The sequence below is a fragment of the Nocardioides kongjuensis genome, from assembly GCF_013409625.1.
GTDB lineage: Bacteria > Actinomycetota > Actinomycetes > Propionibacteriales > Nocardioidaceae > Nocardioides > Nocardioides kongjuensis.
In genome coordinates, this window is record NZ_JACCBF010000001.1 from 1,465,921 (window position 1) to 1,576,936 (window position 111,016).

Annotated in this window: 112 protein-coding genes (2 of these 112 running past the window's edge); 53 read left to right on the forward strand and 59 right to left on the reverse strand. The window is 71.7% G+C overall.

The features are described 5' to 3' along the window. A protein-coding gene (locus BJ958_RS07070) for a YbhB/YbcL family Raf kinase inhibitor-like protein (protein ID WP_179726194.1) crosses the window boundary here: on the forward strand, nt 1-482 show its 3' portion. It extends 46 nt beyond the left edge of the window; only the last 482 of its 528 coding nucleotides appear in the window; the start codon falls outside the window, past its left edge; the stop codon is at nt 480-482. Between the two features lie 87 nt (nt 483-569). Here the strand turns inward: BJ958_RS07070 and BJ958_RS07075 are convergent, their stop codons facing one another. From BJ958_RS07075 to BJ958_RS07085, 3 genes are read right to left on the reverse strand one after another with little or no spacing between them, the layout of a single operon-like run. Then, complete coding sequence (locus BJ958_RS07075; RefSeq protein WP_179726195.1) at nt 570-1,721, reverse strand: acyl-CoA dehydrogenase family protein; 1,152 nt, start codon at nt 1,719-1,721, stop codon at nt 570-572. Between the two features lie 21 nt (nt 1,722-1,742). Beyond that, nucleotides 1,743-2,390, reverse strand: a complete 648-nt coding sequence (locus tag BJ958_RS07080; protein ID WP_179726196.1) for an FMN reductase — start codon at nt 2,388-2,390, stop codon at nt 1,743-1,745. Further along, nucleotides 2,387-3,541 (reverse strand): LLM class flavin-dependent oxidoreductase, encoded by a 1,155-nt coding sequence (locus BJ958_RS07085; protein WP_179730025.1) that lies wholly within the window; start codon nt 3,539-3,541, stop codon nt 2,387-2,389. The genes BJ958_RS07080 and BJ958_RS07085 overlap by 4 nt, the downstream gene beginning before the upstream one ends. A gap of 138 nt (nt 3,542-3,679) precedes the next feature. Here BJ958_RS07085 and BJ958_RS07090 point away from each other — a divergent pair, with 138 nt between their 5' ends. Then, nucleotides 3,680-4,642, forward strand: coding sequence for an alpha/beta fold hydrolase (locus BJ958_RS07090; protein ID WP_179726197.1), 963 nt, complete (start codon nt 3,680-3,682; stop codon nt 4,640-4,642). A gap of 16 nt (nt 4,643-4,658) precedes the next feature. Here the strand turns inward: BJ958_RS07090 and BJ958_RS07095 are convergent, their stop codons facing one another. Next, nucleotides 4,659-5,114 carry a DUF4190 domain-containing protein gene (locus BJ958_RS07095; RefSeq protein WP_179726198.1) on the reverse strand — a complete coding sequence of 152 codons (456 nt, stop codon included), beginning with the start codon at nt 5,112-5,114 and terminating at the stop codon, nt 4,659-4,661. A 51-nt stretch (nt 5,115-5,165) separates the two neighbouring features. Between BJ958_RS07095 and BJ958_RS07100 the strand changes: the two genes are divergently transcribed. After that, complete coding sequence (locus BJ958_RS07100; RefSeq protein ID WP_179726199.1) at nt 5,166-5,561, forward strand: DUF4267 domain-containing protein; 396 nt, start codon at nt 5,166-5,168, stop codon at nt 5,559-5,561. Between the two features lie 6 nt (nt 5,562-5,567). Here the strand turns inward: BJ958_RS07100 and BJ958_RS07105 are convergent, their stop codons facing one another. The 4 genes from BJ958_RS07105 to BJ958_RS07120 form a co-directional block, all read right to left on the reverse strand. Continuing rightward, nucleotides 5,568-6,356, reverse strand: a complete 789-nt coding sequence (locus tag BJ958_RS07105) for a TSUP family transporter (protein ID WP_179726200.1) — start codon at nt 6,354-6,356, stop codon at nt 5,568-5,570. Further along, entirely contained in the window at nt 6,353-7,411 is a 1,059-nt protein-coding gene (locus BJ958_RS07110; RefSeq protein ID WP_179726201.1) for an SPFH domain-containing protein, read from the reverse strand. Before BJ958_RS07110 ends, BJ958_RS07105 begins: the two co-directional genes overlap by 4 nt. Before the next feature lie 61 nt (nt 7,412-7,472). Continuing rightward, nucleotides 7,473-7,943, reverse strand: a complete 471-nt coding sequence (locus BJ958_RS07115) for an NfeD family protein (protein ID WP_179726202.1) — start codon at nt 7,941-7,943, stop codon at nt 7,473-7,475. 29 nt (nt 7,944-7,972) lie between these two features. Then, on the reverse strand, nt 7,973-8,770 hold the full coding sequence (locus BJ958_RS07120; protein WP_179726203.1) for an ABC transporter ATP-binding protein: 798 nt from the start codon (nt 8,768-8,770) through the stop codon (nt 7,973-7,975). A 41-nt stretch (nt 8,771-8,811) separates the two neighbouring features. Between BJ958_RS07120 and BJ958_RS07125 the strand changes: the two genes are divergently transcribed. Both BJ958_RS07125 and serB read left to right on the forward strand, forming a co-directional pair. Then, a complete protein-coding gene (locus tag BJ958_RS07125; protein WP_179726204.1) occupies nt 8,812-9,549 on the forward strand; it encodes a hypothetical protein in 738 nt (245 codons plus the stop codon). A 13-nt stretch (nt 9,550-9,562) separates the two neighbouring features. Next, complete coding sequence (gene serB / locus BJ958_RS07130; RefSeq protein WP_179726205.1) at nt 9,563-10,783, forward strand: phosphoserine phosphatase SerB; 1,221 nt, start codon at nt 9,563-9,565, stop codon at nt 10,781-10,783. A 527-nt stretch (nt 10,784-11,310) separates the two neighbouring features. Here serB and BJ958_RS07135 read toward each other — a convergent pair. Continuing rightward, a complete protein-coding gene (locus tag BJ958_RS07135; protein ID WP_179726206.1) occupies nt 11,311-11,820 on the reverse strand; it encodes a histidine phosphatase family protein in 510 nt (169 codons plus the stop codon). Between the two features lie 18 nt (nt 11,821-11,838). Between BJ958_RS07135 and BJ958_RS07140 the strand changes: the two genes are divergently transcribed. Continuing rightward, nucleotides 11,839-12,522 carry a YwaF family protein gene (locus tag BJ958_RS07140; protein WP_179726207.1) on the forward strand — a complete coding sequence of 228 codons (684 nt, stop codon included), beginning with the start codon at nt 11,839-11,841 and terminating at the stop codon, nt 12,520-12,522. Between the two features lies 1 nt (nt 12,523). Here BJ958_RS07140 and fabI read toward each other — a convergent pair whose 3' ends face one another. From fabI to BJ958_RS07155, 3 genes are all read right to left on the reverse strand, one after another. After that, on the reverse strand, nt 12,524-13,306 hold the full coding sequence (gene fabI / locus BJ958_RS07145) for an enoyl-ACP reductase FabI (RefSeq protein WP_179726208.1): 783 nt from the start codon (nt 13,304-13,306) through the stop codon (nt 12,524-12,526). A gap of 1 nt (nt 13,307) precedes the next feature. Next, on the reverse strand, nt 13,308-14,018 hold the full coding sequence (locus BJ958_RS07150) for a 3-oxoacyl-ACP reductase FabG (protein ID WP_179726209.1): 711 nt from the start codon (nt 14,016-14,018) through the stop codon (nt 13,308-13,310). A 241-nt stretch (nt 14,019-14,259) separates the two neighbouring features. Beyond that, entirely contained in the window at nt 14,260-14,475 is a 216-nt protein-coding gene (locus BJ958_RS07155; RefSeq protein ID WP_179726210.1) for a dodecin, read from the reverse strand. A 42-nt stretch (nt 14,476-14,517) separates the two neighbouring features. On the opposite strand from BJ958_RS07155, the gene BJ958_RS07160 reads away from it, so the two are divergent. After that, nucleotides 14,518-14,811 (forward strand): DUF3099 domain-containing protein, encoded by a 294-nt coding sequence (locus BJ958_RS07160; protein ID WP_179726211.1) that lies wholly within the window; start codon nt 14,518-14,520, stop codon nt 14,809-14,811. Continuing rightward, a complete protein-coding gene (locus BJ958_RS07165) occupies nt 14,801-14,995 on the forward strand; it encodes an acetone carboxylase (protein ID WP_179726212.1) in 195 nt (64 codons plus the stop codon). Before BJ958_RS07160 ends, BJ958_RS07165 begins: the two co-directional genes overlap by 11 nt. Here BJ958_RS07165 and moaA read toward each other — a convergent pair whose 3' ends face one another. Next, nucleotides 14,996-15,988, reverse strand: coding sequence for a GTP 3',8-cyclase MoaA (moaA, locus tag BJ958_RS07170; RefSeq protein WP_179726213.1), 993 nt, complete (start codon nt 15,986-15,988; stop codon nt 14,996-14,998). Between the two features lie 77 nt (nt 15,989-16,065). On the opposite strand from moaA, the gene BJ958_RS07175 reads away from it, so the two are divergent. Next, on the forward strand, nt 16,066-16,986 hold the full coding sequence (locus tag BJ958_RS07175) for an SURF1 family cytochrome oxidase biogenesis protein (RefSeq protein WP_343052595.1): 921 nt from the start codon (nt 16,066-16,068) through the stop codon (nt 16,984-16,986). Here the strand turns inward: BJ958_RS07175 and BJ958_RS07180 are convergent. The 3 genes from BJ958_RS07180 to glpK all read right to left on the reverse strand — a co-directional run bounded on the left by BJ958_RS07180 (nt 16,872) and on the right by glpK (nt 20,975). Then, nucleotides 16,872-17,633, reverse strand: coding sequence for an SDR family oxidoreductase (locus BJ958_RS07180; protein WP_179726214.1), 762 nt, complete (start codon nt 17,631-17,633; stop codon nt 16,872-16,874). The two genes, BJ958_RS07175 and BJ958_RS07180, sit on opposite strands and share 115 nt — an antisense overlap. Further along, nucleotides 17,633-19,390, reverse strand: coding sequence for a glycerol-3-phosphate dehydrogenase/oxidase (locus BJ958_RS07185; protein WP_179726215.1), 1,758 nt, complete (start codon nt 19,388-19,390; stop codon nt 17,633-17,635). The genes BJ958_RS07180 and BJ958_RS07185 overlap by 1 nt, the downstream gene beginning before the upstream one ends. A gap of 67 nt (nt 19,391-19,457) precedes the next feature. Then, entirely contained in the window at nt 19,458-20,975 is a 1,518-nt protein-coding gene (gene glpK / locus BJ958_RS07190) for a glycerol kinase GlpK (protein WP_179726216.1), read from the reverse strand. Between the two features lie 86 nt (nt 20,976-21,061). On the opposite strand from glpK, the gene BJ958_RS07195 reads away from it, so the two are divergent. Genes BJ958_RS07195 through BJ958_RS07210 form a run of 4 tightly spaced genes read left to right on the forward strand, consistent with a single transcriptional unit; the run spans nt 21,062 to nt 26,232 of the window. Then, entirely contained in the window at nt 21,062-21,775 is a 714-nt protein-coding gene (locus BJ958_RS07195) for an SDR family NAD(P)-dependent oxidoreductase (RefSeq protein WP_179726217.1), read from the forward strand. Between the two features lie 3 nt (nt 21,776-21,778). Then, complete coding sequence (locus BJ958_RS07200) at nt 21,779-22,897, forward strand: S-adenosylmethionine:tRNA ribosyltransferase-isomerase (protein WP_179726218.1); 1,119 nt, start codon at nt 21,779-21,781, stop codon at nt 22,895-22,897. A gap of 36 nt (nt 22,898-22,933) precedes the next feature. After that, complete coding sequence (locus BJ958_RS07205; protein ID WP_179726219.1) at nt 22,934-23,686, forward strand: ABC transporter ATP-binding protein; 753 nt, start codon at nt 22,934-22,936, stop codon at nt 23,684-23,686. Then, entirely contained in the window at nt 23,674-26,232 is a 2,559-nt protein-coding gene (locus tag BJ958_RS07210; protein ID WP_179726220.1) for an FtsX-like permease family protein, read from the forward strand. The genes BJ958_RS07205 and BJ958_RS07210 overlap by 13 nt, the downstream gene beginning before the upstream one ends. 33 nt (nt 26,233-26,265) lie before the next feature. Here BJ958_RS07210 and BJ958_RS07215 read toward each other — a convergent pair whose 3' ends face one another. After that, nucleotides 26,266-27,864: an ABC-F family ATP-binding cassette domain-containing protein gene (locus tag BJ958_RS07215; RefSeq protein ID WP_179726221.1), complete on the reverse strand. Its 1,599-nt coding sequence runs from the start codon at nt 27,862-27,864 to the stop codon at nt 26,266-26,268. Nucleotides 27,865-27,936: 72 nt separating this feature from the next. Here BJ958_RS07215 and ypfJ point away from each other — a divergent pair, with 72 nt between their 5' ends. Further along, nucleotides 27,937-28,899, forward strand: a complete 963-nt coding sequence (gene ypfJ / locus BJ958_RS07220; RefSeq protein ID WP_179730027.1) for a KPN_02809 family neutral zinc metallopeptidase — start codon at nt 27,937-27,939, stop codon at nt 28,897-28,899. 20 nt (nt 28,900-28,919) lie between these two features. On the opposite strand, the gene BJ958_RS07225 is transcribed toward ypfJ, so the two are convergent. Genes BJ958_RS07225 through BJ958_RS07235 form a run of 3 tightly spaced genes read right to left on the reverse strand, consistent with a single transcriptional unit; the run spans nt 28,920 to nt 32,294 of the window. Beyond that, entirely contained in the window at nt 28,920-29,825 is a 906-nt protein-coding gene (locus BJ958_RS07225; RefSeq protein WP_179726222.1) for a phosphotransferase, read from the reverse strand. 10 nt (nt 29,826-29,835) lie between these two features. Continuing rightward, nucleotides 29,836-31,392, reverse strand: a complete 1,557-nt coding sequence (locus BJ958_RS07230) for an ABC transporter permease (RefSeq protein WP_179726223.1) — start codon at nt 31,390-31,392, stop codon at nt 29,836-29,838. Then, nucleotides 31,389-32,294: an ABC transporter ATP-binding protein gene (locus tag BJ958_RS07235; protein WP_179726224.1), complete on the reverse strand. Its 906-nt coding sequence runs from the start codon at nt 32,292-32,294 to the stop codon at nt 31,389-31,391. Before BJ958_RS07235 ends, BJ958_RS07230 begins: the two co-directional genes overlap by 4 nt. A 55-nt stretch (nt 32,295-32,349) precedes the next feature. Between BJ958_RS07235 and BJ958_RS07240 the strand changes: the two genes are divergently transcribed. Next, the gene (locus tag BJ958_RS07240) at nt 32,350-32,823 is read left to right on the forward strand and encodes a GbsR/MarR family transcriptional regulator (RefSeq protein WP_179726225.1); all 474 of its coding nucleotides are present in this window, start codon (nt 32,350-32,352) and stop codon (nt 32,821-32,823) included. A gap of 33 nt (nt 32,824-32,856) precedes the next feature. Continuing rightward, the gene (locus BJ958_RS07245) at nt 32,857-33,387 is read left to right on the forward strand and encodes a GNAT family N-acetyltransferase (protein ID WP_179726226.1); all 531 of its coding nucleotides are present in this window, start codon (nt 32,857-32,859) and stop codon (nt 33,385-33,387) included. Here the strand turns inward: BJ958_RS07245 and BJ958_RS07250 are convergent. Both BJ958_RS07250 and BJ958_RS07255 read right to left on the reverse strand, forming a co-directional pair. Beyond that, complete coding sequence (locus BJ958_RS07250) at nt 33,322-34,737, reverse strand: glycoside hydrolase family 16 protein (protein WP_179726227.1); 1,416 nt, start codon at nt 34,735-34,737, stop codon at nt 33,322-33,324. The genes BJ958_RS07245 and BJ958_RS07250 overlap by 66 nt on opposite strands. 103 nt (nt 34,738-34,840) lie before the next feature. Further along, the gene (locus BJ958_RS07255) at nt 34,841-35,449 is read right to left on the reverse strand and encodes an acVLRF1 family peptidyl-tRNA hydrolase (RefSeq protein WP_179726228.1); all 609 of its coding nucleotides are present in this window, start codon (nt 35,447-35,449) and stop codon (nt 34,841-34,843) included. A gap of 51 nt (nt 35,450-35,500) precedes the next feature. On the opposite strand from BJ958_RS07255, the gene BJ958_RS07260 reads away from it, so the two are divergent. Both BJ958_RS07260 and BJ958_RS07265 read left to right on the forward strand, forming a co-directional pair. Next, nucleotides 35,501-36,022: an SRPBCC family protein gene (locus BJ958_RS07260; protein ID WP_218865634.1), complete on the forward strand. Its 522-nt coding sequence runs from the start codon at nt 35,501-35,503 to the stop codon at nt 36,020-36,022. 52 nt (nt 36,023-36,074) lie between these two features. Next, the gene (locus BJ958_RS07265) at nt 36,075-36,563 is read left to right on the forward strand and encodes a hypothetical protein (protein ID WP_179726229.1); all 489 of its coding nucleotides are present in this window, start codon (nt 36,075-36,077) and stop codon (nt 36,561-36,563) included. 17 nt (nt 36,564-36,580) lie between these two features. On the opposite strand, the gene BJ958_RS07270 is transcribed toward BJ958_RS07265, so the two are convergent. The 10 genes from BJ958_RS07270 to BJ958_RS07315 form a co-directional block, all read right to left on the reverse strand. After that, nucleotides 36,581-36,961: a metal-sulfur cluster assembly factor gene (locus BJ958_RS07270; protein WP_179726230.1), complete on the reverse strand. Its 381-nt coding sequence runs from the start codon at nt 36,959-36,961 to the stop codon at nt 36,581-36,583. Continuing rightward, nucleotides 36,961-37,425, reverse strand: coding sequence for a Fe-S cluster assembly sulfur transfer protein SufU (sufU, locus tag BJ958_RS07275; RefSeq protein WP_179726231.1), 465 nt, complete (start codon nt 37,423-37,425; stop codon nt 36,961-36,963). The genes BJ958_RS07270 and sufU overlap by 1 nt, the downstream gene beginning before the upstream one ends. Before the next feature lie 2 nt (nt 37,426-37,427). Continuing rightward, on the reverse strand, nt 37,428-38,699 hold the full coding sequence (locus tag BJ958_RS07280; RefSeq protein ID WP_179726232.1) for a cysteine desulfurase: 1,272 nt from the start codon (nt 38,697-38,699) through the stop codon (nt 37,428-37,430). Nucleotides 38,700-38,701: 2 nt separating this feature from the next. Beyond that, on the reverse strand, nt 38,702-39,469 hold the full coding sequence (gene sufC, locus BJ958_RS07285) for a Fe-S cluster assembly ATPase SufC (protein ID WP_179726233.1): 768 nt from the start codon (nt 39,467-39,469) through the stop codon (nt 38,702-38,704). Then, nucleotides 39,466-39,801 carry a Rieske 2Fe-2S domain-containing protein gene (locus BJ958_RS07290; protein ID WP_179726234.1) on the reverse strand — a complete coding sequence of 112 codons (336 nt, stop codon included), beginning with the start codon at nt 39,799-39,801 and terminating at the stop codon, nt 39,466-39,468. Before BJ958_RS07290 ends, sufC begins: the two co-directional genes overlap by 4 nt. Beyond that, nucleotides 39,798-40,961, reverse strand: coding sequence for a Fe-S cluster assembly protein SufD (gene sufD / locus BJ958_RS07295; protein ID WP_179726235.1), 1,164 nt, complete (start codon nt 40,959-40,961; stop codon nt 39,798-39,800). The genes BJ958_RS07290 and sufD overlap by 4 nt, the downstream gene beginning before the upstream one ends. After that, the gene (sufB, locus tag BJ958_RS07300; RefSeq protein ID WP_179726236.1) at nt 40,961-42,379 is read right to left on the reverse strand and encodes a Fe-S cluster assembly protein SufB; all 1,419 of its coding nucleotides are present in this window, start codon (nt 42,377-42,379) and stop codon (nt 40,961-40,963) included. The genes sufD and sufB overlap by 1 nt, the downstream gene beginning before the upstream one ends. Beyond that, the gene (locus tag BJ958_RS07305; protein ID WP_179726237.1) at nt 42,376-43,041 is read right to left on the reverse strand and encodes a helix-turn-helix domain-containing protein; all 666 of its coding nucleotides are present in this window, start codon (nt 43,039-43,041) and stop codon (nt 42,376-42,378) included. The genes sufB and BJ958_RS07305 overlap by 4 nt, the downstream gene beginning before the upstream one ends. Nucleotides 43,042-43,205: 164 nt before the next feature. After that, nucleotides 43,206-43,625 carry a hypothetical protein gene (locus BJ958_RS07310; protein ID WP_179726238.1) on the reverse strand — a complete coding sequence of 140 codons (420 nt, stop codon included), beginning with the start codon at nt 43,623-43,625 and terminating at the stop codon, nt 43,206-43,208. Continuing rightward, the gene (locus BJ958_RS07315; RefSeq protein WP_179726239.1) at nt 43,618-43,983 is read right to left on the reverse strand and encodes a hypothetical protein; all 366 of its coding nucleotides are present in this window, start codon (nt 43,981-43,983) and stop codon (nt 43,618-43,620) included. The genes BJ958_RS07310 and BJ958_RS07315 overlap by 8 nt, the downstream gene beginning before the upstream one ends. A gap of 134 nt (nt 43,984-44,117) precedes the next feature. Here BJ958_RS07315 and BJ958_RS07320 point away from each other — a divergent pair, with 134 nt between their 5' ends. The 7 genes from BJ958_RS07320 to BJ958_RS07350 all read left to right on the forward strand — a co-directional run bounded on the left by BJ958_RS07320 (nt 44,118) and on the right by BJ958_RS07350 (nt 51,291). Further along, nucleotides 44,118-45,599: an amino acid permease gene (locus BJ958_RS07320; RefSeq protein ID WP_179726240.1), complete on the forward strand. Its 1,482-nt coding sequence runs from the start codon at nt 44,118-44,120 to the stop codon at nt 45,597-45,599. Between the two features lie 4 nt (nt 45,600-45,603). Further along, a complete protein-coding gene (locus BJ958_RS07325) occupies nt 45,604-46,071 on the forward strand; it encodes an Lrp/AsnC family transcriptional regulator (protein WP_179726241.1) in 468 nt (155 codons plus the stop codon). A 103-nt stretch (nt 46,072-46,174) separates the two neighbouring features. Then, nucleotides 46,175-46,993: a nitrilase-related carbon-nitrogen hydrolase gene (locus BJ958_RS07330; protein WP_218865635.1), complete on the forward strand. Its 819-nt coding sequence runs from the start codon at nt 46,175-46,177 to the stop codon at nt 46,991-46,993. Further along, the gene (locus BJ958_RS07335) at nt 46,990-48,681 is read left to right on the forward strand and encodes a flavin monoamine oxidase family protein (RefSeq protein WP_179726242.1); all 1,692 of its coding nucleotides are present in this window, start codon (nt 46,990-46,992) and stop codon (nt 48,679-48,681) included. The genes BJ958_RS07330 and BJ958_RS07335 overlap by 4 nt, the downstream gene beginning before the upstream one ends. A 23-nt stretch (nt 48,682-48,704) precedes the next feature. Then, nucleotides 48,705-49,643 carry an ATP-binding cassette domain-containing protein gene (locus BJ958_RS07340; protein ID WP_273517619.1) on the forward strand — a complete coding sequence of 313 codons (939 nt, stop codon included), beginning with the start codon at nt 48,705-48,707 and terminating at the stop codon, nt 49,641-49,643. Further along, nucleotides 49,640-50,407: an ABC transporter permease gene (locus tag BJ958_RS07345; protein ID WP_343052598.1), complete on the forward strand. Its 768-nt coding sequence runs from the start codon at nt 49,640-49,642 to the stop codon at nt 50,405-50,407. Before BJ958_RS07340 ends, BJ958_RS07345 begins: the two co-directional genes overlap by 4 nt. Nucleotides 50,408-50,409: 2 nt before the next feature. Beyond that, nucleotides 50,410-51,291, forward strand: coding sequence for a COX15/CtaA family protein (locus BJ958_RS07350; protein WP_343052599.1), 882 nt, complete (start codon nt 50,410-50,412; stop codon nt 51,289-51,291). Between the two features lie 310 nt (nt 51,292-51,601). Here the strand turns inward: BJ958_RS07350 and BJ958_RS07355 are convergent, their stop codons facing one another. Next, nucleotides 51,602-52,519 carry a heme o synthase gene (locus BJ958_RS07355; protein ID WP_218866174.1) on the reverse strand — a complete coding sequence of 306 codons (918 nt, stop codon included), beginning with the start codon at nt 52,517-52,519 and terminating at the stop codon, nt 51,602-51,604. Between the two features lie 153 nt (nt 52,520-52,672). Here BJ958_RS07355 and tkt point away from each other — a divergent pair, with 153 nt between their 5' ends. Genes tkt through pgl form a run of 4 tightly spaced genes read left to right on the forward strand, consistent with a single transcriptional unit; the run spans nt 52,673 to nt 58,327 of the window. Continuing rightward, nucleotides 52,673-54,784, forward strand: a complete 2,112-nt coding sequence (tkt, locus tag BJ958_RS07360) for a transketolase (RefSeq protein ID WP_179726244.1) — start codon at nt 52,673-52,675, stop codon at nt 54,782-54,784. Nucleotides 54,785-54,828: 44 nt separating this feature from the next. Beyond that, nucleotides 54,829-55,947 (forward strand): transaldolase, encoded by a 1,119-nt coding sequence (tal, locus tag BJ958_RS07365; RefSeq protein ID WP_179726245.1) that lies wholly within the window; start codon nt 54,829-54,831, stop codon nt 55,945-55,947. 5 nt (nt 55,948-55,952) lie between these two features. Then, nucleotides 55,953-57,599 (forward strand): glucose-6-phosphate isomerase, encoded by a 1,647-nt coding sequence (pgi, locus tag BJ958_RS07370; RefSeq protein WP_179726246.1) that lies wholly within the window; start codon nt 55,953-55,955, stop codon nt 57,597-57,599. Further along, entirely contained in the window at nt 57,596-58,327 is a 732-nt protein-coding gene (gene pgl, locus BJ958_RS07375) for a 6-phosphogluconolactonase (protein ID WP_179726247.1), read from the forward strand. Before pgi ends, pgl begins: the two co-directional genes overlap by 4 nt. A gap of 10 nt (nt 58,328-58,337) precedes the next feature. On the opposite strand, the gene BJ958_RS07380 is transcribed toward pgl, so the two are convergent. Further along, nucleotides 58,338-58,985 (reverse strand): GntR family transcriptional regulator, encoded by a 648-nt coding sequence (locus BJ958_RS07380; RefSeq protein ID WP_179726248.1) that lies wholly within the window; start codon nt 58,983-58,985, stop codon nt 58,338-58,340. Nucleotides 58,986-59,123: 138 nt separating this feature from the next. Here BJ958_RS07380 and BJ958_RS07385 point away from each other — a divergent pair, with 138 nt between their 5' ends. From BJ958_RS07385 to BJ958_RS07395, 3 genes are read left to right on the forward strand one after another with little or no spacing between them, the layout of a single operon-like run. Next, entirely contained in the window at nt 59,124-59,324 is a 201-nt protein-coding gene (locus BJ958_RS07385; protein ID WP_179726249.1) for a hypothetical protein, read from the forward strand. Then, the gene (locus BJ958_RS07390; RefSeq protein ID WP_179726250.1) at nt 59,324-60,775 is read left to right on the forward strand and encodes a sodium:solute symporter family protein; all 1,452 of its coding nucleotides are present in this window, start codon (nt 59,324-59,326) and stop codon (nt 60,773-60,775) included. Before BJ958_RS07385 ends, BJ958_RS07390 begins: the two co-directional genes overlap by 1 nt. Next, the gene (locus BJ958_RS07395; RefSeq protein ID WP_179726251.1) at nt 60,772-61,971 is read left to right on the forward strand and encodes an amidohydrolase; all 1,200 of its coding nucleotides are present in this window, start codon (nt 60,772-60,774) and stop codon (nt 61,969-61,971) included. The genes BJ958_RS07390 and BJ958_RS07395 overlap by 4 nt, the downstream gene beginning before the upstream one ends. 84 nt (nt 61,972-62,055) lie before the next feature. Here the strand turns inward: BJ958_RS07395 and BJ958_RS07400 are convergent, their stop codons facing one another. The 9 genes from BJ958_RS07400 to uvrC all read right to left on the reverse strand — a co-directional run bounded on the left by BJ958_RS07400 (nt 62,056) and on the right by uvrC (nt 70,687). Next, a complete protein-coding gene (locus BJ958_RS07400) occupies nt 62,056-62,415 on the reverse strand; it encodes an RNA polymerase-binding protein RbpA (RefSeq protein WP_141007576.1) in 360 nt (119 codons plus the stop codon). A 69-nt stretch (nt 62,416-62,484) separates the two neighbouring features. Further along, nucleotides 62,485-62,721: a preprotein translocase subunit SecG gene (gene secG / locus BJ958_RS07405; RefSeq protein ID WP_179726252.1), complete on the reverse strand. Its 237-nt coding sequence runs from the start codon at nt 62,719-62,721 to the stop codon at nt 62,485-62,487. 27 nt (nt 62,722-62,748) lie between these two features. Next, entirely contained in the window at nt 62,749-63,546 is a 798-nt protein-coding gene (gene tpiA / locus BJ958_RS07410; protein ID WP_179726253.1) for a triose-phosphate isomerase, read from the reverse strand. Between the two features lies 1 nt (nt 63,547). Further along, entirely contained in the window at nt 63,548-64,756 is a 1,209-nt protein-coding gene (locus BJ958_RS07415; protein ID WP_343052600.1) for a phosphoglycerate kinase, read from the reverse strand. 24 nt (nt 64,757-64,780) lie between these two features. Then, the gene (gene gap / locus BJ958_RS07420) at nt 64,781-65,779 is read right to left on the reverse strand and encodes a type I glyceraldehyde-3-phosphate dehydrogenase (RefSeq protein WP_179726254.1); all 999 of its coding nucleotides are present in this window, start codon (nt 65,777-65,779) and stop codon (nt 64,781-64,783) included. A 78-nt stretch (nt 65,780-65,857) separates the two neighbouring features. Next, a complete protein-coding gene (gene whiA, locus BJ958_RS07425; RefSeq protein ID WP_179726255.1) occupies nt 65,858-66,844 on the reverse strand; it encodes a DNA-binding protein WhiA in 987 nt (328 codons plus the stop codon). Between the two features lie 31 nt (nt 66,845-66,875). Beyond that, entirely contained in the window at nt 66,876-67,847 is a 972-nt protein-coding gene (locus BJ958_RS07430; RefSeq protein ID WP_343052601.1) for a gluconeogenesis factor YvcK family protein, read from the reverse strand. Beyond that, nucleotides 67,840-68,706: an RNase adapter RapZ gene (rapZ, locus tag BJ958_RS07435; RefSeq protein WP_218865637.1), complete on the reverse strand. Its 867-nt coding sequence runs from the start codon at nt 68,704-68,706 to the stop codon at nt 67,840-67,842. The genes BJ958_RS07430 and rapZ overlap by 8 nt, the downstream gene beginning before the upstream one ends. Continuing rightward, a complete protein-coding gene (gene uvrC, locus BJ958_RS07440) occupies nt 68,699-70,687 on the reverse strand; it encodes an excinuclease ABC subunit UvrC (protein ID WP_179726257.1) in 1,989 nt (662 codons plus the stop codon). Before uvrC ends, rapZ begins: the two co-directional genes overlap by 8 nt. 37 nt (nt 70,688-70,724) lie before the next feature. On the opposite strand from uvrC, the gene BJ958_RS07445 reads away from it, so the two are divergent. Beyond that, nucleotides 70,725-72,098 carry a tetratricopeptide repeat protein gene (locus tag BJ958_RS07445; RefSeq protein ID WP_179726258.1) on the forward strand — a complete coding sequence of 458 codons (1,374 nt, stop codon included), beginning with the start codon at nt 70,725-70,727 and terminating at the stop codon, nt 72,096-72,098. Here BJ958_RS07445 and BJ958_RS07450 read toward each other — a convergent pair. The 3 genes from BJ958_RS07450 to uvrA are packed head-to-tail and all read right to left on the reverse strand — an operon-like array spanning nt 71,999 to nt 75,940. Further along, nucleotides 71,999-72,418 (reverse strand): Rieske (2Fe-2S) protein, encoded by a 420-nt coding sequence (locus tag BJ958_RS07450; protein ID WP_179726259.1) that lies wholly within the window; start codon nt 72,416-72,418, stop codon nt 71,999-72,001. The genes BJ958_RS07445 and BJ958_RS07450 overlap by 100 nt on opposite strands. Then, nucleotides 72,415-72,900, reverse strand: a complete 486-nt coding sequence (locus tag BJ958_RS07455) for a Rieske (2Fe-2S) protein (protein WP_179726260.1) — start codon at nt 72,898-72,900, stop codon at nt 72,415-72,417. Before BJ958_RS07455 ends, BJ958_RS07450 begins: the two co-directional genes overlap by 4 nt. A 34-nt stretch (nt 72,901-72,934) precedes the next feature. Further along, nucleotides 72,935-75,940, reverse strand: coding sequence for an excinuclease ABC subunit UvrA (gene uvrA, locus BJ958_RS07460; protein WP_179726261.1), 3,006 nt, complete (start codon nt 75,938-75,940; stop codon nt 72,935-72,937). 148 nt (nt 75,941-76,088) lie between these two features. Between uvrA and BJ958_RS07465 the strand changes: the two genes are divergently transcribed. From BJ958_RS07465 to BJ958_RS27700, 3 genes are read left to right on the forward strand one after another with little or no spacing between them, the layout of a single operon-like run. Beyond that, nucleotides 76,089-76,784, forward strand: coding sequence for a maleylpyruvate isomerase family mycothiol-dependent enzyme (locus BJ958_RS07465; RefSeq protein ID WP_179726262.1), 696 nt, complete (start codon nt 76,089-76,091; stop codon nt 76,782-76,784). Then, a complete protein-coding gene (locus BJ958_RS07470) occupies nt 76,781-77,452 on the forward strand; it encodes an MBL fold metallo-hydrolase (protein WP_179726263.1) in 672 nt (223 codons plus the stop codon). The genes BJ958_RS07465 and BJ958_RS07470 overlap by 4 nt, the downstream gene beginning before the upstream one ends. After that, nucleotides 77,449-78,375, forward strand: coding sequence for an NUDIX domain-containing protein (locus tag BJ958_RS27700; RefSeq protein WP_343052603.1), 927 nt, complete (start codon nt 77,449-77,451; stop codon nt 78,373-78,375). Before BJ958_RS07470 ends, BJ958_RS27700 begins: the two co-directional genes overlap by 4 nt. Here the strand turns inward: BJ958_RS27700 and BJ958_RS07480 are convergent. Beyond that, nucleotides 78,359-78,976: a DNA-3-methyladenine glycosylase I gene (locus tag BJ958_RS07480; protein ID WP_179726264.1), complete on the reverse strand. Its 618-nt coding sequence runs from the start codon at nt 78,974-78,976 to the stop codon at nt 78,359-78,361. The two genes, BJ958_RS27700 and BJ958_RS07480, sit on opposite strands and share 17 nt — an antisense overlap. 45 nt (nt 78,977-79,021) lie before the next feature. On the opposite strand from BJ958_RS07480, the gene BJ958_RS07485 reads away from it, so the two are divergent. Both BJ958_RS07485 and BJ958_RS07490 read left to right on the forward strand, forming a co-directional pair. After that, nucleotides 79,022-80,962: a GMC family oxidoreductase N-terminal domain-containing protein gene (locus BJ958_RS07485; RefSeq protein ID WP_179726265.1), complete on the forward strand. Its 1,941-nt coding sequence runs from the start codon at nt 79,022-79,024 to the stop codon at nt 80,960-80,962. Between the two features lie 77 nt (nt 80,963-81,039). After that, nucleotides 81,040-81,432, forward strand: coding sequence for a hypothetical protein (locus BJ958_RS07490; protein ID WP_179726266.1), 393 nt, complete (start codon nt 81,040-81,042; stop codon nt 81,430-81,432). Nucleotides 81,433-81,553: 121 nt separating this feature from the next. On the opposite strand, the gene BJ958_RS07495 is transcribed toward BJ958_RS07490, so the two are convergent. The 3 genes from BJ958_RS07495 to BJ958_RS07505 are packed head-to-tail and all read right to left on the reverse strand — an operon-like array spanning nt 81,554 to nt 84,137. Next, nucleotides 81,554-82,651: a 2Fe-2S iron-sulfur cluster-binding protein gene (locus BJ958_RS07495; RefSeq protein WP_179726267.1), complete on the reverse strand. Its 1,098-nt coding sequence runs from the start codon at nt 82,649-82,651 to the stop codon at nt 81,554-81,556. Between the two features lie 24 nt (nt 82,652-82,675). Beyond that, entirely contained in the window at nt 82,676-82,978 is a 303-nt protein-coding gene (locus BJ958_RS07500) for a hypothetical protein (protein ID WP_179726268.1), read from the reverse strand. Nucleotides 82,979-82,994: 16 nt separating this feature from the next. Further along, nucleotides 82,995-84,137 carry a 3-ketosteroid-9-alpha-monooxygenase, oxygenase component gene (locus tag BJ958_RS07505; protein WP_179726269.1) on the reverse strand — a complete coding sequence of 381 codons (1,143 nt, stop codon included), beginning with the start codon at nt 84,135-84,137 and terminating at the stop codon, nt 82,995-82,997. Nucleotides 84,138-84,209: 72 nt separating this feature from the next. Between BJ958_RS07505 and BJ958_RS07510 the strand changes: the two genes are divergently transcribed. Genes BJ958_RS07510 through BJ958_RS07520 form a run of 3 tightly spaced genes read left to right on the forward strand, consistent with a single transcriptional unit; the run spans nt 84,210 to nt 87,981 of the window. Then, nucleotides 84,210-85,400 (forward strand): acyl-CoA dehydrogenase family protein, encoded by a 1,191-nt coding sequence (locus BJ958_RS07510; RefSeq protein WP_179726270.1) that lies wholly within the window; start codon nt 84,210-84,212, stop codon nt 85,398-85,400. An 11-nt stretch (nt 85,401-85,411) separates the two neighbouring features. Next, nucleotides 85,412-86,425 (forward strand): acyl-CoA dehydrogenase family protein, encoded by a 1,014-nt coding sequence (locus BJ958_RS07515; protein ID WP_179726271.1) that lies wholly within the window; start codon nt 85,412-85,414, stop codon nt 86,423-86,425. Further along, complete coding sequence (locus BJ958_RS07520) at nt 86,422-87,981, forward strand: AMP-binding protein (protein ID WP_179726272.1); 1,560 nt, start codon at nt 86,422-86,424, stop codon at nt 87,979-87,981. The genes BJ958_RS07515 and BJ958_RS07520 overlap by 4 nt, the downstream gene beginning before the upstream one ends. Here the strand turns inward: BJ958_RS07520 and BJ958_RS07525 are convergent, their stop codons facing one another. Further along, the gene (locus tag BJ958_RS07525; RefSeq protein ID WP_179726273.1) at nt 87,982-89,487 is read right to left on the reverse strand and encodes an LVIVD repeat-containing protein; all 1,506 of its coding nucleotides are present in this window, start codon (nt 89,485-89,487) and stop codon (nt 87,982-87,984) included. A gap of 104 nt (nt 89,488-89,591) precedes the next feature. On the opposite strand from BJ958_RS07525, the gene BJ958_RS07530 reads away from it, so the two are divergent. Further along, complete coding sequence (locus tag BJ958_RS07530) at nt 89,592-90,230, forward strand: maleylpyruvate isomerase N-terminal domain-containing protein (protein ID WP_179726274.1); 639 nt, start codon at nt 89,592-89,594, stop codon at nt 90,228-90,230. Nucleotides 90,231-90,245: 15 nt separating this feature from the next. Here BJ958_RS07530 and BJ958_RS07535 read toward each other — a convergent pair whose 3' ends face one another. Continuing rightward, nucleotides 90,246-90,899, reverse strand: a complete 654-nt coding sequence (locus tag BJ958_RS07535) for an SDR family oxidoreductase (RefSeq protein ID WP_179726275.1) — start codon at nt 90,897-90,899, stop codon at nt 90,246-90,248. A 101-nt stretch (nt 90,900-91,000) separates the two neighbouring features. On the opposite strand from BJ958_RS07535, the gene BJ958_RS07540 reads away from it, so the two are divergent. The 3 genes from BJ958_RS07540 (at nt 91,001) to BJ958_RS07550 (ending at nt 94,424) form a co-directional block, all read left to right on the forward strand. Next, a complete protein-coding gene (locus tag BJ958_RS07540) occupies nt 91,001-92,599 on the forward strand; it encodes a circularly permuted type 2 ATP-grasp protein (protein WP_179726276.1) in 1,599 nt (532 codons plus the stop codon). After that, entirely contained in the window at nt 92,593-93,519 is a 927-nt protein-coding gene (locus tag BJ958_RS07545) for an alpha-E domain-containing protein (protein ID WP_179726277.1), read from the forward strand. The genes BJ958_RS07540 and BJ958_RS07545 overlap by 7 nt, the downstream gene beginning before the upstream one ends. Before the next feature lie 65 nt (nt 93,520-93,584). Next, a complete protein-coding gene (locus BJ958_RS07550; protein WP_179726278.1) occupies nt 93,585-94,424 on the forward strand; it encodes a transglutaminase N-terminal domain-containing protein in 840 nt (279 codons plus the stop codon). Between the two features lie 15 nt (nt 94,425-94,439). On the opposite strand, the gene BJ958_RS07555 is transcribed toward BJ958_RS07550, so the two are convergent. The 3 genes from BJ958_RS07555 to BJ958_RS07565 are packed head-to-tail and all read right to left on the reverse strand — an operon-like array spanning nt 94,440 to nt 97,737. Beyond that, nucleotides 94,440-94,940 carry a hypothetical protein gene (locus tag BJ958_RS07555; RefSeq protein ID WP_179726279.1) on the reverse strand — a complete coding sequence of 167 codons (501 nt, stop codon included), beginning with the start codon at nt 94,938-94,940 and terminating at the stop codon, nt 94,440-94,442. Between the two features lie 47 nt (nt 94,941-94,987). After that, a complete protein-coding gene (locus BJ958_RS07560) occupies nt 94,988-96,094 on the reverse strand; it encodes an NAD(P)H-dependent flavin oxidoreductase (protein ID WP_179726280.1) in 1,107 nt (368 codons plus the stop codon). Next, the gene (locus BJ958_RS07565; protein ID WP_179726281.1) at nt 96,094-97,737 is read right to left on the reverse strand and encodes an AMP-binding protein; all 1,644 of its coding nucleotides are present in this window, start codon (nt 97,735-97,737) and stop codon (nt 96,094-96,096) included. Before BJ958_RS07565 ends, BJ958_RS07560 begins: the two co-directional genes overlap by 1 nt. A 47-nt stretch (nt 97,738-97,784) precedes the next feature. Between BJ958_RS07565 and BJ958_RS07570 the strand changes: the two genes are divergently transcribed. After that, nucleotides 97,785-98,567 carry a crotonase/enoyl-CoA hydratase family protein gene (locus BJ958_RS07570; protein ID WP_179726282.1) on the forward strand — a complete coding sequence of 261 codons (783 nt, stop codon included), beginning with the start codon at nt 97,785-97,787 and terminating at the stop codon, nt 98,565-98,567. An 11-nt stretch (nt 98,568-98,578) separates the two neighbouring features. Here the strand turns inward: BJ958_RS07570 and BJ958_RS07575 are convergent, their stop codons facing one another. Continuing rightward, nucleotides 98,579-99,199: an HAD family hydrolase gene (locus tag BJ958_RS07575; protein WP_179726283.1), complete on the reverse strand. Its 621-nt coding sequence runs from the start codon at nt 99,197-99,199 to the stop codon at nt 98,579-98,581. Nucleotides 99,200-99,301: 102 nt separating this feature from the next. On the opposite strand from BJ958_RS07575, the gene BJ958_RS07580 reads away from it, so the two are divergent. The 3 genes from BJ958_RS07580 to BJ958_RS07590 all read left to right on the forward strand — a co-directional run bounded on the left by BJ958_RS07580 (nt 99,302) and on the right by BJ958_RS07590 (nt 103,983). Further along, the gene (locus tag BJ958_RS07580) at nt 99,302-99,652 is read left to right on the forward strand and encodes a hypothetical protein (RefSeq protein ID WP_179726284.1); all 351 of its coding nucleotides are present in this window, start codon (nt 99,302-99,304) and stop codon (nt 99,650-99,652) included. Between the two features lie 99 nt (nt 99,653-99,751). Beyond that, entirely contained in the window at nt 99,752-103,525 is a 3,774-nt protein-coding gene (locus BJ958_RS07585; protein WP_179726285.1) for a hypothetical protein, read from the forward strand. Between the two features lie 17 nt (nt 103,526-103,542). Beyond that, nucleotides 103,543-103,983: a hypothetical protein gene (locus BJ958_RS07590; RefSeq protein WP_179726286.1), complete on the forward strand. Its 441-nt coding sequence runs from the start codon at nt 103,543-103,545 to the stop codon at nt 103,981-103,983. A gap of 15 nt (nt 103,984-103,998) precedes the next feature. Here the strand turns inward: BJ958_RS07590 and fadD8 are convergent, their stop codons facing one another. The 3 genes from fadD8 to BJ958_RS07605 all read right to left on the reverse strand — a co-directional run bounded on the left by fadD8 (nt 103,999) and on the right by BJ958_RS07605 (nt 107,170). After that, complete coding sequence (gene fadD8 / locus BJ958_RS07595; protein WP_179726287.1) at nt 103,999-105,597, reverse strand: fatty-acid--CoA ligase FadD8; 1,599 nt, start codon at nt 105,595-105,597, stop codon at nt 103,999-104,001. A 98-nt stretch (nt 105,598-105,695) separates the two neighbouring features. After that, nucleotides 105,696-106,085 carry a hypothetical protein gene (locus BJ958_RS07600; protein WP_179726288.1) on the reverse strand — a complete coding sequence of 130 codons (390 nt, stop codon included), beginning with the start codon at nt 106,083-106,085 and terminating at the stop codon, nt 105,696-105,698. Between the two features lie 41 nt (nt 106,086-106,126). After that, the gene (locus BJ958_RS07605) at nt 106,127-107,170 is read right to left on the reverse strand and encodes an LLM class F420-dependent oxidoreductase (RefSeq protein ID WP_179726289.1); all 1,044 of its coding nucleotides are present in this window, start codon (nt 107,168-107,170) and stop codon (nt 106,127-106,129) included. A gap of 80 nt (nt 107,171-107,250) precedes the next feature. Here BJ958_RS07605 and BJ958_RS07610 point away from each other — a divergent pair, with 80 nt between their 5' ends. The 4 genes in view from BJ958_RS07610 to BJ958_RS07625 are tightly spaced (at most 38 nt apart) and all read left to right on the forward strand, a layout consistent with a single transcriptional unit that may run on beyond the window. Further along, a complete protein-coding gene (locus tag BJ958_RS07610) occupies nt 107,251-108,210 on the forward strand; it encodes a Zn-ribbon domain-containing OB-fold protein (protein ID WP_179726290.1) in 960 nt (319 codons plus the stop codon). Between the two features lie 18 nt (nt 108,211-108,228). Continuing rightward, nucleotides 108,229-109,281 (forward strand): thiolase domain-containing protein, encoded by a 1,053-nt coding sequence (locus tag BJ958_RS07615; RefSeq protein WP_179726291.1) that lies wholly within the window; start codon nt 108,229-108,231, stop codon nt 109,279-109,281. After that, entirely contained in the window at nt 109,281-110,444 is a 1,164-nt protein-coding gene (locus tag BJ958_RS07620) for a thiolase domain-containing protein (RefSeq protein WP_179726292.1), read from the forward strand. The genes BJ958_RS07615 and BJ958_RS07620 overlap by 1 nt, the downstream gene beginning before the upstream one ends. A gap of 38 nt (nt 110,445-110,482) precedes the next feature. Beyond that, nucleotides 110,483-111,016 carry the 5' portion of a hypothetical protein gene (locus BJ958_RS07625; protein WP_179726293.1) on the forward strand. The gene runs 102 nt beyond the window's last position, so 534 of the gene's 636 nt are visible here — the first part of the coding sequence; its start codon is at nt 110,483-110,485; its stop codon lies beyond the right edge, outside the window.

A 111,016-nucleotide genomic window follows, 5' to 3' on the forward strand; every position in this document is an offset into this window, starting at 1 on the left:
CCGCCGCCCCGTCCTTCGCCGTGACCAGCGAGGACGTCACCGACGGCCAGCCGCTCAAGGCCGACCAGGTCTACGACGGCGGCAACACCTCGCCGCAGCTCAGCTGGGAGCCGGGCCCCGAGGGCACCCAGAGCTACGTCGTGACCTGCTTCGACCCGGACGCCCCCATCCCGAGCGGGTTCTGGCACTGGGTCGTCGTCGACATCCCGGCCGACGTCACCAGCCTCGACACCGGCGCGGGCGCGTCCGACGCAACCCTGCCCGAGGGCGCCTTCCACGTCCGCAACGACTTCGGCACGCTCGACTTCGCCGGCGCCGCGCCCCCGCAGGGCGACCAGGTCCACCGGTACTTCTTCGTCGTCCACGCCGTCTCCCAGGCGCAGCTCGGCGTCGACGGCTCCGCCACGCCCGCGGTCGTCGGGTTCAACCTGGCGTTCAAGACGCTCGGCCGGGCGATCATCACCGGGACCTACCAGCACTGAGTCGAACGCAATTCATGCGCTTGTCAGGGGTTGCAACCCCTGACAAGCGCATGAATCCCCGGACATCCGGGGATGCATGCGCCCGCCTCAGAGCCCCATCGACTTCGCGATGATCAGCTTCATCACCTCGGACGTGCCGCCGTAGATCCGGGTGACCCGGGTGTCGGCGTACAGGCGGGCGATGGGGTACTCGTTCATGTACCCGTACCCGCCGTGCAGCTGCAGGCAGCGGTCGATGACCCGGCCGGCGACCTCGGTGCAGAAGAGCTTGGCGGACGCGGCGTCGACGGCGGTCAGCTCGCCGGCGTCGTGCGCCTCGAGGGCGCGGTCGCAGACGGCCTGGGCGGCGTCGACCTCGCTCTGGCAGGCGGCCAGCTCGAACTTGGTGTTCTGGAAGGACGCGACGCTCGCGCCGAAGACCTTGCGCTCCTCGACGTAGGCCTGGGTGAACCGGATGGCGGCGGCAGCCTGGGCGTACGCGCCGTACGCGATGCCGAGGCGCTCCTGCGGGAGGTTCTGGCCGAGGTAGGAGAAGCCCTCGTTCTCCTCGCCGAGCAGGTCCGCAGCGGGGACCATGACGTCGGTGAACGACAGCTCCGCGGTGTCGGAGGTGCGCAGGCCGAGCTTGTCGAGCTTGCGGCCGACGGCCCAGCCCTGCGACTTCGTGTCGACGCAGAACAGCGAGATGCCGAAGCGCCGGTTGCTCTCCAGCGGCGGCGAGGTGCGGGCGCAGACGATGACGCGGTCGGCGAGCACGCCGCCGGTGATGAAGGTCTTGGCGCCGTTGAGGACGTAGTGGTCCCCGTCCCGCTTCGCCGTGGTCTGCATGCCAGCGAGGTCCGAGCCGGTGCCCGGCTCGGTCATCGCGATCGCCCACATCTCGGTGCCGGCGACGAAGCCGGGCATCCAGCGCTTGAGCTGCTCGGGGGTGCCGAGCTTGAGGAGGTACGGCAGGCACAGCTCCACGTGGACCCCGGACCCGCCGAGGTTCACGCCTGCGCGGGCGCACTCCTCGGTGAGGAGCGCGGAGAACCTGAACGAGTGGATCCCCGCGCCGCCGTACTCCTCGGGGACCTCGATCCCGTACACACCCAGCTCGCCGAGCTTGGTGTAGAGCTCGCGCGAGACCTGGCCCGCGTCGTACCACTCCTGGTAGTGCGGGACGACCTCCGTCTCCAAGAAGGCGCGGATCGTCCGGCGGTAGTCCTCGTGGTCCTCGTTGAACACTGTGCGGCGCATGCGCTCATGCTGCCACCGGCGTCAACGCACCGAGGTGCCACCCGCCTCACGGAGCAGCTGCTCGAACGGGGTCGGGGCCGCGAACTCGTCGGCGACGGTACGACGCTGCGCGGTCGCCGCCGGGGCGGAGGCGACGCCGAGCAGCGCGGCCAGCTCGCCGGCCGCCCGCTCGACCCGCTTGTCGAGCGAGCCGTCGTCGGTGGCACCGAAGTCCTCGCTCGCCGCGAACACCCCGGTCGGCACCACGACCGCCCGCAGGTAGGCGAACAGCGGACGCAGCGCGTGGTCGAGGACCAGGCTGTGTCGAGCCGTGCCGGCGGTGGCCGCGATGACGACCGGCTTGCCGTCGAGCATGCCGTTCTCGAGGACGTCGAAGAACGTCTTGAACAGCCCCGAGTACGACGCCGAGAACACCGGCGTCACGACGACCAGCCCGTCCGCGTGACGCACGGCCTCGATCGCCTGCGCCAGCTCGCCGGTGGCGAAGCCGGTCAGCAGGTGGTCGGCCAGCGCGTGGGCCAGCGGCCGGAGCTCGACGTGCTGGACGTCGACCTCCTGGCCGCGGGCGCCGACGGCGCGCTCGACCGCGTCACCGAGCTTGTCGGCGAGCAGCCTGGTCGACGACGGGACGGAGAGCCCCGCCGAGACGACGACGATCTTCGTGGTCATGCCTGGACCTCCTCAGCCTCGTCGGCACGGTCGGTGGTGCCGGTCATGGTGTCCTCCGCGTGGACGGTGACGTCCTTCGCGCCGCCGGCGGCCGCGACGAGCGAGGCGTGGGTCGGGGCGTCCGGGACGGTGTCGGGACGGCCCTCGGCGAAGCCCTTGCGCATCTCGGGCAGGATCTCGCCGAGCAGGTCGAGCTGCTCGAGGACCGTCTTCAGCGGCAGGCCCGCGTGGTCGACCAGGAACAGCTGGCGCTGGTAGTGGCCGGCGTACTCGCGGAACGACAGGGTCCGCTCCAGCACCTGCTGGGGCGAGCCGACGGTCAGGGGCGTGTGCTCGGTGAAGTCCTCGAGCGACGGGCCGTGGCCGTAGACCGGGGCGTTGTCGAAGTACGGGCGGAACTCGCGCACGGCGTCCTGGCTGTTCCTCCGCATGAAGAACTGGCCGCCGAGGCCGACGATCGCCTGCTCGGCCGTGCCGTGCCCGTAGTGCGCGAAGCGCTCGCGGTACAGCGCGACCATCTGCTCGGTGTGCGACTTCGGCCAGAAGATGTGGTTGTGGAAGAAGCCGTCGCCGTAGTAGGCCGCCTGCTCGGCGATCTCGGGGCTGCGGATCGAGCCGTGCCACACGAACGGCGCGACGCCGTCGAGCGGGCGCGGGGTCGAGGTGTAGCCCTGGAGCGGGGTGCGGAAGCGGCCCTCCCAGTCGACGTTCGACTCGGTCCACAGCCGGCGCAGCAGCGCGTAGTTCTCGATCGCGAGGTTGATGCCCTGGCGGATGTCCTTGCCGAACCAGGGGTAGACCGGGCCGGTGTTGCCGCGGCCCATCATCAGGTCGACCCGGCCGTCGGTGAGGTGCTGGATCTTGGCGTAGTCCTCGGCGATGAGCACCGGGTCGGTCGTCGTGATCAGCGTCGTGGCGGTCGACAGGATGATGTTCTCGGTCTGCGCGCCGATGTAGGCGAGCGTCGCGGTCGGGTTGGACGCGATGAACGGCGGGTTGTGGTGCTCGCCGGTCGCGAACACGTCGAGGCCGACCTCCTCGGCCTTCTTCGCGATGGCGACGGTGGCCTTGATCCGCTCGTACTCCGACGGCGTCTGCCCGGTGGTCGGGTCGGTGGTGACGTCGCCGACGGTGAAGATGCCGATCTGCATGCCCATGGTTTCGCGCTCCTGGTGGATGGTGGGTCAGTCACCCCGCTCAACAGGTGACATGTCAACTATATTCCATGCGGACGCGATCGGTCACCCGGGCCGGCACCGGACCCGCCGGGGCGTCCCTAGAATCTCGTCGTGACCGACACGAGGGACGTCGACATCCTGGGTGAGCCGTGGACGGCGGAGACCATCCCGCTCGACGACGACTTCGAGGGCGAGGTCGTCGCGACGCTGGTGAGCCGATCCGCAGCAGAGCCGGGCGGACCGGCCACCCTGCACGTGCACGGCTTCTCCGACTACTTCTTCCACACCGAGTACGGCGAGTGGTGGCTCGAGCGCGGCCACGCGATGTACGCCCTCGACCTGCGCAAGTACGGGCGGTCCCTGCGACCGCACCAGTCGGCGACCTACGTCGCCGACCTCAGCGACTACTTCGCGGAGCTCGACGCGGCCTGGGAGCGGATCACGGTCCGCGACGGGCACCGGCAGGTCGTGCTGTCGGGCCACTCCACCGGCGGGCTCGTCGTGGCCCTGTGGGCGGACGACCGGCGTCCGCCGGAGCTTGCCGGCCTGCTGCTCAACTCACCGTGGCTCGACCTGCAGGGCAAGGCCTGGATGCGCTCCCCCGTCGCGAACCGCATGATCGAGGAGGCCGGTCGCCGCCGCCCGATGCAGGAGCTGCCGCGCGACGTCAGCGGCTACTACGGCCGCAGCCTGCACCGCGACCACGAGGGCGAGTGGGACTTCGACCTCACCTGGAAGCCGGTCGAGTCCTTCCCGGTGCGCTTCGGCTGGCTGCGCGCCGTGCGCCGGGGGCATGCGCGGCTCCAGGCCGGCCTCGACGTACCCGCGCCGGTGCTGGTGCTCTCCTCGGACCGCACCGGCCGGCCCACCGGGATGGGCGAGGACGTCTTCTCCACCGACATCGTGCTCGACGTCGAGCAGATCCGGCGCTGGTCGGTCGCCGTGGGTCGCCACGTCACCTACGCCGCCGTGCCGGGCGCGGTGCACGACGTGGTGCTCTCCCGCGCTGAGCCGCGAGCACGGGCCTACGACGAGATCGGGCGGTGGCTGGCGGCGTACGTCCGAGGGGACTGAGCCCGGTCCGGGACCGTCAGTAGTAGGCGGGCGAGTCGAAGTCCTCGCCGCTCGCGATCAGCACGATGATCAGCGCGATCCCGGCGAGCGTGATCGCGAACGAGATCCAGCCGACGATCACGCCCGCGAGCGCCAGGCCCGCGCCGTTCTCGCGGCGCTCGCGGATCTGCCTGCGCGAGACGTGGCCGAGGATCGCGCCGACGATGCCGGCCAGGCCGGTGAACCCGCACAGGCAGATGCTGACGAGGCTGACGATGCTGACGACCATCGACGCGATGGCCATGCCGTTGGTGGCCGGCGGCGCCTGGTAGCCGTAGGGCTGCACCGGCTGGCCGTACTGCCCGTATTGGCCGTACTGCCCCGGCTGCCCGTAGGGCTGGCCGTACTGGCCGGGCTGGCCGGGCTGGCCGGGTTCCCCCGAGGGCGGGCCGTATGGCTGGTACGGGTCGTTCCCGGAAGGCGGCGTCGTCATGGCCGAAGGATCCCACGCGGCCACCGGGGCAAACACCACTAGGGTCTCCCCATGGCCGCTTCATTCCGCATCGATCCCGTCACCGGACTCTCGCTGGGTCGCATCGCCATCGGCGTCGGCGCCCTCACCGCCCCTTCCACGACCGCCCGCGTGTTCGGCCTCGACCCGGCCGCGAACCCGCAGCTCGGCTACATGGGTCGGATGTTCGGCGCCCGCGAGATCGCCCTCGGTGCCGTGACGCTGGTGTCGCGGGGTCCGCTGCGCCGCAACCTCACCGCGGTCGGCATCGCCGTCGACGGCGCCGACCTCGTCAACGGCGTGATCGAGCTGGGCCAGAAGAACGTCTCGAAGCTCGCCAGCGCGATGCTCATCGGTGCGGCGGGCGGCGCCGTCGGCTCGGGCGTGCTCGCCCTGGCCCGTGGACGCGGCCGCGCCAAGGCCGCCTGAGCGCGATCAGCGGAGCAGGTTGACGACGGCCACGAGGCCGACGACGACGATCACCGAGCGCAGCACGACCGGCGGCAGCTTGCGGCCGATCGCCGAGCCGAGCAGGCCACCGCACACGGCGCCGGTGCCGACGAGCAGCACGATCAGCCAGTCGACCTTCGCCTCGCAGCCGAGCAGCCCGAGCTCGGCCACGCCGACGAAGACCAGACCTGCGACGCCGTTGACGACGGCCACGAGCACGTTCTTGACGCCGTTGAGCCGCTGCAGCGACTCGGAGATGCCGATGCCCAGCACGCCCATGAGCAGCACGCCCTGGGCGGCACCGAAGTAGCCGCCGTACACCCCGGTCCCGAACACGGCCAGCGGCACCCACCAGGACCGCTCGACCGCGCCCTCCTCGCGGTGCTCGGCGCGCGCGGCGACCGCCTTCGACAGCCGTGGCTGGACGACGACGAGGGCGATGCCGAGCAGGATCAGCACGGGCACGGCGGCCTTGAACGCCCCCGGGGGCAGCACCAGCAGCAGCACGGCTCCGACCACCCCACCCGTGGTGGAGAACGCGAGCAGGCGCAGGACCCGGTCGCGCTGACCGGCCAGCTCACGGCGGTAGCCCACGGCGCCCGCGATCGAACCGGGGACCAGGCCCAGGCTGTTGGACATGTTCGCGGTGACCGGCGGGACACCGAGGGCGAGCAGGGTCGGGAACGTGATCAGGGTGCCGGAGCCGACCACCGCGTTGATCATGCCGGCGCCGACCCCGGCGAGCAGGACCGCCGCGATCTCGAGCAGGCTCACTCCGCGGAGGGATCCTTCTGGCCCGGGTGGGCAGCGCTCTCGGCCTCGGCGATCGCCTCCTGGACGGCCGCGCTGGTGCCGCTGTCCGGCAGCGGCAGCTCGGTCCGGCCCATGTCGACGCGCTTCTCCGGTCCCGGCGTCGACCTCGGGATGCCGGCGATCTCGTGGATCGAGGAGCCGAGTCCCTCGAGGGCCTTGGTGATCTCCGAGGGGATCACCCACACCTTGTTGGCGTCGCCCTCGGCGATCTTCGGCATCATCTGGAGGTACTGGTAGGCCAGCAGCGACTGGTCGGGGCGTCCGTCGTGGATCGCCTGGAAGACCGTCTGGATGGCCTGGCCTTCACCCTGGGCCCGCAGGATCTGCGCCTCGCGCTCGGCCTGCGCACGCAGGATCTGCGACTCCCGCTCACCCTCGGCGTTGAGGATCGCGGACTGCTTGTTGCCCTCCGCCGTGAGGATGGCCGACTGCCGGGCACCCTCGGCGGTCAGGACGAGGGCTCGCTTGTCGCGCTCGGCGCGCATCTGCTTCTCCATCGCGTCCTTGATGGACGGCGGCGGCTCGATGCCCTTGATCTCGACGCGCTTGACCTTGATGCCCCACCGCCCGGTCGTCTCGTCGAGCACCGCGGACAGCCCGCTGTTGATCGACTCGCGGCTGGTGAGGGTCTGCTCGAGGTCCATGCCACCGACGACGTTGCGCAGCGTGGTCATGGTGAGCTGCTCGATGGCCTGGATGTAGTTGGAGATCTCGTACGTCGCCGCGATCGGGTCGGTCACCTGGAAGTAGATGACGGTGTCGATGTCGACGGTGAGGTTGTCCTCGGTGATCGCCGACTGCGGCGGGAAGCTCACGACCTGCTCGCGCAGGTCGATGACGTAGTGCACCTTGTCGACGAACGGCAGCACGAAGTTGAGGCCGGCCGGCAGGGTCTCCTTGTACTTGCCGAACCGCTCCACGATGCCGGTGTAGGCCTGCGGGATCACCCGGATCGACTTCGCGACCACGGTGATCACCAGCAGGAGCAGCAGGGCGAGCAGGACCAGGACGATCATCGGGGCCCCCGCGAAGTCGTTCGGAGGAGCGCAGCGGAGGAGAAGGACTTCGTGGGGTGATTCATCGGGGCTCCTCGAGTAGGAGGTCGGACACGGGACGGACGTGGGCCGTGGCACCGGCGATGGAGACCACCTCCACCGCCTGTCCGACGGCGATGCCGGCAGGGGGATCGGCCACTGCGAGCCAGGACTCGCCGCCGATCTTCACCCGGCCCGGGCTGTGCTCGGCGACCGGCTCCGTGACGATCCCCCGGCTGCCGACCAGGCTGGCCGGACCGAGCACGAGGTCGGGCCCGCCGTGCAGGCGACGTACCAGCTGCGGCCGGACCCCGGCCAGGAGCGCGACGGCGGCGGCCGAGGCCACCAGCACGGTGACCACGACGTTGTCGGTGACCAGCGCGGTCAGCGATCCGGCGACCGCGCCGCCGGCGAGCATGAGCAGGAACAGGTCGAGGCTGAGCAGCTCGGCCAGGGCCAGCGCGATCCCGACGCCCAGCCACGTCTCCCAGAGGTGGTCCCGCAGCCAGTCCATGCCTCGACTCTAGTTGAGAGGGCTCGATGTCAGCCGCGGTGGTGCTGCTTGCGGCGCGCGGCGTACCGCCCGTCGTGGTGCTCGAGGACCAGCGGCATGCCGAACGTCGCCGACAGCGCCTCGGCCGTCATGGTCTCCGCGATCGGGCCCTCCGCGACCACCCGACCACCGCGCAGCATGAGCACGTGGGTGAACCCCGGCGGGATCTCCTCCACGTGGTGCGAGACCAGCACGGTCGCGGGCGAGAGCGGGTCGTAGGCGAGGACCGAGAGCGTCGAGACCAGGTCCTCGCGACCGCCGAGGTCCAGGCCGGCGGCCGGCTCGTCGAGCAGCAGCAGCTCGGGGTCGGTCATCAGCGCCCGGGCGATCTGGACCCGCTTGCGCTCGCCCTCGCTCAGGGTGCCGTAGGTGCGGTCGGCGAGCGGGGCCACGCCGACCTCGCGCAGCAGTGCGTCGGCACGGTCGTGGTCGACGGCGTCGTACGCCTCGTTCCAGCGGCCGAGCACGGCGTACGACGCGGTCAGGACCAGGTCGCGGACGGTCTCGTTGCGCGGGATCTGCTCGGCGACGGCGGCGCTGGAGACGCCGATGCGCGGGCGGAGCTCGAAGATGTCGACGGTGCCGAGCAGCTCTCCCAGCAGGCCTACGGCGCCCGAGGTCGGGTGCAGCTGGGCCGCGGCGATCTGCATGAGGGTGGTCTTGCCGGCTCCGTTGCCGCCGAGGACGACCCACCGCTCGCCCTCGCGGACCACCCAGCTGACCCGGTCGAGCAGGATCGACTGCCCTCGACGCACGGACACCTCGGCGAGCTCCAGCACGGCGGACATGCGAGCCACCTTAACGAGTCGGCGAGCAGTAGGGTCGGCGGGTGAGCGCTCTTCCCGTCTCGGCTCGGCTCGCGTGGTGGGGAACGGCCTGGCTGCGCGGACTGGCGGGTCCCGACGAGGTCCTCGACGCCGTTCACGGCGACGACGTGACCCATGTCGTGAGCGCCTCCGACGGGCCCTCGTCGCTGCTGCTCGAGCTGGCTGCGGCGCGCAACGCCGGTGCCGACGGGGTCGCCGCAGCGTTCCCGGCTCCCGGTGACCCGGCCGGGCTGCGCGGCCCGCGGGAGCTGACCACCGCGGCCGTCGAGGCGGGCGAGGTGGTGCTGCTCCCGGGCTCTGGCCTGGTCCCCCGCCAGGTGGGCCGCGCGGTCGAGTGGACGGTGCTGCCTGCCGAGCGCCGGCCACCACCGGACCTCGGGGACGCCGACCGGCAGCTGCGTGCGGTGCTGCTCACCGCCGCCAACCTGCTCGCCGACCTCGACGTCGCCCGCTGGCAGCCGCTGGTCGCCGACGAGCTGCACGACCTGCGCACCGCCGTACCCCTGCTCGCCCCCGCGGGTACGCCGCCACGCTGCGTCGACCTCGCCGGACGGGCACTCCACCTGGAGGCGGTCGTCGAGCTCGCGCTGCGCGACGACGGCGGCGCGCTCTCGGCCGGCGAGGCCGGCATCCGCCGTGCCGCACTCGAGCCGCTGGAGCGGGCCGCTCGGCACGCACTGACGGCGGCCTGCTCGCCCGACGGCTGGCCACCGGCGCCGGCCGGGCCCGCGCACCGGTAGCCTGCACCCCGCGATGAGCCCTCACGATGCAGCGGACGACACCCTCCTGATCACCGTCACCGGCGCCGACCGGCCCGGCGTCACCTCCACGGTCCTGGAGAGCCTCGCCGGGTCCGGCGTGAGCGTCGTCGACCTCGAGCAGATCCTGATGCGCGGCCGGCTGGTCCTCGGTGTCCTGGTCACCGCGCCGCGCGACCGCAAGAAGCTGCGCAGCCAGCTCGAGGCGACGGTCGAGGCGCTCGGCATGACCGTCGAGATCGAGAAGGGCTCGGGCGACAACCGCTCGCGCCACCAGGACCGCGCCCACGTCACCGTCATCGGTGCCCCGCTCAAGGCCTCGGCGATGGCCGCCATCGCCGGTCGGATCGCGGACTGCGGCGGCAACATCGACCGGATCGAGCGGATGGCCCGCTACCCCGTCACCGCGCTCGAGCTCGACGTCTCGGGCGCGCGGCCCGACCGGCTGCGCGAGCTGCTCGCCGTCGACGCCGCGGCCCACGGCATCGACGTCGCCGTCCAGCCCGCCAACCTGCTGCGCCACGGCGTGCGCCTGATCGTGATGGACGTCGACTCGACCCTGATCCAGGGCGAGGTGATCGAGATGCTCGCCGAGCACGCCGGCTTCGGCGCCGAGGTCGCCGACGTCACCGAGCGCGCGATGCGCGGCGAGCTGGACTTCGAGCAGTCCCTGCGGGCCCGGGTCAAGCTGCTCGCCGGCCTCGACGAGTCCGTGCTCGACGAGGTGTACGACGCCATCGTCGTCAACCCCGGAGCGCGCACGATGGTCCGCACCCTGCGCCGCCTCGGCTACCGGTTCGCCATCGTCTCGGGCGGCTTCAGCCAGATCACCGACCGCCTCGCCGAGGACCTCGGCATCCACCGCGCCCGCGCCAACACCCTCGAGATCGTCGACGGCAAGCTCACCGGCGAGGTCGTCGGTGCCGTCGTCGACCGGGCGGGCAAGGCCCAGGCGCTGCGGGAGTTCGCCGCCGACCTCGGCGTGCCCGAGGACGCGACGATCGCCATCGGCGACGGGGCCAACGACCTCGACATGCTCGCCGCCGCCGGTCTCGGGATCGCCTACAACGCCCGGCCGGTCGTCCGGGAGGCCGCGGACACCGCGCTGAACGTGCCGTACCTCGACGCGATCATGTACCTGCTCGGCATCACACGTGAGGAGATCGAGGCGGCCGACGCTGCCGTCGGCATCGTCACGCCCGCTCCGCCGGTGTGATTGTGGCCGTCGCTGCGTGATTTGGCTCGCTCCGCTCGCATGTCGCGCCGCCTTGTGACGCCGCTTCTTCCTCCCCCGCTCGCTCGTTCCTCGCTCGCTCCTCCGTCCAGAAGCGGCGGGCGGCGCGACAAGACTCAGCCGAATGCCCAGCGCGCCCGCTCCGCCGGTGTGATTGTGGCCGTCGCTGCGTGATTTGGCTCGCTCCGCTCGCATGTCGCGCCGCCTTGTGACGCCGCTTCTTCCTCCCCCCGCTCGCTCGTTCCTCGCTCGCTCCTCCGTCCAGAAACGGCGGGCGGCGCGACAAGACTCAGCCGAGTGCCCAGCGCGCACGCACGACATTCGACTGAGTGCTTTCCGTCGGGCGCGCCGCGTTGCCTGGACGGAGCGGAGCGAGCGCCAGCGAGCGCAGCGGAGGAAGGCAACGCGCAAAAGCGCGCCCGACATGCGCGAGCGGAGCGAGCGCCGAACCAACACCGTGAGTCCCTTTCGCAGCGCACCGCGCCGCAGCTTGGAACCGGGCTCTGAGCTCAGCCCCGCCCCACGTGGAACGCCACCAGCCGGCACCCGACCGGGACGACGTCGTCCCACGTCCCGTCCACGGTGAAGACCGCGGCGGCGCTGGTCGGGAAGCTCCCGAGCTCGATCTCTCCTGACGCCTGGCCCTCGCCGTCGTCCAGGAGCTGGACGAGCATCGCCATGGTCGGGTTGTGGCCGACCACGACGACGGTCGACGCGTCGTCGGGGGTGCTGTGCACCAGCTCGAGGACGCCCGTCTCGTCGGTGCCGTAGAGGTTCCCGTCGATCTGCGGGGCGAGGCCCCAGCCGGCGCCGTCGGCGACGACGTCCCAGGTCTCGCGGGTGCGGGCGGCGTAGGAGACGTAGGCGACGTCAGGGGTGATCCCCTGCGCCGCGAACCACTCGCCGAGGGCACGGCCGTCCTCCCGGCCCCGGTCGCTCAGCACGCGTTCCACGTCGGAGGCGGCGAACTGCTCGGCCTTGGCGTGTCGGACGACGACGAGCAGCCGTTGCTTCTCCACCGGGGCATCGTATTACGCATGACGCAGTACGGAGCCACCCATCTGCTGCCGCTGGCGGTGTTCGCCGTGGGGCTGGTGGTGGCCGTGCTGCTGGGACGCCGGGACGCGGCCCACGACGGCCCGACCCGGTTGAGCCGGACCTGGGCGGTGCTCGTCCCGGTCGCGACGGTGCCGCTCCAGGTGGTCGACCTGCTGGTGAACTTCGACCTCGGCGTGACGCTGCCGCTGCACCTGTGCGACCTGGCGTGGATCGCGGCGACCTGGGCGCTGTGGACGCACCGGCCGCTGCCGGTGACGCTGACCTACTTCTGGGGGCTCACGCTGACGATCCAGGGCGTCGTCACGCCCTCGCTCAACGAGGACCTCCCGCACCCGCGGTACTTCGCGTTCTGGGCGCTGCACCTGCTGATCGTGTGGTCGGCTGTCTACCTGGTGGTCGGGCTGCGCGAGGCACCCCGGTGGCGCGACTACCGGGCCGCCGTGGCGGTGACGCTGGGGTGGGCCGTGGTGACGTACGGGTTCAACCTCGTCGCCGGCACCAACTACGGCTACCTGATGAGGAAGCCGGGCACGTCGATCCTCGACCTCCTCGGCCCGTGGCCGTGGTACGTGCTCGAGGAGGTCGGGATCGTCGTCGTGGTGTGGGCCCTGCTCACGCTCGCGGCGCAGTGGTGGGCCCGTCGTACGGGAGGAGCGAGGTGACTCAGGCGCCCATCGCGTGGAAGCCGCCGTCGACGTGGACGATCTCGCCGGTGGTCGCCGGGAAGAGGTCCGAGAGCAGGGCGCAGACCGCCTTGGCGGTCGGCTCCTGGTCGGTGTTGTCCCAGCCGAGCGGCGACTTGGTCGACCACATCGACTCGAGGTCCTCGAAGCCCGGGATGGCCTTGGCCGCGAGGGTGCGCAGCGGGCCGGCGGAGACCAGGTTGACCCGGATGCCGTCGCCGCCGAGGTCGCGGGCGAGGTAGCGGGCGCACGACTCGAGGCCCGCCTTGGCGACGCCCATCCAGTCGTAGACCGGCCACGCGACGCTGGCGTCGAAGGTCAGGCCCACGACGGAGCCACCCTCGGTCATCAGCGGGCGGCAGGCGACGGCGAGCGACTTGAGCGAGTACGCCGAGACCTGGACGGCCTGTGCGACGTCCTCCCACGGGCCGTCGAGGAACTTGCCGCCGAGCAGGGTCTCGGGGTTGCCGTAGGCGATCGAGTGCACGACACCGTCGAGCTTCGCGTCCGGGCCGAGGGCCTCGCGCACGGCGTCCGGGAGGGCGGCCAGGTGCTCGGCGTCGGTGACGTCGAGCTCGATGACGGCCGGCAGCTCGGGGAGCCGCTTGACGATGCGGCGGGTGATCCGCAGCGCCTGGCCGAAGTTGGAGACCAGGACGTTGGCGCCCTGCTCCTGCGCGAACTTCGCGACCGCGAAGCCGATCGAGGTGTCGAGGGTGACACCCGCGACGAGGATGTTCTTGCCTGCGAGGATTCCGGTCATCTCAGTGCCCCATTCCCAGTCCGCCGTCCACGGGGATCACCGCGCCGGTCACGTACGCCGCCTCGGGGCTGGCGAGCCACAGCACCGCCCCGGCGATCTCGGTCGGGTCGGCGTACCGGCCCAGCGGGACCTGGCTGCGGATCCCTTCCTTCTGCTCGTCGGTCAGCACCGCGGTCATGTCGGTGTCGACGTACCCGGGCGCCACGACGTTCGCCGTGATCGAGCGCGGCCCGAGCTCGCGCGCCAGCGACCGTGCCATGCCGACCAGGCCGGCCTTGGACGCGGCGTAGTTGACCTGGCCGGGCGAGCCGAGCAGGCCCACCACGCTGGAGATGAAGATGATGCGGCCCTTCTTCTGGCGCAGCATGCCCTTGGCGGCGCGCTTGGCCAGGCGGAAGGAGGCCGTGAGGTTGGTGTCGATGACCGAGGTCCAGTCGTCCTCGGACATGCGCAGCAGGAGCGTGTCCTTGGTGATGCCGGCGTTGGCGACGAGCACCTCGATCGGGCCGTGCGCCTCCTCGGCGGCCGCGAAAGCGGCCTCGACCGCAGCGGGGTCGGTGATGTCGGCCTTGAGCTCGAGCGCGCCCTCCGGGGCGCCTCCGCTCCGGGTGGTGACGGCGACCTTGTCGCCAGCGGCGATGAAGGCCTCGGCGATCGCGCGGCCGATGCCGCGGTTGCCTCCGGTGACGAGGACGGAACGTGGTTGGCTCACGCTCTGTGACGCTAGTGCCGCAGGCGGTCCGACCTCGCCGGCGGCGGGCACCAAGATCGCGGCTGTGCGTTGTAGGACCCCGACAAACCGGCCCGGATCAGGCGGCTACGAATTGTTGCGGTTTGGTCCCAAACCGCAACAATTCGAGGTCCGGAGCTGCGGTTTGGGACCAAACCGCAGGCTTGCCGGCCCACCTCTGAGGAGAGACCGGCCAAACGAGCGGCCGACGGACGAGCTCGACCTACTCGTCGTCCTCGAGCCGGAACCCGATCTTCATGGTGACCTGGAAGTGCTCGACGGCACCGTCCTTGATCTGGCCGCGGACCTGGGTCACCTCGAACCAGTCGAGGTGGCGCAGGGTCTGGCTGGCGCGCTCGACGCCGTTGCGGACTGCCTGGTCGATCCCGTCGGGCGACGTGCCGACGATCTCGCTGACGCGGTAGGTGCGGTTCGACATGCCAGCAGCGTACTCACGCGGGCACCGGCGTAGGCTGGGGCCATGGACGCCATCCGCATCACCACGGCCGGCTCCAGCCCGCAGGAAGACCTGGCCCGGCGGCAGAAGAAGTACGTGATCGCGATGACGATCCGCACGCTGTGCTTCATCGGCGCGGCGATCAGCGGCGCGGCCGGCATCCACTGGCTGTGGCCGATCCTGATCGCGGGCGCGATCGTGCTGCCGTACGTCGCCGTGGTGATGGCCAACGCCGAGGACAGCCGCAGCAGCGCGCTGCCCCTCACCGGCGGTGGCGACCCCCAGCGCCAGCTCGAGCAGGGTGGACATGGAGCCTGACGTCTGCTCGGCCAAGGGCTGTCGTGAGCCGGCCGTGTGGCAGCTGCTGTGGAACAACCCGAAGCTGCACACACCCGACCGTCGCAAGACCTGGCTCGCCTGCACCGACCACCGCGAGTCGCTCGAGGCGTTCCTCGGAGCACGGGGCTTCCTGAAGGAGACCGTCCCCCACGAGCAGGTCTGATCAGCCGCCGATGGCCGACATCGGTCGGTCCGGCTGCAGGAAGGTCGGGTCGTCGATGCCGTGGCCGGGGAGCTTGCCCCACATGGCGGCGCGCCAGCGCTCTGCCAGCTCGTCGTCGGTGGCACCCGCGCGCATGGCCAGGCGCAGGTCGGACTCGGAGCGGGCGAACAGGCAGTTGCGGACCTGGCCGTCGGCGGTGAGCCGGACCCGGTCGCAGTCGCCGCAGAAGGGACGGGTGACCGAGGCGATGACACCGACGGTGGCGGGGCCGTCGTCGACCTGGAAGAGCTCGGCGGGCGCACTCCCCCGCGGCTCGGAGGCCGGCGAGAGCCGGAACACCGAGGACAACGATGCCAGGATCTCGTCGGCGGTCACCATCGAGGCGCGGTCCCAGCCGTGCTGGGCGTCGAGGGGCATCTGCTCGATGAAACGCAGCTGGTAGCCACGCTCGAGGCACCAGGCGAGCAGCTCGGGCGCCTCGTCGTCGTTGACGCCGCGCAGCAGCACCGCGTTGACCTTCACCGGGCCCAGGCCCGCGGCCTCAGCAGCGGCGAGGCCCTCGACGACGTCGGTGAACCGGTCGCGGCGGGTGATCTGGTGGAAGATCTCGCTGCGGACCGTGTCGAGGCTGACGTTGGCCCGGTTCAGCCCGGCATCGGCCAGGGCCTGGGCGGTCTTCGCCAGACCGAGGGCATTGGTCGTGATCGACATCTCGACGTCGGCGTCGAGCGCTCGGACCTGGCGCACGATGTCGACCAGGCCGCGACGCACCAGCGGCTCACCGCCGGTGAAGCGCACCTCCTCGACGCCGAGCTCCTTCACGGCGATGCCGATCAGCCGGACGACCTCGTCGTCGGTGAGCTGCTCGTCGGTGGGCATCCAGTCGAGGCCCTCGGGCGGCATGCAGTAGGTGCAGCGCAGGTTGCACCGGTCGGTGAGCGAGACCCGCAGGTCCGTCGCGATCCGTCCGTGCTGGTCGATGAGAGGCTGCACACACCCAGTCTAGGTGGCGGGGTGGTTGGCTCCCGGCTGGTGCCCGGTCCCGAACGGACCGTGGCTACCGTTGTCCCGTGTTCTCCTGGCTGTCCTCGTGGCGATTCCTGATCAGTCGCCGCTGGGTGCTGTTCTTCCTCGCGATCATCCTGGTCGGGTGGGCCACCTGGTGGCTCGGCGAGTGGCAGTTCGGCCGCCTCGACGACCGCAAGCACGAGAACGCGATCATCCGCGCCAACGAGGTGCGGGACCCGGTCGACGTCAGCGAGGTCCTCGCGCCCGGTCGCAAGGTCGCCGAGGACGACGAATGGCGCCTGGTCAGCGCGACCGGGGAGTACGTCCGCGACGACACCGTCGTGGTCCGCTACCGCACCCGCAACGGCTATCCGGGAGTCGAGGTCGTCGTCCCCCTCGTCACGGCCGACGGCACGACGCTCCTGGTCGACCGCGGCTGGTTCGGCACGGACGACCCCGTGATCAAGGGCGCCGAGCTGCCCGCACCCCCGGCCGGCGAGGTGACCGTGACCGGCTGGGTCCGCGCCGACGGCACCGGCGGCAGCACGGAGGTCGACGACCACTCGACCCGCGCCATCGCCAGCGGACCGATCGGCAGGGCCATCGACCGCACGGTCTACACCGGGTTCGTCGCGCTCAAGTCCGAGGACCCCAAGCCCGCCAAGGAGCTCGCCGCCGTCGAGCTGCCGGACCTCGGCGAGGGTCCGCACTTCTTCTACGGCCTGCAGTGGTGGTTCTTCGGCGTGCTCGCCGTCGGCGGCTTCGGCTACCTCGCCTGGGACGAGCGCAAGCTCGGGCCCCGCGGCGAGCGGATCGGCTCGAAGCGCCGCTCCGGCGGCCCCTTCTCACGCAAGCCGCGGCCGCGTCCTCACAGCGAGCGGAGCATCCCGCCGTCGACCGGCAGCATCACCCCGGACAGGTACGACGCCCCCGGCGACAGCACGAACGCCGCCACCCGCCCGAACTCCTCCGGCCGGCCGTAGCGCCGCAGCGGGATCTGCTGCGAGGCCCGCTCCCGGGCCGCGTCGGCGTCCCCGCTGCCGGCGTCGAGCTCGGCGACCCGCTCGGTCGCGAGCCGCCCCGGCAGCAGTCCGTTGACCCGGATGCCGCGCGGGCCGAGCTCGTCGGCGAGGGTCTTCGCGGCCATGGCCAGCCCGGGACGCAGGCCGTTGGAGATGGCCAGGTCGAGGATCGGCTGGCGCACGCTGCTGGACAGCACGAACGCGATCGAGCCGCCGTCGCCGAGCACCGCGCCGACCTCGCGGGCCAGCCGGACCGCACCGAGGAACACCGACCCGAAGGCGGTCGTCCACTGCTCGTCGGTCATCTCGGTGATCAGGCCGGCGGGCGGTCCGCCGACGCTGATCAGCACGCCGTCGACGCGGCCCCATGCGTCGTGCGCGGTCGCGATCAGCCGGGTGGGCGTTGCCGGGTCGGCGTTGTCGGCGACCACCCCGCGGGCGTGGTCGGGCCCACCCAGCGCCGTGACGGTGGCGTCCACCGAGTCGGCGTGCCGGCCCGACACCACGACCCGGGCGCCGTCGGCGACGAGCGCCTCGGCCGTCGCCCGGCCCAGGCCGCGGGTGCCTCCCGTGACGAGGTAGACACGGTCCTTCAGCTGCAGGTCCATCAGGAGCCCTCCAGGGTCTCGATCGTCTCGGCCACCCGCGACACCGGTACGACGTCCGGCGCACCCTTGCGCGCGGCGTCGGCCGTGTGGTCGTCGGGCTGCCGCTGGCTCTCGCGCTCGGCCTCCACCCGCTTGAGGTAGTGCTGGAGCTCGCGGGTGTGCTGGTCGGAGTCCCAGTGCAGGTGCCCGCGCACGAGGTCGGCGACGTACGGCGCCGCGGCGGCCCCGCGGTCGAAGGTCTCGAAGGACACGCGCAGCCGCCGGGTCAGGATGTCGTCGAGGTGCCGGGCGCCCTCGTGGGTGACGGCGTACACCGCCTCGGCCATCAGGTAGTCCTCGGCGCCGGGCAGCGGCTCGCCGAGGTCGGGCTCGGCGGCGATCAGGTCGAGCACCTCCAGCACCAGCGAGCCGTAGCGCTCCAGCAGGTGCTCGATCCGGTTGATCGCCAGCCCCGACTGGGTGGCCAGCGCCCGGCGCTGGTTCCACAGCGCCTGGTAGCCGTCGGCGCCGACGAGCGGCACCGTCTCGGTCACGCACTCCCCCGCCTTGCGGCCGAGCACCGTCTCCAGCCCGTGCACCGCCTCGTCGACGGCGTCGGCGGCCATCACCCGGTACGTCGTGTACTTGCCGCCGGCGACCACCACGAGCCCCGGCACGCTGTGCGCGACCGCGTGCTCGCGCGAGAGCTTGGACGTCGCCTCGGACTCGCCGGCGAGCAACGGGCGCAGGCCGGCGTACACGCCCTCGACGTCGTCGCGGGTCAGCGGGACCTCCAGGACCCCGTTGACGTGCTCGAGCAGGTAGTCGATGTCGCTGCTGCTCGCCGCCGGGTGGTCCTTGGAGAGCTCCCAGTCGGTGTCGGTGGTGCCGATGATCCAGTGCCGCTTCCACGGGATCACGAAGAGCACCGACTTCTCCGTGCGCAGGATCAGGCCGGTCTCGCCGCGGATCCGGTCGCGTGGCACCACGAGGTGGATGCCCTTGCTGGCGCGGACCTTGAACTGGCCACGCTCGCGCGCCATCGACTGCGTCTCGTCGGTCCACACGCCGGTCGCGTTGATGACCTGGGAGGCCCGGATCTCGAAGCGGCGGCCGGTCTCCAGGTCGACGACCTCCGCCCCGACCACCCGCTCGCTCTCCTTGACCAGCCCGATCACGCGGGTGCGGGAGGCGACCGCGGCGCCGTACGTCGCAGCGGTGCGGGCCAGGAACATCGTGTGCCGGGCGTCGTCGACCTGGGCGTCGTAGTAGCGGATCGCGCCGACCAGTGCGTCCTTGCGCAGCGACGGGAAGGCCTTGCGGGCACCGCGGCGGGTGAGGTGCTTGTGGACCGGCATCCCCTCGCCGTAGCCGCTGGCCTTGGACATGGCGTCGTACATCGCCACGCCGGTGCCGGCGTACCAGCGCTCCCAGCCGAGCCCGGTGAGCGGGTAGAGGAAGGGCACCGGGCGGACCAGGTGCGGGGCCAGGCGCTGCATCAGCAGGCCGCGCTCCTTGAGCGCCTCTGCCACGAGGCGGAAGTCGAGCATCTCGAGGTAGCGCAGGCCGCCGTGGACGAGCTTGGAGCTGCGGCTCGACGTGCCGGAGGCGAAGTCACGGGCCTCGACCAGGCCGACGGACAGGCCGCGGGTGGCGGCGTCGAGGGCCGCGCCGCTGCCGACGACGCCGCCGCCGATGACGAGGACGTCGAGCTGCTGGCTCGCCAGCCGCTTCAGCGCCGTCGAGCGGGCGCGGGGCGAGAGGGCTGCCGGCTTCATCGGGGGCCCCGCGACGTCGTGCGCTGGAGGAGCGCAGCGGGCGAGGCGAAGTGCTTCGTGGGGTGGTTCATCGCACCTCCACCCAGTCGAGCGTGCGTTGGACGGCCTTGTGCCACTGGGCATAGCCGGTCTCCCGGCGTTCGGGGTCCCAACGCGGCTCCCAACGGGTGTCCTCGCGCCAGTTCTGCCGCAGCTCGTCGGTGTCGCGCCAGTAGCCGACCGACAGCCCGGCGGCGTACGCCGCGCCCAGCGCGGTCGTCTCGGGCACCACCGGACGGGACACCGGTACGCCGAGCACGTCGGCCTGGATCTGCATGCAGAGACTGTTCAGGGTCACGCCGCCGTCCACCTTGAGCACCTCCAGCTCGACGCCGGAGTCGGCGCACATCGCCTCGACCACGTCGCGTGACTGGTAGCAGATCGCCTCCAGCGTGGCCCGCGCGACGTGCGCGTTGGTGTTGAACCGGGAGAGCCCGACGATCGCGCCGCGGGCGTCGGAGCGCCAGTACGGCGCGAACAGGCCCGAGAACGCGGGCACGAAGTAGACGCCGCCGTTGTCCTCGACCTGGCGGGCGAGGGACTCCGACTCCGCCGCGCCGCTGATGATGCCGAGCTGGTCGCGCAGCCACTGCACCGCCGACCCGGTCACGGCGATCGAGCCCTCCAACGCGTAGACGCAGGGCTCGTCGCCCAGACGGTAGGCCGGCGTGGTCAGCAGCCCGGACTTGGAGCGCACGATCTCGGTGCCGGTGTTGAGCAGCATGAAGTTGCCGGTGCCGTAGGTGTTCTTCGCCTCGCCCGGCGCGAAGCAGACCTGCCCGACGGTCGCCGCCTGCTGGTCGCCGAGGATGCCGGTGATCGGCACCTCACCGCCGAACGGGCCGTTGACCCGGGTGACGCCGTACGGCGTGGTCGCCGACGACTCCCGGATCTCGGGCAGCATCGCCCGCGGCACCCCGAAGAAGCCGAGCAGCTCGTCGTCCCAGTCGAGCGTCTCGAGGTCCATCAGCATGGTCCGGCTGGCGTTGGTGACGTCGGTGACGTGCACGCCGCCGTCGGGGCCGCCGGTGAGGTTCCACAGCACCCAGGTGTCCGGGGTCCCGAACAGGGCGTCGCCGCGCTCGGCGGCCTCGCGGGCGCCGGGGACGTTCTCGAGGATCCACTGCAGCTTGCCACCGGAGAAGTAGGTCGCCGGGGGCAGCCCGGCGCGGTGCCGGATCACGTCGCCACGGCCGTCGCGGTCCAGGGCGGCGGCGATGGCATCGGTGCGGGTGTCCTGCCACACGATCGCGCTGGACAGCGGGCGACCCGTGCGGCGGTCCCACACGATCGTGGTCTCGCGCTGGTTGGTGATGCCGACCGCGGCGAGGTCCTCGGCCCCCAGGCGAGCCTTCGCCAGCGCTGTCTGCACGACCGCGGAGGTCCGCTCCCAGATCTCGATCGGGTTGTGCTCGACCCAGCCGGCCCGCGGCAGGATCTGCGAGTGCTCGAGCTGGTGCCGGGCCACCTCGGTGCCGCTGTGGTCGAACACCATGAACCGGGTGCTCGTCGTGCCCTGGTCGATCGCCCCCACAAAGCTCGCCATGGCCCAACTCTGGCACATCTCCCTTGACCTCAAGCGGACTTCAGGTTCAACGATGGTGGCTCCACCCCATCGAGCAAGGAGCTCCCATGACCCACGTCGCACTGGTCACCGGCGGCAGCCGGGGCCTGGGCCGGGCCCTGACCGACGGACTCGTCGCGGCCGGCTGGCACGTCGTGACCGACGGGCGCCACGCCGACGCCCTCGCGGCGGCCGCACGGCCCTGGGCCGACAGCGTCACCGCGATCCCCGGCGACCTCACCGACGCCGCGCACCGCGACCAGCTGGTCGCGGCCGTGCGCCGCCTCGGCCGCCTCGACCTGCTGGTCCACAACGCCGGGGTCCTCGGGCCGGCGTCCGGGTCCACCCGGCGCCGCGAGCTCGTCGACGTCCGGCCCGACGACCTGCAGCACGTCTGGCGCCACAACGTCGGCGCACCGATCGTGCTCACCGGCCTGTTCCTCACCGACCTCGCCGCCTCGGGCGGGACGCTGCTGTCGATCTCCTCGGACGCCGCCCTCGAGCACTACGAGGGATGGGGCCTCTACGGTGCCTCCAAGGCGGCGCTGGACCACCTCACGATGACCTTCGCCGCCGAGAACCCGGGCATCCGGGCCTACGCCGTCGATCCCGGCGACATGCGCACCCGCATGCACCAGGAGTGGTTCCCCGGCGAGGACATCTCCGACCGCCCGCTGCCGGAGACGGTCGTCCCGCACCTGCTGGCGCTCCTCGAGCGGCGGCCGCCGTCCGGCCGGTACCGGGCCGCCGACATCGCCGTAGCGGTCCCGGCAGCGGGCTGAGCCGTGCGCCTGCTCGACGAGAGCCCCGCCGTCCGGTTCGAGGCGCCGCGGACGACGTACGCCGGCGGCCCCGCCGAGCGCCGCGGGACCGCCCGCGACGGGGTGCGCCTGCTCGTCGCCGACGCTGCGGCGGGCGTCGTGGACACCCGGTTCGACCGGATCGGCGACCACCTGTCGGCGGGCGACCTGCTCGTGGTCAACGACTCGGCCACGCTCGCCGGTGCCCTCGACGGCGTCTCGGACCGGCACGGGGCGGTCGTGGCGCACCTCGCGACGCCGCTGGACGACGGCACCTGGGTGGTGGAGCTGCGCCGCGCGCCCGATGCCGACCGGAGCATCCTCGACGCCCGGCCGGGCGACGAGATCGATCTCGCCGCAGGGCGGACCGTGCTTCGGCTGGAGGCGCCGTACCCGACGGCCTCCTCGCCGACCGGTGCCGGCAACCGGCTCTGGCGAGCGACGTGGGACGGTGACCCGCCGGCTCGGACCGCCCACCGCTACGGCCGGCCCATCGCCTACGGCTACCTCGACGAGCGCTACCCGCTCGCCGACCACCAGACCGTGTTCGGGCACGTCCCGGGCAGCGCCGAGATGGCGTCCGCGGCGCGACCGTTCACCGCCGAGCTGGTCACCCGGCTGGTCGCCCGCGGCGTGCTCATCGCCCCGGTGACCCTGCACACCGGCGTGTCCTCGCAGGAGGCCGGCGAGGCGCCGCAGCCCGAGCGGTTCGTCGTGCCCGTGGCCACGGCAGACCTGGTCAACCTGGTCCGCGCCCGGGGGCGCCGGGTCGTCGCCGTCGGCACGTCGGCGACGCGAGCACTGGAGTCGGCCGTCGTCGACGGGTCACCGGGCATCGTGTCCGCGGCCAGCGGCTGGACTACCCGGGTCGTCACTCCGGGACACCCACCGCAGGTCGTCCAGGGCCTGGTCACCGGCTGGCACGACCCCGGCGCCTCCCACCTGCTGCTGGTCGAGGCGGTCGCGGGCGAAGCGCTCGCCCAGCGGGCCTACGGCGCCGCGACCCGCGGCGGCTACCTGTGGCACGAGTTCGGCGACTCCAGCCTGCTGCTGCCGGCCCTGGCCGGAGCGCCGGCTTCAGGGGCGACTCGGGGCATTTCCTGATGCTGGTGGGTGGCCGGATCGGGCAAGGTGGGGGTCATGCCCCCCGACACCTCGCTCGCCTCGCCGAAGCCGGTCGCGGCCCGCGCCATCGACCTCCACAAGCGGTACGGATCGGGCGACTCGGAGGTCCGCGCGCTCGACGGGGTGAGCCTCGACATCGGCGCGGGCGAGTTCACGGCGATCATGGGACCGTCCGGGTCCGGCAAGTCCACGCTCATGCACTGCCTCGCGGCCCTCGACACCCCGACGTCCGGGGAGGTGCAGATCGGCGAGGTCACGCTGTCCCGGCTGCGGGACAAGGCGCTGACCGCGCTGCGCCGTGAACAGGTCGGCTTCGTCTTCCAGGCCTTCAACCTCGTGCCGACGCTCACCGCCCGCGAGAACATCCTGCTCCCGCTCAGCCTCGCCGGTCGCAAGCCCGACCAGGCCTGGTTCGACCTGGTCGTCGACGCGGTCGGCCTCCGGGACCGGCTCGGCCACCGGCCCTCGCAGATGTCCGGCGGCCAGCAGCAGCGGGTCGCCTGCGCGCGGGCGCTGGTCAGCAAGCCGTCGATCGTGTTCGCCGACGAACCGACCGGCAACCTCGACAGCACCTCGGGAGCGGAGGTGCTCGGGTTCCTGCGCCGCAGCGTCGACGAGTTCCACCAGACGATCGTGATGGTCACCCACGACCCCGTCGCGGCGTCGTACTGCGACCGGGTGGTGTTCCTCGCGGACGGACGCGTCGTCGACGAGCTCCGTGAGCCCAACCGCGACGCGATCCTGGAGAAGATGACGTGCTTCGCCTGACGCTGCGCAACCTGCTCGCCCGCAAGGTCCGGCTCGTGATGAGCGGGCTGTCGGTCATCCTCGGCGTCGCGTTCCTCTCCGGTGTGCTGGTGTTCAGCAACGGCCTCTCGACGACGTTCGACGGGATCATCCACGGCTCGACGCCCGACGGCGTCGTCCGCGCCCAGGACACCGCGTCGTTCGACGGCGGGGTCTCCGGCCAGACCAGCCGCGCGCTCACGCCCGACGACGTTGCCCGGCTCAAGGCGCTGCCGCAGGTCGCGCGCGCCGACGGCGACGTCGCCGGGTTCGGGATGAGCCTGCTCGCCAGCGACGGCACCCTGGTGGGCGGCACCGGCGCACCGACGCTCGCGTTCAACCACACCGACGGCCCCAACATGGACGGCGAACGCGCGCTGCTGCTCACCTCGGGTCGCTGGCCGGCCGGCCCGGGCGAGATCGTCCTCGACGAGGGCGCCGCGAAGGCGGGCGACTACCGGGTCGGCGACCAGGTCGAGCTGCTCGCACCGTTCGGGACACTCGAGCGCACCGCCGAGCTGGTCGGGACGGCGGAGTTCAACGGCGGCGGCACGGCGGGCGCGACCCTGCTGGTCTTCACCACCCAGGAGGCGCAGGCACTCTTCCTCGGCGGCAAGGACGTCTACAACCAGATCAGCCTCACCGCGGCCGACGGGGTGACGCAGGAGCAGCTCGCCGCCGCCGCACGGACCGTCCTGCCCGACGGGTTCGAGGCGGTGACCGGCGACGAGGTGGCGAAGGAGTCGCAGGACGCGGTCGGCACCTTCCTCGGGATCATCAGCACCTTCCTGCTGGTGTTCGCGATCATCGCCGTCATCGTCGGCGGCTTCATCATCGTCAACACGTTCTCCATCCTCGTCGCCCAGCGCACCCGCGAGCTCGCGCTGCTGCGCGCCCTCGGCGCGGGACGGGGCCAGGTGACCCGCTCGGTGCTTCTCGAGGCGTTCGTGCTGGCGCTCGTCGCGACGACGGCCGGGATCGGCCTCGGCCTCGTGCTCGCCCGCGGGCTCGCTGCGATGTTCCGCTCGATCGGCCTCGACATCGCCAGCACGGCGCTCGACCTCACCCCGCGGGCGATCGTCACCAGCTACGTCGTCGGCCTCGGCGTCACGATGGCCGCCGCCTACCTGCCCGCCCGGCGCGGCGCGAAGGTGGCGCCGGTGGCGGCGATGCGGGCCGACGTCGTGCCGGAACGCGGGTCCCTGCGTCGTCGTACGCTCGTCGGGGCGGTGCTGCTGGTCATCGGCGCCGGGTTCGCGGCCGTCGGCGTCGCCGGGGCTCCCGGCTCGGACGCCGCGTGGATCGGCGTGGGAGCGGTCATCTGGATCCTCACCGTCGCCGCGATCAGCCCCGTGGTCGGCAAGCCGGTGCTCGCCGTGTGCCGCTCGGTGTTCGGCCGCGTCTTCGGCACGACCGGGCGCCTCGCCGGCGAGAACGCGCTGCGCGACCCCCGTCGTACCGGCGCCACCGCCTCCGCGCTGATGATCGGACTCGCCCTGGTCTCCACCATCGGGGTCCTCGCCGCCTCCCTCAACGCCTCGGTCGACGACGTGGTCGACGAGCAGTTCACCGCCGACCTGCTGGTGCAGAACTCGAACTTCCTGCCCTTCTCGACCGAGATCGGCGACAAGGTCGCGACGGTGCCCGGCGTCGCCGTCGTCAGCCGCCAGCAGTGGACCGCGGCGCACGTGGCCTCGGGGCCGGGCAAGGGCGACACGGTGAGCGTGGCCGGCAACGACGCCGAGTACGCACGGATCTACCACCAGGACGTGGTCTCGGGCGTCGCCTCACCGACCGGCGCCGAGGCGGTCCTCTTCCGCTCGCTCGCCAGGGAGCTCGGCGTGAAGGTCGGCGACCAGCTCGACCTCGGCTTCCAGGGCGGCACGACGCTGCACCTCGAGGTCGCCGGGATCGTGGAGTCCGCCGACACGACCTCCGAGATCAGCATCCCGCTCGACCAGCTGGTGGCGGCCGGCGTGCTGCGCCAGGACTCGACGCTCAGCGTCCGCATCGCCCCGGGCGCCGACAAGGCGAAGGTCCGCGACGCCGTCGACGCCGCCGCCGCCTCCGCGCCGATCGTCGGGGTCTTCGACAAGCAGGGCTTCGCCGACCAGATCCGCGACCAGGTCAACCAGCTGCTCTACATCATCTACGGCCTGCTGACCCTGGCCATCGTGATCGCCGTCATCGGGATCATCAACACCCTCGGCCTCAGCGTCATCGAGCGCACCCGCGAGATCGGCCTGCTCCGGGCGGTCGGCATGAGCCGGGCCAAGGTGCGCCGGATGATCACCCTGGAGTCGGTCGCCATCGCCGTCCTCGGTGCCGTGCTCGGCATGGTCCTCGGCCTGCTGATCGGCGTCCTGCTCCAGCGCTCGCTCTCCGACGACCTGAGCAGCCTCGGCCTCCCCCTCGGCCAGCTGCTGGCATTCCTCGTCGTGGCGATCGTGGTCGGCGTGCTGGCCGCCGTGATCCCCGCGGTCCGGGCGAGCCGGCTGGACGTGCTGGACGCGATCGCGAGCGAGTGAGGCCGCAGGTCGTGACGCGTCACGAGGCCGGCGTCAGGCCAGCGCGACCAGGTCGGCGTAGTCCGGGCTCCACAGGTCCTCGACGCCGTCGGGGAGGATGAGCACCCGGTCCGGCTCGAGCGCGTGCACGGCGCCCTCGTCGTGGGTGACCAGCACGATCGCGCCCTCGTAGCGCCGGATCGCGTTGAGGACCTCCTCGCGCGAGGCCGGGTCGAGGTTGTTGGTCGGCTCGTCGAGGAGCAGCACGTTGGCCGCCGACACGACGAGCGAGGCGAGGGCGAGACGGGTCTTCTCGCCGCCCGACAGGACGCCGGCCGGCTTGTGCACGTCGTCGCCGGAGAACAGGAACGAGCCGAGCACCGAGCGGGCCTCGGTGTCGGTGAGCTGCGGCGCGGACGACTGCATGTTCTCGAGCACCGTGCGCGAGACGTCGAGGGTCTCGTGCTCCTGGGCGTAGTAGCCGACCTTGAGGCCGTGGCCGGCGACGACCTCGCCGGTGTCGGGCTTGTCGACGCCGGCGAGGATGCGCAGCATCGTGGTCTTGCCGGCGCCGTTGAGGCCGAGGATGACCACGCGGGAGCCCTTGTCGATCGCCAGGTCGACCGCGGTGAAGATCTCCAGGGCGCCGTACGACTTGGACAGGTCGTGCGCCGAGAGCGGGGTCTTGCCGCAGGCGGCCGGGGTCGGGAACTTGATCGCGGCGACCTTGTCGGACTGCCGCTCGCCCTCGACACCGTCGAGGAGCTTCTCGGCCCGCTTCAGCATCTGCTGCGCGGCGCTGGCCTTGGTGGCCTTCGCGCGCATCTTGTTGGCCTGGTCGGTGAGCGTCTTCGCCTTGTTCTGGGCGTTCATCAGCTCACGCTTGCGGCGGGCCTCGTCGGTCTCGCGCTGGGTGAGGTAGTTCTTCCAGCCCATGTTGTAGACGTCGATGACCGACCGGTTCGCGTCGAGGTGGAAGACCTTGTTGACGGTCTCCTCGAGCAGGTCGTTGTCGTGGCTGATCACGATGAAGCCGCCCTTGTAGGACTTCATCCAGTCCCGCAGCCAGGTGATCGAGTCGGCGTCGAGGTGGTTGGTCGGCTCGTCCAGGACGAGCACCTCGGCGCTGGAGAACAGGATCCGGGCGAGCTCGACCCGGCGTCGCTGACCACCGGAGAGGGTGCCGAGCGGCTGGTCCATCAGCCGGTCCGGGATGCCGAGGCTCTGCGCGATCTGGAGCGCCTCGGTCTCGGCGGCGTACCCGCCGCCGGCGTCGAGCTCGTCCTGCGCGCGCTGGAACTTGCGGAACGCCTTGTCACGCTCGTGAGGGTCGTCGGAGGCCATCGCGACCTCGGCGGCCCGCATCCGTCGGACGGCGTCGTCGAGTCCGCGCGCGGACAGGATCCGGTCGCGGACGATGACCTCCGGGTCACCCACGCGCGGGTCCTGCGGGAGGTAGCCGAGCTCGCCGCTGTTGGTCACCGAGCCGCTGGCGGGCAGCGCGTCGCCGGCGAGCACCTTCGTGAGGGTGGTCTTGCCGGCGCCGTTGCGGCCGACGAGGCCGACCTTGTCGCCGGGGCCGACGCGGAAGCTGACGTTCTCCATGAGGAGCCGCGCACCGACGCGTACCTCGAGCTGGTGCACCGTGATCATGAGGAGACCATTCTCCCACGCCCGTTCGACACCCCCTAAACGACGGCCGTGTCCTCTAGGGTGCTGCACGTGGTGCGATTCAATCCGAAGGCCCGCCTCGACCAGTCCCGGGTACGCGACGCCGGCTCCGGCGGCGGCGGTGGCATGGGTGGCGGTCTCGGGGGCGGCGGCATGCGGATCCCGATCCCGACCGGCAAGGGCGGCATCGGCGGCCTGATCGGCGTGATCCTGGTCGTGGTGGTCACCCTCCTCCTCGGCGGCAACCCGCTGAGCGGGGGCGGCGGCACGGGCGGGCTCGGCAACGTCTACTCCCCCTCCCGGTTGAGCGACCAGCAACAGGGCACCGACCGCTACGCGGGCTGCAAGACCGGCGAGGACGCCAACAACAGCCAGGACTGCGCCCGGGTCGCGATCGAGAACTCGCTGACCGACTACTGGGGCACCGAGCTCGGCGGCAAGTTCCGCCCCGAGAAGGCGATGGTCACCTTCACCGGCTCCGTGGACACCGGTTGCGGTGCCGCGTCGTCGGCGGTCGGCCCGTTCTACTGCCCGACGGACGAGACGATCTACCTCGACACCACCTTCTTCGACGACGTCCTGGAGGGTCAGCTCGGCGGCCCCGACGGCAGCTTCGTCGAGTTCTACGTGCTCGCCCACGAGTACGGCCACCACATCTCCAACCTGCTCGGCTACATGGGGCAGGTCCGCAGCCAGCAGACCGGGCCGCAGAGCGACGGCGTACGCCTCGAGCTGCAGGCCGACTGCTACGCCGGCATGTGGGCCAAGCACGCGACGACCACCGAGGACGCGTCGGGCGAGAAGCTGATCCTGGACCTCACGCAGGACGACATCAACCAGGCCATCGAGGCCGCCAAGTCGGTCGGCGACGACTACATCCAGAAGCGCTCCGGCGGTCGGGTCAACGAGGAGGCCTGGACGCACGGCTCCTCGGCACAGCGCCAGAAGTGGTTCATGGTCGGCTTCCGGGAGGGCACGCTCGAGGCCTGCGACACGTTCGCGGCCCCCAAGGTCTGATCCCGGTCCTCAGCCGAGGCCTACAGCGCCAGCAGGTCCTCCATGTGCCCGAACGTGCGCTGCAGCGCACGCAGGTGGGGCGCCACGGCCGGGTGGCGGTACTTGCCGGCGAGCGCGCCCTCGCCACCCGCGACCCGGGCCAGCGCCCACTCCGCGCGGTTGAGCGCGGTGTAGACCGAGACGACCTGGGCACCGAGCACCACGCTGGCGCGATCGGCGATCCCGTCCGGCAGGCCGAGCAGGTAGGCGTCGAGGAGCGGTTCGAACTCCTCGCGGGTGGACAGGGACAGGTAGCCGAGGTCGCCGCCGACCGGGCCGTGGCCCAGCGTCCCCCAGTCGATCGCGAGCGCATCGTCGCCGTCGCGGCCGGGCAGGTTCAGCGCCGTCGGGTCGCCGTGCTGCGGGACCTGCGGCAGGGCGTCCAGCAGCGCGAGCAACCGCTCTCGATGGGTCCACAGGTGCTCGGCGACGTCGGCGACCGTGGTCCGGGCCAGGGTGGTCCAGCCGCCCCGCCGGGCGACCCGGCCGATCCGGTCGCGGAGCAGTGATGTGGCCAGGTACGGCGGGCGGCCGAGGTCCGCACCGGAGAAACGGCCGAGCGACAAGGCCAGGAACAGACCGCTCGACGCGGCGTCCTCGACCCAGTCGCGCACGATCGTGACGCCGTCGTCGTCCTCCTCCACCGAGGCGGCGGCCGATCGCAGCCCGGGGGTCTCGGCGGTCAGGCCGGTCGACAAGACGTCGGCCTCGCGACGCCAGTAGCCGGCGTGGGTGCGCTCGGACAGGACGGCAGGGTCGCCCGGCGCCGGCGCACCGAGCCGCTTCACCACCACGGGCCGCCCACCGAGCGCGGTGCGCCACACGCCGACGGTGGACGTCCCCGTGCCTCCGGGGAGCGCCACCCAGTCGGGCTCGGGCTGCCACATGGTCGGCAAACTAGCCGATGTCGCGCTCGCGGAACCGCCACCACGCCACGACGAGCAGCGCGGCCGCCACGGCGCTCAGGCCACCGGCACTCCCCCAGCTCCAGCCCTCGGCCGGCAGCGACGGCACGTGCGAGTACGGCGACAGGCCGGTCAGCCAGCCCGGCAGCTCGAGCACGTCGCCGAGCAGGCTGAGCGTCAAGAACGCCGCCGGCCACGCCCAGACCAGGACCGACCAGCGCAGCCCGACGGCCAGCGAGAGCACCGCGAGCGCACCGACCACCCAGGCTGCGGGCACCCACGCCAGTGCCGCGACGACCAGGTTGCCGATGCCGGGACCGTCCGCGGCGACGTACCCGATCCACAGGCCGACGCCGGTCACGACGAGGAGCCAGGCCGTACCGACGAGGGCCAGCACGGCCGACGCGGCGAACCAGCCGCTGCGGCTGGTCGCGGTCGCGAGCACGAGCTCCGCGCGGCCGTCCTGCTCGTCGTGGCCGGTGTGGCTGACCACGGTCACGGCGAAGTAGGTGAGGACGACCGCGACGACCGAGAGGATCGCCGCGACGAGGGCACCGCCGAGCTCGTCGATGATCGACTGGGCGACCTCGGAGTCGAGCAGGTCGCCGATGCCGGGCGCGATCATGCCGAAGACCACTCCCAGCACGCCGGCCGCGACCGACCACAGCACGAGCGTCGTGGCGTGCACCTTGACCGCGAGGGCGAACGCGTCGGCCAGCCGCGGCGAGCCCGTCCTCGGCCCGGGTCGGGTCGGCACCAGTCCTGAGCCGAGGTCGCGGCGGGTGCGCAGCACGACCGCGGCTGCGGCCAGTGCTGCGGCGAGGAGGAGGTAGCAGGCCAGCAGCCACCAGCGCACCTCGCCGTACGCGCGGACCCGGGTGTTCCAGCCGAGCGGCGAGAGCCAGCTCAGCCACCCGGGGCCGGTGTCGCCGGCGGCACGCAGCACGAACAGGACGCCCACCACCCCGGCCGCGTACGCCGCACAGGTGCGGGCGCTGGCGGACAGCTGGGCGGTCACCGCGCCGATGCCCGCGGCCACCAGCGCGGTCCCGGCCCACAGCGCGCCGAAGGCCAGCGACCCGGTCGCCTCGAGCCCGGACACGGTGTTCCCGAGCGCGGTGAGCACGCCGAGCACCAGCGCCAGCAGCACGGCCTCGACCAGGGTGGCGAGCAGCGGTGCGTGGCGGCCGACGGCGGTGCCGCCGATCAGCTCGGTGCGGCCGGTCTCCTCCTCGACCCGGGTGTGCCGGCGCACCACCACGACGAACAGCACCGCCACGAAGACGGCGTACAGCACCGTCATCTTGGTCATCGCCAGCTCGCCCACGCTGGTGACGTCGAGGATCGGGCCGTAGAGCGCGACGATCGCCGGGCTGGCGTTGATCGCCTCGGCCGCGCGGACCCGGTCGGCCTGGTCGGCGTACAGGCCCGGGGTGGCCGCGGCCGACGCGACGCTCATCAGCACGAGCACCCCGAGCGCCACGGGTGCGAGGATCCGGTCCTGGCGCAGCCCGAGGCGCAGGAGCAGCCGCCAACCGGTCGTGCTCATCGCCCGGCCCCGGCCCGGTCCCGGTAGGCGTCGAGGAAGAGCTCCTCGAGGCTCGGCGGGGTGCTGGTGAGGGCCGTGACGCCGGCGGCCGTCAGCGCCGCCAGCACGGCCGGCAGGCCGTCCGGGTCGACCGTGCAGCTCACCTGGCCGTCGGCGACCGCGAGGTCGTGGACCCCGGGCGCGGCGGACAGGTCGGGCGCGGTACCGCTCAACGTGGCGACGATCCTCGACCGGCTGAGGTGGCGCAGGTCGCTGATCCGGCCGGTCTCGACGACCCTGCCCTCCCGGATGATCGTGACCCGGTCGGCGAGCCGGTCGACCTCGCTGAGGATGTGGCTGGACAGCAGCACCGTGGCGCCGCGGCCCGTCTGCTCGGCCACGCACTCGTTGAACACCTGCTCCATGAGCGGGTCGAGGCCCGAGGTGGGCTCGTCGAGGATGAGCAGGTCCGGGTCGGTGGCGAACGCGGCGACCAGCGCGACCTTCTGCCGGTTGCCCTTGGAGTAGGCACGCCCGCGCTTGGTGGGGTCGAGGGAGAACCGCTCGATCAGCTCCTCGCGCCGCGAGGTCGCGGGGTCGGCACCGCGCATCCGGATGAGCAGGTCGACGATCTCGCCGCCGCTCAGGTTGGGCCACAGGCTGACGTCGCCGGGCACGTACGCCAGCCGGCGGTGCAGCTGCGCAGCATCGCGCCACGGGTCGCCGCCGAGGATGCGGACCTCGCCGGCGTCCCTGCGGAGCAGTCCGAGCAGCACCCGGATGGTGGTCGACTTGCCGGCGCCGTTCGGGCCGAGGAAGCCGTGGACCTCCCCGGCCTCGACGACCAGGTCCAGCCCGTCGAGGGCGCGGAAGGAGCCGAACGTCTTCACGAGGCCGTGCGCCTCGATGAGGGGACTCGTCATGCCTCCATGATGCACCTCTTTCAGCAATTTCTGAATCTTGTATAGACTGCGCTGCATGACGGCCGACCCTTCGCGCGACTCCTTCGTGGAGCGGATGGGTGGCGCGCTGACCAGCACCGGCCTGGCCCGGCTGCCGTCGCGGGTCTTCGCCGCGCTCCTCGTCGACGACGACGGCCGGATGACCGCCGCCGAGATCGCGACCGGCCTCGGCGTCAGCCCGGCCGGTGTCTCCGGGGCGGTACGCTACCTGGACGGCATCGGCATGATCCGCCGCGAGCGCGAGCGCGGCTCCAGGCGCGACGTCTTCGTCGTCGACGACGACGCCTGGCACGGCATGATCGCCCGGCTCGACCAGTTCTACGCGCCCCTCATCGCCGCCCTCGACCGCGGCCTGGCCGACCTGGGCGAGGACGACCCCGCCCACCGCCGCTTGCGGCTGTCACGGGAGTTCCTGGCGTTCGTGCTCGCCGAGATGTCCGACCTCGACCAGCGGTGGGCCGTACGACGTACCGAGCTGGGCCTCGACTGACGCCCGCCCTCCCGCGTACGCGAGGATCGGCCCATGCAGATCGCGACCGACGACCCCCGCCGTCCCGACGTGCTCGGGCTGCTCGAGGAGCACCTCGCGGACATGTACGCGACCTCGCCCGCCGAGAGCGTGCACGCCCTCGACCCCGACGCCCTCGCGGCACCGTCGATCACGTTCTGGACCGCTCGGGAGGACGGCGTCCTGCTCGGCTGCGTCGCCCTCAAGCGGATCTCGGGCGCACACGCCGAGCTCAAGTCGATGCGCACCGCGACGGCGGCTCGCCGCCGCGGGGTGGCCGGGCTGCTGCTCGACCACGTGCTGGCCGAGGCGCGTGACCGCGGCCACGCCCGGATCAGCCTGGAGACGGGGACCGAGGACTACTTCGCGCCGGCGCGTGCGCTCTACCTCACCCGAGGCTTCACGGAGTGCGGCCCGTTCGAGGGCTACGTCCTCGACCCGAACAGCGTCTTCCTGACCCTCGCCCTCCGACCGGCGCGGTCACTGCCAGGCTCGCACCCAGTCGACCACCAGTGTCGAGCCGTTCGCCATCGCGGCGACGGGTGAGTTCCAGGCCGCACCCCAGACCTGGGTGAGCACCAGGTAGAACGGCTGGTCGAAGGGCTTCGGGGGCGTCACGTTGCTCGGCATCCAGCGATGGCTGAAGCACAGGTTGTCGTCGTAGTAGAAGCGCATCACGGTGGGCGTCCACTCCACGGCGTAGGTGTGGAACGCGCTGCTGGACGTGGGCACCGGGCAGTTGGCGCCCGAGCTGCCCACCTCGCCCGCGTAGTGCACCGACGGGTACACGTTGGCGGGCCGGGCGCTGAACCACTCCGCGACGTCGATCTCCCCGGAGCCGGGCCACACGCCGTACGTGTGCTGGTCCGGGTAGAGCCAGAAGGCGGAGTGCGAGCCCGGGATCGCGCGCTCGGCCGGCATCCGCATCCTGGCCTCGAAGCTGCCACGGACCTGGGTGAACCGCGCCTTGCTCGCGACGGTGGCGACGACCGCCCGGGACTGGAAGCTGCCGTAGGGGCTCACGCAGGTGAACTCCGGGAGGTTGCGCAGCGAGGTCAGGCGCAGCAAGCCGTCCCGGACGCTGATCGTGGTCGGGGTGTTGACGTAGCAGCCGAGCTCGCCGCCGACCATGCCGCTGAGCCAGGTGGTCTGCGGCATCCACTTCGAGCCGTCCAGGCTGGTGCCGCCGAACTCGTCGACGAAGGTGCAGGACCACAGGCCACCCTCGGGCTTCTGCGGCCGCACGCCGCAGTCGTCGGTCGCCGGCTCCTCCGACGCTGGCGGCTCCTCGGGCGGCAGCTCCCCCTCCGGCTCCTCGACCGCGGGCGGCTCCTTCGCGGGCGGCTCCTCGACCGGGCCCCCGGGTCGGTCCTCTGCCGCCGGCGGGTCGAGCGGGGCGGCCGGCTCCTGGATCTCGGGGTCGTGCGGCGCACCCGGCGGCGGCACGACGGCCGGTGGGGCCACGCCGGCCGGTGGGGCCACGCCGGCCGGCCCGTCGCCCGACGCCGGTGCGGCGAGCGGCCGTGCGAACCTGCGCACGACGCTGGCCCGTCCGTCCGCGACGACCCGGTACCTGCGGTCGGCGCCCGGCAGCACGGTCGTCACGACGTACTGCCCGCTTCGCGAGGCACGCTTGCCGGCCGCCTCCTTCCAGCGCTTCTCGGTGCGCACCTGGAGCCGGGCGACGGCGCGTGCGCGGACCCGCCCGGTGAAGACGAGGTGCGCCCCGTCGCGGATCGGCAGGCTGATCGTCGGTCGCGCCGCATCGCGGGAGGCGGCGGCGGTCCGGATCTCGTTCGACACCGCACCCAGTCCGAGCGCGACGGCGAGGACGACGAGGGGGACGGCCGGCGTGGAGCGCCGACGCAAGCGGGCGCGGGTCGACGAGCTCGCCATGGCGATCACCTCCCGAGAACGAGGCGCCATCCCTCAGCGGACGGTCATCATTGGTGAATCCTCACCGCTGCGCTACCCGCCGGTGCCGAGACCACCCCGGCGATCAGCGGGGGCCCGCGTTCTCCACGCTCACCACCAGGGACTGCGCGTCCCGCAGCGCCTGCTCGAGCACCGCCCGCCGCGGATCGGGTACGGCGAGCCAGGGCCCCACCACGCCGACGGACCGCAGCCGCGGGTCGGCGAGCACCTCGTCCACGGCGCCCCGGTCTCCCCCGGCGACCACCTCGCTCACGCCGCCCAGCACCGTGACGGCGTGGTCGGCAGCCGCCTCGTAGGCGACCCGGGCCTGGTTGGCGCGGCGCCGCGCGAACCGCTGCTGGGACTGGCCGCCCGCCTTCGTCCGGCCCTGCACGTGACGCTGCCCCACCTTGCTCGCCGCCAGCGCACCGTTCTCGACCCGCGCGACGGCGAAGCCACCCTTGCGGACGAGGAGCACTCCCCACGCCGGCGGTGCGACGACGTGGCCGGCCAGCTCGTCGGGCTGGCCGTCGTACCGACGAGAGAAGGGCAGCCGGGCGGTGAAGGTGGACCCGTCCTGCGCCGAGCCGCGGACCGCCCCGTCGACGACGGCCACCACCGTGCCGCCGTGGGAGGACGCGAAGTTCTCCAGCCAGCGTGGCCAGCGGGCGGGCGGGACGAGGACCTCGGGCACAGCGCGACACTAGTGGCCACCAACAACGAGAACGTGTTCTACTTTCTTCCCATGTCGCAGCCGCCCACCATGCACCCGTGCGAACGGGTCGGGATCGACTACGTCGACACCGCGCCCCACCGCTACGCCAACAGCGTCGACCTGGCGATCACGCCGGACCAGCTGTTCGAGGTCTTCGCCGACGCCGACGCATGGCCGCGCTGGGCCAAGGTGATCCGGCACGTCGAGTGGACCTCGCCCCTGCCGCCCGGAGTCGGCAGCACCCGGGTGGTGTCGATGCTCGGGGGCCTCGAGGGTGCCGAGGAGTTCCTGCTCTGGGAGCCCGGCCGGCGGATGGGATTTCGTTTCAACGAGGCCTCGGAGAGGTCGATCCGCGCCTTCGCCGAGAGGTACGACGTCGAGCCGACCGCGCACGGGTGCCGGCTCACCTGGACCCTGGCGCTCGACGTCACCGGCCCCGGAAAGCACTTCATGCCGGTCAGCGGGCTGGTCTCGAACCTGTCGTTCCGGTGGTTCCTGCGGAACCTGCGCCGCTACACCGACCAGCGCTTCGCGACCGCGAGGTCTTCGTAAATTCCTGCCCGATCGTCCACGGGCCACGGCGCCGGGACCCTAGCGTCGGAGCATGCTCCCGCTCCGACGAGGCACGCTCGCCCTCGCGCTGGCCGGCGTCCTGGCGGCTGCGCCGGCCCAGGCGGACGGCGTCGGGCCGGTTCCCGACGTGAGGGTCGGCTTCCCCGGGCACACCGTCGAGGCTCCGGTCCTGCAGTACTGCTGGATGTGGCCCAACGAGGTCTCCGGTGCGGGAGAGATCGGCTCGGCGGAGTGCGCTCCGCGAACCGAGCGGCGGGTGCCGCTCGTCCGGCACGACGGCGCACTGCGCCTGGACTTCGACCGGGCAGGCTGGCGCTGGCGGGTGCGCTACGTGAGCACCCGGTCGACCGCACCGGCCTGCCGGACGACGAAGCGGGCCGTGCAGCTGGGCGAGCACGCCTACCGCCTGCGCCGCCCCGGACACCCCGGCACCTACCGCGTCACGCTCTCGGGACACGGGCCCGAGGGCAATGTCGTCGCCGCCTTCGTGTGGCGCTACGGCAAGGGCCGCTGCTCCTGACGTGAGCCGAGCGGGCCTCAGACGTTGAAGCCGAGCGCGCGGAGCTGCTCGCGGCCGTCGGGGGTGATCTTGTCGGGACCCCACGGCGGCATCCAGACCCAGTTGATGGCGACGTCGTTGACCAGACCCTCCAGCGCGGAGTTGGTCTGGTCGGTGATCACGTCGGTCAGCGGGCAGGCCGCCGAGGTCAGCGTCATGTCGAGGACGACGTTGGTGCCCTCGTCGACGTGGATGCCGTAGACCAGGCCGAGGTCGACGACGTTGATGCCGAGCTCGGGGTCGACGACGTCGCGCATCGCCTCCTCGATGTCGGCCAACGCCACGTTGGAGGAGGCGTTCGTGCTCCCGCCGGCCTCGGGGACCTCGGGCAGGTCGCTGTTGTCGATGGACTCGCTCATCACTTGTCTCCGTCTCCGGCGACGACCTGGGCCGTCGCGTCCTTCCACGCCATCCACGACAGCAGCGCACACTTCACGCGGGCCGGGAACTTCGCCACGCCGGCGAAGGCGATCCCGTCCTCGAGCACGTCCTCGTCGGGCTCCACCGTGCCCTTGCCCTGCATCAGGGTGAGGAACTCCTGGTGGATCGCCATCGCCTCGTCGACGCTCTTGCCGACCACGAGGTCGTGGAGCACCGATGCCGAGGCCTGCGAGATCGAGCAGCCGAGGGCGTCGTACGACACGTCGTCGACGACACCGTCCGCGACGTGGACCCGCAGGGTCACCTCGTCACCACAGGTCGGGTTGACGTGGTGGACCTCCGCGGTGTGGTCGGCATGCTCGCGCAGCCCCTTGCCGTGGGGGTTCTTGTAGTGGTCGAGGATGATCTCCTGGTAGAGGGCATCCAGATCCTGTGCCGTCATCCTCAGTCCAACTTGAAGTAGGAACGCGTGTATTCCAGCGCCTCGACGAGGGCGTCGATCTCACGCGGCTCGGTGTAGAGGTACGACGACATCCGCGTCGAGGCCTGCACGCCGAAGCGGGCGTGGGCCGGCTTCGCGCAGTGGTGGCCGGCGCGCACGGCGACACCGCGGCTGTCGAGCACCTGCGCGATGTCGTGCGGGTGCACGCCGTCGAGCTCGAAGGAGATCGCACCACCGCGCAGGGCCGCGTCGAGCGGGCCGAGCACGCTCAGGCCCTTCACCGACTGCAGGCCCTCGAGGGCGTAGCCGGTGATCGCCTTCTCGTGGGCGTGGATCGCGTCGAGCCCGATGTGCCCGAGGTAGTCCACCGCTGCGCCGAGACCGATCGCCTCGACGATCGGCGGCGTGCCGGCCTCGAACTTGTGCGGGATCCCGGCGTACGTCGAGCCCTCCATCCGCACGGTCTCGATCATCTCGCCGCCGCCGAGGAACGGCGGCAGCGCGTCGAGCACCGCCCGCGAGCCCCAGAGCACGCCGATGCCGGTGGGGCCGACGACCTTGTGACCGGTGAAGGCGACCAGGTCGGGGCGCTCCTCGACCGGCATCGAGGCCAGGTCGATCGGCAGCTGCGGCGCCGCCTGCGACGCGTCGACGACGACGATCGCGCCGACGGCGTGCGCCCGGCGGGTGATCTCGGCGATCGGGTTGATCGTGCCGAGCATGTTGGACACCCAGGTCAGCGAGACGACCTTGGTGTGCTCGTTGATCAGCTGGTCGACGCCGGACAGGTCGAGCTGTCCGTCGTCGGTGAGGCCGAACCAGCGCAGCGTCGCACCGGTGCGCTGGGTGAGCAGCTGCCACGGCACGATGTTGGAGTGGTGCTCCATCTCGGTGATGACCACCTCGTCACCCGCACCGACCTGCAGCGGTCCCGCCCAGGCCAGGGTGTTGGCGACCAGGTTGAGCGCCTCGGAGGCGTTCTTGGTGAAGATCACCTCGTCACGGTCGGGCGCGCCGATGAACGCCGCCACCTTGTCTCGCGCCGCCTCGAACGCCTCGGTCGACTCCGCGCCCAACTGGTGCATGGCGCGGGCGATGTTGGCGTTGTGTCGCTCCAGGTGGTCGACCATCGTGTCGATGACCACCTGCGGCTTCTGCGAGGTGTTGGCGCTGTCGAGGTAGACCAGCGGCAGCCCGCCCGCGAGCGTGCGCTCGAGGATCGGGAAGTCCTTGCGGATGACCGCCAGCTCCGGGAGGAGCCCCTCCAGGGTCATGGTCAGACCCCGGCTGCCTGGGTGCCGACGTACTTCTCGTAGCCGCTGGCCTCGAGCTCGTCAGCGAGCTCCGGGCCGCCCGACTCGGCGATCCGGCCGTCGACGAACACGTGGACGACGTCGGGCTTCACGTAGCGCAGGATCCGCGTGTAGTGCGTGATCAGCAGCAGGCCCTTGCCCTCGCGGGCGGCGTAGTCGTTGATGCCGTCGGAGACGACCTTGAGCGCGTCGATGTCGAGACCGGAGTCGATCTCGTCGAGGATCGCGAACTTCGGGTCCAGCAGGTCGAGCTGGGCGATCTCGGCGCGCTTCTTCTCACCACCGGAGAAGCCCTCGTTGACCGAGCGGCTGGAGAAGGCGGTGTCGAGCTTCATCCGGTCGAGGGCGCCGTTGACGTCCTTGACCCAGGTGCGCAGCTTGGGCGCCTCGCCGTCGAGCGCGGTCTTGGCGGTGCGCAGGAAGTTCGACATCGAGACGCCGGGCACCTCGACGGGGTACTGCATCGCGAGGAACAGGCCGGCACGGGCGCGCTCGTCGACGCTCATCTCGAGCACGTTCTCGCCGTCGAGGAGGACCTCGCCGCCGGTGATCGTGTACTTGGGGTGACCCGCGATGGAGTACGCCGTGGTCGACTTGCCCGAGCCGTTGGGGCCCATGATCGCGTGGGTCTCGCCGTCCTTGATGGTCAGCGTGACGCCCTTGAGGATCTCCTTGGCGCCGTCCTCGGTGTCGACCGACACCTGCAGGTTCTTGATCTCGAGGGTGCTCATGCGGGGGTGACTCCATTCAGGGTCGTGGTGACGTCGACGTAGATCTCGCCGTCACGCACTTCGACAGGGAAGGTGGCGACCGGTTCGGTCGCCGGGAGGCTGGTGGGCTTGCCGGTGCGCAGGTCGAAGGTCGACCCGTGCAGCCAGCACTCGACGGTGCAGTCGGCGACCTCGCCCTCGCTGAGCTGCACCGCAGCGTGCGAGCACAGGTCCTGCAGGGCGAAGACCTCGTCGCCGTCGCGGGCGATCGCGACGTCGTACCGGTCGACGGTGACCGCGAGGGCCTCGTCGGTCGGTACGTCGGCCAGCGACGCCACGCGCTCGAAGCTCACAGCTCGCCCTCGAGGACGTTCTTGGCGAGCTCGGCCTCGACGGTCGCGGCGAGGCTCTCCTCGAGCTCCGGGACGCCGACCTGGCGGATCAGGTCGTTGAAGAAGCCGTGCACGACCAGGCGCTGCGCCTCCTTCTCGGAGATGCCGCGCGAGCGCAGGTAGAACAGCTGCTCGTCGTCGAACCGGGCGGTCGCCGACGCGTGGCCGGCACCCTCGATCTCGCCGGTCTCGATCTCCAGGTTGGGGACCGAGTCGGCCTGGCAGCCGTCGGTGAGGACGAGGTTGCGGTTCTCCTCGTAGGTCTCGATGCCCTCGGCGACCTTGCGGATCAGCACGTTGCCGATCCACACGGTGTGCGCCTTCTCGCCCTGCAGCGCGCCCTTGTAGACCACGTGCGACTTGGTCTTGGGGGCGGTGTGGTCGACGAAGAGCCGGTGCTCGATGTGCTGGCCGGCGTCGGCGAAGTACAGGCCGAGCATCTCGACCGCGCCACCCGGACCGGAGTAGTCGGCGGTGGTGTCGTGGCGGACCACGTCACCGCCGAAGGTGATGTCGACGTGCTTGAACTGCGCGTCGCGCCCCACCCGGGCGTGGCGGTGGCCGACGTGGACGGCATCGTCGGCCCAGTCGTCGATCGAGACGACGGTGAGCTGGGCACCGTCCTCGACGACGATCTCGACGTTGTCGGCCAGCGTCATCGAGCCCTCGAAGCGCAGCACGACGGTGGCCTTGCTGAACCTCTCGGCGCGGATCACCGCGTGCGCCGCGGTGGCCTCGTCGGTGCCGGTGCCCTTGATGGTCACGAAGACCGGGCGCTCCAGCACGGCATCGGCCGGGATGGTCACCGCCAGGCTGCTCTTGGACTCGGCGAGCGCCCGGGCCGAGATGCGGTCCCACGGGACCAGGCCGGAGACACCCTTGAGCGCGTCGCCCTCGACGCTGTCGATCTTCACGCCCTCGGGCGCGTCGAACGACGGCGTGTACGACGTCCCGGCGAGCGGCGCGTCCGCGTGGATGCCGCGCAGCCGCTTGAGGGGCGTGAACCGCCAGATCTCCTCGCGACCCGTCGGCACCTCGTGGGCGTCGACGTCGAAGGATCCTTCGGGGTGGAGGTGGCTCTCGACCTTCTCGAGAGCACCTTCAAGAACTTCGGCGGTCATCAGCCGACGGCACCTTCCATCTGGAGTTCAATCAGTCGGTTCAGCTCGAGGGCGTACTCCATCGGGAGCTCCTTGGCGATCGGCTCGACGAAGCCGCGCACGATCATCGCCATCGCCTCGTCCTGCTCCATGCCCCGCGACATGAGGTAGAACAGCTGGTCGTCGGAGACCTTCGAGACGCTCGCCTCGTGGCCCATCGACACGTCGTCCTCGCGGATGTCGACGTACGGGTAGGTGTCGGAGCGGCTGATCTGGTCGACGAGCAGCGCGTCGCACAGCACGTTGGACTTCGAGCCGTAGGCGCCCTCGTTGACCTGGATGAGGCCGCGGTAGGACGTGCGACCGCCACCGCGGGCGACCGACTTGCTGAGGATCGACGACGAGGTGTGCGGCGCGGCGTGCACCATCTTGGCGCCGGCGTCCTGGTGCTGGCCCTCGCCCGCGAAGGCGATGGACAGGGTCTCGCCCTTGGCGTGCTCGCCCATCAGGTAGACGGCCGGGTACTTCATGGTCACCTTGGAGCCGATGTTGCCGTCGACCCACTCCATCGTCGCGCCGGCCTCGCACACCGCCCGCTTGGTGACGAGGTTGTAGACGTTGTTCGACCAGTTCTGGATGGTCGTGTAGCGGCAGCGGCCGCCCTTCTTGACGATGATCTCGACGACCGCGGAGTGCAGGGAGTCGGAGGAGTAGATCGGCGCGGTGCAGCCCTCGACGTAGTGCACGTAGGCGTCCTCGTCGACGATGATCAGCGTCCGCTCGAACTGGCCCATGTTCTCGGTGTTGATCCGGAAGTAGGCCTGCAGCGGGATGTCGACGTGGACACCCTTCGGGACGTAGATGAACGAGCCGCCCGACCACACCGAGGTGTTGAGCGCGGAGAACTTGTTGTCACCGACCGGGATGACGGTGCCGAAGTACTCCTTGAAGAGCTCCTCGTGCTCCCTCAGCGCGGTGTCGGTGTCGAGGAAGATGACGCCCTGCTCCTCCAGGTCCTCGCGGATCTGGTGGTAGACGACCTCCGACTCGTACTGCGCGGCGACGCCGGCGACGAGACGCTGCTTCTCCGCCTCGGGGATGCCGAGCTTGTCGTAGGTGTTCTTGATGTCCTCGGGCAGGTCCTCCCAGCTCTGGGCCTGCTTCTCGGTGGACCGCACGAAGTACTTGATGTTGTCGAAGTCGATCGCGCTGAGGTCGGAGCCCCAGGTCGGCATCGGCTTGCGGTCGAAGAGCTTGAGGCCCTTCAGGCGCAGGTCGAGCATCCAGCCCGGCTCGCTCTTCTTCGAGGAGATGTCCCGGACGACGTCCTCGTTGAGGCCGCGCTTCGCGTTGGCGCCGACGTCGTTCTTGTCGGACCAGCCGAAGTCGTAGCGACCGATCCCCTTGAGCTCGGGGTTCAGCTCTTCGATCGAGGTCATGAGACCTGCTCCTTCTTGTTGTTGCCTGCGTCAGGGATGCACGTCGTGCACACCCCGTCACCGTGGGCGATGGTGGCCAGGCGCTGGACGTGGGTGCCGAGGACGCGGCCGATGGCCTCCGTCTCGGCCTCGCACAGCTGGGGGAACTCGTGGGCGACGTGGGAGACCGGGCAGTGCTGCTGGCACAGCTGCTCCCCCACGACGGGCAGCTGACGTACGGCGGCGGCGTACCCCTCGTCGGAGAACACCAGCGCCAGGACCTGCGCGGGCGAGGCGCCCGGGTTCTCGGCGGCGACCTGCGGGAAGCGCCGCTCGATGAACGAGGCGCGCCGCTCGGCGAAGGCACGGACGGCGTCGTCGCCACCCGTCTCGGCCAGGAACCGCATCGCCTCGGTGGCCAGGTCGTCGTACTGCTGGTCGAAGGCGTCGCGGCCACGCTCGGTGAGCGCGAACACCTTCGCCGGGCGACCCCGGCCGCGCGAGCCCACCGGACGGGGGTCGCGCGCGTCGACCGCACCCTCGGCGAGCAGCTGGTCGAGGTGACGGCGCACCGCCGCGGGCGTCAGCTGCAGGCGCTCGGCGAGCGCCGCTGCGGTGGACGGTCCGTTGACCAGGATCGACCGTGCGACGCGCTGGCGCGTCGGCTGGTCAGTCTCGGTCACGAATTCCACAACACCAGTGTGCCGTTATTGCTTCCGGGGCTTCAAGCAAGGGTCGCCTTACCCGGGGGCCAGCAGGCGCAAAGTGATGCGGTTTGGTCCCAAACCGCAACGAATCGGGCCGAAATGTTGCGGTTTGGGACCAAACGGCGACATTCCGAGCGCCACTACGCCCGGGCGGGGCTGGTGTGCCGCAACCAGGCGAGTCCGGCGAACGGCAGCACGAGCGGCAGGAAGCCGTAGCCCTGGCCGAAGTGCGACCACACCGTCTTGTCGGGGAACAGGTCGGTGGCGACGTAGCTGAGCGTGCCGACCGAGAGCACGCCGAGCAGCTCGACGGTGACCGCGATGCCGGCGACCCGCCAGCCGGTGCTGCCGCCGAGCAGGAGGCACGTCGTGGCCACCAGGTAGAGGACGGCCGCCACGAGCGAGAGGGAGTACGCGAGGGGCGCCTTGCCCGGCTCCAGGCCGAGCTGGACGGCGGAGCGGCCGGTGGCGGCGACGGCGAACAGCCCGTAGACGAAGACCAGGGCACGGCCCCAGCCCTGCGAGAGCGGGTGGCTGGGCTGGGCGGACCGGTCAGGCACCCGGACCACCCCACACGTCCCACAGCCGGGCCTCGAGGCCGGCGACGGTCGCGACACCGAGCAGGAGGATCGTCGTACCGACCCGCGAGCGCTCGGCGAGCGCGAAGAAGGCGGCGACGACGGGCACCAGGAGGTTGGTGACCAGGTAGCTGACGAACACCGCCCCCTCGACCTCGCGATCGGTTCGGGCCAGCGCCACGACTCCCCCGACCAGCTGCACGAGCATCACCACCTCGACGAGGGCCAGACCGATGAAGTGGGAGTCCTGCGCGGCCCGGTCGCGGACCAGGTCGACCACGAGGAGGACGGCGAGGGCGCCGGCGAGGGCCAGCGCGGCGCCGTACAGCCAGGGATTCACGGCGGTCAGCGTAGGCCGGTCGGTCGTCGTGGAACAAAGCAAGGCCTGAGAGCACGCTCGCGCAAGATTCTTGTGCCGCAGCGCAATCGACGGTGCTTACGTGACGGCGATCACCCTCCGTACCGTTTCCCGTCGTGACTTCCACCCCGACCTCGGCCACATCCGCGCCCACGGCGCCGTCGGTTCCCCTGCGGACCCAGCTCCTGCGCCGCAAGCCCGTCGAACGCCTCGTCGCCGACGCCGGCACCGGCGCCGGCGGCCAGCTGCGCCGCACCCTCGGCGTCGGCCACCTGACCACGATCAGCATCGGCGCCACCCTCGGGACGGGCATCTTCGTCGTGCTCGGCGAGGCCGTCCCCGTCGCGGGGCCGGCGGTCGTCGTGTCCTTCGTGCTCGCGGGTGTCATCGCCCTGCTCTCGGCGCTCTCCTACGCCGAGCTGGCCGGGATGATCCCGGCCGCGGGATCGTCGTACTCCTACTCCTACGCCACCCTGGGCGAGCTCGCCGCATGGGTCTGCGGCTGGTGCCTGATCCTCGAGTACGGCGTCTCGGTGGCCGCGGTCGCGGTCGGCTGGGGCCAGTACGTCAACGAGCTCCTCCACGCCACGATCGGCGTGACCATCCCCGACGCCTGGAGCCAGCCCCCGGGTGCCGGCGGCTACTTCAACGTGCCGGCCCTGGTCGTCGTCGTGATCGCGACCCTGGTGCTGCTGCGCGGGGTCACCGAGAGCGCGCGGGTCAACACGGCGATGGTCGTCATCAAGATCCTGGCGCTGCTGCTGTTCTGCGCCATCGCGTTCACCGCGTTCCGCGCCGGCAACCTGACGCCGCTCTTCCCGCTCGGCCTCGCGGGCATGAGCTCGGGCGCGGCCACCTTGTTCTTCTCCTACATCGGCTTCGACGCCGCATCGACCGCGGGCGAGGAGGCGCGCGACCCCCAGCGGGACCTCCCCCGCGCGATCATGCTGTCCCTCGGCATCGTCACGCTCCTCTACTGCCTCGTCGCCCTGGCCGCGGTCGGCGCGATGCCGTGGCGACGGTTCGAGGGGACCGAGGCCGCCCTGGCCCGGATCGTCGACCAGGCGGGCGGCGGCTCGCTGGTGGTCGGGCTGCTGTCCCTCGGCGCGGTGGTCGCGATCGCGAGCGTGGTGCTCACGGTCCTCTACGGCCAGATCCGCATCCTGTTCGCCATGGCACGCGACGGGCTGGTCCCGCCGGTGTTCGCACGAGTCGACCAGCGCACCGGCGTGCCGCGCACCAACACGCTGGTCGTCGGCCTCTTCGTCAGCCTGCTGGCCGCGTCGATCCCGCTGGGCGAGCTCGCCAACGCCACCTCGATCGGCACCCTGTTCGCGTTCGCGCTGGTCAACGTCGCCGTGCTGGTCCTGCGCCGCACGCGGCCCGAGCTGCCCCGGGCGTTCCGGGTGCCGTTCGCGCCCGTCGTGCCGATCGCCGGAGCACTGCTGTGCTGCTACGCCATGCTCAGCCTCGGAGCCTCGACCTGGGTCGTCTTCGTCGGCTGGATGGTGCTCGGCCTGGCGCTCTACGCCGGGTACGGACGCCGGCACTCGCGCCTCAACGCGCCCGCCCCGCACGCCGTGCTTCCGCCACAATGAGCGCATGCAGCTCGACCAGCTCGACCGCCTGATCATCGGCGTCCTCCTCGAGGACGGCCGCGCCACCTTCGCGCAGATCGGCGACCGCGTCGGGCTGTCCGCTCCCGCGGTCAAGCGACGGGTCGACCGGCTCGTGTCGTCCGGCGCCATCGCCGGCTTCACGGTGCGGGTCGACCCGTCGGTCGTCGGCTGGTCGACCGAGGGGTACGTCGAGATCTACTGCCGCGGCTCGACGACGCCCGGCGAGATCCTCAAGGCGGTCGACAAGCACCCCGAGGTCGTCTCGGCGTCCACCGTCACCGGCGAGGCCGACGCCATCTTGCACATCCTCGCCTCCGACATCCGCCACTTCGAGCAGGTCGTGGAGCGGATCGCGAGCGAGCCGTTCATGGTGCGCACCAAGAGCGAGCTGGTGCTCTCGCCGCTCGTGCGGCGCGAGCAGGGCAGCCTCCCGACCGACATCGGTTCCTGACGCAACAAACATCCGTACGGGCCGGATCCGACGCAAGGGATCGCCGCACTCCGGCAATCCAGACCGCTCGATCTTGTCCCGTCGCCGCCCTAGGTTGGTGCCCGTGAACCACACTCCACGTGCCGACGAGCTGGTCGTCGCCGCCTGGCAGCCCGACGGGCCGCTGCTCGACGTACCGGCGGCCCTCGCCGCGCTCGACGCGGCCGCCGCCGAGGCGGCCGGGCGGGGCGCCCGGCTGCTCGTGTGCCCCGAGCTGACCCTGACCGGCTACGACATCGCACCGCGGGCTGCCGACCTGGCCGAGCCCGCCGGCGGCCCGATGGCCCGGGCCGTCGCGGGCGTCGCCGCCGAGCACGGCCTGGCGATCGCGTGGAGCTGGCCCGAGCGCGACGGCGAGCAGGTCCACATCGCCGCCGAGCTGGTCGACCGTGACGGCACCGTGCTGGCCCGGCACCGCAAGGCGCACCTCTACGGTCCCGACGAGGCCGGTGCCTACGTGCCCGGCGACGGGACGCCCGCGGTCGGCGAGGTCGACGGCTTCCGGGTCGGGCTGCTGGTCTGCTACGACGTCGAGTTCCCCGAGCAGGTGCGGATGGTCGCCCTCGCCGGCGCCGACCTGCTGGCCTGCCCCACCGCCCTGATGGCGCCGTACGACGCCGTGAGCACCCTGATCGTGCCGGCCCGCGCCTTCGAGAACCAGATGGCGGTCGCCTACGCGAACCGCGCCGGTTCCGAGCACGACCTGACCTACACCGGCCTGAGCTGCGTGGTCGGTCCCGACGGGGCCGACCTGGCTCGCGCCGACGACCGGCCCGGACTCGTGGTCGGCACCCTCACCTCCGCTGCGCTCGACGACGCGCGCCGCGCCAACACCCACCTGGCCGACCGCCGGCCCGAGGTCTACGGAGGCCTGACCCGATGACGACCGGACAGACGACGCCGGACCCCGCCCACACCGTCCCCGCCCCGGTGACGATGCTCGGCCCCGACTTCCCGTTCGGGTACGACGAGCACCTGGCCCACCCCGACGGCCTCGGCTCGGTGCCCACCGAGCACCACGGCCGCGAGGTCGCGATCATCGGCGGCGGCCTCTCGGGCATGGTCACCGCCTACGAGCTGATGCGCCTGGGTCTCAAGCCGGTCGTCTACGAGGCCGACCAGATCGGCGGCCGGCTGCGCTCCCAGCCGTTCGGCGGCGCGCACGGCCCGATCGCCGAGCTCGGCGGGATGCGCTTCCCGCTCTCCTCGCGAGCGCTGTTCCACTACATCGACCGGCTCGGGCTGCGGACCTCGCCGTTCCCGAACCCGCTGTCCGAGGCGACCCCGAGCACCGTGGTCGAGCTGGGTGGCGAGTCGTTCTACGCCCGCGGGTACGACGACCTGCCGGCCTTCCTCAAGGACGTCGCCGACGCCTGGCACGAGGCGCTCGGCGAGGTCGGCTTCGCCGACATGCAGCGGGCGATCGCGGAACGCGACGTACCGCGCCTCAAGGAGCTGTGGAACGAGCTCGTGCTCACCCTCGACGAGGAGACGTTCTCCGGCTTCCTCGCCAACAGCAAGGCGTTCGGCTCGCGCAGCTTCCGCCACCGCGAGGTGTTCGGGCAGGTCGGCTTCGGCACCGGCGGCTGGGACACCGACTTCCCGAACTCGATGCTGGAGATCCTGCGGGTGATCTTCACCAACGCCGACGAGGACCACCAGATGATCCACGGCGGCGCGCAGCAGCTGCCCGTCGGGCTGTGGCAGGACGCGCCCGACTGCGCGTACTGGCCCGCCGGCACCACGCTGGAGAGCCTGCACGGCGGCTCCCCGCTGCCCGGGGTCGCCCGGATCGCGCGCGACCCGGCCGACGACGAGCGGTTCGAGGTCACCGACCGCTGGGGCAGCACCCGCTCGTACGACGCCGTCGTGGTCACCTGCCAGGTCTGGCTGCTGTCCGCGCGGATCGACGTCGACGAGTCGCTCTTCTCCCCCGACCTGTGGATGGCGATGGAGCGCACCCACTACATGCAGTCGTCGAAGACCTTCGTGCGCGTCGACCGGCCGTTCTGGAAGGACGTCGACCCGCAGACCGGGCGCGACGTGATGAGCATGACGCTCACCGACCGGCTGAACCGGGCGACGTACCTGCTCGAGGACGACGGCGCCGCCTCGATCTGCCTGTCCTACACCTGGAACGACGACGCCCTGAAGTGGCTGGCGCTGCCGGTCGAGGAGCGGGTCCGGCTGCAGCTGCACTCGCTGCGCAAGATCTACCCGGGCGTCGACATCGCCTCGCACATCGTGGGCGACCCGATCACCGTCTCGTGGGAGTCCGACCCCAACTTCATGGGCGCGTTCAAGGCCAACCTGCCCGGCCACTACCGCTACCAGCGGCGGCTGTTCTCGCACTTCGTGCAGGACGACCTGCCCGCCCACCGGCGCGGCATCTTCCTCGCCGGTGACGACATCTCGTGGACCGCCGGGTGGGCCGAGGGTGCCGTCACGACCGCGCTGAACGCGGTGTGGGGTGTCGTGCGTCACTTCGGCGGCGCGAGCGCTCCGGCCAACCCGGGACCGGGCGACGTGTTCGCCGATCTCGCCCCGCTGGCCCTGCCCGACGGACTCTGAACGGGCGTTCCTAGACTGTCGCCGTGCCTCACGCTGCTGACCTTGCTGTCGAGGTCGACGGACTGGTGATGAGGTACGGCGACACGGTCGCCGTCGACGGCCTGTCGCTCACCGTCGAGCGCGGCACCATCACCGCCGTCCTCGGCCCCAACGGGGCCGGCAAGACCACCACCCTCGAGACCTGCGAGGGCTACCGTCGCGCCCAGGGCGGCACCGTACGGGTGCTCGGCCTGGACCCGGTGCGCCAGCGCTCCGAGCTGCTGCCGCGGATCGGCGTGATGCTGCAGTCCGGCGGTGCCTGGAGCGGCGCCCGCGCCGAGGAGATGCTGCGGCACTTCGCCCGGCTGCACGCCCAGCCGCAGGACGTCGGTCTGCTCATGGAGCGGCTCGCGCTGCACGAGTGCGGGCGCACGCCGTACCGACGGCTCTCCGGCGGCCAGCAGCAGCGCCTGGGCCTCGCCCTCGCGCTGATCGGACGCCCGGAGCTGGTGTTCGTCGACGAGCCCACCGCCGGCATGGACCCGCAGATCCGCCGCGCGGTGTGGGAGCTGCTCGAGGAGCTGCGCGCCGACGGTGTGACCGTCGTGCTGACCACGCACTACCTCGAGGAGGCCGAGCGGCTCGCCGACCGGGTGCACATCTTGGACCGCGGCCGCCTCGTCGCCAGCGGTACGCCGCTCGAGCTGACCCGCGGCGGCACCGTCGCCACGATCCGGATCGTCGTCACCCAGCCGTTCCCCCCGGGCGCTCCCGAGGAGCTGGTCCGGTCGTTGGGCGACGGCACCGAGCTGACCGTGCTCGACCCGCTCAGCCTGCAGCTGTCCGGCCCCGCCGACAGCACCACCCTCGCCACCGTGGCCGCGTGGTGCGCGGCCCACGACGTGCTGCCCGAGTCGCTGTCGCTGGGGCAGCGCAACCTCGAGGACGTCTTCCTCGAGCTGACCGGCCGGGAGTCGCTGTGAACACGTTCGCGCCGGCCCCCGGCGCCGCGCCCGTCGTCCGCCAGCTCGTCACGCAGGCCGGCATGGAGGCACGGCTGATGCTGCGCAACGGCGAGCAGCTGCTGCTGGCCGTCGTGATCCCGGTGATCGTGCTGGTCGGCTCGGTCCGCGGTGTCGAGCGGGTCGGCTTCGACCTCGACGGGCGCCCGATCGACGTGCTCACGCCCGGCGTGCTGGCGCTCGCGGTGATGTCGACCGCGTTCACGTCGCTGGCGATCGCCACCGGCTTCGAGCGTCGCTACGGCGTCCTCAAGCGCCTCGGCACCGCTCCCCTGTCCCGCGCCACGCTGCTCGGCGGCAAGGTGCTCGCCCTGCTGCTCGTCGAGGTCTTCCAGTTCGTCGTGATCGGCGGCGTCGGCCTGGCCCTGGGCTGGTCCGGTCCGTCGGGGGTCGGCGGCGTGCTCCTCCTCGTGGTCGCAGCGCTCTTCGGGACCGCCGCGTTCGCCTCGCTCGGCATGCTCCTCGCGGGCTCGCTGCGCGCCGAGGCCACCCTCGCCGCCGCGAACCTGGTCTACCTGCTGCTGCTCGCCGGCGGCGCCGTCATCCTGCCCGCGTCGCTGTACGGCGGGCTCGGCGACGTCGTGCGCTGGCTGCCCTCGGGCGCGCTCGGCGAGGCGGTCCGCTCCGCGTGCGACGGCGCGGTCGCCGTCCGCGACCTCGTGGTACTGGCCGCCTGGACCGTCCTCGGCTCCGCCCTGACCGCCCGAACCTTCAAGTGGGAGTGACCGTGAGCACCGCGACCCGACTGACCGACGTCCAGCGCGGGTTGGAGACGCGGCTGGTGCCGCTGGCGTGGGCGAACCTGGTCGCCAACATCGTGATCGTGGTGACCGGCGGCGCCGTACGGCTGACCGCCTCCGGCCTGGGCTGCCCGACCTGGCCCAAGTGCACCGACGAGTCCTACACCGCGCACAGCGCACTCGGCATCCACGGCGTGATCGAGTTCGGCAACCGGCTGCTGACCTACGTGCTGCTCGTCATCGCGCTCGCGTGCGTGGTCGCGGCGTGGCGGCGGGCCGGCCGGGTGCGCGCGCTGGCCCTGGTCGTGCTCGGCGGCATTCCCGCCCAGGCGATCGTCGGCGGCATCACCGTGCTCACCGACCTCAACCCGTGGATCGTCGCCTTCCACCTGCTCGTCTCGATGGCGATGGTCGGCGTGTGCGTGTGGCTGGTCGACGACCTGACCGGCCCCACCCGGTCGATCGCCTCCGACGTCACCCGGCGGCTCGCGTGGGCGACGTTCGCCGCCGGCTGGGTCGTGCTCTGGCTCGGCACGGTGGTCACCGGCTCCGGGCCCCACTCCGGCGACCTGGACTCCCGTCGTACCGGACTCGACCCGGAGGTCGTCTCCCACGTCCACGGCGTCTCGGTCGGCGTCCTCGTCGTGCTGACTCTCTCCCTGCTGCTCGTCGCGCGCCGCCACGGCGACCGCTGGGTCGCCACGTTCGCGGGCGTGCTCCTCGGCGTCGAGCTCGCCCAGGGCCTGCTCGGCTACGTCCAGTTCTTCACCGACCTGCCCGAGATCCTCGTCGGGACGCACATGCTCGGCGCCGCCCTCGTCGCCGCCGGCCTCGCCCGCGTGGTCGTCACCACTCGCCCCCGGGCCTGAGCCGCCGGGGCTCCGGGGGCGCCTGTTCCGCTGAGCGGACCCTCTGGCGTTGCGGTTTGGTCCCAAACCGCAACAATTCGGGCTCTGGACATGCGGTTTGTGCCCAATCGCCAACTGGTCCGACCACCTCGACAACGGCAGCCGGCCCGGCGCCGACGAGGACCGGGCGCTCGTGGAGCAAGGCGCCCGCGATTGCGGTTTGGTCCCAAACCGCAACAATTCGGGCCCCGGGCATGCGGTCTGTGCCCAATCCCCGACTGGTCTGACCACTTCGCCGAGCCACACCCGCCGAGCGGGCGACCCCGGCCGATCAGTGCAGCAGCGGGTCGATGGCCACCGCGACGAACAGCAGCGACAGGTACAGGTTCGACGAGTGGAAGAGTCGCATCGGCTGGAGGATGCTCAGCTCGTCGGAGGTCCGGGCGCGGCGGTGGAGGCCGTGGGCCTGGGCGAGGAACACCGCACCCAGGACGGCGGCGGCGATGGGGTACACCGGGCCGGTGTCGGCGACCGGCCACAGGACCAGCGAGGTCGCGACCATCACCCACGAGTAGACGACGATCTGCAACGCGACGGTCCGGGCCGGCTTGACCACCGGCAGCATCGGGACGTCGACCTGGGCGTAGTCCTCGCGGTAGCGCAGCGCGAGCGCCCACGTGTGCGGGGGCGTCCAGAAGAACACCACGAGGAACAGCACCACGGGCACCCACGAGAGCTCGCCGGTCACGGCGGTCCAGCCGATCAGGGCCGGGAAGCAGCCGGCGATGCCGCCCCAGACGATGTTCTGGGTCGTACGACGCTTGAGGAGCATCGTGTAGACGAACACGTAGAACGCGTTGGCGCTGACCGACAGGATCGCCGAGAGCGGGTTGACCCACGCCCACAGGATCACGGTCGACAGCACGCCGAGGACCACACCGAAGACCAGCGCGGCGCCCGGCGACACGATGTGGCGCGGCAGCGCCCGGCGACGGGTACGACGCATCTGCTCGTCGATGTCGCGGTCGTAGACGCAGTTGAAGACCGACGCCGATCCCGCGGACAGGGTGCCGCCGATGACGGTGGCCACCACGAGCCCCAGGGCGGGCACGCCGCGCGCCGCGAAGAACATGACCGGCACGGTCGTCAGGAGCAGCAGCTCGATGACGCGCGGCTTGGTCAGGCCGACGTAGGCCATCACGACGTCGCGGAAGGTCGCCTTCTGCGGTCCCTCGTCACCGGACAGCAGCTCGGGGCTGGTCGGGTCGACGTAGGTCACGGCAATGTTCCTCGGGGCCTTGCAAGCAGAGACGGAAAGCGGTCCGAGTGTAGCCCGACCGGGTCCCGGGTCCGGCACCGAGCCGGTGTCGTGCTCGCCACGCCGCTCGGTAGGCTCGGAGCCATGATCCCGGAGCTCGAGTGGACCGACCTCGACCGCAAGGCTGTTGACACCGCCCGCGTCCTCGCGATGGACGCCGTGCAGAAGGTCGGAAACGGCCACCCGGGTACGGCGATGAGCCTGGCTCCCGCCGCCTACCTGCTGTTCCAGAAGGTCATGCGGCACGACCCCGCCGACCCCGCGTGGATCGCCCGGGACCGGTTCGTCCTGTCCTGCGGCCACTCCTCGATCACGCTCTACACCCAGCTCTTCCTCGGCGGCTTCGGCCTCGAGCTCGGCGACCTCGAGGCGCTGCGCACCTGGGGCAGCAAGACCCCCGGGCACCCGGAGTACGGCCACACCGCCGGCGTCGAGGTCACCACCGGTCCGCTCGGCCAGGGTGTCGCCAACGCGGTCGGCATGGCGATGGCGGCGCGCCGCGAGAAGGGCCTGCTCGACCCGAACGCCGGCGACGGCCCCTCGATCTTCGACCACCACGTCTACGTGCTCGCCTCCGACGGCGACCTCGAGGAGGGCGTGAGCAGCGAGGCGTCCTCGATCGCCGGCACCCAGGAGCTCGGGAACCTCACGGTCGTCTACGACGCCAACCGGATCTCGATCGAGGGTGACACCCACATCGCGTTCAACGAGGACGTCGCCAAGCGCTACGAGGCCTACGGCTGGCACGTCCAGACCGTCGACTGGACCGGCAACGACCACAACGACCTCGCCCACTACGAGGAGGACGTGCCGGCCCTGCACGCTGCGCTCAAGGCCGCCGACGAGGTCACCGACAAGCCGTCCCTGATCGTCCTCAAGACGGTCATCGCCTGGCCTGCCCCCAACGCTCAGAACACCGAGGCCGCGCACGGCTCCGCGCTCGGCGCCGACGAGGTGGCCGCGACCAAGCAGGTGCTGGGCTTCGACCCGGACAAGTCCTTCGAGGTGCCGGCCGACGTGCTGGCCCACACCCGAGGCCTGGTCGAGCGCGGCAAGGCGTGGCAGACCAAGTGGACGGCCGAGCGCGACGCGTGGGCCGAGGCGAACCCGGAGCAGGCCGCGCTGCTGCACCGGATGAAGGACCGCCGCCTGCCCGACGGCATCGAGGAGACCCTGCCGGTCTTCGAGGCCGACGCCAAGGGGGTCGCCACCCGCGCCGCGTCCGGGAAGGTCATCAACGCCATCGCCGGGGCCATGCCCGAGCTGTGGGGCGGCTCCGCCGACCTCGCCGGCTCCAACAACACGACCATCAAGGACGCGAGGTCCTTCCTCCCGCTCGACCGCGGCGTCGAGGAGTGGCCGGCCGACCCCTACCAGGGCCGCGTCCTGCACTTCGGCATCCGCGAGCACGCCATGGGCTCGATCATGAACGGCATCGCGGTCCACGGCGGCACCCGCGTCTTCGGCGGCACCTTCCTCACCTTCTCCGACTACATGCGGGGCGCGGTCCGCGTCGGCGCCCTGATGGGCGCGCCGGTCGTCCACGTGTGGACCCACGACTCCATCGGCCTGGGCGAGGACGGCCCGACGCACCAGCCGATCGAGCACCTCGCCGCCCTGCGCGCGATCCCCGGCCTCGACGTCGTCCGGCCCGCCGACGCCAACGAGACCGCCGCCGCCTGGTTGCAGGTCCTGCGCAACAACGACCGCCCGGCCGGCCTGATCCTCAGCCGCCAGAACGTGCCGACCTTCCCCCGCGGCACCGAGGGCTACGCGACCACCGACGACGTCGCCAAGGGCGGCTACGTGCTGCTCGAGGCCGAGGGCGGCCAGCCCGACGTCGTGCTGCTCGCGACCGGCTCCGAGGTGCAGTACGCCGTCGCGGCCCGTGCGCAGCTCTCCGCCGAGGGCATCAACGCCCGCGTGGTCTCGATGCCCTGCCTCGAGTGGTTCGACGCGCAGACCCAGGCCTACCGCGACAGCGTGATCCCGCCGACCGTCAAGGCGCGGGTCTCGGTCGAGGCCGGCATCAAGCAGGGTTGGCGCGAGTACGTCGGCGACAAGGGCCGCATCGTCAGCATCGAGCACTACGGTGCGAGTGCCGACGCAGCGACCCTGTTCCGCGAGTTCGGGTTCACCCCCGAGGCGGTCGTCCAGGCCGCTCGGGAGAGCATCGCGGCGGCTGCCCGGGACTGAACCGGGCACCACCCCCACAGAAGCCACCGCAGAAGGAGGAACCGATGACTGATCGACTGAAGGCCCTCGCTGACGCGGGGGTGTCCATCTGGCTCGACGACCTGTCCCGCGAGCGGATCGAGACCGGCAACCTCGCCGACCTCGTGCGCGAGCGCTCGGTCGTCGGCGTGACGACCAACCCGACCATCTTCGCCAGCGCCATCGCCAACGGTGAGCGGTACGACGCCCAGGTGCGTCAGCTGGTCGAGGGCGGCGTGGGCGTGGACGGCGTGATCTTCGCGCTCACCACCGACGACGTCCGCAACGCCTGCGACGTGCTCGCCCCCGTGGCGGCCGGCCACCCCGCCGACGGTCGCGTCTCCATCGAGGTGGAGCCCACCCTCGCCAACGACACGGACGCCACCATCGCGTCGGCGCGGCGGCTGTGGGCCTCGGTCGACCGGCCGAACGCGCTGATCAAGATCCCCGCCACCGTCGAGGGCCTGCCGGCGATCACGGCGACCATCGCGGCCGGGATCAGCGTCAACGTGACCCTCATCTTCTCCGTCGAGCGTTACCGCGCGGTCATGGACGCCTACCTCGCCGGCCTTGAGCAGGCGCAGGCCGCGGGCATCGACCTCGGCACGATCCAGTCGGTCGCCTCCTTCTTCGTCTCGCGCGTCGACACCGAGATCGACGCGCGCCTGGAGAAGATCGGCACCGACGAGGCGCTCGCCCTGCGCGGCCAGGCCGCCGTCGCCAACGCCCGGCTCGCCTACGCCGCATTCGAGGAGGTCATCGCCTCCCCGCGCTGGCAGGCGCTCGCCGCGGCCGGCGCCCACCCGCAGCGGCCGCTGTGGGCCTCGACCGGCGTGAAGAACCCGGCGTACTCCGACACCCTCTACGTCACCGACCTCGTGGTGGCCGACACGGTCAACACGATGCCGGAGAAGACGCTGCAGGCCTTCGCCGACCACGGCGAGGTCACCGGCGACCAGGTCACCGGCAGGGCGGCCGAGGCCCAGGGGGTCTTCGACAGCCTCGCCGCCGTCGGCGTCGACCTCGACGACGTGTTCCTGGTCCTCGAGACCGAGGGCGTCGACAAGTTCAAGGTCTCCTGGACCGAGCTGGTCGCCACCGTCGAGGCGCAGATGGCGGCGACGTCGGGCGAGGCCGGAGCCTGACCCCGGTGGGCGCGGCTCCCGTCGACCCGACCACGACCGAGGCCTGGCGCCGGCTCGCCGAGCTGGCCTCGGGCTTCGAGCCCGATCTGCGCCGGATGCTCGCCGACCCCGAGTGGGTCGCGCGGTCCACGGTGCAGGCCGGCGACCTGCGCGTCGACCTGTCCAAGAACCTGGTCACCCCGGAGATCTGGAAGGCGCTCCAGGCGCTGGCTGCCGAGATCGAGCTCGCCGCACAGCGCGACGCGATGTTCCGCGGCGAGCACATCAACGTCACCGAGGACCGCGCCGTGCTGCACACCGCCCTGCGGCGTGCGGCCGGCTCCGACCTGGAGGTCGGCGGCGCCGACGTCGTGGAGCAGGTCCAAGCCGTGCTGCGCCGGGTGTACGCCTTCGCCGACGACGTCCGCTCCGGCGCCTGGCGCGGCTTCACGGGCCAGCCGATCCGCACGGTGGTCAACATCGGCATCGGCGGCTCCGACCTCGGACCGGTGATGGCCTACGAGGCCCTCAAGCCGTACGTCCAAGCCGGCCTCGAGTGCCGTTTCATCAGCAACATCGACCCGACCGACGCGGCGCAGGAGCTGGCGGGCCTCGACCCGGCAACGACCCTGTTCATCGTGTCCAGCAAGACCTTCGGGACCCTGGAGACGCTCACGAACGCCCGTCTGTGCCGGGCCTGGCTGCTCGAGGGCCTGGGCGCCGGCGACGAGGCGGTGTCGCGCCACTTCGTCGCCGTCTCCACGGCGCTCGACAAGGTCGCGGCCTTCGGCATCGACCCGGCCAACGCGTTCGGGTTCTGGGACTGGGTCGGCGGGCGCTACTCCGTCGACTCCGCCATCGGCACGTCGCTCGCCGTCGCGATCGGGCCGGAGCGGTTCGAGGATTTCCTCGGCGGCTTCCGGGCCATCGACAACCACTTCGTGTCCGCGCCGATCGAGCAGAACGTGCCGGTCCTGATGGGCCTGCTGAACGTCTGGTACACCAACTTCCTCGGCGCCCAGTCGCACGCGGTGCTGCCCTACTCGCAGCTGCTGCACCGGTTCCCGGCGTACCTCCAGCAGCTCACCATGGAGTCCAACGGCAAGAGCGTGCGCTGGGACGGCTCCCCCGTCACCACCGACACCGGCGAGGTGTTCTGGGGCGAGCCCGGCACCAACGGACAGCACGCGTTCTACCAGCTCATCCACCAGGGCACGCGGCTGATCCCCGCTGACTTCATCGGGTTCGCCTCGCCGGCGTACCCGCTCACCGACGGCGAGACCGACGTGCACGAGCTGCTGCTCGCCAACTTCCTGGCCCAGACGAAGGCGCTGGCGTTCGGCAAGACGGCTGACGAGGTCCGCGCGGAGGGGACGCCCGAGGGGATCGTGCCGGCCCGGGTGTTCTCCGGCAACCGGCCGACGACCTCGATCATGGCGCCCTCACTGACCCCCTCCGTGCTCGGCCAGCTGATCGCGCTCTACGAGCACATCACCTTCACCCAGGGCGCCGTGTGGGGCATCGACAGCTTCGACCAGTGGGGTGTCGAGCTCGGCAAGCAGCTCGCGCTCCAGATCGCGCCGGGCCTCGCGGGCGACGCCGCCGTGCTGGCCGAGCAGGACGCGTCCACCCGCGCGATGATCGACTACTACCGGGAGCAGCGCACACGATGACCGAGACCCCGCCGCCCCTCGTCGAGGTCCACCCCGACGCCGAGACGCTCGCGACCGCTGTCGCCGGCGAGCTCCTCAACCGGGTCGCCGACGCGCAGGCGGCCGGCCACGTCCCGAACGTCGGGCTCACCGGCGGCACCATCGCCGACGCCGTGCACCGCGAGATCGCCCGTCTCGCCCCGGCCTCCGGAGTCGACTGGGGCGCCGTGGTGCTCTGGTTCGGTGACGAGCGCTTCGTCCCGGCCGACTCCGCCGACCGCAACGTCAACCAAGCCCGGGCCGCCTTCCTCGACGAGGTCGGCGCCCACCGGGTGCACACCGCGCCGGCGTCCTCGGAGGTCGGCTCGGTCGAGGAGTCCGCGACGGCGTACGCCGACACCTTCCGCGCCCAGGGCATCGGCGACTTCGACGTGCTGATGCTCGGCGTCGGCCCGGACGGCCACGTCGCCTCGCTGTTCCCGGGCCATCCCGCCCTCGAGACGACCTCCGCGATCACCGTCGGCGTGCACGACTCCCCCAAGCCGCCGCCCGAGCGGGTCAGCCTCACCTTCGAGGCCCTCAACCGGTCGCAGTCGGTGTGGTTCCTGGCGAGCGGCGAGGCCAAGGCCGACGCCGTGCGCCGGGCGCTCGCCGAGGAGGGCTCGGTCGCCGAGACGCCCGCCCGGGGCGTCACCGGCGCGGCCGAGACGATCTGGTTCCTGGACCGCGACGCCGCCGGCCAGCTCTAGCCGGCCTGCCCTAACCCGGCAGCATCCCGGAGGTCGCCCGGCGCACGGCCCGGACGTGGTCCCGCGCGCGCCGCGATGCCAGCCTCGGGTCCCCCGCCGCGACGGCGTCCACGATCTCCTCGTGGTGGCCCTCCATGTCCACCCCCGTGCGCCCGCCGGTGATCCAGAACAGGCGGCGCACGTGGTGCTGCAGCGGCTCCATCAGCCGGGCCAGCACCTCGTGGTGCGCGGCGTCGATGAGCGCCTGGTGGAAGCCGGCGTCGATCCGGCGGTGCTCGCTCGCCTCGGACGGCACGTCGGTGACCAGGAACGAGCGCAGCAGCGCGAGGTCGGCGTCCGTGCGCCGCTCGGCCGCGAACGCGGCCAGGCGGGACTCGAGAACCTCGCGCGCGTCGAACACCTCCTGGACCGCGGCGTCGTCGACCTCCGTCGCGAACGCTCCCCGGCGCGGCTCGACGCGGACCAGGCCCTCGACGGCGAGCCGCAGGATCGCCTCGCGCACGGGCACCCTGGAGACGTTGAGCTCGGCCGAGAGGTTGCGCTCGTGCAGCCGGGCCCCGGGCCCGACCTCGCCCGTGACGATGAGCTCACGCACGGCGGCGGTCACCTCGTCGCTCAGCGAGCGGTGCGCACCCCCGATGTCGGCCAGCGTGCTCATCCCACCTCCGGTCCCGTCCGGACGGTCGACGCCGTCAGTGCGACCTCGCTCGCCCGAACCCCTTTACAACGACGCATCCTAGACCTATGGTCGCTGGTATACCAGAGTTGGTATACCAAATACCCAGGAGCGTCACAGATGTCCAAGAAACTCGCAGGGGTGCTCCCCCTGGTCCCGGTGGTCGTGCTGATCGCCGGCGTGCCCGCCTTCGCGGGCGACCACCGGATCGGTCCGCTGCCCGCGATCGGGACGTGGTTCCTGTTCTGGGTGCTCGTCGGCCCGCTGTTCGTGCTGGCCGCCGACCTGATCAACCGGCGCCACGAGGGAGGCGACCTCTGATGGCCGCCGCGATCATCGTCATCACCCTCGCTGCCGCCGCGCTGATCGGCATCATGTCGCGACGACGCGCCGTGAGCGGCGACCTCGCGAGCTGGAGCATCGGCGGCCGCTCCTTCGGCACCGTGCTGTTCTGGGTCCTCGCTGCCGGCGAGATCTACTCGACCGCCACCTTCCTCGGCGCGTCGGGTGGCGCGTACAGCCTCGGCGCCGCGGCGATGTGGACCACGGCGTACGGCACCATCGCGATGTGCCTCGGGTACCTGTACCTGCCCCGGCTGTGGCGCTACGCCAACGACCACGGGCTGATGACCCAGGCCGACTACTTCGCCCACCGCTTCAACAGCCGGTGGATCGGTGCCCTGTTCGGCGTCGTCGGCGTGGCCTTCATGATCCCCTACATCGAGATCCAGCTCCTCGGCTTCGGGCAGATCCTCGAGGTCACCACGAAGGGCGCCCTCCCCCGCGAGGCCAGCATGCTGGTCGCCTTCGCGGTGGTCGCCGTGTTCGTCTACCTCTCCGGCATGCACGCGACGGCCCTGGTCTCGATCCTCAAGGACATCTTGATGGTCGCCGCCATCGTCATCGTCGGCGTCTGGATCCCGCTGCACTACTTCGGCTCCTACGCGAGCGTGGTCGACAAGGTCCAGGACCAGCACCCCGGGCTGCTCGCGCTCAACGGGCTGACCGAGCAGCACACCTCGCTGTGGATGATGACCACCCTGATCGGGTCGGGACTCGCCTTCTTCATGTTCCCGCACTCGACCGCAGCGATCTTCTCGGCGAAGTCCGAGCACACGGTACGGCGCAACATGGTCTTCCTGCCGTTCTACAGCGTGCTGCTGTTCCTGCCCGTCCTCGTCGGCCTCACCGCGCTGCTGGTCATCCCCGGCATCCAGGGCCCGGCCAGCAACGGCGTGCTGCTGAACCTGACCGTCGAGACCCTGCCGCCGTGGCTGGTCGGCGTCGTCGGCGCCGGTGGTGCCCTCGCTGCGATCGTTCCGGTCAGCCTGCTGGTGCTCCAGTCGGCGACCCAGCTGTCGAAGAACGTCTTCCGGGACGCCTTCGCCCCGAACGCCTCCGACGGCAGCGTCCTGCGGATGTCGCGGATCATGGTGCTGGTCGTGATGGGCGTGAGCCTGACCATCGCGCTCACCGCGCCGACGCTGCTCGTCAACCTGCTCCAGATCGGCCAGGTCGGCGTCTCGCAGTTCGTGCCGGCGGTCCTTCTCGGCCTGTTCTGGAAGCGTCTCAGCACCGCCGCGACCATGGCGGGTGCAGCCGTCGGGCTCGGCCTGGTCGCCTGGTCGGTGCTGACCAGCACGCCGATCGTGCTCGGCTGCAACATCGGCTTCGTCGCCCTCGCGGTCAACCTGACCGTCACCGTCGTCGGCTCGCTGGTGGTCGCCAGCGACGTCGCGGAGGAGAAGACGCCGGAAGGAGTCGCGGCGTGAGCCTGCGCCTGGAGAACCTGACCCTCGAGGGCCACGACGCGCCCGTCACCCTCACCATCGAGGACCAGCGGATCGCAGCCGTCGTACCCACAGCCGATACGCCCCAGGCGGGCGCCCCCGGCGGTGGCGTCGAGACCATCGACGCCACTGGGCTGCTCGCCCTCCCGGGCCTGGTCGACGCGCACGCGCACATCGACAAGACGCTCTACTCCGGCCCGTGGGTGCCTGTGCCCGAGCTCGGCTCGGTGCACGAGCGCATCGCCCACGAGCGTGCGGTGCGCGACCGGTACGGCCTGCCGCGCGGCGACTACGTCTCGGCGCTGGTCGAGACCATGGTCGGCGCGGGCACGACGCACATCCGCACCCACTCCGACGTCGATCCCGGCGTCGGCACCCGTGGGGTCGAGGTCGTCGCCGACGTCGCGAACAGGTACGCCGACAGCGTCACCATCGAGCAGGTCGCCTTCCCCCAGGGCGGCCTGATCTCGAACCCGGGAACGCTGGCGCTGCTCGAGGACGCGGTCGCCGCCGGCGCGAGCACGATCGGCGGCATCGACCCGGCCGGGTTCGACGGTGCTCCCCTCGAGCACCTCGACGCGATCTTCGACCTCGCCGCCCGGACGGCGTGCGGGATCGACATCCACCTCCACGACTCCGGGGCCCTCGGCGCCTGGGAGATGGCACAGATCGTGGACCGGACGACGGCGTACGGCCTGGCCGGCAAGGTCGCGATCAGCCACGCGTTCGGCCTCGCCCACGAGCCGACCCAGGACGCCCTCATCGAGCGGTTCGCCGAGGCGGGCGTCGCGATCGTCTCGGCGGCCGTGTACGACGTACCGGTCCCCTCGCTCGCCAAGCTCGCGGCCGCCGGCGTGACCTTCGCGTCCGGCAGCGACGGGATCAACGACCTGTGGGGCCCCTACGGCGACGGCGACATGCTCCGGCGGGCGATGCTCGTCGGCTATCGCAACTCGGTGCGCACCGAAGCCGGCCTCCAGCAGGCACTGGCGACGGCGACCACCGGTGCCGCGAGGATGCTCGGCCTGGAGGACTACGGGCTGGGCGTGGGCGACCTGGCCGACCTCGTCCTGGTCCGGGCCCGCTGCACGGCCGAGGCGGTCGCGCGGGTGCCGGTGCGCGAGGTCGTGATCAAGGCCGGTTCGGTCGTGGCCCGCGACGGGCGCTACCTGTCCTGATCCCCCCAGTCCGCCACGACGTCAACGGCCCCGGTGCCCGGCTCTCCCGCAGGAGGCCGGCGCCGGGGCCGTTGGCGTGAAGCGTCAGAAGATGATCTCGCCGGACTTGCGGCGCGAGCGGAGCAGCTGGATGGCCTCGTCGAGGATGACCTCGGCCTCCTTGTCGGAGCGACGCTCCTTCACGTAGGCCAGGTGCGTCTTGTACGGCTCGATCTTCGGCGCCGGCGGAGCGTTCTCCGAGTCGAGGCCCGCGGGAAGCCCGCACTTCGGGCAGTCCCAGGAGTCCGGGACGGACGCCTCGACGGAGAAGGTGATCACCGAACGGTGGTCGTTCGCACAGAAGTACGTGACCGCCTGACGAGGCGCGGCCTCGCCGCGCTCGGCCTCGCCCATCGGACCCGCACCGACGCGACTACCGCGGATCGCGTTCCCACCACCAGCCAACGGATTCTCTCCTCAAGCCCTCGGACGACCCGGCGCTGTCCGGGTCGGTTGCACGACGTGTGTGTGAAGTCAGTTCTGATAGGCGAGCAGGAGGCCCAGCGCGATGACGCAGGCGAACCAGATGACGCCGATCCCGATCGTGAACCGATCGAGGTTGCGCTCGGCGACCGACGACCCGCCGAGCGAGCTCGACACGCCGCCACCGAACATGTCCGAGAGGCCGCCGCCCCGACCCTTGTGCAGCAGCACGAGCAGGATGAGGATCAGGCTCGTGATCACGAGCAGCACAGTCAGAAGCGTCGACACGCGAGGAATCCTACGTCAGGCCTGGTGCTAGGACAGCACCGGCATGTCGTAGAACCGGCAGATTCCCCCGAACTCGTCGGCCTCCAGGCTCGCACCACCCACGAGGGCGCCGTCGACGTCGGCCTTGGCCATGATGCCCGCCACGTTCGCGGCCTTCACCGAGCCGCCGTAGAGGATCCGGACCGCGTCCGCGGCCTCGTCGCCGTGGCTCTTGCGGACCTGCTCGCGGATGGCGGCGCAGACCTCCTGCGCGTCGTCGGGGGTGGCGACCTCGCCGGTGCCGATCGCCCAGACCGGCTCGTAGGCGATCACCAGCCCGGCGACCTGCTTCTTGGTCAGCCCGTCGAGGGAGCCCTCGACCTGGGCGTTGGTGTAGGCGACGTGCTCGCCGGCCTGGCGGACCTCGAGGCCCTCGCCGACGCACACGATGGGGGTGATCTTCTCGGCCAGCGCGGCCTTGGCCTTGGCGTTGACGACCGCGTCCGTCTCGCCGTGGTACTGCCGTCGCTCGGAGTGCCCGACCACGACGTAGGAGCAGCCCAGCTTGGCGAGCATCGCCGCGGAGATCTCGCCGGTGTAGGCGCCGCCGGCGTGCTGGGAGACGTCCTGCGCGCCGTAGCGGATCGAGAGGCGGTCCCCGTCGACGAGGGTCTGCACCGAGCGGATGTCGGTGAACGGCGGGATCACCGCGACCTCGACCTTGCCGTAGTCGTGCCGCTTGTCGGACAGCGTCCAGGCGAGCTTCTGCACGAGGACGACGGCCTCGGCGTGGTTGAGGTTCATCTTCCAGTTGCCCGCCATCAGCGGGGTGCGTGCGGCGGCCATGTCAGCTCTCCTCCAGGACGGTGATGCCGGGCAGCTGCTTGCCCTCGAGGTACTCGAGGCTCGCACCGCCTCCGGTCGAGATGTGGCCGAAGGCGGCCTCGTCGAACCCGAGGGTGCGCACGGCGGCCGCGGAGTCGCCGCCGCCGACCACCGACAGGCCGTCGACCTTGGTCAGCGCCTCGGCGACGGCACGGGTGCCCTCGGCGAAGGCGGGCTGCTCGAAGACGCCCATCGGGCCGTTCCAGAAGACCGTGCGGGCGTCGGCGAGCGCGGCCGCGAAGGCCTTCCCGGACTCGGGCCCGATGTCGAGCCCGAGGCTCTCGGCCGGGATGGCGTCGGCCGCCACGACCCGGGCGGACGCCTCGTCGCCGAAGCTGTCGGCCACCACGATGTCGGTGGGCAGCACGATCTCGACGCCGAGCTCCCTCGCCCGGGCCTGGTAGGCACGCACCGTGTCGAGCTGGTCCTCCTCGAGCAGGCTCTTGCCGACCTCGTGGCCGTCGGCCTTGAGGAACGTGAAGACCATGCCGCCACCGATGAGCAGCTTGTCGGCCTTGCCGAGCAGGTTGTCGATCACGCCGAGCTTGTCGGAGACCTTCGAGCCGCCGAGCACGACGACGTAGGGGCGCTCCGGGTCGACGGTCAGGCGGCGCAGCACCTCGACCTCGGCGGCGACCAGGCCGCCCATGGCGTGCGGGAGACGCTGCGCGACGTCGTACACGCTGGCCTGCTTGCGGTGCACGACGCCGAAGCCGTCGGACACGAAGGCGTCCGCGAGGCCCGCGAGCTGGTCGGCGAAGGCGCCGCGCTCCGCGTCGTCCTTGCTGGTCTCCCCGGCGTTGAACCGGACGTTCTCGAGCAGCGCGACCTGGCCGTCGGCGAGACCCGCCACGGTCTCCTGGGCGGACGCACCGACCGTGTCGGTGGCGAAGGCGACGGGCGCACCGAGCAGCTCGCCGAGGCGAGCGGCGACGGGCGCGAGCGAGTACGCCGGGTCCGGCTCGCCCTTGGGCCGACCGAGGTGCGCGGTGACGACCACCCGGGCGCCCGCGTCGGCGAGCGTCTTGATGGTCGGAACGCTCGCGCGGATCCGGCCGTCGTCGGTGATCCGGCTGCCGTCGAGCGGCACGTTCAGGTCGGAACGGACGAGGACGCGCTTGCCGCGGACGCTCTGCAAGAACTCGGGGGCGAGGCCGTTGAAGTCAGTCACAAGCGTCAGAGCCTAGGCCATCGGTCAGAGGGTGGCGCCGACGTGGACGATGAGGTCCGCCAGGCGGTTGGAGTAGCCCCACTCGTTGTCGTACCAGCCCGCGACCTTGACCTGGTTGCCGATCACCTTGGTCAACGGCGCGTCGAAGATGCACGAGGCCGGGTTCGTCACGATGTCCGACGACACGATCGGGTCCGTCGAGTAGACGAGGTAACGACCGTCCGCGGCCGCCTTCACGATCGCGTTGACCTCCTCGACGCTGGTCTCGCGGGTGGCCTCGAACGACAGGTCGGTCAACGACCCGGTCGGGGTCGGGACCCGCAGGGCGTACCCGTCGAGGCGGCCCTTGAGCTCGGGCAGCACCAGCCCGATCGCCTTCGCGGCACCCGTCGAGGTCGGCACGATGTTGATCGCGGCCGCCCGGGCCCGGCGCAGGTCCTTGTGGATGTTGTCCTGCAGGTTCTGGTCGGCGGTGTAGGCGTGCACCGTGGTCATCAGCCCGCTGACGATGCCGAGCCCGTCGTGCAGGGCCTTCGCCATCGGCGCCAGGCAGTTGGTGGTGCACGACGCGTTGGAGATCACGGTGTGCGCGGCCGGGTCGTAGACCTGGTCGTTGACGCCCATCACGATCGTGACGTCCTCGTTGGACGCCGGGGCGGAGATGATCACCTTCTTCGCTCCCCCGCCGTCCACGTGGGCACGGGCCTTGGTCGCGTCGGTGAAGAAGCCGGTCGACTCGACCACCACGTCGACGCCGAGGTCGCCCCAGCGCAGCGCCGCGGGGTCGCGCTCGGCGGAGACCTTGATCTCCGCACCGCCGACGTGGATCGCGCCCTCGCTCGCCGCGACCTCGGCGTCGAGGGGGCCGAGGATGGAGTCGTACTTCAGCAGGTGGGCCAGGGTCGCGGTGTCCGTCAGGTCGTTGACACCGACGATCTCGATGTCCGCCCCGCTCGCGCGCACCGCGCGGAAGAAGTTGCGGCCGATCCGACCGAATCCGTTGATGCCTACGCGAACAGTCACTGCGAACCTCCAGGGAGAGCGGGACCTTGCCGGTCCTCCGACCCTATCCCGGCGGTTCCAACCTCGTCAGGGGTCGAGCTACGCGTCGCCGGCGAGCATCTCGGGTGTCAGCGACGCCTCGGTGTCGGGGATGCCGAGCTCCTCGGCGCGCTTGTCGGCCATCGCGAGCAGCCGGCGGATGCGGCCGGCGATGGCGTCCTTGGTCAGGACCGGGTCGTGCAGCTGCCCGAGCTCCTCGAGCGAGGCCTGCTTGTGCTCGAGCCGCAGCTCGCCGGCCATCTTCAGGTGGTCGGGCACCTCGTCGCCGAGGATCTCCATGGCGCGGTCCACCCGGGCTCCGGCGGTGACGGCGGCGCGGGCGGAGCGGCGGAGGTTGGCGTCGTCGAAGTTGGCCAGGCGGTTGGCGGTGGCCCGGACCTCGCGCCGCATCCGGCGCTCCTCCCACGCCATCAGGGTCTCGTGCGCGCCGAGCCGGGCGAGGAGCTGGCCGATCGCGTCCCCGTCGCGGATGACCACGCGGTCCACGCCCCGCACCTCGCGGGCCTTGGCCTGGATGCCGAGCCGGCGGGCGACCCCGACGAGCGCGAGCGCGGCCTCCGAGCCGGGGCAGGTCACCTCGAGGGACGAGGAGCGACCGGGCTCGGTGAGCGAGCCGTGGGCAAGGAAGGCGCCACGCCAGGCGGCGACCGCGTCGCAGGCACCGCCGGACACGACGGCCGGCGGCAGGCCGCGGACGGGGCGGCCGCGCTGGTCGAGCAGGCCGGTCTGGCGGGCCAGTGCCTCGCCGTCCTTGACCACGCGCACGATGTAGCGGCTGCCCTTGCGCAGGCCGTTGCCCTGCACCATGACGACCTCGGAGCCCTGGCCGTAGATCTCCGAGATGTCCTTGCGCAGGCGCCGGGCGGCGGCACCGGTGTCGAGCTCTGCCTCGACGACGATCCGGCCGCCGACGATGTGGAGTCCCCCGGCGAAGCGCAGCATCGAGGCGACCTCGGCCTTGCGACAGCAGACCTTCGTCACCGGGATGTTGGCGAGCTCCGCCTTGACCTGTGCCGTCATCGCCATACGGGCGATCCTCCCACGCGGGTCAACAACCTCAGGAGCCGATGCCGAAGACGCGGGCGTACGCCGTGGCGAGCCTCACGGGATCGTGCCGCGGCGTGCCGTCGCCCACGGCCAGGTCGTCGACGACGAGGCGGGCGCCGAGGGCGGCGACCGTCTCCTCGAGCTCGCCGAGGTCGTCGGCGACGGAGGCGCGGTCGGCCAGCACCACGTCGATGCCGAGGTCCGGTGCGTGCTCGGCGAGGACGGCCAGGTGGTCGGCCGGCCCGAAGCCACCGGTCTCACCGGCCTGCTCCTCGAGGTTGAGCACGACGACGACGCGGGCGTCGGTCGCGACGAGGGACTCGCGCAGCCGCGGGACCAGCAGGTGCGGGAGCACGCTGCTGAACCAGGAGCCGGGCCCGAGGACCACCCAGTCCGCCGCCGCGATCGCGTCCACGACGGCGGGGCTCACCTCCGGGTCGGCCGGCTCCAGCGCGATCTCGCTGATCACCCCGTCGGTCGTGGCGACCTCGACCTGCCCGCGCACGGAGGTGAGCGCGTCGGGATCGCCGACGACCAGGCCACGCACCTCGGCGGTGATGTCCATGGGCGTCATCGCCATGGGCAGCACCCGGCCCTTGGCGCCGAGCAGCCGGCCCACCCAGTCGAGGGCGTCGACGTGGTCGCCCAGCAGCTCCCACAGGCCGACGATGAGCAGGTTGCCGACCACGTGGCCGCGCATCTCCCCGTCGCCCTCGAAACGGTGCTGCAGCACCTTGGCCCAGGTGTCGCCCCACTCGTCGTCGCCGCACAGCGCGGCCAGTGCCATCCGCAGGTCGCCCGGCGGGAGCACGCCGAACTCACCCCGCAGCCGCCCCGAGGAGCCGCCGTTGTCGGCCACCGTGACCACCGCCGTCAGGTCGTCGACGGTCAGGTCGTCGACGAGGTGGCGCAGGGCGCTGAGCGAGGCGTGCAGGCCGTGGCCGCCGCCCAGGGCCACGACCGCCTGTGCCCGCTCACTCACGGCCGAGGTCACGGTGGATCGCGCGGGCGACGTACCCCTGCTCCCCCAGCCGGCGGGCGATCTCCTCGGTCATCGCCACGCTGCGGTGCTTGCCGCCCGTGCAGCCGATCGCCACCCGCATGAACCGCTTGCCCTCCCGCAGGTAGCCCTCGGCGACCCCCGACAGCAGCGGCACGTAGGCGTCGACGAACTCGGCGGCCCCCGGCCGGCCCAGCACGTACGCCGACACCTCGGCGTCCTGGCCGGTGCGCGGACGCAGGGCGGGGACCCAGTGCGGGTTGGGCAGGAAGCGCATGTCGGCCATGAAGTCGGCGTCGACGGGGATGCCGTACTTGAACCCGAAGCTGATCACCGAGACCCGCAGCCGGGTGGTCTCGGTTGTGCCGAAGGACTCGGCGATCCGGTCGGTGAGCTGGTGCACGTTGAGGCTGCTCGTGTCGATGACCAGGTCTGCCTCGGAGCGCAGGTCGGCGAGCACGCTGCGCTCGCGCTGCAGTCCGTCGAGCAGGCGGCCGCCCTCCTGCAGCGGGTGCGGACGACGGGCCGCCTCCTGGCGGCGGACCAGCACCTCGTCGGTGGCGTCCAGGAAGACCAGCGTGGTCACCCGGCCGGCCACGCCGTGGGCGATCGCGCTGCGCAGGCCCTGGAAGAACGAGCCGGACCGGACGTCGACCACGACCGCGACCGGCTGGGCCGGGCCGTGGCTCTCGTCGACGAGGCGGACCACCTCCGGCAGCAGGCTGGGCGGGAGGTTGTCGACGACGAAGAAGCCGAGGTCCTCGAGCTCCTTGGCCGCGGTGCTGCGGCCGGCACCGGTCATGCCGGTGACGACCACGAGCTGCCCGTGCGTCTCATCCATGGGCGTCATTGTGCCCAGTGGCCCCGTCGAGGGCCTCCTTGATGGCGCTCGCCGTGCGCGGCCCCACCCCGGGGACGGCGGCGATCTCCTCGACGGTGGCGGCCCGCAGCTTGCGCAGGGAGCCGAAGTGGCGCAGCAGCGTCCGGCGGCGCACCTCCCCCAGGCCCGGTACGTCGTCGAGCAGGCTCTCGACCATCGACTTCGAGCGCCGGTTGCGGTGGTGGGTGATCGCGAACCGGTGCGCCTCGTCGCGGACCCGCTGCAGCAGGTAGAGCCCCTCGGAGGTGCGCGGCAGGATGACCGGGTCCTCCTCGCCGGGGACCCAGACCTCCTCGAGACGCTTGGCCAGGCCGCAGACCGGGATGTCGTCGATGCCGAGCTCGTCGAGCGCGCGCTGGGCCGCAGCGACCTGCGGCGCACCACCGTCGACGACGACGAGGCCGGGCGCGTAGGCGAACTTCCGTGGCCGACCGGTGTCGGGGTCGACCAGCATCGGACCGGTGCCGGCGTCGGGGTCGCCCGGCCGCAGCTCCGAGCGCGCCTGCTCGTCGAGCAGCCGTCGGAACCGTCGGGTGATCACCTCGTGCATGGCCTTGACGTCGTCGGAGCCGTCCTGGTCCTTGATCACGAACCGGCGGTACTCCCCCTTGCGGGCCAGTCCGTCCTCGAACACGACCATGGACGCGACGATCTCGGTGCCCTGGATGTGGGAGACGTCGTAGCACTCGATGCGCAGCGGCGCCTCGTCGAGCTCGAGCGCCTCCGCGATCTCGCCGAGCGCGATGTTGCGCGTGGTCAGGTCACTGGCCCGCTTGGTCTTGTGCAGCGCGAGGGACTCGGTGGCGTTGCGGGCCACGGTCTCCTGCAGGGCCTTCTTGTCGCCGCGCTGCGGGACGCGGATCTCGACCTTCGCGCCGCGCAGGTCGGAGAGCAGCTGCTCGAACGTGGCGTGCTCGGCCGGCAGGGCGGGGACCAGGATCTCGCGGGGTACGGCGTCGCGGACGTCCTCGGGCGCCACGCCGGCGTACAGCTGGAGCAGGAAGTCCTCGACCAGGGCGGCGGTGTCGCCGTCGTCGGTGCGGTCGGCGACCCAGCCGCGCTGACCGCGGATCCGGCCGCCCCGCACGTAGAACACCTGCACCGCGACCTCGAGCGGGTCCTCCGCCAGCGCGATCACGTCGGCGTCCGAGCCGTCGCCGAGCACCACGGCCTGCTTCTCGAGCGCCTTGTTCATCGCGCCGAGGTCGTCGCGCAGCCGGGCGGCCTTCTCGAAGTCGAGTGCGTCGGAGGCGGCGTGCATCTCCTGCTCGATGCGCTTCATGAACGGTCGCGTGCGTCCGGCCATGAACTCGCAGAAGTCGTCGACGATCGCGCGGTGGTCCTCGGGCGAGATGTTGCCGACGCAGGGCGCCGAGCACTTGTCGATGTAGCCGAGCAGGCAGGGCCGCCCGATCTGGCTCGACCGCTTGAACACGCCGTTGCTGCACGAGCGCATCGGGAAGACGCGCAGCAGGATGTCGACGGTCTCGCGGATCGCCCAGGCGTGGCCGTAGGGGCCGAAGTAGCGGGTGCCCTTGCGCTTCGCGCCGCGCCCGACCATCACCCGCGGGAACTCGTCGGAGACGGTGACGGCCAGCCACGGGTAGGACTTGTCGTCGCGGTACTTCACGTTGAACCGCGGGTCGAACTCCTTGATCCAGGAGTACTCCAGCTGCAGCGCCTCGACCTCGGTCCCGACGACCGTCCACTCCACCGAGGTCGCGGTGGTGACCATGGTCGCGGTGCGCGGGTGCAGGTTGCCGATGTCCTGGAAGTACGACGAGAGCCGGGCGCGCAGGTTCTTCGCCTTGCCGACGTAGATCACCCGCTGGGTGCGGTCGCGGAACCGGTAGACCCCGGGCTGGGTGGGGATCTCGCCGGGTTTCGGCCGGTAGCTCAGCGCGGGTGACACGCCCACAACCCTACGGAGCGGTGCCGACATCTCCTTATTCGCGTTAGTCGCGTGCTTTACTACAGTTATGCGATGTCGGGATGCCTACGGCTACGAGCTCACCACCGGTCCCCTCGCCGCCGACGCCTACGTCGGCGGGATACGTGACCTGCTGCGACTGCGCACCGGCGCGGCCGACCGGATCGCCTCGTCCATCGCCCTCGACCCGACCTTCGCCGTCGGGCACGCCGCGCTCGCACTGCTGGGCCACGAGATGTGCGTCGAGGTCGACATCGCGGCCCGGCTCGCCGACGCCCGCCTGCACGCCGCGCGCGCGACCGAGCGCGAGCGCAGCCACGTGCACGCGATCGAGCGCCACCTGCTCGGCGATCCCGCGCCGCTGGTGCACCACCTGGCGTCGTACCCGCGGGACGCGCTGCTCCTCTCCGTCGCCATGCCCACCATCGCGTTCGCCGGGGTCACCGACGTCCCCGAGCAGGCCTGGCGGATCGTCGAGGACGCGGCGCCGGCCTACGGCGACGACCCGTGGATCACCGGCCTGATGGCGTTCGTGCGCCAGGAGCAGCGCCGCTTCGACGAGGCGATGGACCTCTCCTGCCGGTCACTGGCGGCCGAGCCGTCGGGTGGGCACGCGGCCCACGCCCGGGCGCACGCCCACTACGAGACCGGCGACCACGCCGCCGGACTGGCGTGGATGGACGGCTGGATCGACGGCGACGGGGCCGCGACCGACAGCCTCACCCACTTCTCCTGGCACGCGGCGCTGCACGAGCTGTCGATCGGCGACCTGGCCGCCGTCCGTGCTCGCTACGACGGCCAGCTCCAGCCCCGGCAGGCCGTCGGCTGCCGGGCGCTCGTGGACAGCGGTTCGCTGCTGTTCCGCTGGGCGATCACGCCGGACGCGACCGACGTGCCCTCGATCGAGGAGGTCGTCGCCGTCACCGGACGCGACGTGCTGGAGCGGCCCGGGACCGCGTTCCTCGGGATGCACGCGGCGGTCGCGCTGCTGGCGAGCGACGACCGGGTCGGCCTGCGCAACCTGGCGGCCTGGTGCGCGCAACACCCCGGGGCCACCCACCGCGAGGTGGTGGCGCCGCTCGCGACCGCGCTCGGCCTGCTCGCCGCCGGGCGCTGCTCGGCCGCTGCCGACCGACTGGCGGCCCTCGGGGCGTCGACCTGGCGGCTCGGTGGGTCCGACGCCCAGCGCGAGATCGTCGAGGAGGCCCGGATCGCGGCACTGCTCCGCGCGGGACGGTACGACGAGGCGCGGCAGGTGCTCGACGCGCGGCTGGACCGGCGCGAGGCGCCGCGCGACCGCAGCTGGCGCCGATCGGCCGCCGCTCAGGCCGCCAGGATCTTGTCGCCCTCGACCTTGATCTCGACCTTCGCCAGCGCGGACGGCGCCGGGCCGCCCTCGACCGCTCCGGTCGTAGCGGAGTAGGACGAGCCGTGGTTGGCGCAGTGGATGGTGCCGTTGTCGACCGAGGTCACCAGTAGGCCCTGGTGGGTGCACACGGCGCTGAACGCGTCGTACTGCCCCGCCGTGGGCTGGGTGATCACGACCTTCTGGTCGGCCAGGATGATGCCGCCGCCGACCGGGACCTCGGACGTGGTGGCGAGCTCGGTACCGGCGGAGACCTTGGTCTTCGTCGAGGAGCTGCCGCCACTACCGGCGCACCCGGCGAGGGCCGCGGCGACGCCGAGCGCGCCGAGGCCCGAGAACACGATGCGCCGGCTGGCGCGGACCTCACCGAGGCTCATGCGCGTGCCACCTGCCCCTCGACGACCGTCACCGCGACCGCGGCCAGTGGAGCGCTCGCCGGGCCGCTCTCGACGGACCCGTCCGTGGCTGAGAACAGGCTGTCGTGGCACGGGCAGTGGATCGAGCCGTCGGTCACCGACCCGACCAGGCAGCCCTGGTGGGTGCACAACGCGGTGAAGGCCTTGAACTCCCCCGCGACGGGCTGGGTCACCACCAGCTCGTCCGCCTTGAGCACCACGCCCCCGCCGACCGGTACGTCGGCCGCCGCGACGAGCCCTGCCGCGGATCCGGACCCGGCGCCGGTGCTCGGCGCACCGGTCGCCGCGGTGGGCTCCGGCGTCGGGGCTGCCGAGGTCGGGTCGGGCGACACGGGGTCCGTGGCGGCGGTCGAGTCGTCGCCGCAGGCCGCCAGCAGGGGGACGCCGACACCGAGCGTGGCGGCGCCGGCGAGGGCCCGCCTCCTGCTCACCGAGGAAGTCATGGGCGTCAGGCTACGGTCCGCTCCTGAGAGCGACCTATGAGCCTGCCCGGGCCGTCGTCCTCCTGGTCGCCGTCTTCTTCGCGGGCGCCTTCTTCGCCGCCGTCTTCTTGGCGGCCGTCTTCGTGGCCGGCGCCTTCGCGGCCGCAGCGGGAGCCCGCTTCAGCCCGGTGGGCTGGCGCGCGGAACGACCGTCGAGCAGCGGCTTGAGGAACGTGCCGGTGTGGCTGGCGGGGGTGGCGGCGATGTCCTCGGGCGTGCCCTCGGCGACCACGGTGCCGCCGCGCGAGCCACCCTCGGGACCCATGTCGATCAGCCAGTCGGCGGTCTTGATGACGTCGAGGTTGTGCTCGATGACCAGGACCGTGTTGCCCTTGTCGACCAGGCCGGAGAGCACGCCGAGCAGCTTGCGGATGTCCTCGAAGTGCAGGCCGGTGGTCGGCTCGTCGAGGACGTAGACCGTGCGGCCCGTCGACCGCTTCTGCAGCTCGGCGGCGAGCTTGACCCGCTGCGCCTCGCCGCCGGACAGCGTGGTGGCCGGCTGCCCGAGGCGGACGTAGCCCAGGCCGACCTCGGTCAGCGTCTTCATGTGCCGCGCGATCGGGGGCACGGCGGCGAAGAACTCCTGAGCCTCCTCGATCGGCATGTCGAGGACCTCGGCGATGGTCTTGCCCTTGTAGTGGACCTCGAGCGTCTCGCGGTTGTAGCGGGCGCCGTGGCACACCTCGCACGGGACGTAGACGTCCGGGAGGAAGTTCATCTCGATCTTGATCGTGCCGTCGCCGGCGCACGCCTCGCAGCGGCCGCCCTTGACGTTGAACGAGAAGCGGCCCTGCTGGTAGCCGCGCATCTTCGCCTCGGGCGTCTGCGCGAACAGCTTGCGGACGTGGTCGAAGACACCGGTGTAGGTCGCCGGGTTGGACCGCGGCGTGCGACCGATCGGCGACTGGTCGACGTGGATCACCTTGTCGACGTGCTCGAGGCCGGTGATCTTCTGGTGCCGGCCGGGGATGGCGCGGGCGTTGTAGATCTGCTTGGCCAGCGAGGTGTAGAGGATGTCGTTGACCAGCGTCGACTTGCCGGAGCCGGAGACGCCGGTCACGGCGGTGAAGACGCCGAGCGGGAAGGCGACGTCGACGTTCTTGAGGTTGTGCTCGCGGGCGCCGATCACCTTGAGCTCGCGACCCTTGGTGCGCGGACGGCGCACGGCGGGGACGGGGATCTCGCGGCGACCGGAGAGGTACTGCCCGGTCATCGAGTCGGGGTGCTCGAGCAGGTCCTTGACCGTGCCGGAGTGGACCACCTGGCCGCCGTGCTCGCCGGCTCCGGGGCCGATGTCGACGATCCAGTCGGCGACGCGGATGGTGTCCTCGTCGTGCTCGACGACGATCAACGTGTTGCCGAGGTCCTTGAGCCGCACGAGCGTCTCGATCAGCTTCTGGTTGTCGCGCTGGTGGAGGCCGATCGACGGCTCGTCGAGGACGTAGAGGACACCGACCAGGCCGGCGCCGATCTGGGTCGCGAGCCGGATCCGCTGGGCCTCGCCACCCGACAGCGAGCCGGAGGGCCGGTCGAGCGAGAGGTAGTCGAGGCCGACGTCGAGCAGGAAGTTGAGCCGCTCCTGGATCTCCTTGAGCACCCGCTCGCCGATCTGGCGCTCGCGGGCGGACAGGTCGAGGTCGCGCAGGTAGGCGGCGGCCTCGTTGATCGGCAGTGCGCAGACCTCGGCGATGTTCTTGCCGCCGTGCTCGCGGGCGCCGAGGGTCACCGACATCGAGACCGGCTTGAGCCGGCTGCCGGAGCACACCGGGCACGGCACCTCGCGCATGAAGCCCTCGAACCGCTCGCGGCTGGTGTCGCTCTCGGCCTCGCGGTGCCGGCGCTCGACGTAGGTGCGCACGCCCTCGAAGTCGGCGTAGTAGGAACGCTCGCGGCCGTAGCGGTTGCGGGTGACCACGTGGACCTTGGTCGGATGGCCCTCCAGGATCGCCTTGCGGGCCTTCGGCGAGAGCTGCTCCCACGGGGTGTCGACGTCGAAACCGAGCTCCTCGCCCAGGGCGATCAGCAGCCGGCCGAAGTAGTCGGCGACGTGGGCGTGGCTCCACGGCTGGAGCGCGCCCTCGGCCAGGGTCGCGGTCGGGTCGGGGACGACCAGCTCGGGGTCGACCTCCATCCGGGTGCCGAGACCGGTGCAGGCAGGGCAGGCGCCGAACGGCGAGTTGAACGAGAACGAGCGCGGCTCGAGGTCGTCGGTCTCGATGGGGTGGTCGTTGGGGCACGCCATCTTCTCGGAGAACTTGAGCTCCTGGCCGCCGGGCTCGGTGCTGTCGACGAGGTCGAAGACGACGAGGCCGCCGGCCAGGCCGAGCGCGGTCTCGACGGAGTCGGTGAGCCGGCGCTTGGCCGTCTCCTTGACCGCCAGCCGGTCGACGACGACCTCGATCGTGTGCTTGTACTTCTTGTCGAGCGTGGGCGGGTTGTCGAGGTTGTGGGTCTCGCCGTCGACCCGGGCCCGGGAGAAGCCCTGCGACTGCAGCTGGCGGAACAGCTCCACGAACTCGCCCTTGCGGCCGCGGACCACAGGCGCCAGCACCTGGAACCGGGTGCCCTCCTCGAGGGCCATCATCCGGTCGACGATCTGCTGGGGGGTCTGTCGCTCGATGGGGGCGCCGCAGGTCGGGCAGTGCGCGCGCCCCGCGCGGGCGTAGAGCAGGCGCAGGTAGTCGTAGACCTCGGTGATGGTCCCGACGGTCGAGCGCGGGTTCTTGGAGGTCGACTTCTGGTCGATCGAGACCGCGGGCGAGAGGCCCTCGATGAAGTCGACGTCGGGCTTGTCCATCTGGCCCAGGAACTGGCGGGCGTACGCCGAGAGCGACTCGACGTAGCGGCGCTGGCCCTCGGCGAAGATGGTGTCGAACGCGAGGCTCGACTTGCCCGAGCCGGACAGGCCCGTGAACACGATGAGCGAGTCGCGGGGAAGGTCGATCGAGACGTCCTTGAGGTTGTGCTCGCGTGCCCCACGGATGATCAGCTGATCGGTCACTACCGGTCCCTCTTGAGAGTCTCGACGTCTTCGAACAAGTGTTCGCCATCGTACGCCGGCAGGCAAGCCGCGGCGCACAGGGAACAGCCTCTCACCCGCCACCGACACCGGCCCTGTCCGCGCTGGCCGGGACGGGGATGATGGGGGCGTGACCTCCCCCACTGCCGCCCTCGCCGCGGCCACCGACCGGCTGCTCGCCACCGCCCGCGCCCTGCCCGCCGCCGAGTGGGCCGCCCCGTCGCTGTGCGCCGGCTGGACCCGCGGCCACGTCCTCGCCCACCTCGCCCTCAACGCCGAGGGCCTCGCCGGCGTGCTCCGCGGGCTCCGCGACGGCGCTCCCGCGACCATGTACTCCTCCGACGAGGCGAGGGACGGCGACATCGCCGTGCTCGCCACCGCGACGCCCCAGGAGGTCCTCGCGCGCCTGGTCGCCGGCTGCGCCAGCCTCGCCGAGGTGCTCGACGTCGCCGCCGGGCTGGCCCCGGGCACCACCTTCGAGCGGACGCCGGGCGGGCGGCTGATGCCGGCGAACGACGTGGCGCACCTGCGGCTGCGGGAGGTCGAGATCCACCACGCCGACCTGGGCGCCGGCTACTCCGCGTCCGACTGGCCGCCGACGACCGCGATGGCGTTCCTGCACGACGACGCCCAGCGGTACGCCGGCCCCGGCTTCCACGTCGTCGCCACCGACGAGCCCGCCCGCTGGGCCTTCGGCTCCCCCGGCACCGACGCCCCGACGGTGAGCGGCCCGCTCGGCGCCCTCGCCTGGTGGGCGACCGGCCGCGCCGCGGCGCCAGTAGTCTCGAGCACGACCGGAACGCTGCCGAGCCTGGAGGGACGATGAGCTACACCGGAGAGGTCACCGTCGGCGGTGCCGCCGACGTGCGCGAGCTGCCCGCGCTGACCATCACGAAGGTCGCCGTCGACGAGAAGATGTCGAACAACTGCTACCTCCTGCGGTGCACCGACACCGGCGACCAGGTGCTCATCGACGCCGCCGCCGCGCCGGAGACGCTGCTGCCGCTCATCGGCGACGGTGGCTTGTCGGCCGTCGTCACCACCCACCAGCACTGGGACCACCACCGGGCCCTGGCGGACGTCGTCAGGGAGACAGGGGCCGTCGTGGTCGCCGGAGAGCCCGACGCCGACGCCATCACCGAGCAGACCGGGGTCCCCGTCGAGCGCCGCGTCACCGACGGCGACACCGTCGCCGTCGGCTCCTGCGAGCTCGAGGTCATCCGGATCACCGGCCACACCCCCGGCTCGATCTGCCTGCTCTACCGCGACCCCGCCGGCCACCCGCACCTGTTCACCGGCGACTCGCTCTTCCCCGGGGGCGTCGGCGGGACCTTCGGCGACGCCGACGCGTTCGCGTCGCTGATCGACGACGTCGAGACCAAGCTGTTCGGCACCCTCCCCGACGACACCTGGTTCTACCCGGGCCACGGCAACGACTCACAGCTGGGCGTCGAGCGGCCGCACGTCGCGGAGTGGCGCGAGCGCGGCTGGTGACCGGCTCGGCGGAGGAGCAGGTCGCCCTGTACGGCGACGACGGCCGCCCGACCGGCGAGTCCGTGCCGCGCTCGCAGATGCGTGCCCGCAACCTGCGCCACGCGGCCACCCTGGTCGTCGTACGCAACAGCGCGGGCGAGGTCTACGTCCACCGGCGCACCGACACCAAGGACGTGTTCCCGGGCCGCTACGACTTCGCGGCCGGAGGGGTGCTCCAGGCCGGCGAGGACCCGTACGAGGCCGCGGTGCGAGAGGCGGCCGAGGAGCTCGGCGTGACCGGGGTCGAGCTCGAGGTGATCGGCGAGGACGACTACGCCGACGCGCACACGTCGTACCACGCGTTCGCCTACACCTGCGTCCACGACGGCCCGATCACCTGGCAGCCGGAGGAGGTCGCCTGGGGTGAGTGGGTGAGCGTGGAGCGGCTCCGGGAGATGCTGGCGACGCTGGAGTTCGTGCCGGACACCGTGGCGGTGCTGGGCGAGCGCCTTCTCGGCGAACCTGCGCTGTGGCACGCTCGATCCGTGACCTCCGTGACCTCGCTCGCCACTGCCATGTTCACCGTCGCCGACCAGGACGCCTCGCTCGCCTTCTACACCGGCACCCTCGGCTGGGACCTGCGCTCCGACGTCGCGTTCGGCGAAGGGGACACCGCGGGTCGCTGGGTCGAGGTGGCGCCTCCCGGCTCGATCGCCGTGCTCGCGCTCAACGTGGCCTGGGACGGCTCGGCGCCCGGTGGTGGCGCGGTCGGCGTCGAGGCGACGGACGTCCGCGGCGAGCGGGCACGCCTCGAGCAGGCCGGGGTGGCGGTCGGCGAGCTGATGGGCGGGGAGGGCCCGGTGCCGCTGATGTTCTCGGTCTCCGATGCCGACGGCAACACGGTCTGGGTGGTCGAGGCGCAGCCGGTCACGCCGGAGGGGTGAACCCGGCCCGGGCCTGCGCGACCTCGTCGCGGGTGACGCACCCGGTGACGTGGTCGTTGACCAGTCCCATCGCCTGCATGAACGCGAACGCGGTGGTCGGCCCGACGAACCTCCAGCCCCGCCTCTTCAGGTCCTTCGACATCGCGACGGCGGCCGGCGAGGTCGTCAGCGTCTGTGGCTCGCCGAGCTCGGAGACAGGCGGCTCGAACCCCCAGAAGTACGCCGCCAACGAGCCCCGCTCCTCGACCAGGTCGAGCGCGCGCCCGGCGTTGTTGATGACCGCCTCGATCTTGCCGCGGTGGCGGACGATCCCGGCGTCGGCGAGCAGCCGGGCGACGTCGCGCTCGTCGTAGCCCGCGACCACGTCGAACGCGAAGCCCGAGAAGGCCGCGCGGAAGGCCGGGCGCTTCACCAGGATCGTGCGCCAGCTCAGCCCGGACTGGAAGCCCTCGAGGCTGACCTTCTCGAACAGCCGCTGGTCGTCGACGACGGGGAAGCCCCACTCGGTGTCGTGGTAGGCGGGGAACTCCGGGGCGCTGAGGGCCCACGGGCAGCGGGGCAGGCCGTCGGGACCGGGGACAGCAGCGCTCGGGGCAGTCATGGCGAGACCCTCCCACGACGTACCGACACGCCCTACAGTCCCGTCATGGCGTTCACTGCGCGGCAGGTCAGGGCCATGGGCCTCATCGCCGACACCTTCGCCCCCGGCGGCGACGGCGTCCCGGCCCCGACCGAGGTCGGCGCCCACGAGCTGGCCCTGCGGATCGCGGAGGCCAACCCGCGCACGGGAGAGGTGCGACAGCTGCGGGCGCTCCTCGACGCGTGGGACAGCCGGGCGCTGGGCCTGGCGCTCACCGGTCGTCCTCGACGCTTCTCCGAGCTCGACCAGGCAGCCCGCGAGCGGGCGCTGCTCTCGCTCTCCGACAGCCGGGTCGGCGCGAAGCGGGTGCTCTTCCAAGGACTCAAGACGGCGAGCCTGCTCCCCTACTACATGACCGGCGGTCAGGCCCTGTGGGACGAGATGGGCTTCCCCGGCCCGCTCGGCCTGCGCGCCGACCCGCCGACGCCGGTGGTGCGGCCGATGCCGCTCACCCACGACACCACCATGAGCTGCGACGTGGTCGTCGTGGGCTCCGGCGCCGGCGGGGGAACGGCGGCCGGGGTCCTGGCCGCGGCCGGGCTCGACGTCGTGGTGCTGGAGGCAGGCGGGATGCACGACGAACGGCACTTCGACGGCAGCGAGGCGACGGGCTTCCTCGAGCTCTACGCGCTCAGCCCGCAGTCCACGGCGGAGGGCCAGGTCGCGCTGCTGGCCGGTCGCGGCCTCGGCGGCGGCACCGTCGTCAACTACTCCACCTCGTTCCGCACGCCCGACCGAGTGCGCGAGGAGTGGGCCGGGCACGGCGTCCCCCAGTTCGCCACCGCGGAGTACGCCGCCTCGATGGACGCGGTCTGCGCCCGGCTCGGCGTCAACACCGACCACGACAAGGCAGCCCCGCGCGACGCGATCCTCGAGCGCGGTGCGCGGGCGCTGGGCTGGGACGTGGCCGCGATGCCGCGCAACGTGGTCGGCTGCGACCAGGACGTCGAGTGCGGGCGGTGCGGGATGGGCTGCCGGCTCGGAGCCAAGCAGTCGACGGCCAAGACCTGGCTCGAGGACGCCGCCCGCACCGGCGCCCGGATCTGCACCGGCGTCACGGTCCGCACCGTCACCAGCAGCTTCGGCCGCGCGACCGGCGTCGAGGGCGTCACCGCCGACGGGCACCGGGTCCAGGTACGGGCTCGGGCGGTCGTCGTCGCCGCGGGCGCGATCCAGACCCCTGCACTGCTCCAGCGCAGCGGCCTCACCAACCCCAACATCGGCCGCCACCTGCGCCTCCACCCGGCCACCGCCGTGTGGGGGCGCATGGAGGAGCCGGTCGACGGGTGGATCGGCGCCATGCAGAGCAGGTACGTCGACGCGCTCACCGACCTCGACGGTGACGGCTACGGCGTGCTGTACGAGACCGCTCCCCTGACGCCGGCGTTCGGCACCGGCTTCGTCAACTGGCGCGGCGCCGAGGACTTCCGCCGCCGCATGAACGAGCTGAGGCACACCCTCGGCGTCGCGGTCATCGTCCGCGACCGCGACCCCGGCGGGACCGTGCGGGTCGACCGGCGCGGCGAGCCGGTCGTGCGCTACCAGCTGTCCCCGCGCGACACCGACCACCTGGTCCAGGGCCTGGTCGGCGGCGCCCGGATGGCCGAGGCTGCCGGCGCCCGGTGGATCGCGTCGACCCACCACCGCACGGTCAGCTACGAGCCCGGCGTCCGCGGCTCCGCCGCCACCTTCGAGCAGGACCTGCGCGCCGCCGGCGCCGCACCGGCCACCCTCGCCCTGGCCGCGCTGCACATCATGGGCACCGCCCGGATGGGTGGCTCCCGCGAGACGTCCGCGGTCGACCCGGACGGGCGGACGTGGGACGTCGAGGGCCTCTACGTCGCCGACGGCTCGTGCTTCCCGACCGCCTCCGGCGTCAACCCGATGATCTCGATCGAGTCGATCGCCCACATGACCGCGACCAGGCTCGCCTCCCGGATGTCCTGACGGGTGATGTAACGCTGCGCGGCGTCGGCGACATGTACCGGGTGACGAACGATTCGACCACCGAAGGAGCGTCTCCCATGACCCCCGTCCGTACCGCCGCCGCCGCGGCCGTGCTCGCCCTCGGCTTCACCGTCGCGCCGCTGACCAGCGCCGTCGCCGCGCCGCCCACCGACGCCCCGTGCGCGAAGGAGCAGGCCCAGCTCGACAAGGCGCAGGCCAAGCTCGAGTCGCTGACCGCGAAGCTCGCCGCCAAGAAGGAGGCGATCGCCGAGGCGAAGGCCGAGGTCAAGGCCGCGGACACCGCCAAGGAGAAGCGCAACGCGAAGGCCGCGCTCGCCACGGCCAAGGAGAAGAAGCAGCACGTCCAGAAGGCCAAGAAGTTCCAGGTGCAGCGCGTCGAGCACGCCCAGAAGCGCCTCGACACGTGCACGGCCGCCCACCCGGCGCCCGCGCCGGCTCCGACCGCCTGAGGCCGGTAGCCACACGGACCGACGGCCGCCGGCTGCATCCTAGGGGGGTGCAGCCGGTGGCCGTTGCCGTTGCCGTTGCCGGACGAAGGCGCGACGCGCTCGACGCCGTCCGGGACGTGTCCTAGGAGTAGGAGACCTTGACGGTGTCGGTCAGCGGCACCGACTGGCAGCCCAGGCGGATGCCGTCCTCGAGGTCGTCGTTGTCGAGCACGTCGTTGTAGATCATCTTGACGTCGCCCTCGACCAGCCGGATCGCGCAGGCCGAGCACTCGCCCTCGCGGCACGAGTACGGCGCCTTGACGCCCTTGGACTCCAAGAAGTCGAGCATCTTGGTGCGCGGGTCCCAGTCGTCGAACGTGTACTCCTCGCCGTCCAGCTCGACCTCGAGCTTGACCGGACCGGCGGGGGCGTCGGCGAACACCTCGGTGGCGGGACCGTCGTCGTCGGACTCGGCGAGGGCGATCTCGGCCTCGACGGCCTGGAGCTCCTCGAGGTCGCCGAACGGGTTGCCGCCCAGCGAGACGAACTTCTCCTGGTGGCGCAGGCTGCGGGGCACCTCGAGGTCCTTGAGGACCGTGGTGACCATCTTCATGAACGGAGCCGGGCCGCACACGAAGGAGTCGAAGCCGCCGTACTGCGACGCGAAGGCCTTCATCTGCGCCTCGGTCGGCAGGCCCTGGACGGACTCGAGCCAGTGGATGACCTGGAGCCGGTCGGGGTTCTCGGCAGCCAGCCGGGTGAGCTCGTCGGCGAAGATGACCGACTTCTCGTCGCGGTTGGCGTAGAACACCACGATCTGGCCCTTGCCGTGCGCGAGGGCGGTGCGGGTGATCGACATGATCGGCGTCACACCGGAGCCGCCGGCGAACAGCAGCAGGTCGGCGTCGATCGAGGCCGGCGTGAAGATGCCGGACGGCGGCAGCACGCGCAGCGTGTCGCCGACCTCGAGGTTGTCGCAGATCCAGTTCGAGGCGTAGCCGTCGGCCGTGCGCTTCACGGTGACCGTGAGCGGACCGCCGTCGTGGGGGCTGCTGGAGAGCGAGTAGCACCGCGCCGCGATGCCGGTCTGGTCGCTCGGCACCGCCACGGTCAGGAACTGGCCGGGCTTGTAGTCGAACTTCTCCGCCTGGCCCTCGGGCACGGCGAAGCTGATCGACTTGGCGTCGGCGGTCTCCTCGACCACACCGACGACGTCCAGCACGAAGGACTCGATGTCCACGGAACTCCCCTACTAAAAGATGGCTCAGTAGCCGTCGTACGCACCGACCGGGACATCTCCGGCCCGGACGGCGTCGTCGATGCTAGCCATCAGCCGCGTGCAGGGCTTGTGCACGTCCCGTCCGCCGGGACGCTGATCTCGTCGCACGAACTCTTGACAAGCCGACCGGGCCTCTGCGCTCCATTGCACGGAGGTCTGGTGCTCGCTGTTCTTCTTGACCCGGACCTGCGCCAGGCAGTCCAGGCAGGCCACGTCGACCAGTCGGTCCTCGGTGTAGCGCCGGAGGTCCTCGAGGGTCTCCTCGCTGGTCGGGACGAACGAAGCCATCGCGGTCTCCCGGTGCTCAGGCGTCCGCGGGCGCGGCGGCCTCGGTGGCCGCCCGCTTGGCGAGGTTCTCGGCGACCTCGGCGTGCCAGTACTCGTTGGCCTTGGTGGTGTCGACCTCGAACTCGAAGCGGTCGGTCATCTCGGGCGCGATGTCGGCGACGTCGACGTAGAACTGCTCGTACCAGCGACGCAGCTGGTAGACCGGACCGTCCTCCTCGCACAGCAGCGGGTTCTGGACGGCGACCTTGTTCTCCCAGATCGCCACGTCCTGCAGGAAGCCGTCGCCGAAGGACTCGGTGTAGCGCTCCGCGATGTAGGCGCAGGTCTTCTCGTCGAGACCCTCGGGCTTCTTGACGGTGATGCCGTACTGCAGCAGGAACGAGTCGGGGCCGGTCGGGATGTGGCAGTTGATGAGGATGACCTCGGTGATGAACCCCTTGTAGTCCACCTCGAGCCAGTTGATCATGTACGACGGCCCGTAGTAGGTCGCGACCGACTTGAGGGTCGAGTTCTCGTCGCCGTACCCGCCCCCCATCGTGTCCGGGCGGCCCTTCGACTCCATGAACTGGGTCGCGGTGTGCCCGTCGAAGATGTTGCGGAAGCTGGTCGGGAACGCGAAGTGCACGTAGTAGAAGTGCGCCATGTCGGCGACGTTGTCGATCAGCTCACGACAGTGCGAGCCGTTGATCTCCTTGGTGTTCCACGACCACGGGGTGTACTTGTCCGTCATCACCTCGGGCAGCTCGGGCGGCAGGATGTCGTGGTCGGCCGCGGAGCCCTCCGGGTCGTGCCAGATGAGCAGCTGGCCGTTGCGCACGACGGTCTCGTAGCGCTGGGTGCGGGCCCGGAGGGGGACGCGCCGCGCGTACGGGATCTCCTTGCACTTGCCGTCGCCGCCCCAGCGCCAGTCGTGGAAGGGGCACGCGATGTGGTCGCCCTTGACCTCGCCCTGGGTCAGGTCGCCGCCCATGTGGCGGCAGTAGCCGTCGAGCACGTTGAGCTCACCGCTCGCGCCCTGCCACACCACGAGCTTGGTCCCGAACCCGTGGATCGCGTGGGGCTTGCCGTCGGCGAAGTCCGAGGCCAGGCCCAGGCAGTGCCATCCACGCGCGAAGCGGATCGGCTGGGTCCCCTGGTCGAGAAGTCGGGTGTCGCTCATGTAGAACACGTTACAGTTTTGCCGTTAGGCTGACAACAACCGGCCGTCCCGAGCCCCGTCACAGGAGACCCGATGCACATCGACCTGGAGCCCCAGCAGGTGGCTCTTCGCGACGAGCTCCGCGAGTACTTCGCCCAGCTCGTCACCCCCGAGATCCGCGCCGGACTGGCGTCCGCCACCGGCGAGTTCGGCGAGGCGGGCGTCTACAAGGACGTCATCCGTCAGATCGGCAAGGACGGCTGGCTCGGGATCGGCTGGCCCAAGGAGTACGGCGGCCAGGCCCGCTCCATGGTCGAGCAGCTGATCTTCACCGACGTCGCCGCGATCGCGGGGGTGCCGATCCCGTACCTGACGCTCAACACCGTCGGCCCCACGATCATGCGCTTCGGCAGCGAGGAGCAGAAGGAGTACTTCCTCCCGAAGATCCTCGCCGGTGAGCTGCACTTCTCGATCGGCTACTCGGAGCCCGGCTCCGGCACCGACCTCGCCTCGCTGAGGACGAAGGCGACGCTCGAGGGCGACGAGTGGGTCATCAACGGGCAGAAGATGTGGACCTCGCTCATCCAGTACGCCGACTGGCTCTGGATGGCGTGCCGCACCGAGCCCGACGCCCCGCGCCACAAGGGGCTGTCGATGATCCTCGTGCCGGCCGACGCGCCCGGCGTGTCGTACACGCCGGTCCACACCGTCGCCGGGGTCGGCACGTCGGCCACGTACTACTCCGACGTCCGGGTCCCCGCCTCCAACCTGGTCAGCGAGCGCGGCGGCGGCTGGGCGCTGATGACCAACCAGCTCAACCACGAGCGGGTCGCGCTGACCTCGGCCGCTCCGCTGCAGCACTCGCTGACCCTGGTCAAGGACTGGGCGCGCGAGACCCGCAACCCCGACGGCACCCGCGTCATCGACACCGAGTGGGTGCAGATCGCGCTCGGCCGGGCGCACGCCCGGATCGAGGCGCTGACCCTGATCAACTGGAAGCTCGCCGCGGACGCCGACCACGGCGTGCCGCTCTCGCCGGCGGAGGCGTCGGCCACCAAGATCTACGGCTCCGAGCTCGCGACCGAGGTCTACCGCTCGCTGATGGAGGTCGTCGGCCCGCACGCCGGGGTCACCGGCGACTCCCCCGGCGCCGTGCTCGCCGGCCGTCTCGAGCGGTTCCACCGCTCGTCGCTGGTCATGACCTTCGGCGGCGGCACCAACGAGATCCAGCGCGACATCATCGGGTACGTCGGCCTCGGCCTGCCCGCCGCCAAGCGAGCCTGAGGAGCACCGCCATGGACTTTCTCTTCACCCCCGAGCAGGACGAGGCCGCCGAGCTGGCGGCGCAGATCCTCGCCGACAAGACGAGCAACGAGCGCCTCAAGGAGGTCGAGGCCGGCGGCGACCGGTTCGACCGTGAGCTCTGGGCGACGCTGGGCGACGCCTTCGACTGGGCCGAGCTGGACCTGGTCATGCTCGCGCGCGTGCTGGTCGAGGTCGGCAAGCGCGTCGCGCCCGTGCCGCTGGCGACCCACGCGGCCTGCGCGAGCCTGCTGACCGGTGCGGGCCTGCCTGCCGACCGGGGCCTGTACGCCGCTGCCGTCGCCGAGGAGCGCGCGCACCTGCCTGCCGCGCCGACGGTGCGCGCCAGCGCCGACGGTGCGCTGACCGGCACCAAGACCCTGGTCCGCGCCGGGATGGCCGCCGACGCGCTGCTCGTCACCGCGACCGGTCCCGACGGCGTGGGCGTCCACCTCGTCGACGCCACGGCCGACGGGGTCGAGCGGGTCGCGCAGAAGACCAGCGACGGCGACGTCGCCGCGCTGATCACCTTCACGAACGCCGCCGGCACCCGGATCGGCGGAGCCGAGGCACTCGAGCGCCTCGGCCAGCTCCTCGTCGCGCTGGCCGCCGCCGAGCAGCTCGGCGTCACCGAGGGTGCGCTGCGCCTGACCTCGGAGTACGCCAAGACCCGCGAGCAGTTCGGCCGCCCGATCGGCACCTTCCAAGCGGTCTCGCAGCGCCTGGCCGACGGGTTCATCGACGTGCTCGGCCAGCGCCTGACCCTGTGGCAGGCGATCTGGCGCCTCGAGGAGGGCCTGCCGGCCGCGACCGAGGTGGCGACCGCGAAGCTGTGGGCCGCCGACGCGGGCCACCGGATCGCGCACACCACCGTCCACGTGCACGGCGGCGTCGGCATCGACCTCGACGGCGAGGCGCACCGGTACTTCACCAGCGGCAAGCGGTTCGAGTTCCTCTTCGGCGGTGCCACCGAGCAGGCGCTGGCGATCGGCCGCAGCTTCGCATGACGGTCCGGGACCTGCTTCTCGCCCGCTCGGACGACGACCGGCCGGCGCTGCGCTGGCGGGAAGCAGGTTCCGTCCAGGAGATCTCCTGGCGGCAGTACGTCGCCGCGGCCGCTCGCCTCGCCGCGTCCCTCGAGACCCGGCTGTCGCCCGGACGGCCACCTCACGTCGGCGTGCTGCTGCCCAACGGACCCGCCTTCGCCCTGCACCTCGCGGCCGCCGGCCTCGGCGGCCACGTCCTGGTCGGCCTCAACGCGACCCGCCGCGGCGCGGCCCTCGAGGCCGACGTCGTGAAGGCCGACTGCCAGCTCGTGGTGGACTCCCCCGACCCGGCCCTCGCTGCGCTCACCGCCACCGACACCGAGACCGACACCGAGACCGACACCGTCGAGGACCCCGCGAGCCGGTCGAGCCCGCCGAGCCCGCCGAGCCCGCCGACGCCGGACTCGCTGTTCATGCTGATCTTCACCAGTGGCACGAGCGGCTCCCCCAAGGCCGTGCGGATCACCCACGCCAAAATCACCGGCCCCGGCACGCACCTCGTCGGTCGGCTGGGACTGACGAGCCACGACGTGCACTACGTCTCGATGCCGATGTTCCACTCCAACGCGGTGATGGCGGGCTGGGCGCCGGCCCTGACCACCGGCGCCACGTTCGCCGTCGCCGGCTTCTCGGCGCGCGGCTTCCTGCCCGACGTACGCGACTTCGGTGCGACGTACGCCACCTACGTCGGCAAGCCGCTCACCTACGTCCTCGCCACCGAGGAGCAGCCGGACGACGCCGACAACCCGTTGCGGCTGGTGTTCGGCAACGAGGCCAACGAGGCCGACATCGCGACCTTCGCCGAGCGCTTCGGCTGCGAGGTGGTCGACTCGTACTCCTCCACCGAGAACGCCGTCATCGTCCAGCGCCGCCCCGACATGCCCGCCGGCAGCCTCGGCATGCCGCTGCCCGGCGTCGAGGTCCGTTCGCCCGAGACCGGGGAGCGGACGCGCGACGCCGTGTTCGACGCCACCGGGCGGCTCAGCAACGCCGAGGAGGCGATCGGCGAGCTCGTGAACACCACCGGCGCCGGGGCGTTCGCCGGCTACTACAGGGACGACGCGGCCGAGGCCGAGCGGATGCGCGGCGGCATGTACTGGTCCGGCGACCTCGCCTACCGCGACGCCGACGGCTGGGTCTACTTCGCCGGCCGGTCCGGCGACTGGCTGCGCGTCGACGGCGAGAACCTCGCCACCGCCCCGATCGAGCGGGTCCTGCTGCGGCACCCGTCGATCGGCGAGGCAGCCGTGTACGCCGTCCCCGACCCGCGGGTGGGCGACCAGGTCGCGTGCGCGCTGCTGCTGCGCGGCCCGCTCTCGCCCCAGGCCCTGGAGGACTTCCTGGCCGCCCAGGACGACCTGTCGGCGAAGGCCTGGCCGCGGTTCGTCCGGGTCGTCGACGAGCTGCCCCGCACGGCGACCAACAAGGTGGTCAAGCGTGCCCTCGCCGCCGCCGGCATCGACCCCGACGACCCGGCGGTGTGGGTGCGTGCGGAGCGCGGGACGTCGTACGCCTGATCAGGGCAGCAGCGCGGCCGCCGGCCCCTGCAGCCCGACGGCGAAGAAGCCCTCGTCCAGGTCGGTGTACCAGACCTGCCGGTGCTCGACGTCCCAGGCGGGCTGCGACAGCGCGGCGCCGCCGTTGGGACCGGGCTCGTTGAAGTAGCCGACCTCGCGGGGGTGCGCCAGGTCCGAGATGTCGAAGAGCCGCAGGCCGGAGCCGATCATCGAGCAGCCGGCGATCCGCGGCTCGTCGCGCGTCGGCAGGGAGCAGTAGTGGCCGGTGTAGCTGCGCACGATCATCCGCGCTCCCGGGTCGTCCATCACGTCGGCGCGCAGCAGCGGGTCGTGGACCTCGAGGCGGACGTTCGACACGACGTACGGCGCCCGCGGGTCGGTCACGTCGATGATCCGGGCCGCACCGACCGGGCTCCTCGGCGAGTTGATCCGCGAGAAGTCGCCGAACAGGTCGCTGAACTCGTCGACCTCGAGGACGTACTGTCGCCCGTCGCGGGTGAACGGCTCGGCGACCTGCGGGATCGAGGACTCGTCCCAGCTCAGCCGGGAGAGGGTGCGGATCGCGGGGTTCGCGCGCCGGTCCTGGACGTCGGACACGTCGAGGACGTCGAGGCCGGCGCCCTCGAGCAGGCCGCCGGTCAGGATGCTGGGGCTGCCGATGTTGGCGACGTACATGGTGCGGCCGTCGTCGGACAGGCGCAGCCCGTGGTAGACGACGCCGGTCCTCGTCTTCAGCACCCGCGGTCGCCGCGGGTCGGCCAGGTCGATCGCCGTGAGCGTGAAGCCCGCGGCTCCGGCGGTCCAGAAGGTCTTCCCGTCGGGAGCGAACCCGCTCTCGTGGCCCATCACGCCGGACAGGGTCGTCGACATCAGCCGCGGGTGACGGCAGTCCTGGCTGGCGTCGTACACGTCGAGGACGCCCGGCGCCGTGGCCAGGGTTCCCATGACCGCCGCGACCAGGCCGCGCTCCTGGTTGACCAGCAGCGACTCGTGCGGCTGGAGCATCGCCGGCGTGACCAGGTTGGCCGTCCTGACCGGGTGCGCCGGGTCGGTCATGTCGAGCACGACGACGCCGAGGCCGGCACCGCCGGTCAGCAGCCCCGGCAGGTTGAGGCCGACCATCATCGCCGAGTCGTAGTAGGCGCAGGTGCGGCCGGTGACGTCGGTGTAGCGCTGCACCTTGTAGCCGCCCGAGCCGAGCTGGGAGCGCTTGCCGTGGTGCCCGACCTCGACGGTGTTGCAGCGGTAGCCCTGGGCCGCCCGGCCCGAGGCGTAGTCGGCGGCCGGGACGCGACCCTGCTGCGCGGTCTCCGGCAGGTCGCCGTCGGCGCACGTCGCCCTCGGCACACCGCCCAGGGACAGGTCGGCCTGCGACGACCCGGCCGTCGCCACCGCGCCCGCGAGCACCAGCGTGGCCGCGACCGCGGCGAGCCCCAGCCGGCGTAGGGCCCGCGGCCCTCGGTCCGCGCGGTCGATCGCGTCCTCGTGCACCATGGCGACCCCCATGTCGTCGTCGGTACGACGGCCCCCGGCCGCCGAGTGCGCCCACCCTCGCACGGCACCAGCGGCTCCGTCGAGCACCGCGTGGTCGTCGTCGCTAGCCTGCGGGTATGGACCACGCCTCCTTCGTCGACGCCGCCCGGATCGCCCTCGACCTCGCCTCGACCACCGAGGTCAAGGCCGGTTGGTTCGAGGAGAGCTCGTGCGCCGGCATGACGGTGGGCGGACTGGCGCACCACCTCGTCCAGCAGGCCGGCAACACGGTGCGCCTGCTCGAGCTGGAGCCGGTCGCGGAGCCTGCGATCCCGCTGCTCGAGCACTACGCCCGCGCGGCCTGGGTCGAGGCAGCACCCGACGACGAGGTGAACGTGTCCGTGCGTGAAGGTGCCGATGCTGCCGCCGCGGCCGGCCCCGACGACGTGATCGCCCACGGCACGGCAGCACTCGAGCGCCTGCCCGCGCTGCTCCGGGAGCACCACCACCGGATCCCGGACCAGGTCCGGATCCCCTGGCAGGGCTGGTCGCTCAGCACCGGCGACTTCCTGGTGACCCGGGCGATGGAGATCGTCGTGCACGCCGACGACCTCGCGAGCAGCGTCGGCCTCGACACCCCGGAGTTCCCGGACGACGTCGTCGCCGACGTCCTCGCCCTGCTCAGCGGCGTCGCGGTGCGTCGCCACGGGCAGGCCGCCGTCGTGCGGGCGCTCAGCCGGCCGCAGCGGGCGCCCGAGAGCGTCTCGGCCTTCTGAGGCGCACGGAGGTCCTCACCCGGTGTAGGGGATCTCCGCGCTCCAGTCGGCCTCGTCCTGGTCGATCGCGACCCGCAGCGCCCGCGCGACGTTGTCGGGGGCGAACGGGCCCTCCTTCTTGAGCAGGCCGCGCACGGTCACCGAGACCGCGCGGATGCCGTCGCCCTTCAAGGTGGCGTCGATGCTGCGGACGAGGTTCTGCACCCCGGCCTTCTGCACGCCCAGCGAGGCGGCGCCGAACCACGGCGAGTCGGCCGCCATGCTGCCGGTGACGGTGATCCGGCCGCCCGGGCCCATGAACGGACGGGCAGCCTGGACGAGCGACAGCAGCGCGCCGACGCCGAGCCGGACGTCCTCGAGCAGCTCGTCGGGAGTCAGGCTCAGCGGATCCTTCTCGCGGTACGCCGACGGGTTGAAGTGCACGACGTCGAGGTGCCCGACGTGCTCCCCCATCCTCGTCACCGCAGCACGGGTGGCCGCGTCGTCGGTGAGGTCGACGACCGCCGACCCGGCGACGGCGCCGGCGGCCTCGACCTCGCTGCGCAGCTGCGTCAGCACGTCCTCCTCGGCGCCGAGCAGGCCGACCGAGCCGCCCTCTGCGGCGTAGAGGCGGGCGAGCGAGCCGCTCACCCCGGGGCCGGCTCCGGCGATCAGCACGTTGCGAGTCATGGCACCAACCTAGTGCCGCACCCGGTACGGACCCCGGGATCGGTGCCGGAGCGTCACCGTCGCGAAACACTGCCGTGACGTCACCTTCCTAGCGTGCGGCCATGACAACGGCGGTGGGCTGGGCCCCCGACCACGGGGCGGCCGCGTACGACGAGATGCACGACGGGACCGGGGTGCGCCCCGAGTACGACGCGTTGCAGGCCTCGCTCGACGCGCTCGACGGCACCGACCTGCGCTCGCGGATCGACACGCTCGCGGCGTCGTACCTCGACCAGGGCGTCACCTTCGACATCGGCGGCGAGGAGCGAGCGTTCCCGATCGACATCCTGCCGAGGATCATCAGCGCGGACGCCTGGCACCGGATCGATGCCGGCGTGCAGCAGCGGGTGCGCGCCCTCGAGGCGTTCCTGGCCGACGCGTACGGCGTCGGCCGGGTCTTCGCCGACGGCGTCGTCCCCCGCAGCGCCGTCGTGTCCTCGGGCGCGTTCAACCGGGAGGCGGCCGGGATCGCGCCCGTCAACGGGGTCCGCTGCCACGTCGCGGGCATCGACCTGATCCGCGACGAGCAGGGCCGGTTCCTCGTGCTGGAGGACAACGTGCGGGTCCCGTCCGGCGTCTCCTACGTGATGACGAACCGACGGGCGATCGGCGCGGTGCTGCCGGAGGCGATGTCCGCCCACCGGATCCGGCCGGTCGCGGGCTACCCGCAGGCCCTGCTCGCAGCCCTCCGCGCGGCGGCACCGGCCGGCGTCACGGACCCGACCGTCGTGGTGCTGACCCCCGGCGTCCACAACAGCGCCTACTTCGAGCACGCGTTGCTGGCGCGGACCATGGGGGTGGAGCTGGTCGAGGGCCGCGACCTCGAGTGCCGCCGCGGCCGGGTGCTGATGCGCAGCACCAGGGGCCTGGAGCCGGTGCACGTCATCTACCGGCGGGTGGACGACGAGTTCCTGGACCCCGTGCAGTTCCGGGCCGACTCGATGCTCGGCTGCCCCGGCCTGGTCAATGCCGCACGAGCCGGCAACGTGACCCTGGCCAACGCGATCGGCAACGGCATCGCCGACGACAAGCTCATCTACACCTACGTGCCCGACCTGATCCGCTACTACCTGGCCGAGGAGCCGCTGCTCCCCAACGTCGACACCTGGCGCCTCGCCGACGAGACCGCGCGCGAGGAGGTGCTGGACCGCCTCGGCGAGCTCGTGCTCAAGCCGGTGGACGGCTCGGGCGGCAAGGGCATCGTGATCGGGCCGGCCGCCTCCCGCGTCGAGCTCGACCAGCTGCGCGCCGACATCTGCTCCCGGCCCCGGGCGTGGATCGCCCAGCCGGTGGTCAGCCTGTCGACCGTCCCCACCTACGCCGACGGCGCGATGCGCCCACGTCACGTCGATCTGCGGCCGTTCGCGGTCAACGACGGCGACCGGGTGTGGGTGCTGCCGGGCGGGCTGACCCGGGTCGCGCTGCCGGAGGGTGAGCTGATCGTGAACTCCTCGCGCGGCGGCGGGTCCAAGGACACCTGGGTGCTGGCCGGCCGGACCCGTGACGGCTCGACCGAGCGCGCCGTTCCCCACAGCGGCACGGCGCCGGCGGAGCCGACGCCCCAGGTCGCTGGGCCGGCACTCAGCGACCTCACCGGCCGGCAGGCACAGCAGGAGCAGCAGCAGCAGGCCGGTCCGCTGCCCGGGGAGGCGTCGTGCTGAGCCGGATCGCGGAGTCGCTCTTCTGGATCGGGCGCTACATCGAGCGCGCGGACGACACCGCGCGGATCCTCGACGTGCAGACCCAGCTGGTCCTCGAGGACCCGACGTCCAACGAGTCGACGACCTGCCGTGCGGTGCTCTCGATCATGGGCGCGGAGCCACCGCCCGGCGACGAGCTCGACATCGCCCGGCTGATCGACCTCCTGGCCCACGACCAGTCCTCGCCGGAGTCGATCGCGGCCTGCCTGCAGGCGGCCCGCGAGAGTGCCAGCCGGGCCCGTGAGACGTTGTCCGAGCCGCTGTGGGTCGCCATCAACCGGACCTACCTGGCCATCGACTCCGGCGCGTTCCGGGCGATGCGCCGCGACCGCGGGCTGCGCTGGGTGCGCGACCAGGCGGCGCTGATCAACGGCACCGCGGACGCCACGATGACCCGCGACGAGGGGTGGCAGTTCTTCGTCCTCGGCCGCACCCTCGAACGGGCCGACATGACCGCCCGGCTGCTCGCCAGCGCGGCGCTGTCCCCCGGCCACGCCTGGACCAGCACACTGCGGGCCTGCGGCGCCCACGAGGCGTTCCTCCGGGCGCGGCGGGGCCTGGAGACCGATCGCGAGGTCGTCGAGTTCCTGCTGCTGGACCGCCTCTTCCCGGGCGCGGTCGCCTACGCCGTCACCAGCGCCGAGCGCTGCCTGAGCGACCTGGAGGCGACTGCCCACCGCAGCGACGTCGACGGCGACGCGCGCCGGATCCTGGGGCGGGCCCGCTCCGAGCTGGAGTACCGCTCGGTCACCGACCTGCTCGAGGACCTTCCCGGGGCGATGGACCGGTTCCAGCGCGCCTGCGCCGCAGCGACCGACGCCATCACCCGCCACTTCTTCGCGGGGTCCGAGGCGCTCGCCTGGCACGGACACCGACAGTGACCCGCCCCCGTGTCCCACCGCCCGTGACGAACCGACCGTGACGAACCGACCGTGAGGAACCGACCGTGCAGCTGCACATCGACCACGTGACCGGCTTCGAGTACGACGGCCTGGTCAGCGCGTCGTACAACGAGGCCCGGATGACCCCGCAGAGCGCCGCCCACCAGACCGTCACCCACTCGGCCGTCGAGGTGGCACCGCACCCGTGGGCACAGTCCTACCGGGACTACTGGGGCACGATGGTGACGGCCTTCGAGGTGCTCGCACCGCACCGCGAGCTCACGGTGACCGCGACCTCGGTGGTCCGCACCGAGCCGGCCCCGGTCCGTGCCGGCGCCGTGGCGACGACCTGGGACGACCTGGCCGTCGGGGACGACGACCTCACGGAGTTCCTCACGCTGAGCGACCGGGTCCGGCCGCCCGAGGACCTCACCGGTCGGACCGCGGCGCTCGTGGCCGACGGAGCGACCCCGGCCGACGTGGCCGAGGAGGTGTTCCGTCTCGTCCACGACGAGGTCGAGTACCGGCCCGGCTCCACCGACGTGCACGCCGAGGCGGCGACCGCGTGGCGGCAGCGCAGCGGCGTGTGCCAGGACATCGCGCACCTCGCGATCGGGGCTCTGCGAGCAGCGGGCGTCCCGTGCCGGTACGTCTCCGGCTACCTGCTGCCGAACCCGGATCCCGTCGTGGGCGAGGAGACGCACGGCGAGTCGCACGCCTGGCTGGAGTGGTGGGCCGACGGCTGGCACGCCTTCGACCCCACCAACGACCTCCCCCCGGGAGAGCGGCACGTGGTCGTCGCAGCCGGCCGCGACTACGCCGACGTCCGTCCGCTGAGCGGCATCTACACCGGGGCCGGTACGTCGCGGATGTTCGTCGACGTCCGGATCACCCGGCTCGCCTGAGCCGACAGCCCCGGACTACCCCGCGCACTCGTCGAGGTCGGTGCGCGCCACGACGTCGCCGTCGCGGACGACGACCTGGCCGGGAGCAAGCGACGCGAGCTGGGCCGGGCTGAAGGAGACCTGCGTGGCCTCGGCGTCCGCGCCGGAGCGAGCTGCGGTGACCACGTACGTCCGGTCGTCGGCGAGCGTGAGCGCCTCCGGCCCGTTCCAGCCGGCGTTGGCGCCACCGAGGACGAGCTCGACGGTCCCGTCACGCCCGCTCGTGGCCCGCCAGGTCCCGATGACCGGGTTCGGCTCGTCGTCGGCCAGCCCGGTGCGGTCGCCGGAGAGCTGGATCGTGTCGACCTCGCCGTCGCACACCCGGACGACCGCGACCGGGCGGCCGTCCTCGTCGAGGGTGACGGCCGTCGTACCGATGACGTCAGCGGAGACGGCGTTGCCGCAGGCGCCCAGGGCGGTGACGGCGGGTGCGAGGGTGAGAGCGATGAGGGCACGAGTGCGCAGGAGCGGGGTCATGCCCCGATCCTGCGCACCCGTGCTCGGCTGCGGTTGAGTACGCGGCCTCAGATCCCGGCGATGCCGTCGAGCTTCTTGACGGTCGCCTCGAACTCGGCGACCAGGTCGGCGACGACCTCGGCGACCGGGCGGACCTCGTTCATCCGGCCGACGATCTGACCGATCGGCATGGAGATCACGTCGGGGTCGCCGGACGCGTTGATCCGGTTGTGGGCGTCGGCGACGAGGAGGTTCTGCAGCGGCATCGGCAGCGGCGCGGGCGCCCCCTCCTCCGACCAGGCCTCCGTCCACCTGGTCTTGAGCAGGCGGGCCGGCTTGCCGGTGTAGATCCGGGTGCGCACCGTGTCGGACGAGGTGGCCCGCAGGAATGCGGTCTCCCAGCCCTTGTTGCCGGCGAGGTTGCGGTACTCCTCGGTGCCGAGCCAGATCGAGCCGGTCCACACGCCCTGCGCGCCGAGGGCCAGCGAAGCAGCGATCTGCCGGCCGGAGCCGATGCCACCGGCACCGAGGACCGGTACGTCCGGGCCGACGGCGTCGACGATGTCGGGAGTCAGGACCATGCTGGCGATCTCGCCGGTGTGACCACCGGCCTCGTAGCCCTGGGCGATGATGATGTCGACGCCGTTGGCGACGTGGCTCAGCGCGTGCTTCGGCGCCCCGGCCAGCGCCGCGACCTTGAGCCCGGCCTCGTGGCACTGCTCGATCACGTCGACCGGCGGCGAGCCGAGCGCGTTGGCGATGAGCACCGGGCGGTGCTGCAGCGCGACGTCGACGTGGGAGCGGGCGACGGAGTGCAGCCAGCCGAGGACGCCCTCCCGCCCCTCGCCCTCCGGAAGCGGCGGGACGCCGAGCTTGAGGAGGGTCTCGTCGACGAACTTCTTGTGGTCCTCGGGGATGTACGACGACAGGTCGGCCGAGGTGCCCTCGGTGGGGATCTTCATCGGCATGACCACGTCGACGCCGTAGGGCTTGCCGTCGGTGTTCTCGTCCATCCAGGTCAGGACGCGGTCGAGCTCGTCGGTGTCGTTGAACCGGACGCATCCCAGCACGCCCAGGCCTCCGGCTCGCGAGACCGCGGCCGCGACGTGCTCGGACGGGGTGAAGGCGAAGATCGGGTACTCGATGCCGAAGGCATCGCACAGGGCGGTGTGCATCAGGCGTTCGCTCCTTCGTTCTCGTTGTGCTGCTCGCGGGCGGCCAGGGCGAGCTCCTTGGCCCGCGGGTACTGGGCCTTGCCCGTGGCGTTGCGCGGGATCTCCTCGACGATCGTCAGCGCGCGGGGCAGCTTGTAGCCGGACAGGTGCGCACGCAGGAAGGTGCGCAGGTCCTCGAGCTCGACCTGGTGGCCGGGGCGGGGCTCGACAACGGCGGCGACGGTCTGGCCGTACTTCTCGTCGGGCAGCCCGACCACCAGGACGTCGTACACGCCGGGGTGCGCCTTGATCGCCTGCTCGACCTCCTCCGGGTAGACCTTCTCGCCGCCGGTGTTGATGCAGTTGGAGCCGCGACCGAGCAGCGTGATCCGGTTGCCCTCCTCGATCCGGGCGTTGTCGCCGGGGATCGAGTAGCGCACCCCGTCGATCTCGACGAAGGTCTTCGCCGACTTCTCCGGGTCCTTGTAGTAGCCGACCGGGACGTTGCCCGAGCGGGCGGTGCGGCCGATCTTGCCGACGTCCCTGACCGGGTCGAGCAGCTGGTTGTCGTCGCCGAGGATCACGGTGGTCGGCGGGATCGACACGACCGGGCCGTCGGTCGAGAGCGCGCTGGCGTCCTGCAGACCGGTGCCCTGGAAGCCGGTCTCCGAGGAGCCGACCGAGTCGGTGAAGACGGCGTTGGGGAAGTGCTTCATCCAGCGCTCCTTCACCGACTTGGAGAAGATCGCGGCGCTGGAGGCGATGGCGAACAGGGTCTGGCCGTCGTACCCGCCGGCCTCGTAGGCGTCGATCAGCGGTACCGCCATGGCGTCACCGGTCATGAACAGCATCTGCACGCCGTGCTTGTCGACGAGCTCCCAGGTGCGGACCGGGTCGAACTTCGGCTCCAGGATGGTGACCTGGCCGGCGAACAGGTGCATGAGCAGCGAGGCCTGCGCGCCGCCGTGCATGAGCGGGCTCAGCGGCAGCGTGACGAGGCTGTCCTGCAACGCCTTCTTCGACTGGTCGTACTCCTCGAGCGGCTCGGCGGTCATGAAGTCGATGCCGCCGCCGAGCACCCGCCAGAAGTCCTCGTGGCGCCACATGACGCCCTTCGGGAAGCCGGTGGTGCCGCCGGTGTAGATGATGTGGATGTCGTCGGCGCTGCGGGGACCGAAGTCACGGGCGTCGGACTGGCCGGCGAGCGCGTCCTCGAGGGTGACGCCGCCGAAGGACGACAGGTCGCTCGCGTCGCCGGGCTCGAGCGGGTTGGGCACCGCGATGATGGTCCGCAGGTCGGGGAACCTCGGCGCGACCTCGGCGACCAGCGGGGCGTAGACCCGGTCGTGGACCAGGCCGACCAGGTCGGCGTTGTCGAAGAGGTACTCGAGCTCACCGGCGACGTAGCGGTAGTTGACGTTGATGGCGACCGCGCGGACCTTGAGGATCCCGATCAGCGCGATGACGTGCTCGATGCTGTTCTTCGCGTACAGGCCGACGTGGTCGCCCGTCCCGATGCCCTGCGCCTGCAGGTAGTGCGCGAGCTTGTTGGACTCGGCTTCCAGCTCGGCGAAGGAGATGACGTCGTCTCCCACCTGGACGGCGGGCTTGTCGGGAACGGCGTCGACGGCGTGTTCGAAGAGATCGGCGATGTTCAGGGCCACGAGGCCGACAGTAGAACACGTTTCACTTTTTCGCTAGCGTTGTTCACATGAGTGATTGCCTCGTCGAGCAGGACGGCCACAAGCTGGTCGTCACCATGAACCGGCCGGAGCGCCGCAACGCGCTCTCGAGCGAGATGCTGCGGATCATGGAGTCCGCCTGGGACCGGGTCAACGAGGACCCCGAGATCCGGGTCTGCATCCTCACGGGGGCCGGCGGCTACTTCTGCGCCGGCATGGACCTCAAGGCGGCGGACGACAAGCCGCCGTCGGAGAGCTTCGAGTCCGGCGCCTACGACCCGACCACGATCAAGGGCCTGCTCAAGGGCTTCCGGCTCACCAAGCCGCTGATCGCGGCGGTCGAGGGACCGGCCATCGCGGGCGGCACCGAGATCCTCCAGGGCACCGACATCCGGGTCGCGGGCGAGTCGGCGAAGTTCGGCGTCGCCGAGGCCCGCTGGTCGCTGTACCCGCTGGGGGGCTCCGCGGTGCGGCTCCCCCGCCAGATCCCCTACACCGTCGCGGCGGAGCTGCTGCTGACCGGCCGCACCCTCGGTGCCCCGGAGGCCAAGGAGCTCGGCCTGATCGGCCACGTCGTCCCCGACGGCGAGGCGCTCGCGAAGGCGCACGAGATCGCGGACCGGATCGCGGCCAACGGCCCGCTCGCCGTCCAGGCGATCCTCAAGACGATGCGCGACTCCGAGGGCAAGCACGAGGAGGAGTGCTGGGCCGACGACGCCAGGATCGGCGCCGCGGTCTTCTCCTCCGAGGACGCCAAGGAGGGCCCGCGCGCCTTCCTCGAGAAGCGCGCGGCGGAGTTCAAGGGCCGCTGAGCCTCACAGGCTCAGCGGCGCGCCCCCGCGAGGTGGGTGTCGAGCCAGGCCGGGAAGTCCGCGAGACCCGGCAGCACGACGTCCGTCCCGGCGGCACGCAGCTCCTCCTCGGTGCAGCCACCCGTGAGCACCGAGACGCTGGTGACGCCGGCGGCCCGCGCGCCCTCGACGTCGTGGACGTGGTCACCCACGTAGATCGACGCACCTTCGCGGCGCAGCACGTCGGCCTTGCCGACACCCCACACCCAGCCCTCGAGCAGGTCGACGTCGAGGCCGGTGTGGTCCAGGTGCAGCTGCGCGTTCGGTGCGAACTTGCCGGTGACGACCAGGACCCGCCCGCCGTGGCGTCGTACGGCGGCGATGGCGTCGTGCGCGCCGGGCAGCACCGGCACGTTGGCGATCGCGTGGTCGGGGTAGAGCGCGCGGAACCGGTCGCCCGCGGCCGGGATGACGTCGGCGGGCAGGTAGGGCGCCAGCAGGAGGTCGAGCGGCGGCCCGAGCTTGTCCGTCATCTCCTCGACCGGGAGCTCCACGCCCAGCTCGCGTCCGAGCTCGAGCAGCACGTCCCGGAACCCGGGCACGGTGTCGATGAGGGTCAGGTCGAGATCGAACCCGACGACGAGATCCGCCATGGGGCGCACGCTATCCGTCGAGGTCCGGCGGGGAATGGGCGGGCAGCGGCCCGGGAGAATGGCGCCATCGTCGCCCTCCTGGTCCTCGCCCTGCTCGGCCTGGTGGCGTACCAGCGTGAGTGGGAGTACCGGCCCAGCGAGCCCGGCCTCGTCGACCGCGTCGGCGGTGCCCCGTTCGGGCGCGGACACGCACGTGGAGCCAGCAACGTCCTCATCGGGCGCCACGACGAACGAGCGTTCGCGGCCGTCGATCACCACCACACGACGGGCAGCGGCGACAGCGCGAGCCACCACGTCCACTCGGGCACCGGCGACTCGCTGCTCGTCATCCGTGCCGGGCAGCACTCGCCAGCGGAGATCGACGCCAAGCTGCAGATGATGGACGCCCTCCTCGACCGGACACCGGAGCGGGTCTGGGAGCGGCTCCGGGCCGAAGGGCCCCACCAAAGGTAAAACCTTCTCAGGTTTCCTGCGCAGAGGCGGGCGCAGGAACATAGTGGTCCTCGCACTTCCTGCTCTGCTCCCATCCCCCCTCCCTGGCAGGTGAACACCGTGCGTCCTCGGATCCTTTGTGCTGCCCTCTCGACGGTCGCGATGCTGGCCGTCCTCGTCCATCCCTCCGCCGCCCAGGCCGAACCGGGCTCCCCCGGTACGCCGGGCGGCGGCGCTGCGGTCACCTGCGCGTCACCGCCCGGGAGCGACGGGGCGACACCGGAGAACCGTGACCGGTTCGTCGACCTCTGGTCCGCCCGGTTCACCGACAACGCCTGGCGCAAGCGCTTCATCGCGCTGCCGAAGGTCCCCGACGACATCCTCGCCGAGGGCTTCCACGCGCTGCCCGAGGCCACCCAGCTGTGGTTGAGCGCCTGCCTGCTCGACGACCTGCTCGCCACCGCCGGCGAGCAGCCCACGGCACAGGACCGCGAGCGGCTCCTCACCGGCGTCGCGCTCGTCATCTTCGGCAAGAAGAGCACGGCGCAGATGCGCGAGGAGCTCAACGAGCCGGCCCCACCGCCGCCCGCCGACACCCCGCCGGTGAACCGTGACCTGACCGGCCAGCAGCTCGACGCCATGACCGAGGAGCTGGCCGGGGCGCCGACGCTCACCTCGGCGCAGCAGCCGCGCACGTCCGTCGCGGCGCCCACCGCCAAGGTCTCGACCAGGATCACCGCGGGCGCGCCCTCGTCGTTCAACGACAAGCTCACCGCCCTGCCCGCCGTCCCGCTGGTGCTCGACGCACTGGACGCGCTGCTCCAGGAGGTCAGCAAGGTCCAGGGCAAGCTGTTCACGCTTCCCGTGCTGAACCTCCTCTCGCCGCTCTTCTACAAGATCTGCGCCGAGTCCGCGACCATGGAGCTGGCATGCAGCGTGTCGGTGCCGGTCGGCGTACCGGTTCCGGCCGACGTCACCGGTGACCACCTCCCCGACGTGCTCGCGCAGCTGACGCCGCTGACCAACCTGATCGACGTGGGCGCGAAGTTCTCCGTCGCCCGGCTCAACGGCAACATCGACCTGCCCGCGCACGTGTTCGCCGTCTACGACACCCCCGTGGTCAAGAAGCGGATCACGGTGGGCATCGACGGCCGCGGCTCCACGCTCGGCTGGAGCAACTCGGCGAGGGTCGTCCTCAAGAACGTGGTCGACGCACTGACCGGTGACATCCAGGTCGCGGCGAACGTCTCCACGACCCACCCCGGAGCCACCGAGGCCCTCACCTTCGGCGTCAAGACGCTCACCGGCGGCGGGATCGGCGTACCTGCGACCGAGCAGGACCCGCTGACCGGATCCGTGCAGCTCAGCCCGTTCCCGACGACCCTGGACGTCGGCGCGCGGATGACCCATGGCAGCACCCGGAGCAAGGACACGATCACGCTCGCCACACCGACGCCGACGAAGGTCGACGCCGTCATCGACCAGGCCGTGACGTCCGGACCGGTCGACAGCAACCGCCGGTTCACCGCGACCGTCGACCAGCTGCCCAGCAACATGCAGATCGACCTCACCCGCCAGGGCAAGCACCAGAACATCGAGTACACCGCCAACAGCGAGATCGGCTTCGTCCAGGCGACCGACACCACGACGCCGGACATCACGCAACCGGCCAAGGTGGACCACGCGGTCTACCAGGTGCACGGCGTGCCGGGGCACATGCAGGTCGACTTCAACGGCAACCTGATCGAGTACGGCGCCAGCGACACCATCGACAAGGTCTACGCCGGCGTCGAGCGGATCAACGGCGACGCCGTCACCGCCGAGGTCCGTGACATCCCCGACCACGCGAAGGTCGTCTTCGACGGCAAGAACTCCGTGCTCGACTGGGACGCGTCGGCAGCGACCACCAGCGTCGCCGCCTCCGCCCACCTGACGGCGGACACCCTCGGCACCGACCGGGCGTTCGACGCGGGGCTGACCATCGACTCGATCCCCGCGAAGTGGAACGCGAGCTGGGCCGACGGCAACGTGCTGTTCGAGGCGCCGGCAGCCGGGATCGGCGCCATCACGGCCAACGTCACCAACCACCAGACCTACCAGACGCTCCCGGGCGACCACCTCAGCGCCTACTACGACGAGGCCTCGGGCAACCTGGACGCGAGCCTGCGGATCAGCAACCTGCGGCGCGCGGCGTTCAGCAAGGTGCCGGACACCGGCAACGGTGGCGGCTTCGAGGCCGGCCTGGACATGGGCGACCACGGCGCCTTCGCGTTCTCCGGCGAGATCCACGCGGCACTCGGGGACCTCAAGGCGAGCGGCAACCTCACCAACCTGCCGGCCAGCATCACGCTGCGCAGCGAAGGCGGCCGGATCACCTACACCGGCGACTCCCACCCCGACGCCACCATCTCGGTGGCCGCGGGCAAGGCGGCGGCGCTGGCTGCCACGCCGGAGCCGCCGCAGGTCCACGGGGTCGCGGTCCGCGACGGTGCCAGCGGCACCGACAAGGCGGTCCGGGCGAAGGTCTACCTGACCGGCCTGCCGACCGGTCTCGACCTGGACACCGTCCACGGCACCTACACGCTGACCGGCTACCACCCGACGATCGGGACCCTCGTCGTCGACGCCGTGCTCCAGGCCCTGGCCCCGAAGCCGCTGAGCCTGCAGCTGCAGCAGGGCGTGCCGACCGCGACGCCGGTCGACATCACGATCGGGCCGATCACCACGGGGACGCGTCCCGACGGCACCCACACCATCGCACTGGACTACAACGCGAGCCAGCCCCTCGGGGCGCTGCACGCGAACGCGACGTACGACAACACCGACGAGGCGCAGCTCGACATCAGCGCGATCCCTGCCTCGATCAGCGTCGACGCCGCCTTCGGGGCCGACACGAAGACCGTCGACGTCGACATGAGCCAGGGCATCGGCGACATCACCGCCGCCTACAAGCACGTCGGTGACCTCGACCTGGCGGCCTCGGTGCACCTGCACGACGTACCGAGGACGGTCGACATCACGATCGGCAAGGACACCACCTCGGGCGGCGGCACCACCGTCGACGCACCGGTGTTCACGATGCAGACCGACACCGCGGGCCTCGACATCGACGCCTTCGCCTCGGCCGCCATCACCGACCCGGTGGACGCCACCGCCGCCGTCGCGCTGAGCGTGACCAACCTCGGCAAGACCGTCACCGCCGCGCTCGACGGCGCCCGGCTGCACCTGACGTCGACCCCGGCGACCGAGGCCTTCGCGCTCGAGGCCGCCGGCCGGGTGCAGAAGACGATCGACCTCGGCTGGGACGGCGGCATCTTCCAGAACAGCGGCCACCTCGCCGCCGACCTGAAGATCAAGCGGGTGACGCTCGGGCTGACCGACTTCTCCGACGTGAACCTCCACCTGGGCTTCACGACCGGTCTCGACGGCAGCTACGGCACCTTCACCTTCGGCCAGGACAGCAACCTGACCGTCGGGCTCGAGGAGCACTTCTCGGTCTACATCGACTGGCCCGACCCACTCGGCTCGGACACGATCCCGCTGGTCGACATCGACGCGCTGACGATCCCGTTCGGCAACGTCGCGCCGCGCTGGCACATCAACGAGAACGTGTACGGCCGGATCTTCCACATCCCCGTTCTCGAGTTCGGGATCGCGAACTGCGGCGTCACCTTCGACGCGCGACCCGCGCCCGGCTACACGACGGGCGGCAACACGTTCACGCTCGGCCAGCCGACCAACGACGGGACCCACACCCCCGCCTGGCTGATCACGCCGGACATCAACCTGCTCGGCTTCTCGCTGCCGGACTTCGGGCTCGACATCATCGCGTACTTCCTGTCACCGTACGGCCACGGGATCGACGCCTACCCGCAGTGCGAGTGGGGTCCCTGACGAAGGAGCCGCTCGCCATGACCAAGCACGGTCCAGCCACCCTCATCGCCGGGGGGCTGGCCGTGCTGGTCCTGGCCAGCGGCTGCAGCGGCGACTCCGAGGAGCCGAAGGGTGCGCCGTCCACCGAGCTCACCGAGATCACCGTGGAGTGCGCTCGGTACGCCGACACGGCCCAGCGGATCACCGACGCCCAGACGGCGCTGTACGACGGCAAGCACGCACCCGAGGACGATGCCGCCGTCGACGCCCTGGTCAAGGAGCTGGACGCGTTGCAGGAGGGCGCGCCGTCCGACGTGCGCACGGCGCTGACCGACCTCGGCGAGGGCTTCCGGTCCGCCCAGCAGCTGCTGGCGGACCCGACCGAGGCGAACCGGGCCGCGCTGGCCGAGCTCACGCCGAAGCTGTCCGAGGACAGCCAGACGGTGACCGGCTGGATCGTCGAGCAGTGCGGGAGGTGAGCCGTCAGCGACCGGTCACCCGACGGAGCGCTCCCCCGTCCAGAACCGCGCCCGCAGGGCCTTCTTGTCCGGCTTGCCGAGCGCCGTGAGCGGGAGCGCGTCGACGGCGAGCACGTCCTTCGGGGACTGCACGGAGCCCTTGCGCTCCTTGACTGCGTCCTTGATCTCGGCGACGACCTCGTCGGTCAGCTCGAAGCCCTCGCGCAGCACCACGACCGCGGTGACCGCCTCGCCGAACTTCTCGTGCGGCGTACCGATGACACCGACCTGGGCGATCGCCGGGTGCTCGGCGATGACGTCCTCGACCTCGCGCGGGAAGACGTTGAAGCCGCCGGTGACGATCATGTCCTTGGTGCGGTCCACGATGTACCAGAAGCCGTCCTCGTCCTCGCGGGCCACGTCGCCGGTGTGCATCCAACCGTCGCGGAAGGTCTCGGCGGTCGCCTCGGGCAGCTGCCAGTAGCCCGCCGAGAGCAGCGGTCCGGCGACGCAGATCTCGCCCGGCTCGCCCGGCTCGACCGGGTTGCCCGACTCGTCGAGCAGCGCTGCGCGCAGGTAGGCCGACGGCCGGCCGCACGAGGTCAGCCGGGACTCGATCGGCGCGCCCGAGGCATCGACGTGGTCGCCCTTCGGGAAGTAGCTGATCACCATCGGCGCCTCGGACTGCCCGTAGTACTGGGCGAAGATCGGGCCGAACCGCTCGATGGCCTCCTTGAGCCGGACCGGGTTGATCGCGGACGCGCCGTAGTAGACGGTCTCCAGCGACGACAGGTCGCGCGTGCGCGAGTCGGGGTGGTCCATCAGCGCGTAGAGCATGGTCGGCACGAGCATCAAGGAGTTGATCCGCTTCTCCTCGATGGTCGCGAGCACCTCGGCCGGGTCGAACCGGGAGGACACGAACAGGGTGCCGCCCTTGAGCACGACCGGCACGAAGAAGGCGGCACCGGCGTGCGAGAGCGGCGTGCACATGAGGAAGCGCGGCTCCTCGGGCCACTCCCACTCGGCCATCTGGACCTGCGCCATCGTCGAGAAGGCGCGCACCGTGCCGATCACGCCCTTGGGCTTGCCGGTCGTGCCACCGGTGTAGGTGATCGAGGTGATGTGGTCCGGCTCGAGCAGCGCGGCCTGGAAGGGCTGCGGCTCGAAGGACGCCGCCACCTCGGTCAGGTCGGTGCCGACCTCGGCGAGCTCCGGCGGGACCGGGCCGATGGTGAGGACCTGCTTGAGACCGGGGCACTTGCCGAGCAGCTCCACCGCGCGCCCAGCGAAGTACGGGTCGATCACCAAGGTGGTGATGCCGGCGTCGTTGATGACGTAGGCGTGGTCGTCGGCCGACCCGAGGGGGTGCAGCGAGGTCCGCTGGAAGCCCTGGGTCTGCCCGGCACCGAGGATGAAGAGCACCTCGGGTCGGTTCAGCGCGAGCAGCGCACCCGGCGTCCCGCGTCCGGCGCCGAGCGACTCGAAGGCCTGGATGTACTGCGAGATCCGGTCCGCGGTCTCCTTGCCGGTCAGCGTCACGTCGCCGAGGTGCACGATCGGGCGGTTGGCGTGGCGCTTGAGGGCGGCGACCATGAGGTGGCCGTTGTGGGCAGGCGTGCGGAGCGTGTCGGTCACGGTCGCAGACTAGAACGTGTTCTAGATCGGATCAAGGACCTCCACCGAGGTTGCGGCCATCCGCGCCCTGGAGCGAGCGGCCGGCGCGGTCCCGTGCCTCAGCTCGCAGGCCGCCGCTCGACGGGCGCGACCAGCGGCCGCACGCCGCCGAGCCGGCGGTGGAACCGGACCTGGTCGGCGTGGGCGTCGAGCAGGTCCCACAGGGCCCGGTGCGCGGCCCACGGCAGCGGGTCGTCGCCGCTGACCCAGCGCTCACCGAAGCTGATCCACACCGGCACCCACGCGGCCGCGCAGTCCCAGGCGCCGCGCTGGGCCTCGACGAGGCGCCGGCGCAGCTGGAACTCGGTGCGCGGTCCGTCGGCGCAGATCGGCGCAGATCGGACCGGCCACACCCACAGGTCGAGCTCGACGAGCTCTAGCTCGAGGTCCGGCAGCAGGGCAGGATCGACCAGCACCGTGGCGACGTTCTCGTGCGGCTCGCGCCTCATGACGAGGACGGTAGCCCGCCCCGCCGACAGCAGACCCGGGATCAGGCCAACAGCTCGGCGATCCCCCGGATCTCGGCGGCACTGCGGCAGGACAGGAGCAACGTGGTGACGCCGGTCTCCTCCCACTGCGCGACCCGCTCCTTCACCTCGCCGGGCGTGCCGATGATGTGCATGTCGTCGACCAGCTCGTCGGGGATGAGGGCGGTGGCCTTGTCCTTCTCGCCGGACAGGTAGAGCCCCTGGACCTCGTCGGCCAGCTCGCCGTACCCCATGCGCGTGAAGACCTGGTGGTGGAAGTTCTGCTCCTTGGCGCCCATCCCGCCCATGTAGAGCGAGACGAACGGCTTCATGCCGTCGATGACGGCCTGCTTCTGCTCGGCGTTCTCGACGACCTGGAGGTGGCAGGTGGCGGCGATCTCGAAGTCGTCGCGGGTACGACGGGCACCGGGTCGGGCGAAGCCCTCGTCGAGCCACGGCTGGTACATGCCGGCACTCCGGGGCGTGTAGAAGATGGGGATCCAGCCGTCGGCGATCTCGGCGGTCTGGGCGACGTTCTTGGGGCCCTCCGCCCCCAGCCAGATCGGCAGGTCGGCGCGCAGCGGGTGCACGATCGGCTTGAGCGGCTTGCCGAGGCCGACGGCACCGGGGCCGTTGTAGGGCAGCGGGTGGTGCGGCCCGTCGTTGGTGACCGGCGCGTCGCGGGCGAGCACCTGACGGATGATCGAGACCACCTCACGAGTGCGGGCCAGCGGTTTCGAGAAGGGCACGCCGTACCAGCCCTCGACGACCTGCGGGCCGCTGACGCCCATGCCCAGGATGACCCGGCCACCGGTCAGGTGGTCGAGGGTCAGCGCGTGCATCGCGATCGAGGTCGGGGTGCGGCCGGACATCTGCACGATCGAGGTGCCGAGCCGGACCGTCGAGGTCTCGCGGCCCCACCAGGCCAGCGGCGTGAACGCATCGCTCCCCCACGCCTCGGCGGTGAAGACGGCGTCGAAGCCCGCGTCCTCCGCGGCGGCGACGAGGTCGCCGACGCCCTGCGGCGGTTGCGCGGACCAGTAACCCAGCTGCAAGCCCAGTTTCATGGGTCGCATCATGCCGTGACCCGACACGCCATTTCTAGAACATGTTTCACTTTTGAGCAGAACATGTTTCACTTTGGGTCATGAGCCGCACCCTCTCGGCGCCGGTCACCGTCGCCTTCGACTACACCCGATCGACCGGCCCCGTCGTCGGTCGCTTCCTCTCCGGACTGCGTGACGGAGTGGTCGTGGGCGGACGGACCTCGACCGGCCAGGTCGTCGTCCCCCCGCTCGAGTTCGACCCCGTCACCCACGAGGCGACGACCGAGTTCGTGGAGGTCTCCTCCGTCGGCACGGTCACGTCCTGGACGTGGGTTCCCGAGCCGGTGAAGGACCAGCCGTTCGACCGGCCCTTCGCGTTCGCGCTGGTCACCCTCGACGGGGCCGACGTGCCGCTCCTGCACGCGCTCGACGTCGCGTCGCCCGACGAGGTGACGACCGGCATGCGGGTGCGGGTGCGCTGGGCCGCGGAGCGGGTCGGCCACATCAACGACATCGCCTGCTTCGAGCCGCTGGCGCCCGGCGAGGCCGGGTCGGCCGTCGCGGCCACCACCAGTGACGCGCCGGTGACCGGTGTCGTCACCCCGGTCTCGCTCGACTACAAGTACGCCGCCTCTCCCGAGGAGTCGCTGTTCTACCGCGGCCTCAACGAGGGCCGGATCATGGGCCAGCGCTGCCCGACCTGCCAGAAGGTCTACGTCCCGCCGCGCAGCGCCTGCCCGTCCGACGGCACGCCGACCGTGGAGGAGGTCGAGCTCTCGCAGACCGGCACCATCACCACGTTCTGCGTCGTCAACGTGCCCTTCCTCGGCCAGAAGATCACCCCGCCGTACGTCTCTGCGTACGTCCTCCTCGACGGCGCCGACATCGCGCTGCTGCACCTGATCCTCGGCGTCCCCGCCGAGGAGGTCCGGATGGGCATGCGGGTCAAGGCGGTCTGGAAGCCGAAGGACGAGTGGGCGTACTCCCTGGAGAACATCGACCACTTCGCGCCGACCGGCGACCCCGACGCCGACTTCGACACCTACAAGCACCACCTCTGAGACGGGAGACAACGACAGATGCGTGACGTCGCCGTCGTCGGGTTCGCCCAGCGACAGATGCCTGAGTTCGACGGGTCCCCGACCTGCGTCGAGCTCCTCGTGCCGGTGTTCAAGGAGCTCTACGAGCAGACCGGCTGGACCCGCAAGGACGTCGGGTTCTGGTGCTCCGGCTCCTCCGACTACCTCGCCGGCCGTTCCTTCTCGTTCGTCCAGGCCGTCGACGCGATCGGCGTGATCCCGCCGGTCAACGAGTCGCACGTGGAGATGGACCTCGCCTGGGCCATGTACGAGGCCTGGCTCAAGATCCAGACGGGCGAGGTCGACACCGCCCTCGTCTACGCCTTCGGCAAGAGCTCGGCCGGCGTGCTGCGCCGCACGCTCGCCCTCCAGCTCGAGCCCTACACGATGACCCCCCTGTGGCCGGACACCGTGTCGTTGGCCGGCCTCCAGGCCCGCGCGGGCATCGACGCCGGCCTCTGGGACGAGCGGGCCATGGCCGAGGTCGCCAACCGCTCGCTCACCGACGCGGAGAAGAACGAGCACGCCATTCGCAAGGGTGGCTCGTCGGTCGAGGAGCTGCTCGCGCGGCCCATGTACGCCGACCCGCTGCGCAAGCACGACTGCTCACCCGTCACCGACGGCGTCGCGGCCCTCGTGCTCGCCGCGGGCGACCGGGCCCGCGAGGTCCGCGAGCGTCCCGCCTGGCTCACCGGCATCTCCCACTACATCGACCCGATGGGCATGGGCGTGCGCGACCTGACCCGGTCGCCGTCGGCGCAGCGCGCCGGCGCCGCCCTGGACCTCGACGGCGTCGAGGTCGCGGAGCTGCACGCGCCGTTCAGCCACCAGGAGCTCATCCTCCGCGCTGAGCTCGGGCTCGGCGACGACGTCGCCATCAACCCCTCGGGCGGCGCGCTCGCGAGCAACCCGATGTTCTCCGGTGGAGGCATCCGCGTCGGCGAGGCAGCGACGCGGATCTGGTCCGGCGAGGCCGACAAGGCCCTCGCCCACGCGACCAGCGGTCCCGCCCTGCAGCAGAACCTCGTCTGCACCCTGGAAGGAAGCATCTGATGGGCAAGCAGCCTGCAGCGATCATCGGCGTCGGCCAGACGCACCACCGTGCCAAGCGCGAGGACGTCTCCATGGCAGGTCTGTGCCGCGAGGCCATCGACCGCGCGCTCCTCGACGCCAACATGACGCTCGACGACATCGACGCGATCGTCGTCGGCAAGGCGCCGGACCTGTTCGAGGGCGTGATGATGCCCGAGCTGTTCCTCGCCGAGGCCCTCGGTGCGGCGGGCAAGCCGCTGCTGCGCGTCCACACGGCCGGCTCGGTGGGCGGCTCGACCGCCATCGTGGCGTCGTCGCTGGTGCAGGCCGGCGTCCACAAGCGGGTGCTCACCGTGGCCTACGAGAAGCAGTCCGAGTCGAACGCGATGTGGGCGCTCTCGGTGCCGCTCCCGTTCAACATGCCCGTCCACGCCGGTGCCGGCGGCTACTTCGCGCCGCACGTGCGCTCCTACATCCGCCGCTCGCAGGCGCCCACCCACGTGGGCGCGATCGTCGCGGCCAAGGACCGCCACAACGCGCTGAGGAACCCCTACGCGCACCTCCACAACGAGGGCACCACCGTCGAGTCGGTGCTGGCGTCGCAGATGCTCTGGGACCCGATCCGGTACGACGAGACCTGCCCGTCGAGCGACGGAGCCTGCGCACTGGTCATCGTCGACGAGGACACCGCCACGTCCTCGCCGAACCCGGCCTGGATCCACGGGACGGTGATGCGGTCGGAGGCGACCACCGCCGCCGAGCGCGACCAGGTCAACCCGCAGGCCGGTCGCGACGCCGCGGCCGCGCTGTGGAAGCAGGCCGGCATCACCTCGCCGATCGACGAGATCGACGCGGCGGAGATCTACGTGCCGTTCTCCTGGTTCGAGCCGATGTGGCTGGAGAACCTCGGCTTCGCCGCCGAGGGCGAGGGCTGGAAGCTGACCGAGGCGGGCGAGACCGCCATGGGCGGCCGGATCCCGGTCAACTGCTCGGGCGGCGTGCTCTCCTCCAACCCGATCGGCGCCTCGGGCATGCTCCGCTTCGGCGAGGCCGCCCTCCAGGTCCGCGGTGCGGCCGGCGAGCACCAGGTCGACGGCGCACGCAAGGCCCTCGGCCACGCGTACGGCGGCGGCTCGCAGTTCTTCGCGATGTGGGTCGTCGGCGCGGACAAGCCGACCAGCTGAGGCGTTTCGCGGAGGGCGGGCGCGGCTAGGTTCACGACGTGAGCGACCCGCCGTACCCGCCTCCCGCGCCGCCTCCCCCGCCCCCGGGGCCTCCCTGGCCCCCCGCACCGGCGCCGCGGCGCTCCTCGCGGCGCACGGTCATCGTGCTGGTCGCCGTCGTGGCGACCGTGGTCCTCGGCATGGTCGCCACGATGGTGTGGCTCGGCTTCGCGTTCCTGCGCTACCTCGGCGACTGGTTCGACACCGTCGACCCGCCCGCCCCGAGTGCCCGGGTCGGCGCGTGGTTCACCACCGACGACGGGGACCTGCGGATCAAGGTCACCTCACTGGAGTGCCACGCCGACGACGCCGCCGACGACGAGTACGGCGGCGACGGCGAACTCGCGTGCACCTTCGCCTTCGACGTGGAGAACCGGAGCGACCGCGTCGTCTCCCTCAACGACATCACCGTCAAGTCCGTCGTCGACGGGGCCTGGAGTGGCGCCGACGTCGCCGACCCGGCGTCGGAGCCGCGCTACGGCAGCATCCAGCTCGAGGCCGGAGCCAGGAAGTCGCTGACCGGCAGCGTCTCC

What these genes read in the sequence shown, in the direction of transcription:
- BJ958_RS07520 (WP_179726272.1), top strand. Translation starts at nt 86,422, where the DNA reads ATGACGGTCCGGGACCTGCTTCTCGCCCGCTCGGACGACGACCGGCCG.
- BJ958_RS07115 (WP_179726202.1), bottom strand. Translation starts at nt 7,943, where the DNA reads ATGGACTGGCTGCGGGACCACCTCTGGGAGACGTGGCTGGGCGTCGGG.
- BJ958_RS07120 (WP_179726203.1), bottom strand. Translation starts at nt 8,770, where the DNA reads ATGTCCGCCGTGCTGGAGCTCGCCGAGGTGTCCGTGCGTCGAGGGCAG.
- BJ958_RS07570 (WP_179726282.1), top strand. Translation starts at nt 97,785, where the DNA reads ATGAGTGATTGCCTCGTCGAGCAGGACGGCCACAAGCTGGTCGTCACC.
- tkt (WP_179726244.1), top strand. Translation starts at nt 52,673, where the DNA reads ATGATCCCGGAGCTCGAGTGGACCGACCTCGACCGCAAGGCTGTTGAC.
- serB (WP_179726205.1), top strand. Translation starts at nt 9,563, where the DNA reads ATGAGCCCTCACGATGCAGCGGACGACACCCTCCTGATCACCGTCACC.
- BJ958_RS07240 (WP_179726225.1), top strand. Translation starts at nt 32,350, where the DNA reads ATGACGGCCGACCCTTCGCGCGACTCCTTCGTGGAGCGGATGGGTGGC.
- sufB (WP_179726236.1), bottom strand. Translation starts at nt 42,379, where the DNA reads ATGACCTCGATCGAAGAGCTGAACCCCGAGCTCAAGGGGATCGGTCGC.
- BJ958_RS07265 (WP_179726229.1), top strand. Translation starts at nt 36,075, where the DNA reads ATGCTCCCGCTCCGACGAGGCACGCTCGCCCTCGCGCTGGCCGGCGTC.
- BJ958_RS07260 (WP_218865634.1), top strand. Translation starts at nt 35,501, where the DNA reads ATGTCGCAGCCGCCCACCATGCACCCGTGCGAACGGGTCGGGATCGAC.
- BJ958_RS07615 (WP_179726291.1), top strand. Translation starts at nt 108,229, where the DNA reads ATGCGTGACGTCGCCGTCGTCGGGTTCGCCCAGCGACAGATGCCTGAG.
- BJ958_RS07540 (WP_179726276.1), top strand. Translation starts at nt 91,001, where the DNA reads ATGACAACGGCGGTGGGCTGGGCCCCCGACCACGGGGCGGCCGCGTAC.
- BJ958_RS07525 (WP_179726273.1), bottom strand. Translation starts at nt 89,487, where the DNA reads ATGGGGGTCGCCATGGTGCACGAGGACGCGATCGACCGCGCGGACCGA.
- tal (WP_179726245.1), top strand. Translation starts at nt 54,829, where the DNA reads ATGACTGATCGACTGAAGGCCCTCGCTGACGCGGGGGTGTCCATCTGG.
- BJ958_RS07185 (WP_179726215.1), bottom strand. Translation starts at nt 19,390, where the DNA reads ATGAAGCCGGCAGCCCTCTCGCCCCGCGCCCGCTCGACGGCGCTGAAG.
- BJ958_RS07515 (WP_179726271.1), top strand. Translation starts at nt 85,412, where the DNA reads ATGGACTTTCTCTTCACCCCCGAGCAGGACGAGGCCGCCGAGCTGGCG.
- BJ958_RS07605 (WP_179726289.1), bottom strand. Translation starts at nt 107,170, where the DNA reads ATGAAACTGGGCTTGCAGCTGGGTTACTGGTCCGCGCAACCGCCGCAG.
- BJ958_RS07380 (WP_179726248.1), bottom strand. Translation starts at nt 58,985, where the DNA reads ATGAGCACGCTGGCCGACATCGGGGGTGCGCACCGCTCGCTGAGCGAC.
- rapZ (WP_218865637.1), bottom strand. Translation starts at nt 68,706, where the DNA reads ATGGATGAGACGCACGGGCAGCTCGTGGTCGTCACCGGCATGACCGGT.
- BJ958_RS07555 (WP_179726279.1), bottom strand. Translation starts at nt 94,940, where the DNA reads ATGACCCCGCTCCTGCGCACTCGTGCCCTCATCGCTCTCACCCTCGCA.
- BJ958_RS07510 (WP_179726270.1), top strand. Translation starts at nt 84,210, where the DNA reads ATGCACATCGACCTGGAGCCCCAGCAGGTGGCTCTTCGCGACGAGCTC.
- fabI (WP_179726208.1), bottom strand. Translation starts at nt 13,306, where the DNA reads ATGACCGGAATCCTCGCAGGCAAGAACATCCTCGTCGCGGGTGTCACC.
- BJ958_RS07095 (WP_179726198.1), bottom strand. Translation starts at nt 5,114, where the DNA reads ATGACGACGCCGCCTTCCGGGAACGACCCGTACCAGCCATACGGCCCG.
- sufD (WP_179726235.1), bottom strand. Translation starts at nt 40,961, where the DNA reads ATGACCGCCGAAGTTCTTGAAGGTGCTCTCGAGAAGGTCGAGAGCCAC.
- BJ958_RS07560 (WP_179726280.1), bottom strand. Translation starts at nt 96,094, where the DNA reads ATGCACACCGCCCTGTGCGATGCCTTCGGCATCGAGTACCCGATCTTC.
- BJ958_RS07535 (WP_179726275.1), bottom strand. Translation starts at nt 90,899, where the DNA reads ATGACTCGCAACGTGCTGATCGCCGGAGCCGGCCCCGGGGTGAGCGGC.
- BJ958_RS07385 (WP_179726249.1), top strand. Translation starts at nt 59,124, where the DNA reads ATGTCCAAGAAACTCGCAGGGGTGCTCCCCCTGGTCCCGGTGGTCGTG.
- pgl (WP_179726247.1), top strand. Translation starts at nt 57,596, where the DNA reads ATGACCGAGACCCCGCCGCCCCTCGTCGAGGTCCACCCCGACGCCGAG.
- BJ958_RS07280 (WP_179726232.1), bottom strand. Translation starts at nt 38,699, where the DNA reads ATGACCCTGGAGGGGCTCCTCCCGGAGCTGGCGGTCATCCGCAAGGAC.
- uvrC (WP_179726257.1), bottom strand. Translation starts at nt 70,687, where the DNA reads ATGTCGGCACCGCTCCGTAGGGTTGTGGGCGTGTCACCCGCGCTGAGC.
- BJ958_RS07165 (WP_179726212.1), top strand. Translation starts at nt 14,801, where the DNA reads ATGGAGCCTGACGTCTGCTCGGCCAAGGGCTGTCGTGAGCCGGCCGTG.
- BJ958_RS07100 (WP_179726199.1), top strand. Translation starts at nt 5,166, where the DNA reads ATGGCCGCTTCATTCCGCATCGATCCCGTCACCGGACTCTCGCTGGGT.
- BJ958_RS07450 (WP_179726259.1), bottom strand. Translation starts at nt 72,418, where the DNA reads ATGAGCCTCGGTGAGGTCCGCGCCAGCCGGCGCATCGTGTTCTCGGGC.
- BJ958_RS07075 (WP_179726195.1), bottom strand. Translation starts at nt 1,721, where the DNA reads ATGCGCCGCACAGTGTTCAACGAGGACCACGAGGACTACCGCCGGACG.
- BJ958_RS07530 (WP_179726274.1), top strand. Translation starts at nt 89,592, where the DNA reads ATGGACCACGCCTCCTTCGTCGACGCCGCCCGGATCGCCCTCGACCTC.
- BJ958_RS07235 (WP_179726224.1), bottom strand. Translation starts at nt 32,294, where the DNA reads ATGACGAGTCCCCTCATCGAGGCGCACGGCCTCGTGAAGACGTTCGGC.
- BJ958_RS07245 (WP_179726226.1), top strand. Translation starts at nt 32,857, where the DNA reads ATGCAGATCGCGACCGACGACCCCCGCCGTCCCGACGTGCTCGGGCTG.
- BJ958_RS07110 (WP_179726201.1), bottom strand. Translation starts at nt 7,411, where the DNA reads ATGATCGTCCTGGTCCTGCTCGCCCTGCTGCTCCTGCTGGTGATCACC.
- whiA (WP_179726255.1), bottom strand. Translation starts at nt 66,844, where the DNA reads ATGGCGATGACGGCACAGGTCAAGGCGGAGCTCGCCAACATCCCGGTG.
- sufC (WP_179726233.1), bottom strand. Translation starts at nt 39,469, where the DNA reads ATGAGCACCCTCGAGATCAAGAACCTGCAGGTGTCGGTCGACACCGAG.
- BJ958_RS07500 (WP_179726268.1), bottom strand. Translation starts at nt 82,978, where the DNA reads ATGGCTTCGTTCGTCCCGACCAGCGAGGAGACCCTCGAGGACCTCCGG.
- BJ958_RS07325 (WP_179726241.1), top strand. Translation starts at nt 45,604, where the DNA reads ATGCAGCTCGACCAGCTCGACCGCCTGATCATCGGCGTCCTCCTCGAG.
- BJ958_RS07230 (WP_179726223.1), bottom strand. Translation starts at nt 31,392, where the DNA reads ATGAGCACGACCGGTTGGCGGCTGCTCCTGCGCCTCGGGCTGCGCCAG.
- BJ958_RS07195 (WP_179726217.1), top strand. Translation starts at nt 21,062, where the DNA reads ATGACCCACGTCGCACTGGTCACCGGCGGCAGCCGGGGCCTGGGCCGG.
- BJ958_RS07160 (WP_179726211.1), top strand. Translation starts at nt 14,518, where the DNA reads ATGGACGCCATCCGCATCACCACGGCCGGCTCCAGCCCGCAGGAAGAC.
- BJ958_RS07335 (WP_179726242.1), top strand. Translation starts at nt 46,990, where the DNA reads ATGACGACCGGACAGACGACGCCGGACCCCGCCCACACCGTCCCCGCC.
- BJ958_RS07390 (WP_179726250.1), top strand. Translation starts at nt 59,324, where the DNA reads ATGGCCGCCGCGATCATCGTCATCACCCTCGCTGCCGCCGCGCTGATC.
- glpK (WP_179726216.1), bottom strand. Translation starts at nt 20,975, where the DNA reads ATGGCGAGCTTTGTGGGGGCGATCGACCAGGGCACGACGAGCACCCGG.
- BJ958_RS07215 (WP_179726221.1), bottom strand. Translation starts at nt 27,864, where the DNA reads ATGATCACGGTGCACCAGCTCGAGGTACGCGTCGGTGCGCGGCTCCTC.
- BJ958_RS07610 (WP_179726290.1), top strand. Translation starts at nt 107,251, where the DNA reads ATGAGCCGCACCCTCTCGGCGCCGGTCACCGTCGCCTTCGACTACACC.
- BJ958_RS07600 (WP_179726288.1), bottom strand. Translation starts at nt 106,085, where the DNA reads ATGAGGCGCGAGCCGCACGAGAACGTCGCCACGGTGCTGGTCGATCCT.
- BJ958_RS07620 (WP_179726292.1), top strand. Translation starts at nt 109,281, where the DNA reads ATGGGCAAGCAGCCTGCAGCGATCATCGGCGTCGGCCAGACGCACCAC.
- BJ958_RS07250 (WP_179726227.1), bottom strand. Translation starts at nt 34,737, where the DNA reads ATGGCGAGCTCGTCGACCCGCGCCCGCTTGCGTCGGCGCTCCACGCCG.
- BJ958_RS07205 (WP_179726219.1), top strand. Translation starts at nt 22,934, where the DNA reads ATGCCCCCCGACACCTCGCTCGCCTCGCCGAAGCCGGTCGCGGCCCGC.
- BJ958_RS07490 (WP_179726266.1), top strand. Translation starts at nt 81,040, where the DNA reads ATGACCCCCGTCCGTACCGCCGCCGCCGCGGCCGTGCTCGCCCTCGGC.
- BJ958_RS07590 (WP_179726286.1), top strand. Translation starts at nt 103,543, where the DNA reads ATGACCAAGCACGGTCCAGCCACCCTCATCGCCGGGGGGCTGGCCGTG.
- BJ958_RS07270 (WP_179726230.1), bottom strand. Translation starts at nt 36,961, where the DNA reads ATGAGCGAGTCCATCGACAACAGCGACCTGCCCGAGGTCCCCGAGGCC.
- BJ958_RS07180 (WP_179726214.1), bottom strand. Translation starts at nt 17,633, where the DNA reads ATGGACCTGCAGCTGAAGGACCGTGTCTACCTCGTCACGGGAGGCACC.
- BJ958_RS07470 (WP_179726263.1), top strand. Translation starts at nt 76,781, where the DNA reads ATGAGCTACACCGGAGAGGTCACCGTCGGCGGTGCCGCCGACGTGCGC.
- BJ958_RS07505 (WP_179726269.1), bottom strand. Translation starts at nt 84,137, where the DNA reads ATGAGCGACACCCGACTTCTCGACCAGGGGACCCAGCCGATCCGCTTC.
- BJ958_RS07225 (WP_179726222.1), bottom strand. Translation starts at nt 29,825, where the DNA reads ATGTGGCAGCCCGAGCCCGACTGGGTGGCGCTCCCCGGAGGCACGGGG.
- BJ958_RS07080 (WP_179726196.1), bottom strand. Translation starts at nt 2,390, where the DNA reads ATGACCACGAAGATCGTCGTCGTCTCGGCGGGGCTCTCCGTCCCGTCG.
- tpiA (WP_179726253.1), bottom strand. Translation starts at nt 63,546, where the DNA reads ATGGCCGCCGCACGCACCCCGCTGATGGCGGGCAACTGGAAGATGAAC.
- BJ958_RS07445 (WP_179726258.1), top strand. Translation starts at nt 70,725, where the DNA reads ATGCGATGTCGGGATGCCTACGGCTACGAGCTCACCACCGGTCCCCTC.
- BJ958_RS07575 (WP_179726283.1), bottom strand. Translation starts at nt 99,199, where the DNA reads ATGGCGGATCTCGTCGTCGGGTTCGATCTCGACCTGACCCTCATCGAC.
- BJ958_RS07085 (WP_179730025.1), bottom strand. Translation starts at nt 3,541, where the DNA reads ATGCAGATCGGCATCTTCACCGTCGGCGACGTCACCACCGACCCGACC.
- BJ958_RS07140 (WP_179726207.1), top strand. Translation starts at nt 11,839, where the DNA reads ATGACGCAGTACGGAGCCACCCATCTGCTGCCGCTGGCGGTGTTCGCC.
- BJ958_RS07155 (WP_179726210.1), bottom strand. Translation starts at nt 14,475, where the DNA reads ATGTCGAACCGCACCTACCGCGTCAGCGAGATCGTCGGCACGTCGCCC.
- BJ958_RS07455 (WP_179726260.1), bottom strand. Translation starts at nt 72,900, where the DNA reads ATGACTTCCTCGGTGAGCAGGAGGCGGGCCCTCGCCGGCGCCGCCACG.
- sufU (WP_179726231.1), bottom strand. Translation starts at nt 37,425, where the DNA reads ATGACGGCACAGGATCTGGATGCCCTCTACCAGGAGATCATCCTCGAC.
- BJ958_RS07480 (WP_179726264.1), bottom strand. Translation starts at nt 78,976, where the DNA reads ATGACTGCCCCGAGCGCTGCTGTCCCCGGTCCCGACGGCCTGCCCCGC.
- BJ958_RS07485 (WP_179726265.1), top strand. Translation starts at nt 79,022, where the DNA reads ATGGCGTTCACTGCGCGGCAGGTCAGGGCCATGGGCCTCATCGCCGAC.